The sequence below is a fragment of the Arthrobacter sp. 2RAF22 genome (assembly GCF_052115325.1).
In the GTDB taxonomy this organism is placed as follows: domain Bacteria; phylum Actinomycetota; class Actinomycetes; order Actinomycetales; family Micrococcaceae; genus Arthrobacter.
This window is the reverse complement of sequence record NZ_JBFRGL010000005.1, coordinates 55,839-143,315: the sequence shown is the minus strand read 5'-3', so window position 1 is coordinate 143,315 and position 87,477 is coordinate 55,839. Positions and strand designations below refer to the sequence as shown.

The window sequence follows — 87,477 nt, the reverse complement described above, 5'->3', positions numbered from 1 at the left end:
ATTCCGAACCCGGAAGCTAAGACCCACAGCGCCGATGGTACTGCACCCGGGAGGGTGTGGGAGAGTAGGACACCGCCGGACAACCATTCACCGGCCAGGCCCCGACACACCGTGTCGGGGCCTGACCCACTTAAAACACCCGAACACCTGAGCCCGCGACCAACGAAAACCCCCGCTCACCTATGACCCGGTTTCCCCGGACCCCCGCCCACCTATGACCCGGAAATCCCAAACCCCGGCTCAGATATGCGGTTCCACGGCCCACGCCCGCCCACATGATGTGAGCGGGCGTCCCGCCGGAACCCGGCATACGTGAGCGGGCGTCCCGCCGGGAGCCGGCATACGTGAGCAGGCGTCCCGCCGGGACCCGCCATAAGTGAGCGGGCGTCCCGCCGGGACCCGCCATACGTGAGCGAGCGTCCGCTCAAAACCCCCTATATGTGAGCGGGCGTCGGGGGTTCGGGAGTTCGCCCGCGGCGGAATTGACCCCCAAAAGCGCCCGAAATAGGGTGAATTTGGTCAAAAAAGCGCGGAAACACGCGGAATTTGCTGGCCGAGTCCTCCCAAGCTGGTAAGTTTTCGAACAGTGGCTCGCACGCATGCCGTGTGTGGGCTCCAAAATCGTAAAGTCCAGGAGGACACAAATGGCTAAGAACCGTAGCGAACTGGTTTCCGAGGTAGCTGGCAAGGCTGGCACCAGCCAGGCTGCAGTCAACTCCGTGCTCGATGCCCTGTTCGAAGTTTTCGAGACTTCCGTCGCCGCTGGCGAGAAGATCACCATTCCGGGCTGGCTCGCCATCGAGCGCACCGACCGCGCAGCTCGCACGGGCCGCAACCCGCAGACCGGCGAGACCATCCAGATCGCCGCTGGCCACAGCGTCAAGCTGACCGCCGGCTCCAAGCTGAAGGCAGCTGTCGCCAAGAAGTAAGACACTTCGGCGAACGCCTAGGAAAGGCGGCAACCTGCGGGTTGCCGCCTTTCTGCTTTAACCCGCTCGATTCGCCGCGCCGCCGACGTTAGCGGACAATGGATAGGTGCCATCAGCCAAAACTCCCTCCACTGCCCCCTCGCCCGCTTCCAAGCCGGGAACGAAGGCAGGCGCTGCCGTGGAGGGGATCTCCCTACCGTGGCAGCTTGCGGGCTTCGCTGCGCTCTTCCTGGCTCTAGCGGGCGCATTGATCTTCTCCGGCGCCTCGGCCGCGCGCCAAGTCTCTGACCCGGGCGCCTTGGTGCGTTGGGGGCTGCCCGTCGCCAAAGCCATTCACAACGTCTCCTTGGCGACTGTGATCGGCGGGCTGATCTTCGCCGTCGTCATCCTTCCCAAGCACCTGTCCCGATCCAGGGGCGATGACGCCCCGGAACACCCGGCGTTCGCGCGTGCGTTGGCCGTAGCGGCAGCAGCAGGCGCTGCCTGGACGCTCTCCGCCGTCGCTGTCCTTGTGTTGACGTACTCGGATGTGGCCGGGCAGAGCCTCTCGGGGGACGCGCAGTTCACTGCATCCCTCGTCTACTTCATGACGGACATCCAGACGGGCCAGGCGTGGCTCGCCGTGACGATCATCGCTGCGATTGTCACGACGGCGCTGTTCGGCGTCCGCTCGCTGGCGGGACTAGCGCTGACGCTCGTCCTGGCCCTGGGCGGACTAATCCCGAGTGCGCTGATCGGGCACTCCGCGAGTTCCAACGACCACGAGGGCGCCATCAATTCGCTCGGCCTTCACTTGGTGGGCGTGTCCACCTGGGTGGGCGGCATCATCATGCTTGCGGTCCTCTCGAGCCTCCTGCGAGGTTCCAAGGCAACAGGCACCAAGGACATTACTGAGCAGACCCTGCGCCGGTTCTCCGCGTTGGCCGGCTTCGCCTTCGTGCTGGTCTTCGCTTCGGGCGTCGTGAACGCGAGCATTCGTGTGACCAGTTTTTCGGCCTTGGTTGGCACCCCCTATGGGCAGATCATCCTGGCGAAAGCGCTTGCCACAGTTGTCCTCGGCGGCATCGGTTTCATGCACCGCCAGTGGGTGATCCCGCAGCTGGGCCGCAAGTCGATGACCACGCGCCGCGTGCTGTGGCAGCTGGTGTTGGTTGAACTTCTGGTGATGGGCGCCACGTCGGGACTCGCCGTCGCGTTGGCCAGTTCGGCACCGCCGCTGCCCACCACCTACGCGCCCGACGCCTCGCCGGCCTTCATCCTGTCGGGTTACGAGCTGCCGCCCGAACTGACGCCCGCGCGATGGTTGACCGAGTGGCGCTTCGACTGGCTTTGGGTGGCTGTGGCCCTCTTCGGCGCGGCGAGCTACATCCTTGGCGTGGCCAAGGTCCGTCGCCGCGGTGACTCCTGGTCGTGGTTCCGTGCGGTGAACTGGATGATCGGCCTGCTCGTCCTGACCTACATCACGTCCGGGCCGCCGTCGGTATACGGCCGCATACTGTTCTCCGCCCACATGGTGGACCACATGGCGTTGACGATGGTGGCGCCGCTGTTCCTGGTCCTGGGTTCCCCGGTGACGTTGGCATTGCGGGCCCTGCCGTCGCGCGGCGAGGGATCACGCGGAGATGGCTCCCGTGGCCTTCGTGAATGGCTCCTGGTGTTCGTGCACTCGAAGTTCTCCCAAGTGGTGACCCACCCACTCTTCGCCGCGGCGAACTTTGCCGGTTCGATCGTCCTGTTCTACTTCTCGGACGCGTTCGGCTGGGCGATGCGTGAGCACGTGGGCCACGAACTGATGAACCTGCACTTCCTGCTCACCGGGTACATCTTCGTCCTCACCATGATCGGCACGGACCCGCTGCCGCGTCGTGCGCCCTACCCGATGCGGCTGCTTCTCTTGCTCGCCACGATGGGCTTCCACGCCTTCTTCGGCGTATCCATCATGGGAGGCACTGGACTGCTCGCCGCCGATTACTTCGGCAACCTCGGCCGGACCTGGGGACCATCGGCTTTGCTCGACCAGCAGACAGGCGGCGCCGTGGCCTGGGGAATCGGCGAAGTTCCCACCTTGCTGGTGGCGATCGGCGTCGCGGTCATGTGGTCGCGTTCGGATGAGCGGGAGACCAAACGCACCGACCGGGCGGCGGACAGGAATAACGACGCCGACCTGAATGCTTACAACGATATGTTTGCGCGGCTTGCAGACCGCGATGCGAAACTGATTGATCGGGACTCCAAGCAGCCCGAAGGCAAGACCAACCTGGAAGGACGCTGATGAGCGAAACCGTACGCACCCAATTGCGTGTCCGCGCCTCTGAACTGGTGGGCCGTGGCTGGCTCAACACCGGTGGGAAGGCCCTGGACCTGGAAGCGCTGCGCGGCAAGATCGTGCTGTTGGACTTCTGGACGTTCTGCTGCATCAACTGCCTCCATGTCCTGGATGAGCTGCGCCCCCTCGAGGAGAAGTACTCCGACGTCCTGGTGACGGTCGGCGTGCACTCTCCCAAGTTCGAGCACGAGGCCGATCCCGTGGCCCTCGCTTCCGCCGTCGAGCGTTACGAAATCCACCACCCCGTCCTGGACGACCCCGAGCTCGCTACGTGGAAGGCCTATACGGCCCGCGCCTGGCCGACGCTGGTGGTTGTGGACCCCGAGGGCTACATCGTGGCGCACCTTTCCGGTGAGGGCCACGCAGACGGCCTTGCGGTGCTCCTCGAGGAACTCGTGGCCGAGCACGAAGCCAAGGGGACCCTCCACCGCGGCGACGGCCCCTACGTGGCGCCCGTCCCGACGTCGGGCACCTTGCGCTTCCCCGGCAAGGCGACCCAGCTGGACAACGGCAACTACCTGGTGGTCGATTCCGGCCACCACCGTTTGGTGGAACTTCGTCCTGACCTTGAGACGGTTGAGCGTGTCATCGGCTCCGGAACCAAGGGTTACCTGGATGGTGCGGCGGAAATCGCGCAGTTCAACGAGCCGCAGGGCGTGGCGGTGCTCCCGTCGTCGCTGGCTTGGCAGCTTGGCTACGAAGCAGTGGTCGCGGACACCGTGAACCACCGCCTCCGCGGCGTCACGCTCAGCTCGGGCTACGTGCAGACTGTTGCCGGCAACGGCGTGCAGCGCCTGCTCGACGCCGGCCCTGCCCGTGTGACGGAAAGCGGTGCCGGCGTTTGGGCTGAACACCCCGACGGCGGTCCGGCTGACTTCGCGGCCGACGCACTCGACGTCGGGGTACTTGGTGTGGGGACCGGGGTGTCCCTGTCCTCGCCGTGGGACGTGGTGTGGAGCGAGAAGCTGCAGCGCGTTGTCATCGCGATGGCCGGCACGCACCAGATCTTCGCCTTTGAGCCTCTCAGCGGCGAGGTATCCATCCTGGCCGGCTCGGGCCTTGAAGGTTTGCTTGACGGCCCCGCCGAGGAAGCCTGGTTCGCCCAGCCTTCCGGCCTGGCCGTCGATGCGGATGACAACATCTGGGTGGCCGACTCCGAAACCTCGGCGCTCCGCCGGCTGGTCGTTGGCGAATCAGGTGTGACTGTTGAGTCGGCCGTGGGCAAGGGCCTCTTCGATTTCGGTTTCCGGGACGGCGAGGCCCCCGAAGCCCGCCTGCAGCACCCCCTCGGCGTCACAGTGCTCCCCGATGGCTCCGTGGCCATCGCAGACACCTACAACGGTGCCGTGCGGCGCTACGATCCGGCGGCTAAGGCCGTGTCCACCCTGGCGAGGGGTCTCGCCGAGCCGAGCGACGTCGTCGTGGTCTACCCGGAAGGCGGCGAACCGCTGCTGGCGGTGGTGGAATCAAACAAGCACCAGCTGGTTCTCGTTCCCATCCCCAAGGAAGCCCAGCAGGTGGACGAGGGAGCATCCCAGACGCAGCGGCCCAAGAGCCCCGTGGCGCCGGGAAACGTGGAGCTGACCGTGCGCTTCACGGCCCCGACCGGACAGAAGCTCGACGACCGCTGGGGCGACCCTACGCAGTTGAAGATCTCCTCGACCCCGCCTGAGCTGCTGCTTTCCGGCGGTGGCACGTCGGTAGGCCTGCTGCGGACCCTTGAGCTGTCCGCGGACGTGCCTGAGGGGATCCTCCACATTACGGCCCGCGCGGCTGCGTGTGATGGCCCGGAAACTGAGGACGGCGAAATCCCGGATCACGCCGCGTGCCACCTCTACCAGCAGGACTGGGGCATCCCCGTGGTCATGCAGGCCGACGGCGACTCCGAGTTGGTGCTTGACCTGCGCGGGATGGACTAGGCAGGGGCTGGCTGGACCGGGCGGGCCGCAGCCGAACCTAGAAGCTCACCAGCGGCGTGACCGTGATGGTGTCCGCGCCTATGTCCAACCGTGTGGTGAAGCTGAAGTCGTGAACGGCACTGAGGTCGCCGACCAGTCCGCTGAAGAGGTCAATTTCGCGGGCGGTTACCTTGGCCTTGCCGTTGAGGGGCGCCACGACCCACTGCCCGTTAAAGGGGTCGATGCTGACCTTGGGGTACTCCGTGATCTGCCACCTGATGGTCCCGTCCACCACCCGGCTGTTGGTCACGTGGTAGAACGGGCAATCGGGCTGGAGCTTTTGCTGCTTGGTGGCATCCGCGGCGCAGGTGTCCAGGAATTCCTTGACCTTGTCGCTCACCACCTTGATCATGGCGTCGGTGGGCTTGGTCAAAAGGTTGAGGGGCGCCTGCGGCAGGGCGCCTGTAGTCACCGACGTGCTGGTAGTCGGCGCCGAGAAGTATTTGCCGGCGAGGCTGGCTTCGTATTGGCCGGGGTAAAACACGGCAAAGCTGTTGCGGCCGTTGGGCAGGTTTACCGGGACCCCGTTCAGGGTGGCCTCGTTGGCGTTCACCACGGTGACCTCAATGGTCGGCAAGGATGACGGCACGAAGGACCACTTACCGAAGAACAGCCACTCGGTTCCCGTCCGTTCCAGGAGGAAGTCCGAATGCAGCGCCTTGCCGTCGATCTGGTAGTCCATGGGGACCGTCACCCGGTTTCCGCCACGGGATTCGGCGTTGCCGAGTTTGATATCAGTGATCTTCGACGCCGCCGTCTGCAGGGCGGTACCGTCCAGCATGGCCGCATTGGCGTTGGGCACGGAGGCGTGCAGGAGTCCGAGGGCTTCCCCGCCGTGCCCCTGCTGGAGGGCCGACAGGTAATCGCGCACTTGCTGCTGGGGGCTGGCTATGGAGTTGCTCACCAGGTTGATGGAAACGATCGCAGCGGCCACAGCAAGCATCAGACCGAGCAGCCACCCGGCCGCGGTCTTGACCAACGCTTGACTCAACTGCACGCCCTTTACGTTACCCGCCGGTTCCGCAATACCCCGGCATCCTTCCCCTCCCGTGACATCTGGACACGCATTTGCGAAGAGTCCGACGGCGGGTGGCAGCTCCGTTTCAGCGGCGCCGGCGCGATGAGGTTCCGAACACTCCGCGGAGCAATTCCCGGCCGAGTTGCGTGCCGAAGGACCGTGCCATGCTTTTGATTCCGCCGCCGAGCGCACCACCCAGGACGCCCGCGAGATCGCCCATCATGCCGTCGCCGCCTTGCTGCGGAGCCGGTGCTTGGACCGGCGCGGGTGCGGGCGGCCACGCTTCGGAGCCTGGTAGCGGGCGGCTGCTGGGACGGCCAAGGATTTCTTCCTCGATCCTGCGGGCTTCGGCGTCCACGGATTGAGGATCAACGGAGGCTGGTACCGGTGGCCGACCCGGTGCGGCTTCTCCGGTGGAGGGCGCGGTCCCTTTGTCAGTGAGTTTCTCGTAGGCCGAAATGTTGTCCACGGCAGTGCCGTACTTCGGCAGCAGCGGGGAAGCGGCGATGGTGCTGCGGATCAGTTCGTCCGTGCTGGGTCCCATCACGGATTCCGGGGCACGCAGCTTGGTCAGCGCCACGGGCGTGGGCGCGCCCTTTTCGTTCATGACGGTGATGACCGCTTCGCCGATACCGGCGGAAGTGAGGGTTTCCTCAAGGTCGTAGTCGCTCACCGGGAACGTGGACACGGTGGCCTTGAGGGCTTTGGCGTCCTCCGGGGTGAATGCGCGCAGGGCATGCTGGACCCGGTTGGCAAGCTGACCGAGGACGGCGGCAGGGACATCCTTGGGTGTCTGGGTGACGAAGAAGATCCCGACCCCCTTGGACCGGATGAGCCGCACAGTGGTGGTGATGGCTTCGAGGAAGGCCTTGGATGCGTCGGAGAAGAGCAGATGGGCTTCGTCGAGGAAGAACACCAACTTGGGCTTGTCCAGGTCTCCTGCTTCGGGCAAGTCTTCGAAAAGGTCCGCAAGCAACCACATCAGGAACGTCGAGAACAGCATGGGTTTGGTCTGGAGCGTGGGAAGTTCAAGGCAACTGATCACGCCGCGGCCGTCCGGGGCTGTGCGGAGGAGTTCTGCGGTGTCGAACTCCGGCTCGCCAAAGAACTTCTCCATGCCTTGGGCCTCGAGGTTGACGAGTTCGCGCAGGATGACGCCGGCCGTGGCCTTGGAGAGTCCGCCGAGGTCTTCGAGTTCAGCCTTGCCCTCATCCGAGGTCAGGAACTGGATGACGGCCCGCAGGTCTTTAAGGTCGATCAGTTCCAGTTTTTTCTGGTCGGCGAAATGGAAGATCAGCTGCAGGCTGGATTCCTGCGTGTCGTTGAGTTCCATGATGCGCGAGAGCAGGATGGGGCCAAACGAGGTGATGGTTGCCCGGACGGGAACGCCGTTGCCATCCCCGCCCAATGAGAGGAACTCGACCGGAAAGGCCTTGCCTACCCACTCTTGGCCGAGGCTTGCGGTGCGGGCCGTGAGTTTCTCGCTGGCCGTCGCCGCGGTGGCGAGTCCTGAAAGGTCTCCCTTGATGTCCGCCAGGAAGACGGGGACGCCGGCCGTGGACAGCTGTTCGGCCACCATGTGCAGGGTGACGGTCTTGCCGGTGCCTGTGGCCCCGGCCACCAAGCCGTGCCGGTTCATCATGGACAGCGGCAACCGGACTTGGGCCTCTTTGTGGACTTCGCCGTCGACGATGGCGGCACCTAGCTCGATCGTGGGGCCATCGAGGGTGTATCCCCGCTGGATCGTGGCAAGTTTTTCAGCTGTTGTTTTCTTGGCCATGCGCATAGCCTAGTGGTCCAGGGCCGCGGTGTGGCGGGAAAGTTTTGCCGTGCTCGGCAACGGTATAGTGCCCGGATGGATGACAAAGCGGTTCTGCTCAAATATCTGCGCGCCCGTCGCGGCGAGCTCCTCGCCAAGCTCGACGGACTCGACGAGTACGACGTCCGCCGGCCTATGACCCCCACCGGCACCAACCTCCTGGGACTGGTCAAGCACGTGGCGAGCGTGGAGCTTGGGTACTTCGGGGAGGTCTTTGGCCGGCCCAGCGGCCGGGAATTACCGTGGTTTGCCGACGACGCCGAAGCCGATGCGGACCTGTGGGTTCCTCCGGGGGAGAGCAGGGAAGAGATCATCGAACTGCACCGCTACTCGGCCGAGCACAGCGATGCAACCATCGAGTCGCTCCCACTCGACGCTCCCGGGGAAGTGCCGTGGTGGCCTGAAGAACGCCGACACGTGACGCTTCACCACATCCTGGTGCACATGTGCGTCGAGACAGCCCAGCACTTGGGGCATGCCGACATACTTCGCGAGCTCATCGACGGTTCGGCCGGAAAAGGTCCCGGGGACCCGAACTTGTCACAGCGAAGCACCGAAGAATGGGCCGCCCACTGGGCACGGATCGAAGCCGCGGCGCGCCAGGCTGTGGGCTAGGGTCACGCCTGAGCGGACGCCAGGTCCTTCGTGAACGCCAAGTGCTTGATCTCTTCCGGATCCGCGTCGACGTCGAACAGCGGGGCGTAGCCGGTGGCCAGGTACAGGTTCTTGGCTTCGGGCTGCCGCGGACCGGTGGTGAGGTAGATCCGGCGGTAGCCGCGCCGCGCCGCCTCGGCTTCCAGTTCCGCGAGGACAACCCGGGCCAGTCCTCGACGCCGGTGCGCCGAATGCGTCCAGATCCGCTTGAGTTCCGCCGTGCGGGAGTCGTAGCGGCGGAATGCCCCGCCCGCCACGGTTTCGCCGTTGTCCTGCACGATGAGCAGGGCACCGTGGGGTGCGGCAAACTCGCCGGCCGGGTACCGGTTGAGTTCCTCGGCCGCGCCGCCGCTGCCAAAGAGGTCGCCGTAGCGCGTGGTGTATTCGACGGCGAGTTCGTCCAGGAGTGGCTTGACGCGTGGATCGCGCATGGGCAGTGTCAGGACGGAAAGGCCCGACGACGGCAGGGTTGGCGTTGTTGTCATGGCTTACCTTTCGTGAATTTGCCCAACTAGCTCGCAGTTGTTGTCGTTATGAGGCGTCAAAACGACAACAACTGCGAGCTAGTTGGGTGGATCGTGCTTGGGCGAGGGGCCGCGAGTTCGGCCAGGAGGCGGCGGGCCAGGGCGTCGTTCTCGCGGAACGGTGCTGCGTTGGTTCCGGGCCGTGCGAACGCCCCAGCGCCCCAACCCGAGGTCCATGGTCCGACGGCGAAAAGCCCCGCCTGCCGCACGCCGTCGGGAGCCAGGACCTCGTGCGAACTCGAGACCAACAGCTTACCGGTGGAATGTGGACCGTCCGAGGTGAGGAGCGACTGTTCGGTGCCCCAACCGGCGTCGTGCAGGTCCGCCAGCGCGGGGTTGGCCGATCGCGCCACCGACGGCGACGGCAAGCGGGCCTCGATGTACGCCGCCGCGTCCACCACCACGGGCGATTGGAATGAACCGGCCACGAAACGGCCGCTGGCCTCGTCCGGACGCACCCACATGCCCGGTCCCAGGAACTGCAGGAATCCAGCCCGGTGCAGGGCGAGGATTTCCCGCAACCGATGGGGCGGCGGGCCGGAATCCACGAAGCTGAAGAAGCCGTGCCACCATCCGTGCACCGCTTGTTGGGAGCGCGAATTGAGCCGCTCCTGCGGGACCAACCGGCCGAGCTCCATGTACACGCGGAGCAGGGCCGTGAACAAGGCGAGGGTTTCCGAATGGTCGGGACTCGTGCGGAGCTTGAGGTCGCGTTCGATGTAGTTCGCCACCGATCTCTGAACCGCGGCATGGTCCGCGAAGGCGCAACCGCTGAACGGTTGGTCCAGGGCCTCGAGGTCGAGCCGGAGAGTCGGGTCCGGGACGGCCGAGGCCACGAGGTTTTCGCGTTCGCGGCTGTACCAATCCAGGGCATCGAAGCGCGTCGAAAATTCGTCCCAGCCGCCGTGGACGCGTTCCGGATAGCCGGTGAAGAGCTCGCGGTAGTAGGCGTAGCCGGCATCTTTGGCGATGAGCGGCCAAAGCTGCGCGCGGAAATCCAGCTCCTCGTGCGCGGCGAGCAGAGATTCCACGGCGCGTGCGGTGAAGTACCGCGGGGCGCCGACGGGTTCCCCGCGCAGGGCGGAGGAGATCTTGGAGTGGTACGGCACTCCGCGCCGGGAGCCTGCCCAGAGCCGCGGTTCGGCGCCGGACGGCACATAGTCCAGGCCGCCGTCGGGCCTGTCTTCGAAGCGGCCGCCACGGCCCTCGAACAAGAGCACCAACAGATCCACGAAAGCCAGCCCCATGCCCGATACCAGGACGTCCTGGCCAGGTGCGATCGCCGAATAGTCGACGTCGGTGGTGTACGACGGCGCCGCGTGGAACCCGCCGTTCCGGGCGGCGAACTCGGCGAGCCGCGCTGATTCCGGTTCGGCACGGGAGTCGGTGTGACCCAGCGAGTACAACACCAGATCCGCCTCCAGCACCCCGCCTGAAGCGAGCCGCACGCGGTACTTCGCACCGCCGTCGGGCCCTCCCGGACCCTCCGGAGAGTGGCGTTCGACAGCGGTTGCCGTGTCCCGGTGGACCGTCACCGTAACGTCCGGGCCGAGTGCCGCGACGGCCCGGCGGAAGAACCACTCGAGGTACTTGCTCTGGAGCTGCCGGCTAGGAAACGAGGCCGGTGTCAGCACCCGGAGCTGCTCGAGGAGGTGGGCTTCCAACTCCGGGACGTCGCGGATGGAACCGTCGAGCACGCCCGTTGCCCATGTGGCGAGGCCCGGACCGTCAACGGAGGGACCGTCGCAGGCCACGGAGTTGTCGGTGAACATCGTGACGTCCGCTGCCGTGGAGTTGAGCAGTAGTCCCGGGCTCTGGTCATAGCGCCAGATCCTCCCGGAACCGGGTTCGTACGGCTCGACGACGTGGATGGAGAGGGGCCCGTCGAAGAGGCCGGGCCTGTTGGCCGCGAGCCGTTCGAGGATGCCGGCTGAGCGCGGGCCACCGCCAATGAACACGATCGTGGGGGCGAAGGGCGGCATGGCAACTCCTGTTGGCGGTGGCTGGTGGTACCCGAGCCTAGGGACCCGGCGGGCCCTCGGTCGAGGCCCGGGTAACGGCCGTTCACCACGCGTCACGGTGCGTCAACAAGCGCAAAGAACGGACTCATATGGCTCCGTATGAAGCCGCGCGAAGCGCGATGAATCCCCATGAAGAAGTGCAAAAACCTGCCTTGCAGCCGCTTCGGGAGCGCCCCTAGATTGGCAGCCATCCGATAGCCAACAACCCATACGAAGCGAGGTGGCGCATGAGTTCAGCAGCAACCACAGTGGCGCAGTCCGCACAGCAATCTGCACCGGAACCGGCGCCCGCCAGCGCCGTCACGGAAAGCCCGACGCCGGCCGCCGGGCCGGGTGCCGCCGCCCGGAGTGCAGCCGAGGGTGCTGCCGCCCCGGGTGCCCCAAGCGACTACTCCGGCTACAAGCTGGTCCCGGCCCGGCATCCATGGCGCTGGGTAGGCACGGTTGTGGTGGCGCTTGGCGTCGTGGCGGTGGCCTGGTCCCTCGCGACGAATCCGCGCTGGGAGTGGGGCGTGGTGGCGCAATGGTTCACCGCGCAGTCCGTGGTGAACGGCCTCGTGGAGACACTCAAGCTGACGGCCATCTCCGGCGCGCTCGGCTTTGTCCTCGGTTTCATCCTGGCCCTCATGAGGCTGTCGGCCTCGCCACTGCTGCTGTCGGTGTCCTGGACGTTTTCCTGGATCTTCCGTTCCACTCCCTTGTTGGTGCAGATGCTGCTTTGGTACAACCTTGGCTACCTCTACGAGAAAATCAGCTTGGGCATCCCCTTCACGGATATCCGCTTCTTCGAGGTCCAGACCACCACGCTCATCAGCCAATTCGCTGCGGCAGTCCTGGGCCTGACCCTCAACCAGGCGGCGTACTCGGCGGAGATCATCCGTGGCGGCATCCTCTCGGTGGATCAGGGCCAGCTCGAGGCAGCCGCGGCCCTAGGCATTCCGGCGTGGCGACGCTCCACCAGGATCGTCTTGCCGCAGGCCATGCGGGCCATCCTGCCCACCGCTTTCAACGAGATCATCGGCCTGGTCAAGGGCACCTCAATCGTCTACGTCCTGGCCTATTCCGAGCTCTTCTACACCGTGCAGGTCATCTACAACCGCACCCAGCAAGTCCTTCCGCTGCTCCTCGTGGCGACCCTCTGGTACGTCGCCATTACCTCGGTCCTGAGCGTCTTCCAGTACTACATCGAGCGGCATTATTCGAAGGGCGCCGTCCGCAACTTGCCGCTCACTCCGCTGCAGAAGGCAAGGAAGTTCTTTGCCACCCACGCACCCGTGAACCTTGACCGAGCGAAGGACGCCCGATGAGCACCGCTGCTTTTCCCGCTGAGAGCCCGACGACGGCGGCGCCAGCCGCCGCTGCAACCCGCGGCCACGTGGAAATCACCAACGTCCGCAAGTCCTTTGGGGGAACGGAAGTCCTCAAGGGTGTGTCCCTGACGGTGCCGCCAGGCGGCGTCGCCGTGATCGTGGGACCCTCCGGCTCGGGGAAGTCCACGCTTCTGCGGACTATTAACCACTTGGAAAAGGTGGACGGCGGGTACATCACCATCGACGGCCAATTGGTGGGTTACCAGGTCCGCGGAAACAAGCTGCACGAACTGCGCGAAAAGGACATCCTCAAGCAACGCACGGACATCGGCATGGTGTTCCAGAACTTCAACCTGTTCCCGCACCTCACCGCGCTGGAAAACGTGACGGAAGCACCCGTCGTCGCGCTCCACCGGAACAAGGCCGAAGCGCGCAAGCGCGGGCTGGAACTCCTGGACCGCGTGGGCCTCAAGGACCGGGCCGACGCCTATCCGCGGCAGTTGTCCGGCGGCCAGCAACAGCGCGTTGCCATCGCCCGGGCGCTTGCCCTTGACCCTAAGATCCTGCTCTTCGACGAACCGACGTCGGCCCTCGATCCGGAGCTGGTCAACGAGGTCCTGGACGTCATCCGCGAACTTGCCACCTCCGGCACCACGTTGATCATCGTCACGCACGAAATGGGCTTCGCCCGCGACGTCGCAGACACCGTGGTCTTCATGGATCAGGGCCAGATCGTTGAGCAAGGCAGTCCCCAGGAGATCTTCGCGAATCCCCGTGAACCCCGGACGCGGAGCTTCTTCTCCAAAGTCATCGAACCAGCTTTCAACATCTGAGGAACCAACCTAATGCCACGCATCAAAACCAGGCTTCTCGCGCTCGCGGTGCTGCCCGCCGTCGTACTCCCGGGGCTCGCCGGGTGCTCCGACCCCGGTGCCTCCGCGGCCGGGGCCAGCCCGTCCGCGAGTGCCGCCCGCAACGGCGTCGTCTACAACACCTCGCCCGAGCAGAACCGTATCCGGGCGCAGAAGGATCCCGCCGCGGCAGCCGCCCTGCCGGCCGCGATCGGCAAGGACGGCAAACTGACCGTTGCCACCACGGCCGGGTCCATCCCGCTGTCCTTCCATGCGACGGATGACAAGACCCCGATCGGAGTCGAGGTGGACATCGCCCAGCTCGTGGCCGACAAGCTGGGCCTCGCACTGGACGTGCAGGTCACCTCCTGGGAGAACTGGCCGCTCAAGACGCAGTCGGGCGATTTCGAAGCGGTCTTCTCGAACGTGGGCATCAATAAGGACCGGGTGAAACTGTTCGACTTCTCCACCTACCGCGCCGCGTACATGGGATTCGAAGCCAAGAAATCCTCCACGTACAACATCAAGGGCGCGGACGATATCTCCGGGCTGAAGGTCTCGGTGGGCTCGGGCACCAACCAGGAGAAGATCCTCCTGGCCTGGAACAAGGACCTGGAATCCCGTGGCAAGGCTCCGGCAACACTGCAGTACTACTCCTCCGACGCCGACACCATCCTGGCGCTCTCCTCGGGCCGGACGGACCTGAACATCGCGCCCTATCCGTCCGTCTCCTACCGCGAGAACACGCGGGACGACCTGAAAGTGGTGGGCAAAGTCAACGCTGGCTGGCCTTCAGAGACCCTCGTCGCGGCCACCACCCTCAAAGGCAACGGCCTGGCTCCGGCCATCACGGATGCCCTGAATTCGGCGATCAAGGATGGCTCCTACGGGAAGGTCCTGGACCGCTGGGGCCTTTCGCAGGAAGCCTTGCCGGAATCGAAGACCGTGACAGAGGCAAACTTCGGGAGTGCCCAGACAGGGAAAACACAGTGAAGTTCCAGGTACTCGACATCATTCCGCACCTGAAGAACCCGCTGACGGGAGAAATCGTCTCGACGGCCGAGCGGCTCAACCAAGTGGTGCAGACTGCGCGCCGGGCCGAGGAATTGGGTTTCGATAGTTTCGCTGTGGGGGAGAGGCATGCCGGTGAGTTCATCTCATCGTCCCCGACGACGGTCCTCGCCGCCATCGCGGCGGTCACCAACCGTATTCGATTGCAGACCGGCGTCACCGTCTTGTCGGTGCTCGATCCCGTGCGGGTGGCCGAAGACTACGCCACGATCGATCAGCTGAGCCGGGGCCGCCTGGAACTCGTGATCGGCAAGGGCAACGAGGTGCTGCAATATCCGTTGTTCGGGCTCTCCCTCGATGATCAGTGGGAGCTGCTCGCCGAAAAGTATGGCTTGTTGCGGAGGCTGTGGCGTGAAGAAAACGTCACCTGGTCCGGCCGTTTCCGGCCCGCATTGAGCGAAGCAACGACGACGACGCCGCGACCGTTTGCGGGTTCGCCGCGGATTTGGCACGGCTCGGCTACAACCCTGACCTCGGCTGCCCTCGCCGCCCAGTGGGGCGATCCACTTTTCACGGCCAACGCCATCCAGCCTCGCGAGAACTACAAGATCCTGATCGACCACTACCGCGAGGAATACGAACGCCACGGCCACGATCCTCGGCACCAGTACCTCGGTTCGGGTTCCGGCGCAGGCGGCGTGTTCGTCGCGGACACCACGCAGGAAGCCAAGCGCCAGTTCGGGGCTGTTTATGAGGCCTTGACCGCTGGACGCAACGTCCCGGGCAACAATTCGCCGTTCCGGGACATCGAGCATGCCGTGGCTGAAGGGCCAGCACTGGTGGGCAGTCCGGAACAGGTCATCGACAAAATCCTGAGCTACCACTCGCTCTACGGCCACGATCTCCAATCCATTTCCTTGCCCACCACGTTGCCCTTCGAGCAGCAGCTGGAGATCCTGGAGCGGTTCGCGCTCGAGGTCATCCCGGCCGTCCGCGCCGCCGCGTCCACCACCCTGTGGGAGCCAGCGGATCCCTACGGCGGTCGTCCGGAATTCGCCGGCGCCACGTCACTCGACGCAGCCGGAACCGTCACCACAGACCACGCAAACCACAGGAGGAATCATGCCTACGCCCACTGAAACGGCTACGTCCACCACTGCGGCCTTCACCGCCGCCTGGCAGGAATGGCACGCCGAGCACGAGCGTCACCGGGCCGATCCGCACGGATTCCTCGCTGTCACCCATCTGCACTGGCTTGGTTCCGAAGCTGCTCCGCTCGACGGGGTGCCCGGCACCTGGAGTGTGGAGAACGACGTCGTCACTGTGGTTTTAGGACCAGGCGAAAGCCTGCTTCGGGACGGCCGGGAACTCAACACCGACGCCGCCGGGGCCACCGTCGTTTTCGGCCCCATCGCGGAACGAGACGGCCTCAACCTCAACGCGGGGGACACGGTCGTCGAGCTCGCCAAGCGCGGCGGCGAGTACATCGTCCGGCCGCGGCACCCCGGGAATCCGCTGCTCAACGAATACCGCGGAACGCCCGCATACGCACCGGATGCATCGTTCGCGGTGAACGGTACGTTCGTGCCGTTTGAGGTTCCCCGACCGACCACAGTGGGGGCCGCCGTCGAGTGTATCCAGCACGTCTACGAGGCGCCCGGCGAGCTCCACTTCAACCTCGCGGGCCAGGACTTGGTGCTCACGGCCTTCAACGGACATGCGCCGGGCACACTCTCGGTGCTGTTCACGGATGCGACGTCGGGCAAGACCACCTACGCGGCCAATCGCTCGCTCACGGTGACCCCGGAATCGGACGGCTCCGTGGTGCTCGACTTCAACCGTGCCGTCAACTTGCCGTGCGCCTACACGGACCTTGCCACGTGCCCGCTCCCACCCTCGGAAAACCGGCTGAGCGTGGCCATCGAAGCCGGCGAACAGATCCCTTACGAAAGGCAGGAGCAGCAATGAGCGGCATCTCCCGTCCGGGCCAGCCCGGATTCTTGGCCTTGGAGCTCGACGGCGACGGCGCCCACCCCGCGGCCTGGCGCAAAGCCTGGCATGCCCCGGATGAGTTGCTGAACGGTTCGCGGATCCGGAACACGGTGCTGGCGGCGGAATCGGCCGGGATTCATGTGGCGACGTTCGCTGATGGGTCTGGGACTGACGGCTCCGGCGCTGGCGGGCGAGATGTTGCAGGCCGCCTGAACGCCCTTCAGCGCGCCGCGTTCGCGGGTCCCGTCACGAGTTCCATCGTGCTGGTACCGGAAGTGGACACGGTCTACACCGAGCCGTTCCACATCTCCACTCAGCTGGCGAGCTTGGACTATGTCTCGGGCGGACGGGCGGGTTGGCTCGTCGCGGCGAGCGGCTCCGCGGAGGAGGCTGCCGCCGTCGGGCGTTCATTTGTTGAAGGTGCCGCCTTGGCGCAGGAGGCCGCGGCGTCGGTGGAAGTGAGCCGGCGGCTTTGGGATTCCTGGGAGGACGACGCCGTGATCCGCGACGTCCCCACCGGGCGGTACTTTGACGTGGACAAACTGCACTACATCGACTTCGAGACGCCGGCGGATTTCGCAGGGGCCGGGTATTCCGTGAAGGGTCCCTCCATCATTCCGCGCCCGCTGCAGGGGCAATTGCCCGTAGTTGCGCAGGCCGACTTGCTTCGTTCGGACGCCGACGTGGTGCTGGTGTCCGCTCCGACGCCTTCACTTCTCGCCGAGGAGGTTGCGGACGTGCGTGCCCGGACCGCTGTTGGGGGCGGCCCGGCGGTAGTGGCGGAGCTCGACGTCGTCCTTGACTCGCGTGGGCAAAGCGCCTCCGCGCGGCTCGCCGAACTGGACGCGTTTACTCCGTGGACCAGTTCCCGGGCGCACTTCGTCGGCACGGCGGCGGAATTGGTCGACTTCCTTGCCGGGTTGCTGGCCGTGGCCGACGGCGTAAGGCTGCATCCGGCTGTGCTGGACGTGGAGCTCGAGGAACTGGCGCAGCTGGTCCTGCCCGAGCTTCGTCGCCGCGGGGTGCTGAAGCCTGTTGCGCAGGGCGGCACGTTCCGGGAACTGCTGGGTCTTGAACGGCCGCTGAGCCGGTACGCGAGCGTGGGCGCGGCGGGCGCCGCCGTCGTTGGCTTGGAAAACTGAGGAGAGACTATGACACAGCACAACCGTGCTAAATTCCAGCCGAGCGGGAAGATCCAGTTCGGGATCTTCTTCCAGGGCGTCAACTCCGGCACCATCTGGAAAGCGCCTGAATCCGGTTCGCAGACCGACTTTGAGTCGTTCCGACGGATCGCCCAGACCGCCGAGCGCGGGCTGTTCGCAGCCTTCTTCCTGGGCGAGGGCCTGCGCTTGCGGGAACATCTCGGACGACCGCACGCCCTGGACGTCGCGGGCAGGCCGGACGCGCAGACCATGCTGGCGGCGCTCGCGTCGGTGACGTCCAATATCGGGCTCGTGGCCACGCAGAATACGACGTACAACGATCCCGCCGACCTCGCTCACAGGCTCGCCTCCCTCGACTTGCTCTCCGGCGGGCGCGCCGCCTGGAACGTCGTCACCACGGACAACGCGTGGACCGGGGCCAACTTCCGCCGGGGCGGCTACCTGGACCACGCCGATCGCTATATCCACGCCGAAGCATTCGTGGAGACCGCCAAGAAGATCTGGGATTCGTGGGAGGACGGAGCGGTCTCCTCGTCCGTCTCCGCGGATTCCTGGGCGGTTCCCGGCCATGCGCGGCGCGTGCACCACTCCGGGCAGCACTATTCCGTGGACGTCACCCCCCGGCTGCCGCGCAGCGCCCAGTACAGGCCGGTGCTGTTCCAAGCCGGGGATTCCCCGGAAGGACGCGACTTCGCCGCCCGCCAAGCGGATGTGATCTTCTCGGCGCACCCGAAGTTCGACGACGCCGTGGAGTTCCGCGCCGATATCGTCTCGCGCTCCCTGGCTGCCGGACGGGGTGCCAACGACGTCCAGATCATGCCGGCGAGCGAATTCATCCTCGCTGCGACTGACGAGGAAGCCCGCGAGAAGAAGGAATGGGTCCGCGGCCTGCAGATCGGGCCGCAGCAGGCAGTTGCGTATCTCGAACAGTTCTGGGGCCGCGAGCTGTCCGCCTACGATCCCGATGGTCCGCTTCCGGAGATCGATCCGGTGGTGGAGGAGACCTCCGAGACCCGGGGGAGCGGGTTCCACGGGGCCAAAGCCCGGCAGCTCGCCGAGCAATGGCGCGCCGAGGCCAAGGAGAAGGGCTTATCCATCCGGCAGTTCGTGAGCTCCAGGACGTCCAGGGTTGACGCGACGTTCACCGGATCCTACACAGCCGTGGCCGATACCTTGGCCGAGTACGCCCGGGTGGGTGCCGTCGACGGCTTCAACATCTCGCCATGGCTTATCCCCACCGGCCTGGACGACATCGTGAACCACTTGGTGCCCGAGCTGCAGGAACGTGGCGTGTACCCCACGGAATACGTCGGCAGGACCCTCCGCGAGAACCTGGGCCTCGCGACGCCGGCGCGCTCGGAGTCGTTGGAGTCGGTACCCGCCGGGGGCGCACGGTGAGCTTCCGTGCGCGAGTCGCGGCCGCCGTCGTCGGCTTGCAGACCGACGACGGCGGTTCGCGCGACCCGGACGCGGAGCTGGTGCGGCTCCAACTGACCGTGTGGGAACAACAGCTCTGATTTGCTGCGGGCCCTAGGTGAGTGGCTCCGTGCGCTCGCGCAGGCCCCCTTCGCCGTCGAGCTCGGCTACCGTGTCGATGTTGAGGCGCCGGAGAAACTCGAGGTCGTGGCTCACGATGAGCAGTGCGCCACGGTAGGCGTCCAGGGCTTCGGCGAGCTGCTCGACGCTGGCAATGTCGAGGTTGTTCGTCGGCTCGTCGAGGATCAGCAGCTGGGCGGGCGGCTCCGCCAGGAGCAGCTTCGCGAGGCTGACCCGGAACCGTTCTCCTCCCGACAGGCTGGAGACCGGGCGATCAACGGTGGATCCCCGGAGGAGGAGACGTGCGAGTTGATTGCGGATGTCTCCGGGCGCCGACGCCGGTGCCGCCTCCCGCACGTTGTCTAGCGCCGAGCGGGAATCGTCCAGTCCGTCGAGCCGTTGCGGGAGGTATCCCACCCGGCCGGTCAGCAGCCTTCCGGTGATCCGGCCCGAGGATTCTGCAGGGCGCCTCTCGACGAGGTGTTTGAGGAGCGTCGATTTGCCTGAGCCGTTGGGTCCCACCAGGGCCACGCGCTCGGGGCCTTGGATGACGATCGTGCCGGAACCGTCGCTCAGCTCGGCGATCCGGCGGCTCCGTGGCACGTCGGGATCTGGAAGGGGGAGGTGGATGTGCTCAACTTCCCTGACCCTCGCGTCGGCGGCGTCGACGGCGGCCTGGGCTGACAGCACCTTGTCGTCGAGGGTCGAGCGCATCGAGCCGGCAGATGCCTGCGCCTTGCTAGCCCGGTTGCCGGCCAGGATCTTCGGGATGCCGCCGCTGGCTTGGGTTTTCTTCGCTGTGCGCTCGCGGCGGGCAAGCTTCGTCTCGGCTTCGACGCGTTGCTTCTTCTCGACCTTCAGCGCTTGCTGGGCGCTGCGGGCTGCCTGGATGGCGGCGGCCTGTTCCTGCTCGCGATATTCGGTGAAAAGACTGTACGGGCCACCAAACACGTCAAGCTTTCCGGCATGAAGCTCAGCAGTGGAGTCCATGTGCTCAAGCAACTCGAGGTCGTGGCTGACCACCACGAGGGTGCCCGGCCAACTGTCCACGAAGTCGGCAAGTTTGGCCCGGGTGCGCCGATCAAGGTTGTTGGTCGGCTCGTCGAGAAGCGTGACCGGGGTGCGGCGGATGCGCAGCCCGGTCAGCGCGATGAGCATTGCCTCGCCACCTGAGAGCTCCCCGACCTGGCGCTTGAGATCACCCGCGGAGAAGCCGATTTCGTGCAGAGCCTCGTCTGCCCGGGACTCAATGTCCCAGTCGTCGCCGACCGTGTCGAAATGGCGCTCATCGACGTCGCCGTCCTCAATGGCATGGAGCGACGTGAGTATGTCGTCGATGCCGAGCAACGCGGCGACCGTCGTGTGCTGCCCGAGGGTGAGGGTCTGAGGAAGATAGCCCACGTCACCGACGGTTTCGACCCGGCCCAGGGTCGGCGTCAGTGTGCCGGCGATCAAACGGAGCAGGGTCGATTTTCCTGCACCATTGCGGCCGACGAGTCCAGTCCGGCCGGTGGTCATGGTGCCATTGAGCCGCTGAAGAGCGGGAGTGCCGTCGGGCCACTCGAATGAAAGATCGTGCAAGGAGATGGCTGATTGTGCTGACATGAGACACAGTCCTTTGGTTCTTGCCCATCAAGGGCGCAGTCATGGGTCGACGTGCTCACTCCGGGGCGCGAAAACGCGCGCTACTTCGGAGGGCACTGCACCTGACGTACGGAATCTTTCAGCGAAGCTGGACCGCAGGGAATAGCGCCTGCAGACAACTGACAGCGAGATTTCTCACCGGGTGTGCATGAGCGCAAACAACCGGGCGGCCACCGAACGTCAGGTGGCTAGGCTCTGTCGACCTCGATCTCCATAGCCAAAACCATATCCGCAAACTTCTTGAGCGGCCAATTGGGGATGAACGCCGGCATTCATCACTTTGGTTCATATGGAGGCCGTAAACGGTGAGCACCGCGGGCGGTGTTCACCGGGACGCCTTCGCGGGCCGAGAAGCCTTAGTGCGTCCTCGAATTTTCAGGGCTGCCGGGAGCCCTGAAGTGTAGCGTTTAGGGCGCCTTCACCGGGCACTTTTGCGGGCGGGTCATACGGGAATCAGAGAGTACCCACATTAAGGCTTTCCTGAAGGGCAGGCATGAAGGTGTCGAGCTGGCCGGTGGGGGACCGACTTACGGGCGCCTAGCCGGTGACCTCATCGACAACCTGCAGACAGCATTATTAGGGTTCCGGTATGACGAGAACCTTCGAAGGGGCCTTCCAATCGTGGCGCGATGCGCCGCTTCCGCGGGGCAGTTCAATTGACCCTTTGGACGAGGTGCACGCGAACCTTGCGCTTTATGACACCTGGGTCGCCGAATCTGTCGTGCCGTTCATGGACCGAGGAATCTGGCAGCCTGCTGTTCACGACGTGCTAGGTGCGCTCGAGAACCTCGTAGGACAGGTCGAGGAACTGCGCTGCGCCGGAACAGAGGATCTAGAAGCAGTCTCCGCCTACCGGGCTTATGCGAACCTCCTCAAAACCGTCCATCGAGCATTTCTCCGGGAAGGTGGGAGAGAAGATGATCTCTGGGATCAACCAGCCAGCGCCGACAATCGTTCGAAGGCCAACGTTGCCCGGCGGCGAAGTTCCAGCTCATCGATTCCGCCAACCTTTATTAGCAGGTCAGGATCCGAACAGAAGTCGTCGACATCGGCAAACAAGCCGTCGAGCACATCGAAGATCTCCGGGGACCACTGAGTAGAGTCCTTCTTGTAAAGGGGAAGGAACACAACCTCGAACTCCTCGCCGCTGATGCGCCCATCGATAAGTAGCCGCAGCAAAACACCGTAAGGGGTCACAGCAAGCACCCAAGACGACCACCATTGTTTACCCATCAATGAGACCCTTCTCAACCGGCCGCGACATGAGATTGGCCGAAGCTTTCGACATGCTCGAACTCTACGTCGTCGCTCGATCATCGAGCATCGGTTTCGGATCCGTCCGGTGAAGGATCCACCAGCGTGCACTTTCTCCTGCGGGAAAACTCTTCGTTCGGAGGCTGTCGCCCGTAACCGTGCGCAGCTACGATGGCGGCATGGAACCAGCCGACGTGCGTAAGAGACTGTTGTGGTCGATCGTGGCGCTGTTCTGCTCAGTGCCATGGGCACTTCTGATCGTTGTTCACAGCGGCCAGCCTCCATGGATGAGCATCCTTTTTGCCGGGATTCTTGCCGGTCCTCACATCATCATTTGGCACCGATACCTATTCAGCCCTGGTCGGCCCTCAGCAGAACACAACAAACAACAGGACTGATCGGTAGCAGTGCACGGCGAGGGTAACCATTCCCGTCGACTGGCGCTTCGTGCCATGGCGAGCTTAAGGTCTTTCCCGGTGAGGCTGCCTTAAGACTTTCGACGGTGGGCGAAGTGCGGTCCGGGCTCCTCAATTGAAGGAGGAACCATGAGAACGATCCGTCTCATCAAGCGTCAGTTCCTCGAGATGCCCCAGCCTGCCAAAACCCTCTTCCGATGCTTCCTCGCGTTCTTCGCGCTCAGCTTTCTAGTTGGAGCGCTGAAGGGTCCGGAATGGTTGATGCTGCTGTTTGCCTTCATCACTGGACTCGCAATCTTCCTTTTTGGCCTCTGCATATTCAGGGACGTCAACGGCGTGGCAACGGGCTCGTCCCGCATGTACAAAGAGAGCAAAGGAATACCGCCCGAAGGCTTCACGCTAGCCGATGTCCCGACGATAAAATTCATGGGCTTCATCTACATGTGCATGGGAGCCCTGGCCTTTGTAGGCTTGGCAATCGAGGCATTCAGGTAGGCATACGGCACTCGGGGTGCGACACAAATGGACGCTTGCCTGTAGGAGCATCTCAGTAAAGGATCCCTTAGCGGGTCGAAGAGATCGGCTGGGTTACAGCTGCCTTCCCCTGCGGTCCCAATCTGCCCGGCGCGCCTCTTCCTCGTCCCAGAACGGCGCATCATTTCTGCGAACACGGAGCAGGTATACGAGGTAGACCGCGGTGATAACGAAAAGCCCCAAAGCCAGGAAGAAGGATGGAGGGTCCCACGGGCTCCGCCATACCAGGCCATTCAGAGCGAGCAGGACGCTAATGACAGTTTGGCCTGCCCACGCGCACAACATGAACCGAAAGGAGCCGCGAGTCATCCGAGGCTCCAATCGTTTGCGGCCGTCGCCGGTCTCGCTCATGTTGAGAGCCTAATACCGGTAGCGCCGTTTTGCTCCGGGCGTGCCAATTCACCTACTGGGCGACGCAAGGTTTGAACTTCGTTTTCCTTGTCGCGAGCTTGTGGTGGTTGCGCCGAGCCGCGAAGAGGCCGCCAACTCAAAGCTAGGTCATCGCGGGAAAGCGTCCGGTAAAGGATCCATCACTGGGACACTGAGCAGGGTCGATCCCGCCAGGCTACATTTACATCGTGGAGAGTCAGACCATCGTGAGGGCACGAGCAATCTTCCTTTGCGAGCAGACAGGGCTAATCCCGCCACACGAGCTGCCTGACTTTGCCACCGAACTCCTCGTCTTGGGGTACGACACCCCATCACTTCGCGAACTGGCAGGCCTTCCGAAAGGAGACCGGGCCGACGCAGCAGACATGTGGAACGCAGTCCGCGATGAACTCAGCGTCCGGCACGAAGACGATGAGGACGCGGCGAAGTTTCTCCTCAAATATTGGGCCCAGGAAATCGTCGAAGGACGGATTGACGTCCTCCCCGGGTCGAGGCTCATGTGCCGAGTCGGCTGGTTCCCTCTGGGACAGCCAACGGAGCTGAACGAGCTCGTGAACCTCCTGGATGTCTGGGACGAAATGCCGCAGCGCCGCGAGCGAACTGCCTCCGAGCTCCTCGGCTTCGCCCGGACGTTCTTGGGCCGCTGAAGCTAATCGAAGCCGCCCGTTGGACCATCCTTCACCGGACACCCGTTCCGTCGGCTGCCTACCTCAACTGTTGTGTTCGGCCAGTCTCATAATGAAGGACGCCATCGCATTCCAATGCGAACAATCTGTCGGCGACTTCCCGCGCCTGGGGCTCGCAGCAAGACATGGCGAAGAACCCCGGAGAGATGAAATCGAGGAGGCAACCTTGCTCGGCAAGTTCAGAGGCCAGGGGCTGCCAGGCGTTGGGGTCATCCGATTTCAGCAGGACTCTGAATGTGAAGTTGAGAGCGTCGCGCTTCACTCCGGTGGCAACGAGCGCATTCTCCGCCGATCGCATCACGTTCACGCGGTCGCCAAAGTTGACGTCATAGAGATACGCGGGGACTGCCAGGACAGTCGCCGTTCCGTCCTTTTCCAAGCGACCGCGAAGACCCTCCCACATCTGCTCCGTGTCAGGTTCAGGGGGTACCGCAAACCATAGGGTCTCTTGCGCTTCCTGAGCTTCTGGAAGGGGCTGGAGTGAGTCATCGCGCCAGTGTGCCACGACGCTGGGATGTTGCCGGTAGTCAGTCACCAGCTGAGACTACCCAACGAACGCATCCATGAGAGCGCTCCGGCGGACATGCCCTGTAATGCCTGATGAGGGAGCCCGAGCGAACCGTGCCGAAGAGGGATCCTTTACCGGGCACCAGGGTGTCAGGTGAACCACCGTCTTACGGACGGGTTCTGGAAGCCGGATGAGTATGACCTCCGCACCGCAAAATAACCACCATCCGGCAACCGGACGGCGTGAGCCTCGGGTACTGGGCCACGTTTGTCTGACTCTGGCGTTTGCCGGTCACGTCAGTTTCATGCGCCTTGCCCAAGTAGAATCCTCCATGGAAAGAGCGGGGGCGGCCTCGGTCGCCAGAAAGGGCACGGACTACATGAGCCAAGAACCGCAGCGGCTGACCGAGGAGACATCCAAGCGGCCCGACCTGACACCACGAGCAACTCGAACCTTTGCCTTTTCTTGGGATAAAGCAATGAGATCACGGCATTGGCGCTTTTGGATGGGACTTTTCGAGGCGGTATCTGGATTGTTCATGGGAGGGGTTATACTGCTCGCTTCCATCCCGGTCATCGGGCAAATACAGAACCTAAGGGTTTCAGAAGTGCAACGGCAGGCAGGATGGGTTGCGTCCATCATCGCCATAATCGTGGCCTTCAGCGTGGTGGCCATTGCTGGCGTGATCATCGGAGTCTGGAATCTCGTAACCATAAGGAGTACGGCAAGATCACCGTTGGTCGCGGCGATTTTAGTTTCCGCAGCGTCAATCGTGCTGCTGATGTTCTTCTGGGGCGAACCGTTCGATCCAATAAAAATCTCATTCGTCCTCTTGCACGTGCTGTTAAGCGTTTGGACCGTCGGAATCCTTCGGCTAACGAAGGACCTCGTTCCGTAACGCTGACAGGCCCGACCAGACCCGGCTCTCGTCCAGTCGATGTGATATGCCCGGCAAGGGATCGGCCTACGGACGCCGGTCCCAGTGTGTGGCCGGCGGCGTAAGGGCAACGTCGATGGCGGACTCGACTGCATCGCGGCGCGCGTCGGTCGATTGAACAAGAAGCGACTGGATAGCTTGGATTAGCGCCACAAGCCTGGGCGTTCGGATTGTTGAAAGGCGTTCCATCGAAGTGGCAAGCGATTCGGTGACGAGGACTTCTACGTGGTCTCCGACGGCGCCCGCGTAAGACCCGTCTGGAGCTACATAACTCCCTCCTATCGCGATGTCGCCCAGGAGCGCTAGCAGAGGTACGCGGATCCCCTCCGGAACATTGCCGGCCGCCACAGCTGCGATGAACGGCACTGCATAGGCCGTTGCCCGATAAACGGTGCCCTGATGGCAGATGTTCGAGTAAAGCCCGTCACTGATTGCCAAGGAAGAATCAGTTCGAAGTGCAGCCAACGATCGCGACACGTCGCCTGCGATGGCGAGTGACACGCCTCCGGCGACGCCCAGCGACACGACGCCTTTTCCGTAGCAGTGCTCCAGCCGACTCCAGTCGACCTGGTCGAGTTCGTCCAAAGCATCGAAGCCAGTCTTGTTCGGTTGATACAGAGCATCCATACAAGTGAGAGTAACCAGACACGAACGGTGAGTGACACGTGTCGCTACTCGGCGAGTCGGCGGCCCAAGCCATCACCTCGCTTGAATGAAATTCAAAATCCTCAACCCACGCCTACCGTTCGTCGAAGGATATCCGGAATACGAGCTTTCCGAAGTCCGGGTTTGATCCAAAGTCTGTGCACCTGTACCGGCGCCCGTTGTCGGCAAGGTGCTCCAGGATCATTCCTGAGGTGTGGCTTTGCGATCGGCGTCCCCGGCCAGAATCCCAGATGTTATAGAGAACCAGGGAACCGTCCGTCTCAAGAACGTCGATGAGGACTTCGGGCGGGGCCGAGTCTGTCCAGAGATTCAGCTGAGGCGAGGTGGCGCCGACAACGGACAACAAGCCGGCCGTTCCCAGGAACAGGCCTTGCCGCCACGCAGGATCGGCGCTCTCGAACGTCAGGCAAATCTTCTGGCCCGGGCGGACCTCCAAGGACTCAATAAGGATGGCAGGGTCCCCGCCGGGTCCTTGAACTGTTGAGCTGTAGCTCCTTGAGGGAAGCGTCCTTCGTGGTCGGGTCATATCTGCATGCTCCCATGCCCAAACACACTCCAGGCCATCTGGTGTGTGGCCGCCGGGCCGGGGCTAGGGGACCACGAGGTTGGGTTCTGCCCAGTCCGCCTCATTCTCCAAATCTAGCCCCGAGAGGTATCCGCTGTTACCCGTGCGAACCGTCCGGTGGGGGATCCCCTCACGCGCTGAGTGGATCGATCACCGTATCCTTGGTGCCTGTTAGCCGAACGTTGAGCTGGCTTTTTGCAGGCGGCCCGGTGGGCCATTCTCGTTGCGGAATGCTGCACGGCCTCGCGGTTTATGAGAGGCCACCTCTTTTGAAGAGGTCCGTCCACCGTTTCCTCCGAGGGCCCGTGTGGGCACGCGTCAGTTCACGCATCGCCTCGTAACGGGGTTGGTCCATGAATACGCCGAACCATCTCCATTGAACCCCGGACACGATGACGTCGCCACTCATTACGGACCCGTCGCGGTACTCGCCCGCCGGAGGCCGGGGAATACCCTTGGCGATCACCTCACCGATGTTCGCGCTGAACGCTGAGGCTTTCTGCGCTGTGAGGACACTAAACAGTTCCGGCCGTATCCTGGCCGGTCCCTGCCTGAAACGATTGGGAACTTCACTGTCGGTAAACAGGGGCGGTGCGGTGGCCATGAACTCTCGCGTCGGCAGCTCTCTTGCGTCATCCCATAGCAGCAGTTCCACCACCGGGTTTTCGGTGCCTTTTGGCCAGCCGGGTTTATGCCCTACCACCACCACGATCGCGCGCTTACCGCCCGGAGACCGCAGCAACACAGCATCACCGACGTCAAACGCCACACCGTGCGGCACCGGACGCTTCAAACGCTTCGGTGCCGGCTGCGGTCCGGCCAGCTTCCTCCGTAGCCTCTCCAGCACCTGCTGCCGCTGTTTAGCCAGGCCAGGGTCCTCCTCTTCCCAGCGGGCAACGTCGCCCCCGCGGTCAAGGATGTCCAGTGCCGTGTCCCGCACGTCGGGACGGAGTCGACCGGTCTCATGCTGGGCCGCGGCCAAGGCAAGCCAAAACACCACACCGTCGTCCGGCTCGTCTGCCTGCGCCGCATAAGAATTGATGAGCTTTGCCGTCAGTTCCTCGGGAGGGACTCGGTCGAGGATCCCGTCCCGCCAGTCCGCACGCACATCAGCAGCCACGTCATCGGAAAAAATCGCAGTACCCCAGCTACCCATGAAGACAGCATAAACACCACCACGCAACCATCACCGACCTCAGCGGATACAGACCCAGAGCTCAGAGCCCGACGACTTTCACAGACCGCCCGTCCAGCGCACAGCGCCGGCCAGTCTCATTTGAGCATCCTTTACCGGACGCTCTTGAGGTTCTGAACAAAATCTGTGTGCAGGGATTGGGGGCGCACCCTCGAAAATGCGACGTCAACAAGGCCCTCCCGGCTAGCTGTCGGGCGAAGCTGGGGGAAGGCCCGAGGAGCATATTGCCCATTGCTGGTTCCATAATCAATGCATGGACAGAAAGCAGCTCGAACTTACCCTCGCGGCAGAAGGTTTCTCACCGGATTCTTACGTCATGCACGGCAGCGACCGGAACGACACGTTGAACATCGAACAGCAAGGGTCCAAGTTCTTTGTCTATTACACAGAGCGTGGGTCTCGAAGCGATGAACACGAATTTCTTTCTGAAGCTGATGCTTGTGACTACTTCTTAGAATCAATGAGACGCGCCTACCCGAGGGCAAAACGCTCCGATTAACCAGCCGAGTCCGTAGACGAGTGGGGGAAGAATTCTGCCACCTGCCTGGCACGTGAGCACGAGAGGAGCCATCGCCCTTTGGGGTATCCTCCACCGGGACGGGGAGTGGTCGTTTCGGTGACGGCGCCGCGATGCGCCCCTTGAAGAGCCGTCCCTCTGCACATGGCATGGGCCTGGCCGAAGGATCCCCGCACCAATCCCGGGGTCAGGGATTTCCTGACCCGTGGATGACCACAGTCACGGCACCTTCGTCGTATCCCGGAATAGCCCACGGGCGGCGAGCAAACTCATCCATGCGGTCGTTCGCGTCCTGCAACGACGACCTGAGGCGGTCGCCTTTCCCATCGATGGCGACAATGAAAGGGATTTCCTGGGTACGCCAGCGATCGGTGATGTTCGGAAGGATTGAAACGAATAGGTCCCCCACATCAGATGGAGTGGCCAGTCCCCGTGCAATCACGAGGTGGCCGTTGGTGTTTCCGAACCATTCAAGATCAGAGATGAGTGAAACTGCTGCGTCAAGTCCGGCTGTCCTGAAGGGGTACATGAACTCCTGAGCGAGGTAGTCCGCAAGAGCTGTCCTATCTGGCAGGCCTGTCAGGTCAAGTCGAAAGATCATCATTCCACGCATGAGGGCGTCATCTTCGAAGCGTTCGAACTGTGGCTCGTCCACGTCGAGGTGAATGGTGAACGGCTGCGAGAGGTCTATCGCGCTCATTGGTCCGATCCGAAAAGGTAGGTTGACGTGGTCCCAGCAGTCTATGGCGTTCTGATTCACCGGATTCCTCCTCGTTAATTGCCCTGGAACGGCCCGTTTGGCGTCCGGTCGGGCGGTCGCGCGCACCAAGCGAAGCAAGCACGTTAAAGGATCCGCCAGCGGACATCTTTCAGCCGTATGGACTGGCGAGCATTCCGGTCGGTAAGCCCGGCTTTCGGTGGTCAATTATGTCGGGGGCTCAGCCACTTCGGATGCCGATAGATCGACCTGCGCCGAGGGCGTGAGAGTTTGACGATTTCGAGCACGGGACCGGCAAGAAGGGGCCACGGATGAACGTCTGCACGACCCGAGCGCTCGTAAGCGATCATCAGTTCGGCACCTTCGAGGTAGATGTACCCCGCAAGAACTGTGCCGTGAATCGAGGTGCTGGGATCGCCCACGGTGATCTCGACTCGGTCCTCGCTGTCGATGAATTCGAGCAGGGCGGCACGGGCCTCCGGCTGCCACGCTTTTGGCCACGAGATTGACTCCATGGCACGATCGTCCCTCATGCCGAGCAACTGGCGGCGCCGCGACACGTACGGCAGGATCCGGGCCCTGCCCGAGCGGTCATCCCTTAGCGGGCCTCTAAGTAATAGTTACGGAAGCTCTTAGGAGCACGCAATCCCCTTGCGGACCGGGAGCGGTTGTGCAGACGACTTCGGAAACCGACACCAATGCGCGGGGAGTTTCCCAGTGAGGGGTGTCCTGTTCTAAGGAAGTGGGGACGAGGCTGTGACGAAAGCTTCGCCCCCTCACTCGATCGGCATGCCTGCCCAGTTGTGCGGGGTCCAGTCAACGGGATAACCGCACTCTTCCATCGAGAGGAGGACCGGGCCGGAATGGTGAGGTGACCAGAACGTCCACCACACGCTGGGGTCGGTGGTGACGATCTCGACCTCCCACACGATGGGCGGAAGCAGGTGCCGCCGCCGCTTGGAGAAGACCTCCTTGACCTCGCTCCGTGGCACTATCCAGGGGCCGATGTGGAAAAGGTTCAGGCCGCGGCCGTGGAACTCCAGTTGTTCCGGGGTGACGACGAAGCGTATCCAGGGAGGGCCGGCTTGAAACCGGTAGTTGCTGTAGCCACCGCCGATGAACTCGTATCGAAGTGCCGGAGCAAAGATGCCGTTATCGGTGTCCTCCACGGATGTCAGCCTAGGCTCTATTCCTGCCTGCCGTAAGGGGCTGCGCCGGGCAGCGGGCGGCCCGTGGGAGCGGACTCGGTGTCGCCGCACACATACGGACCATGACGAACCCGACGAGCGTTTAGGGCACCTGACGCGGGGCTTTCAATGGAAACGGCACCAGCGAATACGAAGCTTCAGCAGCCTTTGAACTCATATGCCATTTCAACACTCCAGTTGCGGCCCGGCTTCATCAGGGTTCGGTTGCCCGTAAGACCATCGGCTTACGGGCGCCAGGGGTGACATTTAGCGCTGCGAGAATGCCGCCACTTATCGCTGCGATTCACAAGCATTTAAGCGAGATAGACGCCGGTCCGGCATGATGGTGCCATGCTCGTGGAGAAGATTCAGCGCTGGGGTGATGTCACCTTTGGCGCCCCAGCTTCAGCCGACGCTATCCAAGCGTGCGAAGCCCAACTCGGGCACAGACTCCCTGATCACCTTCGGCAGCTCCTTGCTGAGACGAATGGCATCGAGGGTGAGTACGGACTTGGCCTGCTTTGGAGCTCGCCGCGATCCTCGGCTCACTCGCAGGCACATCCAGATTGGGAGGCGGGCTCGCCACCGACGCCGGGGTGATCAACGTGGGGTCCCCGTTCGCCGCACTGGGCTCATTCCTCTCCGCCAGCAGCTTCGTGGCCACGTGCCTCGGCGCAGTGCTCTGCCTTAGCGTTGCACTCACGGCCGTTCCATGGACCGCCCGGGCCCGGCAACTCACCATCAAGACCGCGCCATGATCATCACCCTTTCCACGACCGGCGGAACGCCGGCAGAACAGATACACGACCAGATCCGCGGCCTCATCACCACCGGGGCACTCGCTGCAAACGAACGCCTCCCATCGGTCCGGCAACTCGCCGCCGATCTCCGGGTCGCCCCCGGCACCGTCGCCAAGGTCTACAAGCAACTCGAAGAAGAACAACTCGTTGAAACTCGAATCGGAGCCGGCACGCGGGTCAGCCCACACGCCACAGCAATTTCCAAAGACGTCTCCCGAGCCGCCCGGAAGCTCATCGACACCTGCAAGCGTGACAACCTCGAACTCAGCGAAGTCCTCCAGGTCATCCGCGCCACCTGGTAACCGCCGATCCTCTGCACGCAAAAGGATGGCTAAACGGACACACCAAGGAGTCACCACTGGCTTACATGGCGTCCGTGGCGAAGCGTCGTATTTTCAAAATTCAAGCGATCTCGGGGGAACTTGGTCTAGTTCCTGGGAGCATCCGGGCCGTTTGCGCCTCGGATTTCCCCAATTCGAAGCCTCAAAAAGGTAATGGCAAGCATCAGCACTCAGATGGCAAGCACGGAGAACTGGCGCCGGCCCCGATCACGTATTCYGCGTCATCTCGAACAGTTGATCGGCCAGTTCATCCAGCCGCGTCCGGGCTGACTCCGTAGCCTCCTTTGAGGCCGCCGTGAGTGGGAGATCAAAAAGGCCGCCCATACCCAAGACAATCGAGTGAAGCTCCGCGATCGTTAGCTTCACCGTTTCCGGGGACTCGGCGGCTTCGAGCGCCTGCTCGCGGTCAGCAAGCCAAGCTGCCTTCGACGCTTGACCATGAGCGTCAAGGAGTTCTCGGATAGCGGCGAGGACGCGCGCCAATTCAATGGTGATCATCCGAGCGTCCTCGCGGCCATTTGTCGGAGAACTGCACGGGGGTCGACCCCTTGAGGTATGAGCGCCTGGTAACCCCTCACCACCGGAAATTCGACCGTTGTACATCGTGGCATCCCTTCGAGCGAATCAGCCGGCCATTGCCTTGAGCCCTTCTTCCCGTGCTCATTATCGGGGTACGCCATAATGCCACCGTACAACGCGGCAAGTCGCTCAGGAGCCTGTTTCCGATAGTTCACTTTTCAGTCGTTGCATGCCCGTAAGCCGATCGGCTACCGGGCGGACTTGGCCATTTTATGACTCGGTCGGTGCCGATCCCGTGTCTCTCGACTCGCCGGGGTCGTCTCCAATTCCTCGAGGCTGGCCATCAGGCGAAGGACCGTAAGATCTCTGCATGAATGCTTTCGACTCCGAGGCAGATCTTGAGCACGATCTAGACTTCCGCCTATTGATTAATACGGCGGTCTCGTTGTTCTATCGGCGGCATGTGTTCGATGAGACAACCACATGGCTGGCCGAACAAGGCTACCAGGTCACTATTTTGGACGCATCATCGTGGTCAAGCGAGGCGGAAATGCACGGGGCGATCTCCGAGACGCTTGATTTCCCGAGCTACTACGGCCATAACTTAGACGCCCTGAATGACTGCCTTCGGGATGTCATCTCGCATGACTTCGTGCTGGCGTTCCTCGGATACGACGCCTTCGCATTGGCTTGTCCCCGGACGGCGCAGACCCTTCTGGATATCATCGCCCAGCGCTCCCGCGAAGCGGCTCTATTCGGGCACAGGATGGTCTGCCTTGCGCAGAGCAGTGATCCCAGGATTAGTTTTGATCCAGTCGGCGCCACACCTGTCCTCTGGAATGACGAGGAGTGGCTTGATTCGAAGCGGCTCGCGCCACGAGTGGACACTGGCGACTGTCGAGCACGCGCGGCGCCGTCACCGAAACGATCAGTCCCCCGTCCCGGTAAAGGATCGGCTAACGGGCACCCAGGGTGACATCTATCCGACGCATCACACCCCTCGTCGTGGCATTGAGTTGTTCGTTGCCCTGTGCGGCAAAATAGCAGGATGCCTCTTGCCAATCTGCTTGCCAGCCTCAGGACACTTCCTGAATCGGGATTACGGGACGCGTATCTGCAGTTCCTGAACTTGGCGGTGGACGCCGCGTTGCGTCGAAATGGTGGGCCGGAGCATGTCACCGGGTCCTGCTTCGTGTTTTCGCCTGAATTCGATCGTGTTCTGTTGTGTTTCCATCGCAAGGGGCAGTTCTGGGTGCAGTTCGGCGGTCACGTCGAGTCGAACGACGCGTCGGTGGCGGAAGCTGCCCAGAGGGAGGCCCGCGAGGAGTCCGGAATTGATGACCTGGTTCTGCTTTCTCCAGCAATCGTGGATCTTGACCGACACGATCTGCATGGGGGATTCTCATGTACCGCCCATTGGGATGTGGGGTTCGCCGCGACAGCAAACCCGGATGTGGAAATCGCCGTGAGTGAAGAAAGCGATGACGTCCGCTGGTTCCCGATCAATGAATTACCAGTTCAAGTGCCGGCAGACTTCTGCGCGCGCTTGGAACGCGCGCGGCGTACGGCGATGTCACTGAGTGGGACGCGGATCGGTTAACAGTGCACGACAAGCTCGGTGTTGAGGCGGCCATCCGTGATGTTTCGGCTGCGACGGGACTAATGTTGACCGATGATTGAACCGCGCCAACTCAGTGAGAGCGTCAGCATGCGTGTACTGCGCGTCAGTGATGCGGCGGCGCTTGCGGCCGCATATGTGCGCAACCGTGCCTACCTTTCACCGTGGGAGCCGCTACGGCCCGAGGAGTACTACACCGAGACCTGGCAGTCCGCCGACATTGCGAACCGCCTCGTTGCGCACGAAACCGGGGAAGCGCATCCGCTCGGCCTGTTCGACGGCGATCGACTCATCGGTCGATTCAACGTGGCAGGAATCGTCCGTGGGCCCTTCCAGAGCGCGGGGCTCGGTTACTGGGTGGACAGCGAGTACGCAGGCCGCGGGCTGGCGTCCGCTACGGTCCAGGCGATAGTCGAAATGGCGCGCGACGAACTCGGACTGCACCGCATCGAGGCGAGCACTCTTCTCCACAACTCTGCCTCGCAGCGGGTGCTGCTAAAGGCCGGATTCCAGAAGATTGGTATGGCACCGCGATACCTGCAGATCGCCGGAAAATGGCAAGACCACAACCTCTACCAAGTGGTCCTTCACGACTGAAGGTCAGCCTGCGACCATGAACACGTCCACCGGATCCTCGGTCTCCAAGACAAAGCCGTGGCGTTCGTAGAGGCGTCGGGCCGGGCTGCCCTGGAGCACGTTGAGACGGAATGGCCGGTGGTCCTTGGACTCGCCCATGATCCGCCGGAGCACGCCGGCACCAAGCCCTTGCCCTGGAACTCCTGAGCGACGTAGAAGTGTTCGATCCACAGAGCGTCGGATTCCGGGCGGACGGCGATAACACCGGCAGCTTGGCCTTCCACGGCAATGACAAACGTGTGTTCCGGCTGGAACGCCTTCAAGAAACGCTCCCTGACGCGGACCGGATCCCAACGCCCTAGCCGCTCCAAATCGGGTCGCATGACGACGGCGCGCAGTTCCGCGATCCACGCGGCATCGGCGGGCAGGGCGGGGCGGAGCGAGAATTCGGCAGGCACCTGACAATCTAAGCCCAACTGATGCACTAACCCGTAAGCACCCGCAACGGATCGCCCCGCAACCACGCCCGGACGTCCTCGAAGGCCTCCCCGTAGAAGCGGGCGTAGCTTTGCGACGTGACGTAACCCAGGTGCGGCGTCAGGACTGTTCGCGGGGCCGTGAGCAGGGGGTGGTCCGCCGGCAGGGGCTCGACGTCGTACACGTCCAGGGCCGCTCCGCCGAGCCACCCCTCGTTCAGTCCGCGGAGGAGGGCGGACTCATCCACTATCGGTCCACGCGAAGTGTTGACCAGGACACCGTTGGGCCCGAGGAGCCGCAGTTCGTCCTCCCCGACGAGCCCCCGGGACCGCTCCGACAGCCGCACGTGGACGCTAACGACGTCGGACTCCCGGAAGAGTGCTTCCTTGCCCACCTTGCGCGCACCCGCCGCAGCCGCGGTTTCCTCCGTGAGATTGGGACTCCAAGCAATGACCTCCATGCCAAACGCCTTGCCGTAGCCGGCGATTTTGCTCCCGATCTTACCGAGTCCAAGTACTCCTAAGGTCTTCCGGGACAGTTCGAAACCCACGGTGCTCTGCCAATTTCCGGCGCGCAGCCGGCGGTCCTCGAACGGCACTTTCCGTGCGAAAGCCAGGAGCAGGGCCCACGTGAGCTCGGGCGCCGCGGCCGGCGAGCCGCCCGTCCCGCAGACCGTGACGCCCTGCTCCTCGGCCGCGAGTAGATCGATGGCCGCGTTGGCCATCCCGGTGGTGACCAGGAGCTTCAGCTTCGGCAGTTGCCGGAAGAGCCCGGCGTCGAAAGTGGTCCGTTCACGCATTGCCATGATGATGTCGAAGTCGCGGAGCGAGTCCGCGACGTCCGCCAATGGCTCCGTGAAAACCGTGACATCGACGCCGTCGTCGGCGAGCTCGGCCCACGGCGCGTAGTCGAAGGCCACAGCTTGGTAGTCGTCGAGGATGGCAAGGCGCTGGCCCATGGAACTCCCTTTCGCTTGTCCGGTCCGCAGCGGTTCCGGATACGTGGAAAGTTACACCCCGGAGCCGGCGCTAGCTCTTCGGAAGGCCCGGCGGGTTCAGTTCCGACTTCGCGATACCCTCTGAAGACAACCCCCAGCGGTCCAAGATCTTTCCATACGTGCCGTTTTGGATCAGTTTGTTGAGGGCTGCCTGGGCTGCAACGGCAAGACCGTTGCCCTTCTTGGTGGTGAAGGCAATGTCCGCCTTAAGAGGCCAGCCGCCGTTGACTGTTCCCACCTGCTTGGTCTTGCCGTCCTTTGCGGCCTTGTACGCCGCTCCAGCGTTCGGGCCGAACGTCAGGTCCGCGCGGCCGGATTGCACGGCGAGCGAGGAAGCCGAGTCGTCGTCGTAGTACTGGAATTCAACCGGCTTCAAGCCGTTCTTCTTGTTCTCGGCGTCCCAGCGCAACAGGATTGCTTCCTGGTTGGTGCCCGAGCCCACAATGATCCGCTTGCCCGCCACGTCCTTGGCTTCCTTGATCTCACCGATCGGGGAGTCGCTCTTGGCGTAAAAGCCCAGGAGGTCCGTGCGATAGGTGGCGAAGTCGAACTTCTCCTTACGCGCCTCCGTGACCGTGACGTTGGAGAGGACGGCCTCGTACTTGCCCGATTCAATACCCAAGGGCCAATCGGCCCAAGCCACGGGAAGGACCTCAACCTTTAGGCCCAAGGTTTCTCCGACTGCGTAGGCGAGGTCGACTTCGTTGCCGATGAGGGTCTTGTTGTCCGTCGCGAAGAGGCTCAACGGAGCGGTGCCGCCTGTGGTCACCACGGTGAGTTTGCCGTCAGCCTTGATGGCCTCCGGGACGAGCGCCGCAGCGGCGTCGTCCTTGGTGATAGGGAAGCGGTTCTGCTCCGGCGACAGGTTGAAAGTCTTGCCCGCGGAAGCGGACGACGACGGCGCTGACGCCGCTGAGGCGCCCGGGTCAGAGCAAGCGGCGAGGCCGAGAGTCGTGGTCACGGCGAGTGCCAGTACGGCGCCTGTTTTGAGTCGTGAAATAGCCATGGAATCCCCTTCGAAAGTGATGGATGGTGTGCGTTGCTGCAACTATCCGGCAGCGACAAGAGCCGGTCAAAGCGCTCTGAAACGCGGGGATACAAGGGTTAACTGGGGTTCATTCGAGGTCCCGAAGGGTCACAAAACAACCGCGGTGTAGGCTTCCCACACAACTGCCGACACATGAGGAGATTTTTCGTGAGCAACGAGCAAACCCTGGTCAATCAGGCGCTGGAAGCTTACGCAGCCGCTGTCCACGCGAAGGACGTTGACGCATTCGCGGCGCTCTACAACGACAACGTCCACATCTACGATTCCTGGGGGCAATGGCAATACACGGGAATCGAGTCTTGGCGGTCGATGGCGGCCGAATGGTTCTCTTCGCTCGGCGACGAGCGCGTCCAGGTCGAGTTCAACGATGTGCAGTATCTTCGCGAGCTGAGACGGAAGCCACGCAAGCTGGAGAAATAACCCGGGCACCGCCGTCGTTGTCGCAAGAGTGGTTGGGAAACCGGCCCCTTGAACGAAACCACCTTCGAAAGGCCGGCACCAACGTGACAGTTCCCCTCTCCATCCTCGACCTGGCAATCATTGGCAAAGGCCAGACGGCGGCGGAGAGTTTCGCCGGGAGCGTCGCCATGGCGCAACTGGCCGAACGGCTCGGCTACCGACGGATTTGGTACGCGGAGCACCACAACATGGGCTCGATCGCTTCCTCGGCTACGAGCGTGCTGATTGCCCATATCGCGGCCAACACCAGCACTATCCGGCTCGGTGCAGGCGGCGTCATGCTGCCCAACCACTCGCCGCTCACCATCGCAGAGCAGTTCGGCACCCTTGAGACGCTGCACCCGGGCCGCATCGACCTCGGCCTCGGACGGGCACCCGGCAGCGACCAGAACACCATGCGTGCACTCCGCCGCGATCCCATGGCCGCGGACACCTTCCCTCAGGATGTGCTGGAGCTGCAGGGCTACCTCACGGGACCCACCCGGATCCAAGGGGTCGAAGCGACACCGGGCAAGGGCACCAACGTGCCGCTCTACATCCTCGGGTCCTCGCTGTTCGGCGCGCATTTGGCGGCGCAGCTCGGCCTGCCCTACGCCTTCGCCTCGCACTTCGCACCCAATGCGCTGCAGGACGCCGTCGTCGTCTACCGCCGCGAGTTCAAGCCGTCCGAGCAGCTGCAGGAGCCATACGTGATCGCGGGCGTCAACGTCGTGGCCGCGGATTCGGCGGCTGAAGCCCAACGGCTCTTCCTTGAGGTCAAGCGGGACCGCGTCTCCCGTTTCCTGGGCGGTGGACGCGAGTTCACCGACGCCGAAGCGGACCTCATCCTCGATTCGCCCCAAGGCCAGCACATCGCGCAAATGGTGAAGTACTCGGCAGTGGGTACGCCGGAAGTCGTGCGGGATTACCTTGACGAGTTTGCCCGCCACGCCGACGCCGACGAACTGATCGTCGCCCACCAAAGCACGGGCACGGAGCAGCGCCTGCGTTCGGTGGAGCTGGTGGCGGAGGCCGTGGGGCTGACGCGGGTGTAAGGACTGAGCGATCGGCGCGGCAGTTATCCGGAAGCGTGCGTCTAAGCGAGGAACGAGCGAGCACGCGGAGGATGGCTGTTGTGCCGATCAAACTCGTTACACCCCGGCAATACGCGGGTCATGGAGGCGAAACCCGCCGGGCGGAAACTGGACGAATCCACCCCGGAAGGATCGTCCCCATGGCTACTCCGCTCAATTTGTCCGTGGCCGATTCGGCACTGCTGACAAAATCGCTTCCGCTGGRTCTCCTGCGGACGGCAGTCCAATCCGAGGCCGCGCACGATGGAATCACTCCGGAGCTGCTCGCGGAACTGAGGATGCTGGCCCGCACTCCGGGACTCCTGGTGGCCTGCAACTACGGTGGAACACTCTGCGCCGCGGAAGGCGTATCCACTGAGACACTCCCGTTGGGGAGTGCCGCCGTCGCTCTCCGGGCACTGGCAGCGCTGCCGAACACGCACACTGCCGTCATCTCCGGCAGGTCGCTGCGGGACCTTGCCGCAGTGTCGCGGCTGCCGGCGGAAGTCCACTTGGTGGGCTCGCACGGCGCCGAGTTCGACATGACCTACGCGTACAGCATCTCGATGGCCACGGAAGCCGTCCTTCAACAGGCAGCCACGGCCCTCAACGAATCCATTGGCTTCGAAAAGGGCATCAGCATCGAGCGCAAGCCCGTGGCGGTAGCCATCCACACCCGGCCGGCCACGCCTGCCGTGGTCGCCAGGGTGACCCGGGAGGCGCACCAGATCGCCCGTGAAGTGGGACTGTTTTTCATTGTGGACGGATCCGTTCTGGACCTGTCCATCGTGGAACCCTCCAAAGACGCCGCGCTGGAGCATCTGCGCACACAGTTGGGGGCCAGCGCGGCCCTGTTTGCCGGCGACGCGGACAGCGATGAGCTCGCGATCGCCACCTTGCGGGGCCCGGACCTTGGCCTGCACGTCGGAGACGGAGAAACCAAGGCGCGCCATCGTTTGCCGGACCCGGAATCCTTCGCCAAAGTGCTCGCCATCCTGTTCGAACTGCGCCGAGCGTGGCTGTTCGGCGAGGACGCAGTGGGGCTGGAGCGGCATTCGATGATCGGCAACGGGACCTCGACGGCGCTGCTCACCCCGGAGGCCAAGATCTGCTGGATGAGCCATCCCCTCCCGGATTCAGGGTCCTTGTTCGCGCACATCCTGGGTGGAGACCCGGCCGGCCACTTCAGTGTGGAACCGGTCAAGGCGTCGAAGGTGCTGGGCCAGCGCTACGTGGACAACACCATGATCGTGGAGACGCGCTGGGCGGACGTCACGGTCACCGACTACCTTGAGCCGGCACCGGACGGCATCACCAGCCTGGTCCGTGTCCTCTCCGGAACCGGCAGCGCGCGGATTGTTTTCGCCCCGCGGCCGGACTACGCCAACGCTCCGTTCAACATGGAGATCCGCGGCGAAGAACTGCACGTCGTGGGCACCTCGGATCCCATTATCCTGTTCGCCCCCGGAGTGTCCTTCACGGTCACGAGCGACGGCAAGCACGGAACCGCCACCGCTGAAGTCAGCCTCGCGTACGGTCCTATCGTCATGAACCTGAGGTGCGGAGACACTGAGCCGACGACGCCGGACCCCGCCGGAGAGCTTGCCCGGCGGGCCGCCGTCGCGCACCAATCCCGGCAGTGGGTCCGTGGGCTGGAACTGCCCGACATGAAACCTTCGTTGGTGCGGCGCTCGGCACTGGTCCTCAAGGCGCTGGTGCACGAGCCGACCGGGGCCGTCCTCGCGGCTCCAACCACGTCGCTGCCGGAAGGGATCGGCGGCACCCGCAACTGGGACTACCGCTACTGCTGGCTCCGCGACGGCTCCATGACGGTCAATGCGCTCGTGGACCTGGGTTCCACCGAGGAGGCAGACGGGTTCCTCCGCTGGCTCGGCCGCATCCTCGAGAACGCGCCCGGGCCGGAATGGCTGCACCCCCTGTACTCCGTGACCGGCTCCCCGCTGTCCACCGAGGCAATTATCGAGAGCCTGCCCGGTTACGCCGGCTCACGGCCCGTGCGGATCGGGAACGCAGCCGACCACCAAGTGCAGCTGGACGTCTTCGGCCCGATCGCCGAACTCATCCAGACCCTCAGCAGACGCCGCGGCACGCTGCCGGACGAGCACTGGAAACTCATGGAGCAGATGGCGTCGGCCGTGCTGGCCCGCTGGCACGAACCGGACCATGGCATCTGGGAAGCCCGGCGCGCGCCTCGGCACCATATCTACACCAAGGTGATGTGCTGGGTGACGCTGGACCGGGCGATGCACACGGCGGTCCGGTTCCGCCGTCCCATCGGGGCCGAATGGGAGGAAACGGCCAACACCATCCGCTCGGAGGTCCTCCGGGAGGGTTGGGATGATTCCGCGAGCTCCTACACCGTGGCCTACGACAGCCCCGACCTGGACGCGGCTGTCCTGCACATCGGACTTTCAGGCCTGCTGGACGTCCGCGACCAGCGCTTCCTGGACACCGTCACCGCCGTCGAGCGGGAACTGCGGGTGGGTCCCACCGTGTTCCGGTACAGGTACGACGACGGCCTGCCGGGTTTGGAGGGCGGGTTCCACATCTGCACCACCTGGCTGATTGAGGCGTATCTGGCGGTGGGCCGGCTGGACGATGCGCTGGAGTTGTTCAACCAGCTGGTGGCGCTCTTCGGTCCTACCGGGCTGCTTCCCGAGGAGTTCGATCCCGGCACGGAAACCCACTTGGGAAACCACCCGCAGGCGTATTCGCATTTGGGCTTCATCCGCTGCGCGCAGCTCCTGGACAGGTATCTGGATTCGGTGGACGAAGAGTAGGCGCAAGGACACCAGCCAGCCGCCCCACCCAACTGACTCGCACTTAATGTCGTTTTCGGCGCCCAAAACGACAACAAATGCGAGTCAGTTGGGCTTAGGTAAGCAGGAGGGCCACGGCGATCATTGCCGGGACGGCCACCACCGTGGTGATCAGGACCGTATCCTTGGCCACGGTGATTCCCGTGTTGTAGCGGCTCGCCGCCACGAACACGTTCTGCGCGGTGGGCAGGGCCGCCGTGACCACCACGGCGAACAACGCATGCGCTTCCAGGCCCAGCGCGAAGCGGGCGAACAGGTACGCCATCGTGGGGTGGACAAAGAGCTTGAAACCGCTGGCCAGGAGGGCATCCGTCCGGCGGCCCGTGTCCTTCTGCAGGGGCCGCGAACCATTCAAGCTCATCCCGAAAGCCATCAGCATCGCGGGAATTGCGGCACCGCCGATCAAATGGATCGGCTCCATGATGAGCGAAGGCACCTGCCAGCCCGTCCCGGCGACCACCAAACCGAGGGCGGATCCTACGATCATCGGGTTCCGGACGATCATCAGGACGAAGCGCAGGGGAGTGGTGCGGTGGCTGCTGGTGCTGGCATCGAGCGCCATCAGGTACATGGGCGTGAAGAACGCGAGCTGGAAGATCAGCAGGGGCGCCACATAGCTGGCGTCGCCGAGGACGAACACCGCGATAGGGATGCCGAGGTTCGCCGAGTTGGCTAGCGAAGCGCTCATGGAGGACATAAGCGATTCGGGCAGGGAACGTTTGAGCCAGAACTTCACGACGATGAAGAAAAGGCTGCCTGTGGCGACGGCGCCCACCGCCGTGACCAGGAGTGGAGCGGCGAAGACATCGTGAAGACGGGCCTTGCCCAGGGTTTCAAAGAGAAGCGCAGGGCTCGCGACGAAGAAAGTCAGGCCGCTGAGGACCGAACGCGCATTGTCCCCCAGGATCCCGCGCTTGCCGACGAACATGCCCACCAGGATGATGGCCCACACCACGAAGAACCCGGAAAGGACGCCCAGCACTACGACATCCGGCGGGGGACGGGCGCGGGGCGGCGTGGGTTCACAGTCCCAGCCTAAATCAGCTTTATTCGCCCGTAAGGCACGACGGCGGCATGTTCCGCCATGTGGACCACGTAAGGAGGTGCCCCGCGACTACGGGAAGCCTAGTTCAGCTGGGCGTTGTTGAGGGCGTGCGGCGGGCGCATGATGCCCGGAGTGATGCCTTCGGCGGGATCGCTGCCGAGTTGGACGATCTTGTTGGCCCTGTCCACATGGACAACCTTGGGCTGGTAGGCCTTGGCTTCTTCGGTGGTCATCTCCGCGTAGGTGATGAGGATGACGACGTCGCCCACGTGCACCAAGTGCGCCGCGGCCCCGTTGATGCCGATGACGCCGGAGCCGCGTTCACCGGCAATGGTGTAAGTCTCCAGGCGCGCGCCATTCGTCACGTCAACAATGGAGACGAGCTCGCCGGGGAGAATATCCGCAGCATCCAGCAGATCCAGGTCGACCGTCACTGAACCTACATAGTGCAGATCGGCATGGGTCACCGTGGCACGGTGGATCTTGGACTTAAACATTGTGCGGTTCATAACGTGACAAGTTTAGCGTGTGGCCGCCCGATCGCCGGGTGATGCCTGACACACGCTAGGCCTTGGCGGCGGCCTTCCGTGCCTGCCGCCTCTTCAGCGAGCCGTAGCCAGCGATCAGTTTGGGGACAACGAGGTAGACGGCGGTAGGCACCACAACAAGGGTCAGGACGAGGGCGCGCAGCGCGGGGTGCCATGACTCCGTGAGCGGAGCGAGGATCGTCATGCCGATCGCCACGAGGGGGAAAATGGCCAGCCAGGTGATCACGGCACGCATATGCACCGACGGTGTGTGCATGGAAGGCAGATGCGCAGAGTGCGCGTGTGCGGCCGGCTCGGCAAACGCCGCAACCGCGGCGCTGTCCGCGGATGCGGCAACGGGGATTTGGGTGTTCATGACATTCTCCAACTAATTGGTTGCTTTCGGCGTGAGTTCAGACTAGACCCCACCCTCGAAAACTGCAACTACTTGGTTGGAATCTGTTAAGGTGGACACATGGCATGGGATACCGAGCGGACCAAGCGACTCCTCCTTGAGGCGGCGACTGCCGAGTTTTGCCAATTCGGACTCGCCGGCGCCAGGGTGGACCGCATCGCTGCTGCGGCCGGAGTCAACAAGGAACGCATCTATCAGTACTTCGGTAAGAAGGATCTTCTCTTCGACGCCGTGATCGCGTCCCAGCTCAGCAAAGTGGTGGACGAAGTCCGCATCGAGGGCGCCGGTCCCGAAGCCTTGGCCGATTACGCCGGACGCCTGTTCGACCATCACCACCAGGACGCCACCCTTCCGAGGCTGCTGTTTTGGGAGGGTCTGGAGCGGGGCGAATATGTGGTGAACCGTCCGGACCGGGCCGCGAACTGCAGGAACAAGGTTGACGGTGTCATCCGGGCCATGCCGGGGACGTCCAAGGAAGACGCGGCCGATCTGATGCTCACCATCATTGCGTTGTGTGACGCGTGGCCGGTACTGCCCGAGCTGGATGGCCTCATGGCCGGCAGCAAGGGGCCAATGAGGGCGGAGCGGCGCCGGAAGGCGATCGTCCGGACCGTCCTTCTCGCCGCGCAGGCGCTCGCCCCGGAGCGCAGCGCGGTTTAGCCACGCGCGGTTTGGTGGCGCTTGCTACGCCTGCTTATTGAGTGTTCTGCCGATGATCGCCTGCGTCAGCGCATCCACCACCTCGGCGTTCGCCAAAGGGTTGCGGATCAAGGTGAAGTCGACGTCGCCCACGGGCGGGAGGTCGAAGCGCTTGGTGATCACCGTGAGGTCCTCGGGAACCAACGACGACGGCATCACGGCGACGCCGATGCCCGCGCGCACCGCTGCCAGGACACCGGCGATCTGCTTGGTCGAGCAGGTGACCCGCCACGTCCGGCCCATGGCCTCCAGCGCGTCGATGGCCAGTTTCCGGCTGACGCTCGGAGCCGGATAGCAGATCAGCGGCACGGGGCTGGCCGGGTCCAGCACCGTTTGTTCGACCCCGACCCAGGCAAATTTGTCGTGCCGCACCACCGTGCCGTCCTTCGCCTCGCCCACCCACTTCACGAAGACGAGATCCAACTGGCCCGCATTGACCCGTTTGTAGAGCTGGTCGCTCTGGCTGACCGTGAGTTCAAGGTTGATCTGGGGGTACAGCTGCCGGAACTCGCGCAGGATCCGAGGCAGCCCCGTGATCGCGAGGTCGTCGGCGGTTCCGAACCTCAAACGGCCGCGCATGGCTGAACCGGAAAAGTACCTCGCCGCGGAATCGTGCGCTGAGAGGATGTTGCGGGCAAAGCCTGCCATGGCGTCGCCATTGTCGGTGAGCCGGACATCCCGGGTGTCGCGGGCTACGAGCGCCCGTTTGGCCGCCATCTCCAGCTTTCGCACATGCTGGCTGACCGTGGGTTGGGCCAGGCCGAGGCGCTCGGCTGCCTTCGTGAAACTCAAAGTCTCGGCCACGGCCAGGAAGGACCGCAGCTGCACGGGTTCGAACACGGGACTCCTTGGATAGCTACCTTCACCGCCGCTCACGCCGGTGTATTGCACTTCGCAATGCTAGTTATACGGCCAATTCACTTCCATAATCACCGCGGCCAACCCTAGCGTTAAAGGCATCCCAGCGAAACGCCTATCCAAGGACTACTTTTGGCACCCCCACCGCCCTCAGCGGCAAACGTCAGCCAACCTGCCATCGATTCACTCGCCGCAAGCAGCCGAATTCCGCACGCTGCCGACCCTGACACGGTCACCCAGCCGATCGCCGTCGTCAACGAACGGCTGCCTTGGCGGCACACCTTCATTTCCCTCAAAGTACCCAACTTCCGGATCTTCGCCGTAGGCCACTTCGTGGCCGTCATCGCACTCTGGATGCAGAGAATCGCCCAGGACTGGTTGGTACTACAGCTCTCCGGATCCGTCACCGCCGTCGGAATAACGGTGGCATTGCAGTTCACGCCGTCGCTTTTCCTGGGCCCCTGGGGCGGCATGATGGCGGACCGCTTCGCCAAGCGACGCATCCTCATCCTGTGCCAAAGCGTCGCGGCCTCCCTGGCTGCCATCCTTGCCGTGTTGGCGTTGAGCCACCACATCGAGGTGTGGCACGTTTACGTGATCGCTTTTGTCCTGGGCCTCGTGACGGTCCTCGACCAGCCTGCACGGCAGGTCTTCGTCAACGAACTCGTGGGGCCGAAATACCTGCGCAATGCGATTAGCGTCAACTCCACCACATTCCAGTTGGGCGGCCTCATTGGTCCCGCCCTGGCCGGCGTGCTGCTGACCGCGGTCGGAGCGGGCTGGGCCTTCGCGGCGAACGCGGTTGCTTGCTGCTCCACGGTCACCATGCTCTTGATGCTGCGCAAGAATGAACTTTATGTCAGCACGCCCGTGCCAAAACGCAAGGGGATGCTGCAGGAGGGACTGCGATACGCACTCAGCAAGCCCACGATCTACTGGCCGTGGCTCATGGCCGGCTTTGTAGCGGTCTTCGCGATGAGCCTGCCCGTGCTCCTCGCTGCCTTCGCGGACCACATCTACCATGCCGGTGCCGGCGGCTACGGTTTGCTCAACGCCATGGTGGCCCTTGGCGCGCTCGCCGGAGCAATCACGTCGGCCCGCCGCCGCCAGTTGCGCCTGCGCTCGGTGGTGCTGTGCGCCGGGATGTATGGCTTGATGCTGTGCCTGGCCGCGTTGGCGCCATCGATGGTGTGGCTCTCCGCTGCCATGGTCCTCTCCGGATTCTGGTGCCTCATGTTCCTGACCGCCGCCAACCAGCTGGTCCAGGTCAGCGCCAACATGAGCATCCGCGGCCGCGTCATGAGCCTTTACATCATGGTGCTCATTGGTGGCCAAGCCATCGGTGGACCCATGATGGGCTGGCTTGCCGAGCACCTGAACCCGCACGCTGCACTCTTGGTGTCAGGCGGGGTGCCGGCGCTCGCAGCGGCGACGGTCGCCGTCGTGCTGGCCCGGAAGTCTGAGTTGCGGCTCAAAGTGAATGTCCGGGACCGACGCCGGATGGTGCGGATCGTCCCGCAGTCGGCGTAGCGGAGTGTCGCCAAAATGCGGCTGAGCCGGGCACCCACAAGGCGCCCGGCTCAGCCGCATTATGAGGTTACGAGGCGACTACGCCGCGAGGTGCGGGTAGTCGGCTGAGCGCTCTTGGAACTGGAGCACGTCCGGGTTCCGGATGATGCCGTCGCGGATCTCGATGGCACGCGAGATTGTTTCGCTGGCGTCCCAGGCCTCGGGGCCCGAAATGACAGTCTCGAGGAACGGCAGGAGCGCCTCGCTGATTTCCCAGCTGGACGAGTTCCACAGGTAGGACGGGCTGTGGTCCACGGCGTAGTAGTTGATGTGGTCGCCCACCGTGAACATGGGCTCGGCGAACGTCGTGGTCCGCGCCCAACTGAAGCCCATGCCTTCGTCGCAGGAGACGTCAACAATCAAGCTGCCCGGCTGGAACGCATCCAGGTCCTCGGTCCGCAGGTACGTCAGCGGCGAGTTCGGATCCTGCAGCGTGCAGTTGACCACTATGTCGGCGGCGGCAAGGAACGGAGCCAGCGGCTTGCGTCCGCGATCGGTAATGACCTCGCTCAGGAAAGGGGCGTTCTGGTCGTGGTCGAACTGCACTATGCGCACCGAGTGGATGGGCGAACCGACCGCCGCAACTCCGCGGTTGGTCAGCACCTGGACATCGTGGATGCCGTGCGCGTTCAGGGCGGTGACCGCGCCACGCGCCGTAGCTCCGAAACCAATCACGACGGCGCTCAGCCGCCTCCCGTAGTCACCCGTCGAGCCCGTCAGGGCAAGGGCATGGATGACGGAGCAGTAGCCTGCAAGTTCGTTGTTCTTATGGAACACGTGAAGCCCGAAGCCGCCGTCGCTGGCCCAGTGGTTCATCGCCTCGAAGGCGATCAAGGTCAGCTTCTTGTCGATGGCGAGTTGGGTGATGGCCCTGTCCTGGACGCAGTGCGGCCAACCCCAGAGGACTTGCCCGTCGCGGAGGTCGGCCAGGTCTTCCGGCTGCGGTTTGGGCAGGAGGATGACATCCGAATTCGAGATCAGTTCTTCACGGCTTGCCATGCCACCGACCAGCGGCTCAAGTTGGCTGTCCGAAAAGCCGAAGCGCTCGCCGTAGCCGCGCTCCAGCCGGATGTGTTGCCGGAGTTCCGGAGCAATGCGCTCCAGATGCAGGGGATGGACGGGCAGCCGGCGCTCGTCCGGCTTCCGCGATGTCGACAGGATGCCGAGGGTCATGGCGCCTATATGGCCGCTCACTTTTTGTTGCCGGTTGCCGGCTTGGCCACCGTGGTCGCGGAGGACTCTGAAGCCCTCTTATCCGCGCGCTTTTCTTTGATGGATTTGCCGGATTTTTTCGATGCAGCTTGGCGAGGTGATTTGTCAGCCATGATCGCTCCCTAGAGCAGAGCCGAAATGGCTCCTAGCTCCTGACGATACACCCAAGGGCTTGGGCACCTTGTATCAGGGCAGAAATGGAGCGGGCGACGGGAATCGAACCCGCGTATCGAGCTTGGGAAGCTAGCGCTCTACCATTGAGCTACGCCCGCATTGCTCCGCAAACCAGCCGGAGCAGATCCCAGCTTAGCGCAGATGGCGCGCTGATCCGGACACAGACTCACCGGTATCACGGTCTCATCAAATTCCCTGCCGGGCTCGTAAAGATTCGGTTAAGGCTCGACGTGGGTGTGTTGCGCTGCGCCACGCCTGACTATTCTGTAGCAGTTAGCTGCTGTGTCATGGGGAACCCGGCTATGTCCAAGAGCCGTACGCCGAAAGAGGATTCCGTGGCATTTGCAGAGCATGAAGTACTCATTGGTCGCGACGCCATGACCGTTTACCAATTCCTGGTGGACGGGCTCAACAATCCCCTGTGGCGCAGTGGAATCCGCAGCATTTCCCTCCGTTCCGGACATGCCGGCGAAAAAGGCGCCGTTTATCAGCAGACTTTGGCGGGGCCGGGCGGGCGGCCGATCGCGGCTGACTTCCAAATCACTGAAGCCAGGCCGGGCGCCGAAGTGCGCTTCGCCGTCGTTGCCGGTCCTGCGCGGCCCACCGGCGGCTACTACCTCAGCACCGAGGGGCCCAATACCCGCCTGCGGTTCGCCCTGGAGTACCACCCCAAAGGCTTGCAGAAACTCATGAACAGCATGATCCAGAAGACCATGGAAGAGGAAGTAGTCCAGCTGGAGCAGCTCAAGTCGGTCATCGAGGAGCAAACCTCCGAGGCTTAGGGCCCAGTTACTGCGCCAGCTTGAGTCCGCCCAAGCCGGTGACCGGAGTGCTCGGCGTCGTGAGGCGTCCGCCGGTCAGGTCCCAATATTCGATCGTTCCGTTGCTCAGGAGGCCCGCGATTCCAGTCGTGTTGAGGCCCGTGACACCGTTGAGCGAGCGCAATCCGGAGTAGTCCGTCCATCCGGTTCCCACTAGCAGCCTTGCCTCCGACTTCGGCGTGGTGAGCCCGGAGCCGCGGTAGAGGCGCAGGTTCCCGTTTGCTTCCACGGCCAGCAGGTCCTGGAAGCCGTCGGCGTCGTAGTCCACCATGCTGAGCCGGATGGCACTGACGCCCGTGCCCACTTGAGTCCGCCCCACCATGGCGGTGAGCCCCACGTTCCGGTACAGGTAAAGCGCGCCGCTGGAATCAATGGCGAGGATCTGCGGGAGCCGGTTGTTGCCGCACCAGATGCCCACGGCCATGGTCATCGACTGCCAACCCGATAGGCCCAACACCACTGGGGCCTTGAACCCGCCGCTCACCACTCCGGGGTAGAGGAGGAGCCTGCCATCCAGCATCTGGACGAGGACATCGATCACGCCGTCGCGGTCCCAATCAGTGGTCATCACTTCTTTCGCCCCGGCGAAACCGGTCCCGACTGTCCGGGCAGGACCGAACGTGCCGTTGCCAAGTGCAGGGTAGTCCCTCAGGTTTCCCGAAGGGTCGACGGCGACGAGGTCACCTGCGCTGCGGATGGCTGCCGTACTGAGGTCCAGCGTGGGCGGCTCGTGCTTCACGATGGGGTCGCAGACCGTCGGTGGCGGAAGTTGGGGAGGGGCTGTGCCCGCGCCCGGGCTGTTGACTGTGCCGGCGGGCAGCGTCGTGTAGCCGAAGAGATTGACCACGCCCCACATCGTGAAGCTATTGGGGGTGGTTTGGTAGTTGCCGTCCGTGAAAGTGATGCCGACGCCAATCACGTTGAAACGTGGATCACGCAGCAGTGCGTCGTGGGCGGGCGAGCTTTTCCACCATTCGACAAGCTGGGCGGCATCCCGATCCCAGCGGACAGCGATGACTTCACCTGCGCCGTTGTTGGGGTTCAAGGCCCTGGGATCGGTCCAGAAGTTGGGGCGGTGTTCAATCACTTGGCGGCTGGCGATGTTGTTGGACCAGTCCTGCGAAAGAGTGGACACCGTGGGGTTGTACTTCACCGGGTTCAAGCCAAGCGACGTCCTGTAGGCATTGATGGCGTTGAACACGGCCAGAACCTGGGCGGAATTGTCGTCATTGACCAATGCTTGCGCTGAGACGAGCGGGACGGCCGCGGGGGAGGATTTGGTCGGGGCTGGAGCCGGATCCGGCGGCGGGACGTCCCCTGCGGCGCCGGGGAGCGGGTCCGGGCCCGAAGCCGGCGGGATGGAGGGCACCGGGGGCGGGCCGGCCGCCGCCTGGGGTGACGTGCCGTTGCCTGGGGCGACGGGGGGGCTTGCCTGCGCGGGCGAGGCCGCGGCTTGTACCGTTGACGCGGTGCCCGCAGCAGCGGGTGCCGCTTGAGCGGGGGCGGCCGCTGCTGGTGCTGCGGGGGTGGCAGTTGGTGACCCCGGCGCAGGTGCGGCCCATGGAAGGCCGGATCCCGACGGCGGTGCGGACGCCGTCGTCGTACTTTCAGCGCTTGCGGTGGTGCTTGAGGTGGAAGGGGCGGCAGTTCCGGAGGGCAGGGCCGCGACGGTTAGCGGTCCGGAGGCAGGGGCCATCACCGTGAGAAGGCAGGCCACCACTACGGCAACGGGCACCGCAATTCGTCTCAATGTTTCCCCAGATTCGCATCGTGCCACCGTTCCCAAATGCAACAGCGGTAACGGCAGTCTATGTGGTGCACTATAGTCCCATGCGCCACTCCGGCACCACGGGGTACGGGGTGGATACGGTACTTTTGATCCTGTGCTGATCTCTGACCGCGACATACGTGCCGAAATCGACTCCCGACGTATCGTCCTGGAGCCCTACGACCCCGCGATGGTTCAGCCGTCCTCGGTGGATGTGAGGATTGACCGCTTCTTCCGGCTGTTCGACAACCACAAATACGCGCACATCGACCCCTCCGAGGAGCAGCCTGAGCTGACCCGCCTTGTTGAGGTGGAGGGCGACGAACCCTTCATCCTGCACCCGGGCGAGTTCGTGCTCGGTTCAACGTACGAGACCGTGAGCCTGCCGGACGACGTCGCCGCACGCCTTGAAGGAAAGTCTTCGCTGGGGCGCCTCGGCCTCCTGACGCACTCCACGGCCGGCTTCATCGACCCCGGGTTCTCAGGCCATGTGACCTTGGAGCTGTCCAACGTTGCCACGTTGCCCATCAAGCTGTGGCCCGGCATGAAGATCGGCCAGTTGTGCTTCTTCCGGCTCTCCTCGGCGGCTGAGCATCCCTATGGTTCCGGCGGATACGGCAACCGTTACCAAGGCCAGCGCGGCCCCACCGCGAGCCGCAGCCACTTGAACTTCCACCGGACGACGGTCTAGCCCCTGCCTGCTTGGGTTTTCCAAGACGCTCGCTCAGATATGTGGGCAATAGCCGCGACGCTCGCTCATCATGTGAGCGAGCGTCCAAAGGAAACGCCCCAAAAGTGAGCGAGCGTCGGGGAACGGCCGATGCTCACGCCTCGAAGGACGCAATAGGCTCGGATGCCTTCGGTTTGCGTGAGGACTTGCGGAAGGCCTTGACCGTGGGCTCCACGAAGCGGGCTGCGAGCGGTCCGATGATGGCCATGAGCAGCACATACGCGGTAGCGAGGGCGGCAAGCTCGCGCGGCACGACTCCCGAGGCCACGGCCAGGCCTGCGATGACAATGGAGAATTCACCGCGGGCAATCAGGGCGGCTCCTGCGCGGAAACGGCCGGGAACGGCGATCCCTGCCCGCTTTGCCGCCCAGAATCCGGTCAGTACCTTGGTCACGGCTGTCGCGAGTGCCAGGAGCAGCGCCCAGCCCAGGACCGGCGGGATGCTGGACGGGTCCGTGTTGAGGCCGAAGGCTACGAAGAAGATGGCCGCGAAGAGATCCCGGAGCGGTTCAAGGATCCGCGTCGCGTTGTGGGCCGTTGCCCCCGAAATGGCAATGCCCAGCATGAACGCCCCCACGGCCGCGGAGACCTGGAGGGCGGACGCGATGCCGGCCACCAAGAGCGCGGCTCCGAGGAGATTGAGCAGGAAGACTTCGGAGTTTTCGCTGTGCACGGCCTGGGATACCCGGTGGCCGTGTTTGAGGGCCACCACCAGCACCAAGGTGACCACGGCCAGCGCAATACCCACCGTCTGGAGCCCGCCCAGGAAGCCCACGCCTGCGAGGATCGCAGTCAGGATCGGAAGGTAGATGGCCATGGTGAGGTCTTCGAAAACCAAGATGGCCAGCACCACCGGCGTCTCACGGTTACCGATCCGGCCGAGGTCCGTGATCACTTTCGCGGCGATGCCGGAGGAAGAAATATAGGTGACACCGCCCATGACGATCGCCCCGACAAGCCCCCAACCGAGCCACACGGCGATGCCGGCACCCGGAAGAAAGTTCAACACCAGGTCCAGCACACCGGCTTGCCACGAGCGCCTCAGCCCCGTGACGAGTTCCGCCGCCGTATATTCCAAGCCGAGCATCAACAGGAGCAGGATGACACCGATTTCGCCGGAAAGATGGGCGAACTCGTGCATGCCATCCAGTTTGATCAGTCCACCCGCCCCGAACGCCAGTCCCCCCACCAGATAGAGCGGAATGGGGGACATGCCGATCCTGCCGGCCAAGCGAGCCAAGAGGCCGAGACAGAAAACGACTGCGCCCAGCTCAATGAGGGTCAGGGCCAGGGGGTCCATGAACGTCAGCCGTTGCGCAGAATGGCAGCCGCAGAGTCAAGACCTTCCTGCGTACCGACAGCCACCAGCAGATCACCCGTGTGAAGGACGACGTCGGGAGCCGGTGAGGGAACCACTTCGCCTTCGCGCATGATCGCCACGATCGAGACACCACTGCGGGTGCGGATCTGGGCTTTGCCCATGGGCTGGTTGTTGAAAGGGGAGTCAGCGGTGATGGAGAACTGCCGCGTGACAATGCCGGGGATTTCCTTGTGGGCTTCGGCCAAACGCATGGCGATGTGCTGACCGCCCAGGAGGTTGCCCAGGGCGGCGGCTTCGTCTGCGGTCAACGGGATGGATGCCTGGCAGGTATCGGGATCGTCCCACGTGGAGACGAAAAGCTCGGTCTCACCCTCCCGCATCTCGACAACACCGATCCGGCGTCCCGAGGCCGTGATGAAATCCTTGCGGACCCCGAGGCCTGGAAGTTCTGTCTCATCCACGTTCATACGTCCACCCTAGCCCTCTTGAAGGGGCGGCGGAATGATGCCACTCGGGGCCGTCGCGCAAAGCGGCCCGCGCCTTTCTAGGGGGCCAAAGCCAGGCCGCGCGCGGCGTCGTCGTAGTACTCGCGGTTAGCCAATCCGGACGCTGCCGCCTCGTCCAGAACCACCACGGCGTCGGCATGCCATTGCAGGATCGAACCTGGGCACGACGCCGTCAGCGGGCCCTCGACGGCGGCAGCGACCGCGGCGGCCTTCGCGGCGCCGGTGGCGATGAGCACCAGCCGGCGCGCCTCCAGCACGGTCCCCAATCCTTGGGTGATGCAGTGGGTCGGGACGTCGCCGTCGTGCTCGAAGAAACGGGCGTTGTCCAGCCTCGTGCGGGCCGTGAGCCGCTTCAAACGGGTCCGCGAGGACAGCGAGGATCCGGGCTCATTGAAGCCCACATGGCCGTTGGCGCCGATGCCGAGGATCTGCACGTCGACCCCGCCGGCGGCAGCTATGGCGGCGTCGTAGTCAGCCGCTCCCGCTTCGAGCTCGGCCTGGGTGGCGCCGCTACCGTCGGGGACATTCAGCCCGGCCATGGGAAGCCCGATGACTTCGCAGACCTCGCGGATCAGGACCTCGCGGTAGGACTGGACATGTCCAGCCGGAAGGCCCACATATTCGTCCAAGGCGAATCCCTTGGCGGTCGAGAAATCCACGCGTCCCGCAGCGGCCGCGGCTGCGAGCTCCGCATACAGTCCCAGCGGAGACGAACCGGTGGCCAGCCCCAGTACTGGTCCCGCGCCCGCAGGGAGTCCTGAGAGGACGGCTTGGGCGGCGGCCGAAGCAGCCGATTCCGGAGTGGGCGTGACAATGACTTCCATGGCAACTTTCTGTCGATGGATTGGGCGTGGTGCGGTCAGGCTTTGGCAGTGCCGTTCAGCAGCGCCGTCAGGGCCTGGGACACCGTGAGCGACGCACCATAGGTGACGATGTCCGCCCCGCCGCGCGGCCAGCCGCACTCGACGGCGATCACCGCGTGCCCCTCGGCCCTCAAGCGGGCGAAGACGGTCCACAGCGGGTGTTCGGCATCCAGGCCGCGCCCGACGACGGCGACCCGCGCGCCGTCGGGCACCTCGCCTTCGCGGACCACTGCCGAAGTCGCGGCAGCGGGGCCCCACGGCACGCGGCCGACCGCGAAATTGGACCCGGTTTCGACCTGCACGATCGCCACGGGTTCCTCCCGCGCCAGCCACCTTTCGGCGGCTTCGGACACCTCGAAGGCCTCGGCGATGCGCTCCCCGTCGAGCGCCTTCGGCTCGGCAGGCACCCCGGCATGCTGCGGCTGGCCGGGCAGGCCGAGCTGGCCCCTGATGGCGGCTTCCTGGATTTCCGCGGCACCCGCGGCGGGGAACCGCGAGGACAGTGCTTGCGTGCGGGCAACAGCGTCTGCCAGGCGTTCCATGGGCAGCCGCCCGTCGCCAACGGCATCGGCGATCGCGGTGATCGTCTGTTCGAAGAGGGCCGGTCCGGTTTCCGAACCAAGGCACAGCAGGTCCGCCCCCGCGATCAGCGCGCGGACGGCTGCTTCCGGAATGCCGGTCTGGGCGGACGCGCCGGCCATGTCCAGGGCGTCCGTGATGATGACGCCCTCGAACCCCATGTCACGGCGCAGCAGGTCCTGCAGGATGCGCGGGGAGAACGTGGCGGGGTGGTCCGGGTCCAGGGCTTCGACCAGGATATGGCTCGTCATGACGGTGGCCCCGCGAGCCGCGACGAGCGCGCGGAACGGGATCAGTTCGCGTGCGTCCAGGGTGGCGGCGTCGGCCGTGACCCGGGGGAGCGCCAGATGGGAGTCTGTGGTGGTGTCGCCGTGGCCCGGGAAGTGCTTGGCACAGGACGCAACACCGGCGTCTTCGAGTCCACGGATCCAGGCGGCGGTATGCCGTGCCACCAGGCCCGGTTCGGCCCCGAAGCTACGCACGCCGATCACGGGATTGTCCGGAGCGGAATTGACGTCGGCATCCGGGGCCAGGTTCAAGTTGATGCCCAGGCCTGCGAGCTCGTGGCCGATGGCGCTGGCGCTGGCGGCGGTCAGTTCGACGTCGTCCAGACGCCCGAGCACCGCGTTCCCGGGCTGCGTCGATCCCGTGAGGTAGTGCAGCCTCGTGACATCGCCGCCCTCTTCATCGACGGCGATGAGCGTGTTCGGGGAATGTGCGCGGAGCCCGGCGCAGAGCTCGCGCAACTGGACGGGGGACGCCACGTTGGTGCCGTAGAGGCACACAGCCGCCAACCCGGCGTCGTACGCTTCAAGGATCCAGACGGGGACCGCGATGCCGGTAAATCCGGGCATGAGTGTGCCTGCCGCGAGACGGCGGAGGTGGGCGCGGGCGGCCCCTGTGGCAAGAGAGTGGGTAGCGGGGGACTGAATCGTGTCCATGTCCGGCTCCTTCGAAGGGATGCTTGGTCTGTAGTAAGGGTTGGAAACGGCGGGGCGGCACTCAGGCCACACCAAGCTGGTTCCACAGGACCATCACGGCGGCTCCGCGCAGGACAATGTCCTGTGCGTCTGCCGCGAGACGGACGGACACCGGTGAAAGGTCCTGGTGCAAGAGCCGCTCAAGCAGGGTCTGCTGGACGGCGTTGAGAAGGGGGCCTTCCAAAAGCTCCCGGGGTCCGCTGAGGACCACTTCGCCCAAATCGAGGGCGCCAACCACGGGCGCGAGCGCGATGGCGAGCCGCTCGCCCGCTTCCCGGAGTACGACGGCGGCCGCGGCCTCCGGTTCGGAGCTCGCCGCCGCTTCGGCCAGGGCACGTTCGAGGCTGGGGACTGACATCCAGGTTTCGAGGCAGCCTGTTTTACCGCACTTGCACACGGTCCCGCCGTCGGTGCCGACTGTGACGTGGCCGATTTCGCCAGCCGCGGAGTGGGCGCCCCGGGCACGCCTGCCGCCCACGATGAGTCCTGAACCGACACCGCGGCCGATCTTCACGAGGATTTCGTCGTCGCTGCCGCCGCCGAAAGTGTGGTCCGCATGGACTGCGGCGTCGGCGTCGTTGGAAACGAGGGTCGGAAGGCCGGTCCGCTCCTGGAGGAGATCGCGCAGGGCGACGTCCTTCCATCCGAAGTTGGGGGCCGTGGTGACCTCGCCGCCCGCATTGACGATGCCGGGGGTCCCGACGCCGATCCCGAGCAGCGTGGCGGTGGCCCGGCCGACGGCTTCCGAAGCGAGTTCGAGGACCTCGTTGACGACGTCCGGGCCGGTCTCCTCGGAGATGGACCGCTCGACCCTTTCGAGGATGTTGCCGTCAAGGTCCAGGACGGCGGCGCGCAGCACGGAATTTTCCGCCAAGTCCATGCCGATCACTTGGAGGCCCCGGCGGTTGATGTCTACCAGGATGGCCGGCTTGCCGGGGCGGACTTCATCGGACTGTCCCAGTTCCACGACGTGGCCGCGTTCGAGGAGGTCCGAGATGAGGTCCGATACCGTGACACGGGTCAGGCCCAGGACCCGGGAAAGTTCCGCACGGCTCATCGCCCCTGCAGAGTGGAGCGTTTGGCGCACCAAGGAGAGATTGTGGGCGCGCCCGTCCGAAGGCAGGGTCGCTGCGCTTGCTCGATCGGTGCGCTGGCGGTCACGAAGGGCTTCCATGTGAGTTAGTAAACTCTACTAACAATCGAAGATCAAGGGTTTGTGGCAGATTGTGTGAGCCCCATCTGTCAGCTCAGCGGCACTGTGGCGATTTCCGTCTTGTCGGGTGCCTTGACGGGCAGGATCACCAGCAAGCCGGCCAGGAGCACCACCATGATGCCCAGGATCCCCCAGCGTTGGGCCGCGCCAGGGGCAACCAGGGGCGTGGCCAAGGTGATGCACAGGGTGAAAAGGGCCGGCGCCAGGAAGCTGACGGCCCGGCCTGTGGTGGCGTAGAGCCCGAACAGCTCGCCGGATTCGCCGTCGGGCGCCAGCCTCGCGAGGTAGGCGCGGGAGGAAGCTTGCGCCGGTCCCACGAAAAGGCACAGGAACAGTCCGAAAACCCAGAAAGTGGTGCTGCCTGCCCAATGGGTCCCGAAGAATACGTAGTCGCCGTTGCCAAGCACCAGGATGACGGTGCCGGCGACCAGGAGTCCCATGAGGGAAATGACAATGACGGACTTGGGCCCGATCCTGTCGTCCAGGAATCCGCCGATCATGGCGCCAATTGCGGCCACCACATTGCCGAAAATCGCGAAGAAGATGACCTGTTTGAGCTCGAATCCAAAAGTCCCGGCAGCAATGACCCCTCCGAAGGTGAAGACCGCCGCCAGGCCGTCGCGGAAGATGGCGCTCGCGAGCAGGAAGTAGATGGTGTGCGGGCTGGTTCGATAGATGGCCTTGATCCGGCGGACGAGCAAACCATAAGAGGCCAGGAACCCGAGCCGGGATTCCGCTTTCTTGACGGAGAGCTCCGGCACGGCGAAGAGGACCGGTAGCGCGAAGATGAAGAACCAGAGCGCGGAAAAGACAGCCACGAGCCTGATATTCAGGCTGTCCTGGGTGGAGGCCCCGAACCACTCAAAAGACGGCTGGACGAAAAGCTGCAGCACCGCGAGCAGCGCGATAATCCCGCCCAGATAACCCATCCCCCAACCGAAGCCGCTCACTTTGCCGATATTGGCAGGGGTGGAGATCTGGGCCAGCATGGCGTTGTAATTGACACCGGCGAACTCGAAAAACACATTTCCGAGCGCAACCAACGTGACGCCCAGCAGCAGGAACTCGGGCTTGGGGAAAACGAAGAAGCACGAGCCCGTGAGGACAGCCACGAGGGCGGTGTTGACCCCCAGCCACAGTTTCCTGCGGCCACCGGAATCGGAGCGCTGACCGGTGACCGGTGCCAGGAGCGCAATCGCGACGCCGGCAATCGCCAGCGCGGCACCCAACGTCGCCGACGCCGAGTCTTCCCCGCCAAATGCCTTGGACGTCAGGTAGACGGTGAACACGAAGGTGGTCATGACGGCATTGAATGCCGCGGAACCCCAATCCCAGGATGCCCACGCAAGGATTTGGCCCTTGTTCGACAGGGCTGGCCCCGAAGCAAGCTCGGATGACGGGTGCGGGGCCTCAGGCGCAGTTGCCATGTTCATGGTTGATAAACTACCTGCACCGAACCCAACGCTTGACCGCCTGCTCCAACTTTTGACAACTTATTCCTGACTTTGCGGAGATTCCAGTGATCACAGTTCTTGCCGTGACCTTTGCAGCGGCAACTGTGGCGCCCTGGATCTTCCGGAAACTTCAACGGAATGCCTTCTACGTCCTTGCAGCCGTTCCCGCCCTCGCCTTTATCTGGCTGCTCCTGCAGTACGACCGGATCTATCCCGGAAAAGGCGGAGCCGCCACGGGCGGCTTCATCGAAGAGACCCTCCCATGGATTCCGAACCTCAAGCTTGAATTCGCCTTCCGCATGGACGTCCTGGCGTGGGTGATGTCCTTGCTGGTCCTGGGGGTCGGCGCGTTGGTCCTGGTCTATTGCGCCCGGTACTTCAAGAACAAGGATGCCGACCTCGGCGGATTCGGGGCCCAGTTGCTTGCCTTCGCCGGCGCGATGTTCGGCCTGGTGACGGCGGACGACCTCCTGATGATGTTCATCTTCTGGGAACTCACCACCGTCCTGTCCTACCTGCTGATCGGCTATGCGCGGACCCGCCTGTCCGCGCGGCGCTCGGCTTTGCAGGCGCTCATGGTCACCACCGCCGGCGGCCTGGCCATGCTCGTCGGCCTCATCATTCTGGGCCAGGCCTCCGGAACATACCGGATTTCGGCCATCATGACCCAAGCGGCCACCCTCGTCACGGGACCTGCGCAAGGTGCGGTTGCCGCCGCCGTCGTACTCATCCTGGTAGGTGCGATTACCAAATCGGCGCTGGTCCCCTTCCACTTCTGGCTCCCCGGGGCCATGGCCGCGCCCACCCCGGTGAGCGCCTACCTGCACGCAGCGGCCATGGTGAAGGCCGGCATCTACATCGTCGCCCGACTGGCTCCGGGATTCAGCCAAAGCCCCTACTGGTTGCCGCTGGTGCTCGGGCTCGGCCTGGCGACGATGCTGGTAGGCGGCTACCGGGCGCTCCGGCAGACCGACGTCAAACTCATCCTTGCCTATGGAACCGTCAGCCAGCTCGGCTTCCTCACCATGGTGGTGGGTCTCGGCCGGCCCGACGCCGCACTGGCCGGCCTCGCGCTGTTGCTGGCGCACGGACTCTTCAAGGCTTCCTTGTTCCTGGTGGTGGGCATCATCGACCACCAATCCGGCACGCGCGATATCCGCAAGCTCTCGGGCGTGTACAAGTCCTCGAGGGCGCTCGCCATCGTGGCGGGCATCGCCGCGGCGTCCATGGCCGGCATACCTCCGCTGGCGGGTTTTGTGGCCAAGGAATCCGTGTTCGAAGCGTTCGTGCACTACGGCACAGATCACTCCGGTACTGGCCCTGCTTCCCAACCGTGGGGGCTGGTCCTGCTAGTCGGCTTGGTGCTGGGGTCCATCCTCACATTCGCTTACAGTGCCCGCTTCATGTGGGGTGCGTTCGCCACCAAGCCGGGCGTGGAACGGACGCCCTTCAAGGCCATCCAGCCATCGTTCCTGGCGGCCCCGGCCATCTTGAGCTTCCTCACCATCGTGTACGGCCTGTGGCCGGATCCCGTTGACGGCTGGATCCAGCCGTATGCGGCGCTTTTTGTGGAACCCGCTGCCGGAACCAACGCAGTCGGAACAAACGCTGCCGGAACAAACGCAGCCAGCGCCAGCCACCTCGCGCTGTGGCACGGTCTGACGCCCGCCTTGGGACTGACCGCCGTGACGTTCGCGGCCGGCGTCGCGATGTTCTACGGCCGGAACGTCGTGTCGCGGGCGCAGGGCCGTATCCCGGACTGGGTGGACGGCGACCGCGCGTACCAGCGCACCATCGGCGCCTTGGACGACGTCGCCGTGTGGGTCACGGGGCGCACGCAGCGCGGTTCCCTGTACTTCTACCTTGCGGTCATCCTCACGGTGGCTTTCGCTGTCCCCTTGACGGCACTCATCGTGGCCAACAAGCCCCTCCCGGGCGGGCTCTATGTGATCGACCCGAATTCCCCGCTCCAGCTCATCGCCGCGGCAGGAATCGTTGTTGGCGCTCTCGCGGCGGTCCGAGCCAACAAGCGCTTCCTCGCCGTGCTGATGGTGTCGGTCACCGGCTACGGCATCGCACTCATGTTCGCGTTGCAGGGAGCCCCGGACCTCGCATTGACGCAAATGCTGGTGGAGACCATCATCCTGGTGGCCTTCGTGCTGGCGATGCGCAGCCTCCCTCCGGAGCTCCGTGACCGCACCGGCGGCAAGTACCGGGTGGTTCGCGTCATCATTGGCGTGGCGTTCGCGGTCACCATGATCTTCGTGGCGATCTACGCGATGGGCGCCCGCATCGCCGAGCCTGTGTCGCTTTCGTTCCCCCGGCTGGCCTATGAAGGCGGCGGCGGACTCAACGTGGTCAACGTGACGCTGGTGGACATCCGGGCGTGGGACACCTTCGGCGAGATCTCGGTGCTGGCGGTCGCTGCCACCGGCGTCGCGAGCTTGATTTTTGTCCGCAGCAGGGGCGAGCGCCTCAACAAGGCCGCCACCATTCCCGAGGGCACGGTGGGAAGGCGCGCCGCCGCCGGGGGCAGTTCGCGCGACGACGCCTCACTGGCACTCGTCCGCAAGTTCGCGGGCTCCCTGACGGACCCCTGGCTCGTGGCCGGCCGAACCCTTGCACCGGAACGGCGTTCCATCATCTTCGAAGTGGTCACGCGGCTGATTTTCCACTCGATGATCGTTTTCTCCGTGTACCTGTTGTTGGCGGGACACAATCTTCCGGGTGGCGGCTTCGCCGGCGGACTCACGGCCGGGCTTGCCCTGACCATCCGTTACTTGGCCGGCGGACGGTTCGAGTTGCGGGAAGCCGCACCGATCAGCGCCGGCATGCTGCTGGGAACCGGCCTTGCGACGGCGGCCGCAGCGGGCTTCGTACCGTTGCTTCTGGGCGGCCAGGTGTTCCAAAGCGCCATCATCGAGTTCTGGCTACCGTTGTTCGGGGACATCAAGTTCGTGACCTCCACGATCTTCGACATCGGCGTGTACCTCGTGGTCGTAGGCCTGGCCCTGGACGTGCTGCGGAGCCTGGGAGCCGAGATCGACGAACACTTCGAAGAGACCGCCAGCGGAGACGTCCGGGATTCAGGGGATGCCCGATTGGAAGTTCCCACCTCCGCACCAACGGCCGCAACCACGGCGCAGTCGGCAACAACCTCGCTCGGGAAGGGGACCCCATGAGCGTCAACTTGACCTTGTTGATCGTCATGGGAGTGCTCTACGCCTGTGGGATCTATTTGATCCTGGAACGCAGCTTGACCCGCGTTCTCCTGGGGCTCATGCTCCTGGCAAACGCCACCAACCTGCTGATCCTCGCGACGGGTGGCTATGCCGGACTTGCCCCGCTGTTCAACAAATCGACGGATCCGCGCGACTACAACGATCCTTTGCCGCAAGCGTTGATCCTGACGTCGATCGTGATTTCCTTCGCGGTGACGGCATTCATGCTCGGCATCATCTACCGGACCTGGGCATTGGCACGGCAGGACGACATCCAGGACGACGCCGAAGATAGGCGCGTCGCGAAGACACCCAGCTTTGACGCCGAAGACGACTCGGTGGTTCCCGAGGAAACTTCCGAATTCCCGGTTACGGCAGTCACCGAAGCAGCCAAGGAAGGAGGCCCCCTGTGAACATCGCCAGCCTGGCGCCGCTCGCCGTCGTGCTTCCCATCCTCGGTGCCGCACTGACGTTCGCCCTGAACAGGAACCCGCTGGCCCAACGCGCGGTCAGCATCGCTTTGTTGTCCCTCACGTTGCTCCTGGAATGCTGGCTCCTTGCCTCGGTATGGACCACAGGCACCGCATCCGTCACCTTGGGCGGCTGGCAGCCGCCGTTTGGCGTGGTGATGGTGGTGGACCAGTTCTCCTCGCTCATGTTGGTGGTCTCCTCCGTCATCAGCCTCGCGGTGCTGATCTACGCCACCGGCCAGGGCATGGCCGACGGCGACCGTGAGGCACCGGTGTCGATATTCCACCCGACCTACCTGATCCTGGTGGCCGGTGTCTCGAACGCCTTCCTCACCGGTGATCTCTTCAACCTGTACGTCGGCTTCGAGATCCTGCTGACGGCGAGCTACGTGCTCATGACACTGGGCGGTACCGGTCCGCGCATCCGCGCCGGGGTCACCTACGTGGTGGTTTCCGTCGTGTCATCGGTGTTGTTCCTGATCGCCATTGCGATGATCTACGGGGCCACCGGAACCATCACCATGGCGGATCTCGCCATCAAGCTGGCCGAATTGGATCCGGGCACCAGGAACCTGCTCCACGTCATGCTGCTCGTGGCCTTCGGCATCAAGGCCGCCGTGTTCCCGCTGTCCTTCTGGCTGCCTGACTCGTACCCGACCGCACCGGCACCGGTCACTGCCGTGTTCGCCGGTTTGCTCACCAAGGTGGGCGTCTACGCCATGGTCCGCACGGAGACCCTGCTGTTCCCGGGCGATACCTTGAACACCCCGTTGATGGTGGTTGCGCTCCTCACCATGCTCGTGGGCATTCTCGGTGCCATAGCCCAGAGCGACATCAAACGATTACTCTCCTTCACCTTGGTCAGCCACATCGGCTACATGGTGTTCGGGCTTGCCATGTCTTCCGTAGCCGGGCTTGCTGCCGCCGTCTTCTATGTGGCCCACCACATCACTGTCCAAACGAGCCTGTTCCTGGTGACCGGCTTGATCGAGCGCCGCGGTGGGAGCTCGTCGGTGGATAGGCTGGGTGGGCTCGCAAAGCTGTCTCCACTCCTCGCGCTCTTGTTCTTCATTCCGGCCATGAACCTCGCGGGAATCCCGCCCTTCTCCGGGTTCCTGGGGAAGCTCGGACTCCTGCAGGCAGGCATCGCCCTCGGGACACCACTGGCCATTACCTTGGTGGTGGGCGGGGTGGTCACGAGCCTCTTGACCTTGCTGGCCATTGCCCGCGTCTGGAACCGCGCATTCTGGCGGAAGCCCGAGGACGCTGACTACCCGGCCGCCGTCCTCAAGGACACTGCCGCCGTCGGCCTGCTTCCGAGGACCATGGTGGGGCCAACCGCCGCGCTGGTGGTCTTTGGCGTGGCGCTGACAGTCTTCGCAGGTCCGCTGTTCCAATTGGCCGGAAACTCCGCGGAACAGATGCTGGACCGTACGGCGTATATCCATTCCGTGCTCGGCGAGAATGCCAAAGTCCCGGGCATCGCTGCGCCGGGTGCGTCGACCCCACTGCAGGGGGTTGGCAAGTGAGCCGCAAGCGGATTTCGTTCCGCACCGAGTTGCCCCTGCTGGTCTGGCTGGTGGTCGTGTGGGGTGCGCTCTGGCGGGACTTCAGCCCCGGCAACCTGGTATTCGGTGCGCTGATCGCCGTGGTGGTAGCCAGGGTCTTCTACTTGCCTCCAGTGGAGCTCAGCGGACGATTCAACGTGCTGCGCGCCATTCCTTTCGCCGTCGTGTTCCTTGGCAAAGTGGTGGCCGCGAGCTTCCAGGTCATGTACCTCGCGGTCTTCCGCGGGCCCTTGGTAACCAACGCCGTCGTCGCTGTTCCCCTCCGCAGCCATTCCGACCTCATGGTGACCGCAACAGGGCACGTGATTTCGCTGATTCCGGGTTCCTTGGTGGTGGAGGTGGACCGCTCGACGTCCACGCTCTATATCCATGGGCTCAATGTCCGCAACGATGTGGACACCGCCAAGCTGCGCAAGGAAGTCCAGGACACGGAGGCCTCGCTGATCCGGATCATGGGTACCCAGGCGGAAATGGACGCACTCCAGGCCGAAGGCTGGCCTGCAACGAGGGGAGCTCGCTCGTGAAAGACATCGTGCTGATCGTCACGGCGGTGGTCCTTAGCCTCGCCGCCGCCGGCGCGATCTACAGGATCGCCGTCGGGCCGTCCCTGCTGGACCGGGTGCTCGCCTCGGACGTGCTGCTCGCCATACTGGGTGCTGCATTGGCCATCGACATGGCCGTCAACAGGCACCCCAACAACCTCGTGCTGCTCGTCGCGCTGACGCTGATCGGTTTCATCGGATCGGTGACGGTGGCGCGCTTCGTGGCCGACCGGAGAGGACAGGTCAATGACTCCTGACGCCACCGGAGCGGACGCCGTCATCGATGCCGTCACCGCGGTGCTGCTGATTGTCGGTGCGGTGATGTCATTGGGCGCGGCGATCGGCCTGCTGCGCTTCCCGGACCTGATGAGCCGCATGCACGCAGCTACCAAGCCGCAAGTGCTCGGGCTGTTCCTCGTCTTGGCAGCCATCGGGCTGCAGATGCGCGAATGGTGGGTGTGGCCGATCCTGGCCGTCGCTTGGATCTTCCAACTGCTGACGGTGCCGGTGTCCGCACACATGGTGGGCCGCGCAGGCTACCGGACCAAGCACCTGCACCCCGAGTTGCTGAGCATCGACGAACTCGAGGCCGTGGTGCTGCGGGCCGCCGGTCAACGGGCAGCGGAGAAAGCCCAAGCCGACCCGACAACTCCCCACACCGGGAACGGCGGGAGCCCAGGCCCTCAAGGCGCCAACGGCGGGCCGTCAGCCTAGACGATGTCCTGTGTCTTCGAGAAACGCGAGATGGCGCGCTGGGTACTGCGGCTTGCGAAAACCTGGATGACGGCGCTGACAGTCGCCGAAATCAGGGCGAAGGTCAGTGCAGAGCGCAGGCTTGCCTCCATATCATCGTGACCCTTGGGAGGTTTCTTGCCGGTGGACTTTTCCCACAGCGCATTGACGAGCTTGGTGCCGACAAAGCCAGCGCCGATGCTCACGCCGGTGCCGAGCAGTTTGATGAGGAGGTTCATTCCGGGACTCCTTGCGGGTGGAAACAGGACCGTCCCCAGCCTAACCCCACTTCAGGGCAGTTCCGGAGCAACGGATGGAGCTTGGCGCCTCTGCCGGAAGAACTCCTCCAAGGCCCCGGGCTTTGGACGGACAGGCACGATGTCACGGTCCTCGGCCAGTATCGCTTCCACTGTGCCGAGGGCGACGAGCTCATCCAGCAGCGCAAGCGTGGGCGGCATGAGCTTGAGTGTTCCGGCGACTTCGGCGTCCAGGATTCCGCGGACGGGTGTCCACAAGGACGACGACGCTTCCGTGGTCTGGTGCCTTGGCTCGGCACCGGAAACCGGGCAGGCAAGGTAGAAGTACGTGTCGAAGCGCTTGGGCTGGTCCTGCGGAGTGACCCAGTTGGCCCACGGGCGGAGGGTGGTGGCGTCAAGCTTCAGCCCGGCCTCTTCGAACACCTCACGCTGCGCGGCCGCCAGCACCCGGCCGGCGTTGAACCTGGCGGAGGCAGGTTCGACGGCGATGCTGCTCCGGTGCCATGCGGCGGCGTGCTGCTCGACGACGTCGTCCGCGAAGTCCCAGCCGGAGCTGTCCATCTGGTCCACCCGGCCCCCGGGGAAGACCACCATGCCCGCGGCGAAATCCATCGTGGAAACCCGGTGCTGGACGAACACCTCCAAAGCCTGCGCCGCACCTTGAGAGCCCCCGGGAACCGCGGCATCCCGGACCAGGATCACGCTTGCGGCGAGCCTCGGTTCCGCCACCGTGGTGCTGTTCGCTTCGCCATTGCCTGCCAAGACCGCTCCTTTGCCCGCTCTGCCGCGTCACATTCTGCTGGATCATTGTCCCAGTTTCTGCGGCCGCCCGCGCCATTCCGGGCCGGCCTGCGCTCACCCGGCGAGTGATCCAGCAGAATCCGTCGTCTCCGCGTGTTTGTGACCGTTCCGCGGACGCCAACACAGCGCCCGCAACCCCGCCAAGGTGTAAACTGAACCACGCCCAAAAGGGTGGATTGATAACGACAGGGGAGCGCCGCCGTCGGGCACGCAGCAATGCGGCACGGAGGACGGGCGCTGAGAGTGCGGACAGCCGCAGACCCTCGAACCTGATCCGGCTAGTACCGGCGCAAGGGAGTCGAGTTCTCATAGTGTCCGGACCGGCGCGGCGGAAGCCGCTCGCAGGCAACCGGGAACACTTTCCCCTCCTGTTCCTCAGGAGGACAAAATGACTGGTATTTCTGCAAGGCCGGGCCTCACCAAGCCTGGTTACAACTGGCGCGTCGTGGACATCGTCGTGGCGGCACTCATCTCGATCGCCGGTGGCGTGATCTTCTGGGCATGGGACCAGATGGCTTTGGTTGCAACACCTATGTCCGCCGGCTACCCGCCCCTGAGCGGCCTGATCGCCGGCGGCTGGATGATTCCGGCAGTCTTGGGCATGCTCATCGTCCGCAAACCCGGTGCGGCAATTTTCTGCGAAACAGTGGCCGCCACGAGCGAGCTCATCATGGGTTCCCAGTACGGCACCACGGTGCTGATCTCGGGCCTGCTCCAGGGCCTCGGTGCGGAACTCATTTTCCTGGCCTTCATGTACAAGAAGTTCAACCTGCCGGTGTCCCTGCTGGCCGGTGCCGGTGCGGGCCTGTTCTGCGGCCTGAACGACTCCTTCCTGCCGTGGGGCTGGAACATCGCCTACGAACCGGTCGACAAGCTCGCGTACATCGTGTTCTGCACGATCTCCGGCGCCGTCATTGCCGGTGCCCTGTCCTGGATCGCTACCCGCGGCCTGGCCAGGACCGGTGTCCTGAGCGCGTTCGCGTCACGCAAGGCCGCCTCGGAGCCCGTCTTTTCCTGATGCCCAGTCCTGATTCCGGCACCTCTGCCGTGGTGCGACCCGCCGCCATTTCCGCGCAGGGCTGGGGCTGGCGGCACGCCGGCCGCACCACGCAGGCCATCCACGCCCTGGACCTGGACATCCGTCCGGGCGAGCGCGTCCTGCTGCTTGGCCCCTCGGGCGCAGGCAAGTCGACGTTCCTCCATGCCCTGGCGGGCGTGCTGGGCGAGGAAGGCGACGACGCCGACGAGACCGGCTCGTTGCTGGTGGACGGCGTTTCCCCGAAGGCCCAGCGGGGCCGTGCCGGACTCATGCAACAGGACCCCGAAACCCAGGTGGTGCTTTCCCGCCTGGGCGACGACGTCGCGTTCGGCGCCGAAAACCTTTGCGTGCCGCGGGACGAGATTTGGAAGCGGGTCCATGAAGCGCTCGACGACGTCGGGCTGCTGCGGAGTGCCGGTGGCAGTGCCAGCGGCAACTTTTCGCTCGACCACCCGACGTCGGCCCTCTCGGGCGGGCAGAAACAGCGCCTTGCGCTCGCCGGCATACTGGCAATGCGGCCCGGCTTGATCCTCCTGGACGAGCCGACCGCCAACCTTGACCCGGCCGGCGTCTTGGAAGTGCGCGATGCCGTGGGCCGCTGCCTGGACAAGACCGGCGCCACCTTGGTGGTGGTGGAACACCGGGTATCGGTCTGGAAAGACCTCGTGGACCGGATTGTGGTGCTTCAGCCGGGCAGTTCCTCCTCCGCGGGAGGTTCGACGCCGGCGGTGCTTCTGGACGGCGACCCGGACACGGTTCTGGCGCAAGCAAGGGACATGCTCACTGCTGCGGGCGTCTGGGTGCCTGGTTACGTGCCGGCCACCCGGCCACGTTCGGGAACAGGCACCGGACCGGCGGCCGACTCCGGGGCGGGGAGCTCCCGGAATGGGGGCGAGTTGCTGCTCGCCACCCAGGAGCTTGCGGTGTCCCGCGAACGGACACGGCGCCGGGGGTTCAAAACGATCGCCCCGCGTCCTGTGCAGTCCGGACTCGACGCCGAAGTGTTTGCCGGGCGGGCACTGACCATCACCGGTCCCAATGGCGCCGGAAAATCGACCTTCGCTTTGACCCTCGCGGGGCTGTTGGCGCCGATATCCGGGGCGGTGACTGCCGCCGTCGGGCTCAGCGACGGCGCGGGCCCCGACCCGTTCAAGTGGAAGGCCCAGCAGCTGATCTCCCGCATCGGGACTGTGTTCCAAGAGCCCGAGCACCAGTTCGTCACCGGCCGCGTCCTCGATGAGCTCATGTTCGGCCCCAAGCATCTTGGCCATGGCGAGGAACGGGTGGACGAGTTGCTGGAACGGCTGCGCTTGGGGCATCTCGTGGACGCCAATCCGTACACGCTCTCCGGGGGCGAAAAACGGCGGCTATCCGTGGCGACGGTGCTCGCCGCGCACCCCCGCGTCCTGGTGCTGGACGAACCCACTTTCGGCCAGGACGCGAACACGTGGGCTGAGCTTGCGTCGTTCCTGTCCGAGCTGCTCGACGCCGGCACCTCCGTGGTTTCCGTGACCCACGACCAGGAATTCAGCTCCGTCCTGGGCGGCGCCGAGATGCGGCTCGAGCCTGCATTCCAAGGCGGCACCCGGCAGGAAGCAGGTGCGGCATGAGGGACGCCCTAACCCTGCGCGGCAACAACGCCCTCCTGACACGCGCCAATCCGCTGGCCAAGTTCGTGTCGGTCTTCCTGATCACCCTGGTGTTGGCGTTGTCCATCGACTTGGTGTCAGCCTCGACCGCGCTCCTCGGCGAATTGGCGTTGTTCCCCCTCGCGGGGCTCACCGTGCGCTTGCTCTGGCAGCGCGGCTGGCCCTTGATTATCGCGGCCGCGCTCGGAGGTTGGAGCACCGCGATCCTGTCGGCCGACAGCGGAAGGATACTGCTCGACGTCGGGATCTGGTCCATTAGCGAAGGCTCGCTTCAGCTTGGACTCGGCTTCATGCTGCGGGGTCTTGCCATAGCGCTGCCTGCCATTCTCCTGATGAGTTGCACCGATCCCACCGATCTCGCCGATGCCCTGGCGCAAAAGGCGAAACTGCCGCACCGTTTTGTCTTGGGTACCCTGGCGGCCCTGCGGCTCGTGGGACTCATGGCGGAGGAGTGGCAGACCATCGGCATGGCACGGCGCGCGCGGGGTGTCGGCTCGCACGGAAGTCCGCCACAACGGTTCAAGGCCATGCTTGGCCAAAGCTTCGGCTTGTTGGTCCAGGCGATCCGACGGGCGTCCCGCTTGGCGGTGACCATGGAGGCGCGCGGCTTCGGCGGCGGACGGCGGACCTGGGCGCGCGAATCCACCTACAGCCGCCTGGACGTCTGGGTTCTGGGCGGCGGGCTGGTCATCGCTGCCGCGGCCGTGCTCGCGGCCCAATGGGCAGGGACCTGGCACTTCGTCTGGCTGAAGCAGCCCAACTAGCTCGCAGTTGTTGTCGTTTTGACGCTTCAAAACGACAACAACTGCGAGCTACTTGGGTATTTGCGGGCGGACCGCCATCCGGCAGCCCCGGGCACGCGACGGCGGCCGTTGCGACTTACTTATCGCACGAGACGACTATTCTCGGGCTGAATCGGCGTGTTGCGTCGCAGAATCTCCAATTCTTAGACCATCTGTGATATTTATTGATCATGACGCAACCGACTGCCGAACATGTAGGTCTCCTCCTTCGCGACGCCCGCGGCGAAAAGGGCTGGACACAGGGACAGCTCGCCTCGGAACTGGGCACCAGCCAAAGCGCCATTGCCCGCATGGAACAAGGCAAGCAGAACCTTAGCCTCCGCATGATCGAGCGCCTCGAGTCGATCTTCGGGCGAACCATCGTCAAGGTCGGCAAAAGGCAGATGACCCACCTGCGCGTGGAGGGCGGACGTACGCTCTCCGGCTCGGTGGACGTCAACAGCAGTAAGAATGCCGGCGTCGCACTGCTTTGCGCGAGCCTCATCAACCGCGGCACCACCACCTTGCGACGGCTCGCCCGGATCGAAGAAGTCAACCGGATTGTCGAGGTATTGACCTCCATCGGCGTCGAATGCACCTGGCTGAACGGCAACGATCTGCGCATCCGCCGCCCGGAAACGCTGGACCTCGCCTCCATGGACGTGGAAGCCGCACGCCGCACCCGCAGCGTCATCATGCTGCTCGGCCCGCTCCTCGATGAGGCTGCCTCGTACCAGCTGCCCTACGCCGGCGGTTGCGATCTCGGGACCCGGACCGTGGAACCGCACATGCAGGCGTTGCGGCAGTTCGGACTCTCGGTGGAGGCCAAGTCGGGCTTCTATTCCGTGCAGGCGCCGCCGGCCGACGGCGAGCACCGCACCTTCGTGCTCACGGAGCGCGGTGACACCGTAACGGAGAACGCCATCATGGCCGCCGCACACCGCAGCGGTACCACGGTGATCCGCAATGCCAGCCCCAATTACATGGTGCAGGACCTTTGCTTCTACCTGCAGGGGCTCGGCGTGGTCATCGACGGCATCGGGACAACCACCCTGAAGATCACTGGGCGCCCGGCGATCGACGTCGACATTGAGTACTTCCCGTCCGAAGACCCGATTGAAGCCATGAGCTTGATCACCGCGGGCATCGTGACCAACTCGGAAGTCACCATCTGCAGGGTCCCCATCGAGTTCATGGAGATTGAACTTGCCACGCTCGAGCAGATGGGCCAACAGCTCGACATCTCCGGCGAGTACTTTGCGCGCAACGGACGGACGCGCTTGGTGGATGTCACCACCAAGCCATCACGGTTGCGCGCTCCGGAGGACAAGATCCATCCGATGCCGTTCCCGGGTCTAAACATCGACAACTTGCCGTTCTTCGCGGTCATCGCCGGCAACGCCGAAGGCCAGACCATGATCCACGACTGGGTCTACGAAAACCGGGCCATCTACCTGACCGAACTCAACAAACTCGGCGCCCAGGTTCAACTGCTCGATCCGCACCGCATCTACGTCAATGGCCCCACCAAGTGGCGTGGCGCGGAAGTCGGATGCCCCCCGGCACTCCGACCCGCAGCTTGCCTGTTGTTGGCCATGCTGGCGGCCCGCGGCACGTCCGAGTTGCGCAACATCTACGTGATTGAGCGCGGATACGAGGACCTGGCCGAGCGACTCAACACCATCGGCGCCAAGATCGAGTACTTCCAGGACTGACGTGGACGGAGAACGTCGGAATCTGCACGATTCGGACTGACCAGCAGGACATTCTGCTGCATCATCCGGAGTCAGCGTTCGCTCACCCCCGAAAACAATGGGTTTGCCTTCTGCGCCCTGGCGATGATCCGGCAAAATCCGTCGTTGCGATCACCTCTGTTCGTCGTGCAGGGCGAGGACGGCACGGATTTCGTCCATCACCTGCTCCGGGTTGTTCCAAATCTGCTCGGGGGCGAAGCTCAGGAGGTCAAAGCCACGTGCCTGTGCAGCGTTCAGGCGTGCCATATCTTTCCTCCAAGCCTCCCGCGAGCTGTGGAAGGCGTAGCCGTTGACTCCAACGATGAGCCACCGTCCAATGAGAAAGTCCACACGTCCCACGCCGCGGATTTTGACTTGGCGACGGAATGTCAGGCCTTCTGATTCGAACAGCAGACGGGCGCTGATCTCCGGTACGGATTCGGACAGGCCGTCTGCCTTGGCGAGAAGCCTCCTGGCGTTTCCGTAGTAGTTGGCGGAGATCTCGCTTTCGAGCAGGGCCCGCGGGATGCCGAACTGCTGCATGGCAGACTGCGCAATCGAAATGGCATCGACCTCTGGCAAGCAGACCAATGCGTGAATCACAGTGTCCTCGACGGATGCCAAGGGGACGGCATTCTCCCGAGATAGGCGTAGGCCGCCATGCCGGACGAAGCCCCGGCCCCGGCAGTGCCGCGTAGCCAGGTGCACGCGCATGGGCTTGTCCTTGATCCACAGGCCGTAGCGTAAAGCTGCGCTCGCGCAGGTGACATGCCCGTTATTGAGGATCGCCGTGAGGTATTCCTGATCCGCTAACGGGAGGGCCCACACGCCTTTTCGCGGTTGGTGTGCCCCGGCGGAAGCCAACTTGCGGATGGCTGAGGGCGTATAGCCGCTGGCGCGCAGTAGGCCCACGCGCGCGACCCCACCCACCGTGGCAAGGAATTCCAAAGCATCCATGGATCCAGCTATCCATGGAATTGCGGCTGACGCCCCAGGGAATGTGCCGTATGTGGATGAGTTGGCGGACATTCTGCTGGATCACCCGGGGGTGGCTTATCGCTAATGCCCGGAAAATAGAGGCTGTCCCCCGGTCCTGTCGGAGTGATCCAGCAGAATCCCTCGGGCGGCCCGCAAAATCCCGGTCTGTCTCCGCAAGGCTGCCATGGCGCACAATTGATCCGTGCGCACTTTTGGTGTGGAAGAGGAGTTGCTGATCGTCGATCCCGTGACCGGCGAGCCGCTCGCGCTTGCCGACGCGCTCCTCTCGGCCCCCGCCCACGACGGCGCCGCCCACGATGACGCTGCCCACGCCGCCCAGGATGGCACCGAACCCGGACCCACCCTCGAGGAGATCGACGGTCCCGATACCGGCCTAAGCCACGAGCTCAAACTTGAGCAGATCGAAACCCAGACCCGCCCATGCCGCAGCTACGCCGAGCTCCTGCACCAGATCCGCAGGGGGCGCGGCCTCGCCAGTCATGCCGCTCGGCGCCACGGCGCTCGGATCGCCGCGTTGGCCACATCGCCCGTGGATGCCGCGTTGCACACCACTCCGGATCCCCGGTACGCCATCATGCTCGAACGGTTCGGTATCACGGCGCACGAACAGCTCACGTGCGGATTCCACGTGCACACATCGATCGAGTCCCCCGAGGAAGGCGTGATGGTCTTGGACCGCATCCGGGACAAGCTCGCGGTCTTCACGGCGATGAGCGCCAATTCTCCCTACTGGCGTGGCCTGGCCACGGGTTTTGAGAGCTATCGGACGCAGGCGTGGAACCGCTGGCCTTCGTCGGGGCCGTCAGCCATCTTCGGGTCCCTGGCTGCTTACCGGCGGGTTGTCCGGAGGCTCATCGAAACGGGAGTGCTGCTGGACGAGGGGATGGTCTACTTCGACGCCAGGCTGTCCCGGCACGTTCCCACGGTGGAGGTCCGGGTGGCCGATGTCTGCCTCCGGGCCGAGGATGCGGCGCTCATCGCGGTGCTCGTCAGGGCACTGGTTGAGACTTCTGTTCGTGAATACCATGCCGGAATAGAGCCCGCTGCCGTGCCCACTGCGCTTTTGCGGATGGCGTCCTGGCAAGCAAGCAACTTCGGACTGCGTACCGAACTGCTGGACTTCGGAACCTTTCGCCCGGAACCCGCCGCCGACGTCGTCTGGTCGTTGGTGGAATACTTGGAACCCGTGCTCGCCGAACAGGGTGAATTCGACTTGGTCCAAACCGGCGTGGCAGCCATCTTGAGCCGTGGCAACGGCGCTATCGAACAGCGTGGTGTTGCCGGGCGCTGGAGCGAGAGCAACGGGAGCGCGCCCGACGCCGCCGGGCTGGCCGCCGTCGTCGAGCACGCCGTCCAGATCACGATGCGCTCAGAGAGGGACGAGAGCGACACCAAGCCGCAACCCGTCCTCACCTGGGTGCGCCAGGACTGGCGCGAAGCGCCCGGCTAGACCTGCTTGAGGGCCGGCTCGAGGTCCCCGATGAGATCGTCCACATCCTCCAGCCCCACCGAAAGCCGCACGACGCCGTCGCTCAGGCCAATTGCCGCGCGGCCTTCCGGACCCATGGCACGGTGCGTGGTGGTGGCGGGATGGGTGATGAGGGACTTGGAGTCGCCGAGGTTGTTCGAGATGTCGATGACGGCGAGCCCGTCCAGCAGCGCGAAAGCGGCCTCCTTCGCCGATCGCCCCGCGGAGGGGAGCAGCTCGAAGGTGAGCACAGTTCCGCCGGCCTTCATTTGCTTTGCGGCGAGCTCGAACTGCGGGTGCGACTTCAGCAGCGGGTACTTGACCCAGCTGATGGCCGGCTGTTCCTCGAGCCACTCGGCGATCCGCATCGCAGACGCCGAGGAGTGGTTGACACGCAGCGCCATCGTCTCCAGGCCCTTGGTCAGGACCCAGGCGTTGAACGCGGAAAGCGACGGACCGGTGTGCCGCATGAGCTGCTTGACGGGACCGTCGATGAACTCCTTGGTGCCCAGGATCGCTCCGCCGAGGACCCGGCCCTGGCCGTCGATGTGCTTGGTGCCCGAGTAGACAATCACGTCTGCTCCGAGATCGCCGCAGCGCTGCAGGAGGGGAGTGGCGAAGACGTTGTCGACGACCACCGTGGCGCCGGCCGCGTGGGCCAGCTCGCTCACCGCGGCGATGTCCACGATTTCCTGCATGGGGTTCGACGGCGACTCGAAGAACACTGCCGTTGTCGGCTCGGACAGAGCGGCACGCCACTGGTCCAAGTCAGGCCCGTCGACGAAGACGGTCTCGACGCCCCAGCGCGGCAGGATCTCATTGAGGATGACGAAACAGGAGCCGAAGAGCGAGCGGGCGGCAACTACTCGGTCACCGGCAGCAAGCAACGCACCGAGGGCGGTGAAGACAGCGGACATGCCCGACGCCGTCGCGAAGCACGCTTCGGTGCCTTCGAGCAGGCGGAGGCGCTCCTGGAAGGTAGCTACGGAGGGGTTGCCGTAACGGGAGTAGACGAAGCGTTCGTCCTCGCCCGTAAATGCTCGCTCGGCGGCTGCGGCGGACTCGTAGACGAAGCCGGAGTTCAGGAAGACGGCCTCGGACGTTTCCTGGAAGTTGGTACGGTCAAGACCGCCGCGGACGGCCTGGGTGTCAGGGCTCCAGCTGGCGGCGTCAGGGTTGAAGGTCACTTAGATGTTCCCCAGGTTCGTCGGAAGTCCACGGTTTTTCCAGCCGTTCACGGTTCGCTCGCCGTAGCGGTCCGGCTCGCCCTCAAAGCCCTCGAGGACGTTGTAGGAGGTGTAGCCGGCCTGGGTGGCGGCAATCGCGGCGGCGATGGAGCGCTGTCCGGAGCGGCAGAGGAAAACCAGTTCGGTGCCGTCCGCCTCCGGGGCCTGCTGCGTCAACTCTTCGATGAAACGGGTGTTGGGGATGCCTCCGGCCAGGTTCCACTGGATAAACAGGGGATCGTTCTCGGTGGCTTTGGTGTCCGGGATGCCGATGTGTGCCCACTCGCCTTCGGTGCGGACGTCCACCAGGATGGCGCCCTGCTCAAGCTTGGCCCAGGCGTCGTGCGGGCTGAGGTCGCCTGCGTAGCTCATGCGTGGCCCTCGCCGTCGAACTCTTCATCAAGCTGATCCACCGCATTGGCAACGGCGGCATCCGCGCTCGCGATTGCCGCGGGCAGGACGATGGCCTGTGCCACGATTACGTCCGTGCCGTTGAAGGTCGCGGCCGGGCTGCCGTGCAACACGTATCCCTCCGCGAGAGCGGTGGAGATCCGCTCGCAGAATTCCTTGGTGTCAGGGCCCGTGATGAGACGGTACGAGAGTTTTTCTTCGGTGGGTTCAGGCATTGGTGCTCCTCAGTCACGCTTGCAGTTCGAAAGTGTCGATACGCCGAGTAGTCACCTGAGGCACCCCGCCGGAGAGAGGGTTGCCGACCAGCAAGTCAGGGCTTCACGCTGGTGCTCATTACTCAAGAAGAAAAATAACATCCACGACGGCGGCCTGCATCACCGGCCGTCGTCATGTTCCGTAACCGGACGGCAGCCAGGCTGGCGAGGGCTGGGGTGCCAGCGTCCTAGGACTCGGTTTCATTGGGCAGCGGTTCCAGGCTCGCCTGGATCCGGGGTGGAATGGCGTCGAACCGCGACGCTACTGCCGTAGGGGAGTGATGAAAAGTGGAACCTTGATGCTTCCGGATTTCCAGCAGTTCGTGGACGGATATCCCGGTGGCCGTGGCGAGTGCATGCAGCGAGAGGCTGTTGTGATGAGCCAAGGCAAAAACCACACCCGACAGGGCTTCGAAACCTTCTGTCTCGTAGATTTCTTTCACCAAGTTGGACATGCCATTTGCATCATCGATTGATCCCGCTGACGCACCAGTCGCCATGGCCGTCAGGGACCATGCAGCAGAGTCGGGGCTGATGTAGATGCTCATGTCGATACCCTACGGACTCAGGCCCGCTTGGGGAATGGGCGATACGTTTATCTTTATGGCAGCACTCACCGACCTTGACCGCCAGCTCCTCTCCGCTCTCCGGGAGGACGGCAGGGCCTCCGTGGCGAGCCTTGCGCGCAAGCTGGGCGTTGCTCGGGCCACCGTGAATAGCCGGCTTGAGCGTCTTGTCTCCTCGGGGACCAGCGTTGGCTTCACCGCGAGGGTGCGCGACGAGGTGGATCCACTTGCGATCCGGGCCATTGCGCTCATTGCCGTGGAGGGAAGGTCGGCGGACAAGGTCATTCGCCAACTCCGCGGACTTCCCGAGATTTGGGCGCTACACACCACGAACGGCGGTTGGGATCTCGTGGCCGAGTTGCGCACGGAAAGCCTCAGCGACTTTGACCAGGTGTTGGGCAGGATCCGCGGGATCGAGGGGATCGTCAATAGCGAGACGAGCCTGCTGCTCAGTTCCGTCCTGCGATAGTCGCTTTTATGACGGGCGCCTGCCGTTGATCATTGTGTGCATAAGCAGTCATCATTTTGTGCATGTTTTCAATGAAAAGTACATACTTTGGCAATTGTGGATGCATATCGCCGCTCCCTAGCCTCGTAGCAACAGTGCTTATGAGGGAAAGGAGCGCATATGACGCGCTTTGTCGATGTCCGCAATATGGTTCGTTGGACGGCCGGACGGGGCCCGGAGACCATCATCTCGGAGATGATGCAGTACCTGGAAGACGACTTCCAGCGGTGGGAATCTTTTGACAAGACTCCGCGAGTGGCAAGCCACACGCCATTTGGCGTCATCGAGCTGATGCCCACCAGCGACCAGGAAACCTACGGCTTCAAGTATGTAAACGGACACCCCTCGAATCCCGCGCGCGGCTTCCAGACCGTGACAGCTTTCGGTGTCCTGTCCGACGTCCACAACGGCTACCCGACGTTCCTTGCGGAGATGACAGTGCTGACAGCGTTGCGGACGGCGGCCACGTCCGGCATGGTAGCTAAGAAGCTCGCGCGCCCCGATGCCCGGATCATGGCGATGATCGGAACCGGAACCCAATCGGAGTTTCAGGCGCTGGCCTTCCGGGCGGCCCTGGGTATAAACAGTGTGAGGATCTGGGACACGGACCCGGCAGCGATGGAGAAGTTCGTCCGGAACATGGCTCCCCTCGGCTTCGAGATCACCATCGCAGGCTCAGCGGCCCATGCAGTGGAGGGAGCCGACGTCGTCACCACGTGCACGGCGGACAAGGCCAACGCCACCATCCTGACGGCAGACCAGGTTTCGCCCGGAGTCCACATCAACGCGATCGGAGGCGACTGCCCAGGGAAGACTGAACTCGACGCTGCCATCCTCGGCCTCGGTGACGTCTTTGTGGAGTACGATCCCCAGACGCGGATTGAAGGCGAGATCCAGCAAATGTCCGCCGATTTTCCCGTCACCGAATTCTGGCAGGTCCTGGCCGGGCACGCTCCGGGCCGGACCTCCAGGGACCAAATCACGATATTCGATTCCGTGGGCTTCGCGATCGAGGACTTTTCCGCCTTGCGTTATCTCCGCGATGCCGTCGAGGGTTCGGAGTTCTTCGAGGAGATTGACCTCGTCGCTAATCCCGATGACCCCAAGGACCTCTTCGGCCTGGTGCGGGAACTGTCGCCGATCGGCTCCTGAGATGCCCAACTGGTCCCCACCGCCACCCTCGCCTCGCAAGTCCCCGTCGGCTCCCAGCCTTCGCGAGCTCAGGCAGGGACCCTCGCCGGCGGGGCCCCACGGCCAGGGAACCCGGGCGGCGTGGGCCCACGCATTTGTTGTCGTTTTGGAGCCTCTAAACGACAACTACTGCTAGTCAGTTGGGTGGGAGAAGCCTGGTGCGCCGGCCCCAGAACCGGCGCACCAGACGTTTTATCCGGGCATCCCGCCTGCCCAGCCCATCCCGCCGGCCCCGGCTACACCACCGCCAGGCGCAGGATCAGCTCGGCATGCCCGGGGAACCTCATGACGAGCGACTCGATGTCCCGTGCCGTTGGTTTCGCGGAGTCCGATCTCTCGTATCCCGGTGCGAGGCTGCAGCTCACCAAGGCGAACCCCGGCCCGGCCAACTCGGCACCGAACCAGGTGGAATTCGGGGCAACTCCTTGCAACATCTCGCCTGCTTCCGGATCCGGCCCCAACAAGGCTTCGGTATAGCCAAAGTCCTGAAGTCCGAGCTCCCGGGAGAAGACGTGCAGCCTGATCGGTGTCCCCACGTGGAAGAACCACAATTCGTCCTGCTTGAGGGCGTGCAACTGGAGGACCTCACCCGCCTCCAGCAGGTACCAGTTGGAACTGTAGAGCGGATGGTCGACGCCGAAACGCGGAGGCAGCGCCGATCCGGCGATGTCCTCGTTGCTCACGAGCGCGGGCGCGAACCAGCCGCCCACGCTAGCAGGGGACATGTCCAACCGTTTGATCCAGTCCTCTGCGAATCCACTCATGTGACCGGGTCCTTCAGCGAGAAGCAGACGGTGATGCCGATGATGTCCTTGCTGCCCGGGGCCCGCAGCAACCCCTTTTGGGTCACGATGTCCACATTCACCATGCCGCCGTCCTTGCTGGGGACGGCGATGGTCTCGTGGAAGTTGAGCAACGGCTTTCCGCTCGCCATTACTTCCTTGTCGTGCGCGACGTGTTCCGCGCGCGAGTCCTGGTGCCCGATCAGCTCCGACTTATCCATGCCCACCAGGTCCGCGAAGTTCTGGTTGACCCACAGGAAGACCGAATTCGCGTCCTTCACCACCCAGTACACGCCGTCCTGCCGGTCCAGCACATCGGCGACACTCATAGGCGGAACCGTGGGAAGGAGCGCCGGGTCCAGCGCCGGGGCGACAGTCATGGCGCTGCCGCCGCTCCGCCGTCGGCCTCGAGTCTTTCGGCGAGGTCTTGCGCCAAGGCGACCATTGTCATGGTCGGGTTCCACGAACCGCCGGTGGGCCAGAGGCTGCCGCCCGTTACAAAGACGTTCTGCACGCCGTTGAGTCGGTAGTCGATTCCGACGACGGCGTCCTCCTCTTCGCCGATCGGCAGGCTCGAGCTTTCGTGGACCAATCCCGGAACGCGGCGCTCCGGGATGGCGGGACGCTCGGCACCCCAGGTTCCGTCGTCGGGATCTCCGCGCCAGTATTCGACCCGCTCCGCGCCGGCCGGGGAGAGGACCCGCTCCAGCATCTGGAAGGTTCCCTCGTCCATGGTGTCCCAGGTGTCGTCGTCGGTGGCGTTGGCCAACACCTGCAAGGTGACGTTGCAGGTGGGGTCCGCTCCGCCGGAAAGCCGCAAGTGGTTCTCCGGGTTGCTTTCGTCCAGTTCGCCGAGGACGGCGCAGACGAACACCAGGTAGTCCTCCGAGGACCGCAGCTGCGCGAGCGAAGCCGTGGCGACGACGTCGGGGGCGTAGCGTTCGGACTTCTGGGCGTTCTTGTCCGGGCAACGGTCCGAGAGGACCGAAAGCTGGACGTGGTACTGCATGCCGGCCGGGCTCTTGCCCGCCAAATAGATGGCCGCCAGTTCCAGCTCGCCGAGTTGTCCGCTGAAATCAAAATCCTCGCGGGGAACCCTGGCCACCACCGAGGTGATGAAGTGGGCGCTGAAATGCCCGCCGGCCCCCTGCACCTGCGGGAAGGAATTGAGGACCAGCGTTGCCGGTGGAAGCGTGCCCATGGCCAGGACCAGGTTGGCGTTGCCGACGTTCACTACGCCGCGGTTGGTGTTCAACGCGGTGGCCCGTCCGTCCTGCTGGAGCACGCTCAACACGGTGCAGTCCGTGACCATGCGAAGAGCCGCGCCCTTGCCTTGGGCCTCGAGGGCTGCTTGCTTGTCCGTCAGTTCAAGGAGGACTGCCGGCGTCGAGAACTTCGCGAAGTCCACGCCCGACGTCGCGCCAGTCGCCGCAGCGAGCGGTGCGGGCATGCTGCGGGTGGCGGAATCGATCTTGTGCAGGCCTGCCTCAAGCCGTTCCTGCAGGGCTTTCTGCATGATTCCGTAGACCGGCCGGGTGTCGTTGATGAGATCGACGACGTCGGCCGACCGGCCGGCGTCGATCTGGTCCGCCGAAACCACGTTCAGGAGGTCTTCCGCGGACGTGAAGTGCGACTTGGCGGCGTCCATCACTGCCCGCGGCCAGCCCCGCATTTCATCTTCCTCGGGGCGGGGGCACCACGCGCTCCACATGATGCTTCGTCCGCCGTAGAAAGGAACCATGCCGTGCTGCCACGAAATCTTGCCCGGCGGCTGGGTGGCGGTGGCAGCTGCCAAGGTCCACGGGAAGGTCTCCGAGAGGCCTCCCAGGGTCTCCTTGTAGGGCAGCGGCAGGTTCTGGAAGTGCTGCGGCAAGAAAAACGGACCCCGTTCAATGATCAGGATCCGTGCGTGCGGATTGACTGTCAGTGTCCGCTCGGCGAAAGCGTAGGCGCAGAACCCACTGCCGATGACGATGTGGTCGAATTGTTCCTCTTCGCGGACTTTTTTCCATTCCCCCTCGGAGAGGAAGAAAACGTGATCCATGACTTTCTGGGGCGAGGGATCCTGGGGTCCGGGCGTGGGAAACCCGTGATTGAAATTCTGGGACGAAGAAACTGCACTCATAACGATGCCCTCCATCAACTTTGCTGATTCCACGGCACCGTGAAACCAGGTGCCCACTGGGCCTAGAGGCAGATCACCCTTCCCCAGCAGAGTTCACGGGACTAGTTAACTACTGCCGCCATGGCGGCACAATAGAGTTCGCGAAGCTAAATTGCCCGGCCCGCTACACTCGGATCCATGGTGGGGCATGGGGGAATCTCGGGGCAGCCTCCGGCGCGGTGATCCTGGAGGATTCCGGCACCGTAGGCGGCGCCGTTAGCGGGGTTGGAAAGAGCGCACGGGTGGCGGAGTCGGGCTCGTACACCGTCACCGCAGCCTGCGTTGGCGCCTCAGATGTCCACCTTGTCATCGCCCAGGATCCACGGTCGGCGGCTGAAATCCGCCGGCAAGCCGCGGCTATTGAAGGTCTTCCGGTTCCGGTGGGGGCCCAAGTGGCCCGGGTGTCCGATGCGGCGGGGGCGGGCCGGGATGCGGAGGCCGGGGTACATGTTTGTGCAGGTGCGGCGGATGCGGGGCTGGGTGTGGCGGACCGCCGTGCGGCGGATGCGGGCCACCGTGCGGGGCTGGGTGAGGCGGACCGCCGTCGGGCTCGGTCTCCCCAGCCGAGGCTTCGGGCACCGTCCCGGCTCTCTCGGGATCGGTTCCCGTGGCGGCATCGTTGGATTCCTCCGCCGCGAGCCGGTAATAGCTGTAGAGTTCCTGTTCCTGCGTCTCCGTGATCACGCCGCGGTCGCTCTCGATGCGCGGGCCGTTCTTCACTTTGTCCTTGGCAAAGGCCACCCTGATCACTGAATTCTCAATGCTGGCTCCGGAAAGCGGGGCGAAGGACTCGGACATGCCGAACAAGCCGGTCCGCACGGTGACAAACACAGGATCCCCGGAATCACCGCTTGTGAAGACCTGTTCCACTGAACCGATTTTCTCCCCGGCGGCGTCTACCACAATCCCTCCGTTGAGGACGATGTTGTCGATGTCCTGCAGGCTGAGCATGATGCAGATCCTTCTCGTATCGGGGTTCCGGCGGTACCGGCCAAGCTGTTCTACATTCTGTCCTGAATCTTCGCGCCCGGCGACAGGGTCCGTCTCTGCCGAACGCACTCACTGGCCAGCGATTGCCAGCACTGCCACCGCTGCGAACACCGTCAGAGGCGCAACAATCAGGCCGAAGATCGCATAGCCCTTCCACGTAATCAGCACATTCATGCGCATGAGCCGATCGTGCCACAAAAGGGTGGCCAAGGAGGCCCACGGTGTGATGATCGGGCCCGCATTGACTCCGATCAGCAAGGCCGCCATCCGCACAGGCGACCCGGCCAGCGGTTCTGCCAGCAGGTACGCAGGCAAATTGTTGAGGACATTGGAACCGGCGGCGCCCGTCGCGGCAAGCCGAACCAGATCCATAAAGCCCTGGCCTTGTCCGGCCAGCTGACTCAGCAACACGGGAGCCCCCAGATGCCTGGCTGCTTCCATCACCAGAAAGAGGCCGGAAGCGAACAGCAACAAGGACCATGGAATCAGCGACACCTTGAGAACCCGCGGGCGCCGTAACGCGAACACCACACCAAGAACCACTGCACCGGCCAGGGCCGGGATCCAGACCGGGACCCCGGACACCAGCGCGGGTAGCAGCAGCGCCAGCACCACGGCGCTGCACGCGAGCAGGACCCGGTCCGCTGCAGGCCTGGAATCAGCCCCGGCCGGCTGATCCGGCCTGATCCGTCCGACCGGGATCCGTGAATAGCGGTTGCGCAGATCCCGCTGGAAGACGACGGCGATGAACAGCAGGGGTACGACGACGGCGGCAAGCGAAGGGGCCCACATCAGGCCGGCAAACCCGCCCGGAGTAATACCGCCAAGGCTGTGCTGGGCCAGAAGGTTGGTCAGGTTGGAAATGGGCAGCAGCAGGCTTGCCGTGTTGGCCAGCCACACCGTCGTCAGCGCGAAGGGCAGGGCCGGCAGTCCGGCTTGCCGCGTCACGCTGACCACCACGGGGGTCAGCAGCACCGCCGTCGTGTCCAAAGAGAGGAAGACGGTACTCAGCGTCGCGAATGCCGCCAGTAACAGCCACAAAAGAATGCTGTATCCGCGGCCCCAATAGCGGAGCCGGCGGGCAGTCCAAAGGAACACTCCAGCCTCACTGCACAGCTCAGTAACAACCGTCATCGCGACGACGAACAGCAGAATCGGCGCCACCCGATCCACGAGTGCCACTAGATCGGTGAAAGGCAGGGCGCCGGTGGCGATCGCCACGGCTCCGGCCGCAAGGAGGACCGCTCCAATGATCGCCAGACGCATGAACGGAGTCTATTCCCCGGCTAAGCTCGGATCACATCGATACTGAGTGAATCCCTGCTTGACGGAAAACAGAGGTGCAACCGTGACGCTTGCCGAAGACAACCTCAACCAGCCAATTCGCATCCAATTCGAGGCATTCATCGATGAGCACCGGCGCGCGCTCAATGACTGCTTGAACGGGTTGACGGAGGAACAGGTCCGGCGGTCATTGGTGCCGTCCCGGACCACCCTGCTGGGCCTCGTAAAACATGCGACCTTCGTGGAGAAGGTCTGGTTCGACGAAGCCATCACGTGCCGTTCGCGCGCGGAGATCGGCATCCCTGCGACGCCGGATGAATCTTTTATCCTCGACGACGGCGACACCATCGCTTCAATCCAGCAGGCACACCGCGAGGCATGCGAAGCATCGCGCCGGGCGTCATCGTCCTTGGGGCTCGACGACATGCTCAACGGCAACCGACGCGGCCCGCTCCCGCTGCGCTGGGTGTACCTCCACATGCTGCGCGAGCTTGCGCAACACTGCGGTCACGCGGACATCCTGCGGGAACAAATCACCGCACCCAAGTGACTCGCAACAGATGTCGTTTAGGGCGCTCTAAACGACATCTACTGCTAGTTAGTTGGGCAGGGGAGGCAGTTGGCGCGAAAACCCTACTCGATCCCCGCGAACAGCTCGTTCAGCTCGGCCGTCAGCTGTTTGCGCATTGCCGGCGTGCCAATCTCCCTGCCATCCACGTGGTTGACGGGCGCGATGAGCCGGATGCTCGAGATCAGCCACACCGCGTCCGCGTCGAACAGGTCTTCCGGGACCAGCGGGCCGTAGCCGAGCTCCCAGCCCGCTGCCTTCGCTTTGGAGAACAGCGCGTCCTGGGACGTGCCGGGCAGGATGCCGCTGTCCAGCTGCGGAGTGATGAGGCGCTTGACCGTGCGCACCGAGCCGGCGCCGTCGTCGACCGTTTCGACGTGGGCCAACAACACGGTCGACGTCGGGCCCTCCAGGACGCGGCCGTCCGTTGACGTGAAGATTGCGTCGTCCGCACCTTGCTTGTGCGCGTAGCGCAGCGCGGCCATGTTCACGGCGTAGGAGAGCGTCTTGGCGCCGAGCAGCAGCCAGGGGGCGCGGTCGCCCGCCTCCGTGTCAAAGCCACGGTCAAGAAGTACGACGTCGATGCCCGTCTCGCGCTGCCGGCGACTGCCCGCGGGGGACGGCGAAGCCTGGATCCAGCACGTGGGAGTCGAGGCCCCTTCCACCCCGCGCGTCACCAGCAGCTTGACCACTACCTCGTCTTCGGCCGGGCTCGGCGCGGGGAAGGCGTCCCGGAATTCGGTGATCGCGGTGTCGATCGCCCGGCGCCAGACGTCCTGTTCGGGAATGTTGAGGTCCAGTGCGCGGGCTGAGCTCTCTAGCCTGTTCAGGTGCGCTTGCACCTTGCGCGCACGGCCCTCGACGGCGAGCAGCGACTCGAAGACGCCGTCGCCCCGGGTGGCGCCCAGGTCGGTTGCCATGAGCTGTGGCTGGCTGGAATCGGCGACGCGGCCGTTTTCGAACGCTGGATCCAGGAAAACGAGGACCGTCGAGGCAGGTAAAGTCATGCTTCCAGCTTAGTGCTGGCCCACAGGACGAACAGTCGCGAGCGGTGCGCCAGATAGGCTGGGCTGACTGTTGGTTCTTTGACTAACTATTCGATCGTGGGGGTGTGGGGTGCTGTTTCCTTTTCAGTTCGGGGTTGAGTGGACCTGGCTCCTCAGCGCGTGGGCCGTCGTCGAGATTATCCTGAGGGTGGTGCTGCTGGGCGTCATCCCCGGTAACCGCCGCCCCACCACGGCCATGGCGTGGCTCCTGGCCGTCTTCCTCGTTCCCTCCGTCGGCTTCGTCCTGTTCCTGTTGTTCGGCAATTTCCGCTTGTCCCGCCGTCGTCGTGAACAGCAGGAGGAAGTCAACGATCGGGTGCGTGCAGGCACGTCGGCGCTCGCCGACGTCGTCAGCACGTACTCGGGACCCGAATGGGTGACGTCGGCCGGTGAACTGAACCGGCGGCTGGGATCCTTGCCGATGGTGGACGGCAACTCCGTGGAGCTCTTCCCCGGCTACGAAGAGTCCATCAAAGCCATGGCGGAAGCGGTCAAGGGGGCCAAGAAGTTCGTCAACGCGGAGTTCTACATCATGAGCAGCGACTCAGTCACAGACGAACTGCTCACCGAGTTGGAAAAGGCAGCCGCGCGCGGCGTCAACGTCCGCCTTCTGTTCGACCACATCGGCACGCTGCGGATTCCCGGCTACCGAAAGCTGGTCCGCAGGCTCAAGCGCGGCCAGATCCAGTGGCGCCGCATGTTGCCGCTGTTGCCAATCCATGGCCAGTGGCGCCGTCCGGATTTGCGGAACCACCGGAAAATCCTGGTGATCGACGGCGAAATTGCCTTCACGGGTTCCCAGAACCTGATTGAGCCCTCCTACAACAACCCCAAGCACCGACGCGCCGGGCGCAAATGGGTGGAGCTTATGGCGCGGATGGAGGGGCCGATCGTTGCAACCCTCAACGTCGTCTTCGCCACCGACTGGCTGAGCGAAACCGACGAATCCCTCGAACATCAACTGCAAGTCGCGGTCCAGGCAACACCCGGCAGGATGACCGCACAGGTGGTTCCGAGCGGCCCGGGGTTCGTCACGGAAAACAACCTCCGCCTGTTCAATACGCTGATCTACTCGGCCCAGCACCGCATCTCGATCTGCAGCCCGTACTTCGTGCCCGACGATTCCCTGCTGTACGCCATCACGACGGCGGCCCAGCGTGGCGTCGACGTGGAACTTTTCGTCTCCGAGAAGGGCGACCAGTTCCTGGTCCACCATGCGCAGCGGTCCTACTACGAGGCGCTGCTGGAAGCCGGGGTACGGATCTACCTGTACCGCGCGCCGTACGTCCTGCACGCCAAGCACTTCACCATTGACGAAGAAGTGGCCGTCCTCGGTTCCAGCAACATGGACATGCGTTCCTTCTCGCTCAACATGGAGGTGTCCGTGATGCTCCTGGGCGCCGAAGCCGTGGACAGCATGCGCTCCGTGGAGTCGAGCTACAGGGAAATGTGCCGCGAGCTGACCCTGGAGGGCTGGTTGCACCGGCCGATGCTTGCCAAATACGTGGACAATGTAGCGCGGCTGACGGCGACCCTACAGTAGGGACTCAGTCCTCGCAGGCCTCGTCCGCAGGTTCGCCGTGGATCCTCGACAGCAATCCATGGAGTTGCTGGAGCTCATCAGCGGAGAATCCCGCAAAGGCCTCCTGCTCGACGTCGGCCACCGCAACTTCAATGGATGCCACCGCGCGTTTGCCTTCCGCGGTGATTTCTACGATATGACGACGGCGGTCCGCGGGGTCCCGGCGTCGTTCCGCCAGCCCTTGGCGCTCAAGGTCGTTCAGGACCGCTACTAGTCCGCTCGCGTCGATGGAGAGAGCATCGATCAGGCCCTGCTGACTGAGCGGGCCGGACTCGTCAAGCCGGCACAGCAGCACGGCATGCCTCGGGCTGAGCCCGGAGGAGTCCAGCGCTTGGCGGAGGCGCGTATTCATGATGCGCCCGTGACGCGCAAGGAGGAACCCCAGTTGCTTTCCCGCTGCCGAAGAACTCATCAGGAAAATCTTATCACTGAGGAAATTATTGATAACCAACAATCGTTGTCATTCATAAACGATCTGGGCGGCACAAGCCGCGCAGCGTGAGCTTTCTACCGAGGGAGTTGCCATGAATGACCAGGCTCAGCACCCCACTGTGGTGGTTATCGGCGGAGGCTACGGCGGGATTTCCGTAGCCAAGGCGTTGGACGAACACGCGACGGTTACCTTGGTGGAACCCAAGGACGCTTTCGTACACAACATTGCGGCCCTCCGATCTGTGGTCCAAACCGATTTCCTGCCGCGGATGTTCCTTCCCTATGACCGCCTGTTGGCGCATGGAGAGGTACTCCGGGACCGCGCTGTCCGGGTGGACGGGCACACGGTCGAGCTGGCTTCGGGTGCCAGCCTGGCGCCGGACTACCTTGTCCTCGCCAGCGGTTCCAGCTACCCCTTCCCGGCCAAAAGCGATCGAATGGTCACCAGCGACGCCATCGCCCGCTACCAAGCCGCACATGACGACCTCAAACGTGCAGACAGGGTGATGCTGCTGGGCGCCGGGGCGGTAGGCCTTGAGTTCGCAGGCGAGATCGCGGCGGCATGGCCGGAGAAGGACATCGTGATGGTAGATGTGGCGGCGGACATCCTTCCCGGGCCCTACGATCCACGGCTGCGGATTGAGGTCAACCGGCAGTTGGATGAACTCGGCGTACGCCGGATTCTGGGAAGCCCGTTGGTGCAGTTGCCTCCTGTTCCTGCGGGTGAATTTGCCACCTTTACCGTCAACACCGCGGACGGTACCGCCATCCAGGCGGACATTTGGTTCCGCTGCTATGGAATAGCCCCGCAGACGGACTATGTGGCGGGAGGCCTCCTTGCCGCGCGGAACGCCGAGGGATACCTTGACGTCACCCCCGAACTCCGCGTTGCGGGCTTCGAGAACGTCTACGCTTTGGGCGACATTTCGGCGATCGACGTGAACAAAGCGGGCGTCGCGGGTCGCGAGGCCGCAGTGGTTGCCAAGAACATCCAAGCCCAGATCGAAGGCTCCACGGATCTGGCCGCTTACACGCCGTCGAAGCCCGTCATCATCCTTCCGTTGGGACCGTCCGGCGGCTCGGGACAACTGCCCGACGGCGAGATCGCCAGCCCGGAGCTGATTTCCCAGATCAAGGGCCAACACATGATGATCGACCGCTATGTCGAAATGTTGAACCTCGGCGCTTGAGCTGTCCGCTTCCGCTGACTGCTAGCCGAGGACGGCGTTGACGAGTTTGACCAGTTCCGCCGCGGAGTCCGCGGTGACAGTGGCGCCCGTCTTGATCGCTGTGGCTCCGAGATTGCCTTTCACACCGGTCACGGTCAGTGTGGTCACCTTCTGGCCCGACGGCAGGACCTGGGTGCTCAATGCTCCCGTTGACTGGTCCCCGCTGGTCTTCTGCGGCAACGGCTGGGTCTGG

Annotated in this window: 90 protein-coding genes, 1 tRNA gene, 1 rRNA gene, 1 pseudogene and 2 riboswitches (1 of these 95 cut by a window edge); of the genes and pseudogenes, 46 read left to right on the top strand and 47 right to left on the bottom strand. The window is 64.0% G+C overall.

Going from position 1 to position 87,477, the window contains the following annotated elements:
* The 4 genes from rrf to AB4068_RS06870 all read left to right on the top strand — a co-directional run.
* A 5S ribosomal RNA gene (rrf, locus tag AB4068_RS06885) occupies positions 1-81 on the top strand; the annotation flags it as partial.
* Positions 82-644: 563 nt separating this feature from the next.
* On the top strand, positions 645-929 hold the full coding sequence (locus tag AB4068_RS06880; protein WP_184739845.1) for an HU family DNA-binding protein: 285 nt from the start codon (positions 645-647) through the stop codon (positions 927-929).
* Between the two features lie 106 nt (positions 930-1,035).
* The gene (locus AB4068_RS06875; protein WP_332603332.1) at positions 1,036-3,201 is read left to right on the top strand and encodes a cytochrome c oxidase assembly protein; all 2,166 of its coding nucleotides are present in this window, start codon (positions 1,036-1,038) and stop codon (positions 3,199-3,201) included.
* Complete coding sequence (locus AB4068_RS06870) at positions 3,201-5,174, top strand: NHL domain-containing thioredoxin family protein (RefSeq protein WP_441432992.1); 1,974 nt, start codon at positions 3,201-3,203, stop codon at positions 5,172-5,174. The genes AB4068_RS06875 and AB4068_RS06870 overlap by 1 nt, the downstream gene beginning before the upstream one ends.
* Positions 5,175-5,211: 37 nt before the next feature.
* Here AB4068_RS06870 and AB4068_RS06865 read toward each other — a convergent pair whose 3' ends face one another.
* Both AB4068_RS06865 and AB4068_RS06860 read right to left on the bottom strand, forming a co-directional pair.
* A complete protein-coding gene (locus AB4068_RS06865; RefSeq protein ID WP_306963243.1) occupies positions 5,212-6,204 on the bottom strand; it encodes a hypothetical protein in 993 nt (330 codons plus the stop codon).
* Positions 6,205-6,316: 112 nt separating this feature from the next.
* Complete coding sequence (locus AB4068_RS06860) at positions 6,317-8,011, bottom strand: helicase HerA-like domain-containing protein (RefSeq protein ID WP_441432991.1); 1,695 nt, start codon at positions 8,009-8,011, stop codon at positions 6,317-6,319.
* 75 nt (positions 8,012-8,086) lie between these two features.
* On the opposite strand from AB4068_RS06860, the gene AB4068_RS06855 reads away from it, so the two are divergent.
* Positions 8,087-8,665, top strand: coding sequence for a DinB family protein (locus AB4068_RS06855; protein WP_441432990.1), 579 nt, complete (start codon positions 8,087-8,089; stop codon positions 8,663-8,665).
* A gap of 2 nt (positions 8,666-8,667) precedes the next feature.
* On the opposite strand, the gene AB4068_RS06850 is transcribed toward AB4068_RS06855, so the two are convergent.
* Positions 8,668-9,189 carry a GNAT family N-acetyltransferase gene (locus AB4068_RS06850; protein ID WP_441432989.1) on the bottom strand — a complete coding sequence of 174 codons (522 nt, stop codon included), beginning with the start codon at positions 9,187-9,189 and terminating at the stop codon, positions 8,668-8,670.
* A 56-nt stretch (positions 9,190-9,245) separates the two neighbouring features.
* Positions 9,246-11,210, bottom strand: a complete 1,965-nt coding sequence (locus AB4068_RS06845) for an FAD/NAD(P)-binding protein (RefSeq protein WP_441432988.1) — start codon at positions 11,208-11,210, stop codon at positions 9,246-9,248.
* Between the two features lie 266 nt (positions 11,211-11,476).
* Here AB4068_RS06845 and AB4068_RS06840 point away from each other — a divergent pair, with 266 nt between their 5' ends.
* Genes AB4068_RS06840 through AB4068_RS06805 form a run of 8 tightly spaced genes read left to right on the top strand, consistent with a single transcriptional unit; the run spans position 11,477 to position 19,093 of the window.
* Entirely contained in the window at positions 11,477-12,556 is a 1,080-nt protein-coding gene (locus AB4068_RS06840) for an amino acid ABC transporter permease (protein ID WP_284991117.1), read from the top strand.
* A complete protein-coding gene (locus AB4068_RS06835; protein ID WP_441432987.1) occupies positions 12,553-13,392 on the top strand; it encodes an amino acid ABC transporter ATP-binding protein in 840 nt (279 codons plus the stop codon). Before AB4068_RS06840 ends, AB4068_RS06835 begins: the two co-directional genes overlap by 4 nt.
* 12 nt (positions 13,393-13,404) lie before the next feature.
* Positions 13,405-14,403 (top strand): ABC transporter substrate-binding protein, encoded by a 999-nt coding sequence (locus tag AB4068_RS06830; RefSeq protein WP_441432986.1) that lies wholly within the window; start codon positions 13,405-13,407, stop codon positions 14,401-14,403.
* On the top strand, positions 14,400-15,560 hold the full coding sequence (locus AB4068_RS06825) for an LLM class flavin-dependent oxidoreductase (protein WP_441432985.1): 1,161 nt from the start codon (positions 14,400-14,402) through the stop codon (positions 15,558-15,560). Before AB4068_RS06830 ends, AB4068_RS06825 begins: the two co-directional genes overlap by 4 nt.
* Entirely contained in the window at positions 15,544-16,389 is an 846-nt protein-coding gene (locus tag AB4068_RS06820; protein WP_441432984.1) for a DUF1684 domain-containing protein, read from the top strand. Before AB4068_RS06825 ends, AB4068_RS06820 begins: the two co-directional genes overlap by 17 nt.
* Positions 16,386-17,555: an LLM class flavin-dependent oxidoreductase gene (locus AB4068_RS06815; RefSeq protein WP_441432983.1), complete on the top strand. Its 1,170-nt coding sequence runs from the start codon at positions 16,386-16,388 to the stop codon at positions 17,553-17,555. Before AB4068_RS06820 ends, AB4068_RS06815 begins: the two co-directional genes overlap by 4 nt.
* Before the next feature lie 9 nt (positions 17,556-17,564).
* Entirely contained in the window at positions 17,565-18,974 is a 1,410-nt protein-coding gene (locus AB4068_RS06810; RefSeq protein WP_441432982.1) for an NtaA/DmoA family FMN-dependent monooxygenase, read from the top strand.
* Positions 18,971-19,093: a hypothetical protein gene (locus AB4068_RS06805; protein ID WP_284991125.1), complete on the top strand. Its 123-nt coding sequence runs from the start codon at positions 18,971-18,973 to the stop codon at positions 19,091-19,093. The genes AB4068_RS06810 and AB4068_RS06805 overlap by 4 nt, the downstream gene beginning before the upstream one ends.
* Before the next feature lie 13 nt (positions 19,094-19,106).
* Here AB4068_RS06805 and AB4068_RS06800 read toward each other — a convergent pair whose 3' ends face one another.
* Complete coding sequence (locus tag AB4068_RS06800) at positions 19,107-20,717, bottom strand: ABC-F family ATP-binding cassette domain-containing protein (RefSeq protein ID WP_306963219.1); 1,611 nt, start codon at positions 20,715-20,717, stop codon at positions 19,107-19,109.
* Positions 20,718-21,686: 969 nt separating this feature from the next.
* Entirely contained in the window at positions 21,687-21,989 is a 303-nt protein-coding gene (locus AB4068_RS06795; RefSeq protein WP_306963217.1) for a colicin immunity domain-containing protein, read from the bottom strand.
* Positions 21,990-22,555: 566 nt separating this feature from the next.
* Here AB4068_RS06795 and AB4068_RS06790 point away from each other — a divergent pair.
* Positions 22,556-22,921, top strand: a complete 366-nt coding sequence (locus AB4068_RS06790) for a hypothetical protein (RefSeq protein WP_306963215.1) — start codon at positions 22,556-22,558, stop codon at positions 22,919-22,921.
* Positions 22,922-23,014: 93 nt separating this feature from the next.
* On the opposite strand, the gene AB4068_RS06785 is transcribed toward AB4068_RS06790, so the two are convergent.
* A complete protein-coding gene (locus tag AB4068_RS06785) occupies positions 23,015-23,311 on the bottom strand; it encodes a hypothetical protein (protein WP_306963213.1) in 297 nt (98 codons plus the stop codon).
* Between the two features lie 227 nt (positions 23,312-23,538).
* On the opposite strand from AB4068_RS06785, the gene AB4068_RS06780 reads away from it, so the two are divergent.
* Positions 23,539-23,997 (top strand): hypothetical protein, encoded by a 459-nt coding sequence (locus AB4068_RS06780; protein ID WP_306963212.1) that lies wholly within the window; start codon positions 23,539-23,541, stop codon positions 23,995-23,997.
* A 58-nt stretch (positions 23,998-24,055) separates the two neighbouring features.
* Here the strand turns inward: AB4068_RS06780 and AB4068_RS06775 are convergent, their stop codons facing one another.
* Positions 24,056-24,571 carry a DUF4265 domain-containing protein gene (locus AB4068_RS06775; RefSeq protein ID WP_306963210.1) on the bottom strand — a complete coding sequence of 172 codons (516 nt, stop codon included), beginning with the start codon at positions 24,569-24,571 and terminating at the stop codon, positions 24,056-24,058.
* Positions 24,572-24,734: 163 nt separating this feature from the next.
* On the opposite strand from AB4068_RS06775, the gene AB4068_RS06770 reads away from it, so the two are divergent.
* A complete protein-coding gene (locus AB4068_RS06770; RefSeq protein ID WP_441432981.1) occupies positions 24,735-25,442 on the top strand; it encodes a hypothetical protein in 708 nt (235 codons plus the stop codon).
* A gap of 66 nt (positions 25,443-25,508) precedes the next feature.
* Here the strand turns inward: AB4068_RS06770 and AB4068_RS06765 are convergent, their stop codons facing one another.
* The 3 genes from AB4068_RS06765 to AB4068_RS06755 all read right to left on the bottom strand — a co-directional run bounded on the left by AB4068_RS06765 (position 25,509) and on the right by AB4068_RS06755 (position 27,868).
* The gene (locus tag AB4068_RS06765; protein WP_306963207.1) at positions 25,509-26,108 is read right to left on the bottom strand and encodes a hypothetical protein; all 600 of its coding nucleotides are present in this window, start codon (positions 26,106-26,108) and stop codon (positions 25,509-25,511) included.
* Between the two features lie 112 nt (positions 26,109-26,220).
* Complete coding sequence (locus AB4068_RS06760; RefSeq protein ID WP_306963206.1) at positions 26,221-26,673, bottom strand: hypothetical protein; 453 nt, start codon at positions 26,671-26,673, stop codon at positions 26,221-26,223.
* A gap of 289 nt (positions 26,674-26,962) precedes the next feature.
* Positions 26,963-27,868, bottom strand: a complete 906-nt coding sequence (locus AB4068_RS06755) for a hypothetical protein (protein WP_441432980.1) — start codon at positions 27,866-27,868, stop codon at positions 26,963-26,965.
* A 292-nt stretch (positions 27,869-28,160) separates the two neighbouring features.
* On the opposite strand from AB4068_RS06755, the gene AB4068_RS06750 reads away from it, so the two are divergent.
* Positions 28,161-28,406 carry a hypothetical protein gene (locus tag AB4068_RS06750; protein ID WP_306963201.1) on the top strand — a complete coding sequence of 82 codons (246 nt, stop codon included), beginning with the start codon at positions 28,161-28,163 and terminating at the stop codon, positions 28,404-28,406.
* 205 nt (positions 28,407-28,611) lie between these two features.
* Here the strand turns inward: AB4068_RS06750 and AB4068_RS06745 are convergent, their stop codons facing one another.
* From AB4068_RS06745 to AB4068_RS06735, 3 genes are all read right to left on the bottom strand, one after another.
* Positions 28,612-29,184: a hypothetical protein gene (locus AB4068_RS06745; RefSeq protein WP_441432979.1), complete on the bottom strand. Its 573-nt coding sequence runs from the start codon at positions 29,182-29,184 to the stop codon at positions 28,612-28,614.
* A gap of 161 nt (positions 29,185-29,345) precedes the next feature.
* Positions 29,346-29,657: a hypothetical protein gene (locus AB4068_RS06740; RefSeq protein ID WP_306963198.1), complete on the bottom strand. Its 312-nt coding sequence runs from the start codon at positions 29,655-29,657 to the stop codon at positions 29,346-29,348.
* 261 nt (positions 29,658-29,918) lie between these two features.
* On the bottom strand, positions 29,919-30,311 hold the full coding sequence (locus tag AB4068_RS06735; RefSeq protein ID WP_306963196.1) for a hypothetical protein: 393 nt from the start codon (positions 30,309-30,311) through the stop codon (positions 29,919-29,921).
* 369 nt (positions 30,312-30,680) lie between these two features.
* Here AB4068_RS06735 and AB4068_RS06730 point away from each other — a divergent pair, with 369 nt between their 5' ends.
* Genes AB4068_RS06730 through AB4068_RS06720 form a run of 3 tightly spaced genes read left to right on the top strand, consistent with a single transcriptional unit; the run spans position 30,681 to position 31,431 of the window.
* Entirely contained in the window at positions 30,681-30,929 is a 249-nt protein-coding gene (locus AB4068_RS06730; RefSeq protein ID WP_306963194.1) for an SMI1/KNR4 family protein, read from the top strand.
* The gene (locus AB4068_RS06725) at positions 30,851-31,087 is read left to right on the top strand and encodes a hypothetical protein (RefSeq protein ID WP_306963244.1); all 237 of its coding nucleotides are present in this window, start codon (positions 30,851-30,853) and stop codon (positions 31,085-31,087) included. Before AB4068_RS06730 ends, AB4068_RS06725 begins: the two co-directional genes overlap by 79 nt.
* Entirely contained in the window at positions 31,084-31,431 is a 348-nt protein-coding gene (locus AB4068_RS06720) for a GntR family transcriptional regulator (protein ID WP_306963192.1), read from the top strand. Before AB4068_RS06725 ends, AB4068_RS06720 begins: the two co-directional genes overlap by 4 nt.
* A gap of 246 nt (positions 31,432-31,677) precedes the next feature.
* Here AB4068_RS06720 and AB4068_RS06715 read toward each other — a convergent pair whose 3' ends face one another.
* Positions 31,678-31,968: a hypothetical protein gene (locus tag AB4068_RS06715; RefSeq protein ID WP_441432978.1), complete on the bottom strand. Its 291-nt coding sequence runs from the start codon at positions 31,966-31,968 to the stop codon at positions 31,678-31,680.
* Positions 31,969-32,359: 391 nt separating this feature from the next.
* On the opposite strand from AB4068_RS06715, the gene AB4068_RS06710 reads away from it, so the two are divergent.
* The 3 genes from AB4068_RS06710 to AB4068_RS06700 all read left to right on the top strand — a co-directional run bounded on the left by AB4068_RS06710 (position 32,360) and on the right by AB4068_RS06700 (position 34,204).
* Complete coding sequence (locus AB4068_RS06710; RefSeq protein ID WP_441432977.1) at positions 32,360-32,965, top strand: barstar family protein; 606 nt, start codon at positions 32,360-32,362, stop codon at positions 32,963-32,965.
* A 72-nt stretch (positions 32,966-33,037) separates the two neighbouring features.
* Positions 33,038-33,589: an NUDIX hydrolase gene (locus AB4068_RS06705; protein WP_084784651.1), complete on the top strand. Its 552-nt coding sequence runs from the start codon at positions 33,038-33,040 to the stop codon at positions 33,587-33,589.
* A 72-nt stretch (positions 33,590-33,661) separates the two neighbouring features.
* Entirely contained in the window at positions 33,662-34,204 is a 543-nt protein-coding gene (locus tag AB4068_RS06700; RefSeq protein ID WP_059389822.1) for a GNAT family N-acetyltransferase, read from the top strand.
* A 3-nt stretch (positions 34,205-34,207) separates the two neighbouring features.
* On the opposite strand, the pseudogene AB4068_RS06695 reads toward AB4068_RS06700, so the two are convergent.
* From AB4068_RS06695 to AB4068_RS06685, 3 genes and pseudogenes are all read right to left on the bottom strand, one after another.
* Positions 34,208-34,641: pseudogene (locus tag AB4068_RS06695) on the bottom strand (GNAT family N-acetyltransferase).
* A 26-nt stretch (positions 34,642-34,667) separates the two neighbouring features.
* Positions 34,668-35,618, bottom strand: a complete 951-nt coding sequence (locus AB4068_RS06690) for a D-2-hydroxyacid dehydrogenase family protein (RefSeq protein ID WP_306963184.1) — start codon at positions 35,616-35,618, stop codon at positions 34,668-34,670.
* 70 nt (positions 35,619-35,688) lie between these two features.
* Entirely contained in the window at positions 35,689-36,663 is a 975-nt protein-coding gene (locus AB4068_RS06685; protein ID WP_059389824.1) for an ABC transporter substrate-binding protein, read from the bottom strand.
* Positions 36,664-36,852: 189 nt separating this feature from the next.
* Between AB4068_RS06685 and AB4068_RS06680 the strand changes: the two genes are divergently transcribed.
* The 3 genes from AB4068_RS06680 to AB4068_RS06670 all read left to right on the top strand — a co-directional run bounded on the left by AB4068_RS06680 (position 36,853) and on the right by AB4068_RS06670 (position 41,017).
* Entirely contained in the window at positions 36,853-37,125 is a 273-nt protein-coding gene (locus AB4068_RS06680) for a nuclear transport factor 2 family protein (RefSeq protein WP_306963181.1), read from the top strand.
* Positions 37,126-37,208: 83 nt separating this feature from the next.
* Positions 37,209-38,198, top strand: coding sequence for an LLM class flavin-dependent oxidoreductase (locus AB4068_RS06675; protein ID WP_059389826.1), 990 nt, complete (start codon positions 37,209-37,211; stop codon positions 38,196-38,198).
* Between the two features lie 179 nt (positions 38,199-38,377).
* A complete protein-coding gene (locus tag AB4068_RS06670) occupies positions 38,378-41,017 on the top strand; it encodes a trehalase-like domain-containing protein (RefSeq protein WP_441432976.1) in 2,640 nt (879 codons plus the stop codon).
* A 94-nt stretch (positions 41,018-41,111) separates the two neighbouring features.
* Here the strand turns inward: AB4068_RS06670 and AB4068_RS06665 are convergent, their stop codons facing one another.
* The 3 genes from AB4068_RS06665 to AB4068_RS06655 all read right to left on the bottom strand — a co-directional run bounded on the left by AB4068_RS06665 (position 41,112) and on the right by AB4068_RS06655 (position 43,004).
* Positions 41,112-42,038: an AEC family transporter gene (locus AB4068_RS06665; RefSeq protein ID WP_059389827.1), complete on the bottom strand. Its 927-nt coding sequence runs from the start codon at positions 42,036-42,038 to the stop codon at positions 41,112-41,114.
* A gap of 143 nt (positions 42,039-42,181) precedes the next feature.
* On the bottom strand, positions 42,182-42,610 hold the full coding sequence (gene panD / locus AB4068_RS06660) for an aspartate 1-decarboxylase (protein WP_172465683.1): 429 nt from the start codon (positions 42,608-42,610) through the stop codon (positions 42,182-42,184).
* A gap of 55 nt (positions 42,611-42,665) precedes the next feature.
* Complete coding sequence (locus AB4068_RS06655; protein ID WP_284991136.1) at positions 42,666-43,004, bottom strand: hypothetical protein; 339 nt, start codon at positions 43,002-43,004, stop codon at positions 42,666-42,668.
* Between the two features lie 99 nt (positions 43,005-43,103).
* On the opposite strand from AB4068_RS06655, the gene AB4068_RS06650 reads away from it, so the two are divergent.
* A complete protein-coding gene (locus AB4068_RS06650) occupies positions 43,104-43,703 on the top strand; it encodes a TetR/AcrR family transcriptional regulator (protein WP_441432975.1) in 600 nt (199 codons plus the stop codon).
* Positions 43,704-43,727: 24 nt separating this feature from the next.
* On the opposite strand, the gene AB4068_RS06645 is transcribed toward AB4068_RS06650, so the two are convergent.
* The gene (locus AB4068_RS06645; protein ID WP_059389831.1) at positions 43,728-44,582 is read right to left on the bottom strand and encodes a LysR substrate-binding domain-containing protein; all 855 of its coding nucleotides are present in this window, start codon (positions 44,580-44,582) and stop codon (positions 43,728-43,730) included.
* Between the two features lie 150 nt (positions 44,583-44,732).
* Between AB4068_RS06645 and AB4068_RS06640 the strand changes: the two genes are divergently transcribed.
* A complete protein-coding gene (locus AB4068_RS06640; RefSeq protein ID WP_059389832.1) occupies positions 44,733-46,130 on the top strand; it encodes an MFS transporter in 1,398 nt (465 codons plus the stop codon).
* Positions 46,131-46,208: 78 nt separating this feature from the next.
* On the opposite strand, the gene AB4068_RS06635 is transcribed toward AB4068_RS06640, so the two are convergent.
* The 3 genes from AB4068_RS06635 to AB4068_RS06625 form a co-directional block, all read right to left on the bottom strand.
* Positions 46,209-47,342 (bottom strand): N(5)-(carboxyethyl)ornithine synthase, encoded by a 1,134-nt coding sequence (locus AB4068_RS06635; RefSeq protein WP_370872243.1) that lies wholly within the window; start codon positions 47,340-47,342, stop codon positions 46,209-46,211.
* A 17-nt stretch (positions 47,343-47,359) separates the two neighbouring features.
* A complete protein-coding gene (locus AB4068_RS06630) occupies positions 47,360-47,494 on the bottom strand; it encodes a hypothetical protein (protein WP_264637052.1) in 135 nt (44 codons plus the stop codon).
* An 85-nt stretch (positions 47,495-47,579) separates the two neighbouring features.
* A tRNA-Gly gene (locus AB4068_RS06625) sits at positions 47,580-47,653 on the bottom strand.
* A 237-nt stretch (positions 47,654-47,890) separates the two neighbouring features.
* Here AB4068_RS06625 and AB4068_RS06620 point away from each other — a divergent pair.
* Entirely contained in the window at positions 47,891-48,337 is a 447-nt protein-coding gene (locus AB4068_RS06620; protein WP_284991138.1) for an SRPBCC family protein, read from the top strand.
* 7 nt (positions 48,338-48,344) lie between these two features.
* Here AB4068_RS06620 and AB4068_RS06615 read toward each other — a convergent pair whose 3' ends face one another.
* Positions 48,345-50,111, bottom strand: a complete 1,767-nt coding sequence (locus AB4068_RS06615; protein ID WP_441432974.1) for a CAP domain-containing protein — start codon at positions 50,109-50,111, stop codon at positions 48,345-48,347.
* A 148-nt stretch (positions 50,112-50,259) separates the two neighbouring features.
* Between AB4068_RS06615 and dcd the strand changes: the two genes are divergently transcribed.
* Complete coding sequence (gene dcd / locus AB4068_RS06610) at positions 50,260-50,835, top strand: dCTP deaminase (protein ID WP_059389836.1); 576 nt, start codon at positions 50,260-50,262, stop codon at positions 50,833-50,835.
* 133 nt (positions 50,836-50,968) lie between these two features.
* Here dcd and AB4068_RS06605 read toward each other — a convergent pair whose 3' ends face one another.
* The 6 genes from AB4068_RS06605 to AB4068_RS06580 form a co-directional block, all read right to left on the bottom strand.
* A complete protein-coding gene (locus AB4068_RS06605) occupies positions 50,969-52,174 on the bottom strand; it encodes a cation:proton antiporter (protein WP_059389837.1) in 1,206 nt (401 codons plus the stop codon).
* Positions 52,175-52,179: 5 nt separating this feature from the next.
* Positions 52,180-52,662, bottom strand: coding sequence for a cation:proton antiporter regulatory subunit (locus AB4068_RS06600; RefSeq protein WP_059389838.1), 483 nt, complete (start codon positions 52,660-52,662; stop codon positions 52,180-52,182).
* A 77-nt stretch (positions 52,663-52,739) separates the two neighbouring features.
* Entirely contained in the window at positions 52,740-53,525 is a 786-nt protein-coding gene (locus AB4068_RS06595) for a glucosamine-6-phosphate deaminase (RefSeq protein WP_441432973.1), read from the bottom strand.
* 35 nt (positions 53,526-53,560) lie between these two features.
* Complete coding sequence (locus AB4068_RS06590; protein WP_441432972.1) at positions 53,561-55,084, bottom strand: glycoside hydrolase family 3 protein; 1,524 nt, start codon at positions 55,082-55,084, stop codon at positions 53,561-53,563.
* Positions 55,085-55,145: 61 nt separating this feature from the next.
* Entirely contained in the window at positions 55,146-56,297 is a 1,152-nt protein-coding gene (locus AB4068_RS06585) for an ROK family transcriptional regulator (RefSeq protein ID WP_441432971.1), read from the bottom strand.
* A gap of 68 nt (positions 56,298-56,365) precedes the next feature.
* The gene (locus AB4068_RS06580) at positions 56,366-57,769 is read right to left on the bottom strand and encodes an MFS transporter (RefSeq protein WP_441432970.1); all 1,404 of its coding nucleotides are present in this window, start codon (positions 57,767-57,769) and stop codon (positions 56,366-56,368) included.
* Between the two features lie 86 nt (positions 57,770-57,855).
* Here AB4068_RS06580 and AB4068_RS06575 point away from each other — a divergent pair, with 86 nt between their 5' ends.
* From AB4068_RS06575 to mnhG, 6 genes are read left to right on the top strand one after another with little or no spacing between them, the layout of a single operon-like run.
* Positions 57,856-60,972: a Na+/H+ antiporter subunit A gene (locus tag AB4068_RS06575; protein ID WP_441432969.1), complete on the top strand. Its 3,117-nt coding sequence runs from the start codon at positions 57,856-57,858 to the stop codon at positions 60,970-60,972.
* Complete coding sequence (locus AB4068_RS06570) at positions 60,969-61,424, top strand: Na(+)/H(+) antiporter subunit C (RefSeq protein ID WP_059389840.1); 456 nt, start codon at positions 60,969-60,971, stop codon at positions 61,422-61,424. Before AB4068_RS06575 ends, AB4068_RS06570 begins: the two co-directional genes overlap by 4 nt.
* A complete protein-coding gene (locus tag AB4068_RS06565; RefSeq protein WP_307054880.1) occupies positions 61,421-63,010 on the top strand; it encodes a Na+/H+ antiporter subunit D in 1,590 nt (529 codons plus the stop codon). The genes AB4068_RS06570 and AB4068_RS06565 overlap by 4 nt, the downstream gene beginning before the upstream one ends.
* Complete coding sequence (locus AB4068_RS06560; protein WP_059389842.1) at positions 63,007-63,573, top strand: Na+/H+ antiporter subunit E; 567 nt, start codon at positions 63,007-63,009, stop codon at positions 63,571-63,573. The genes AB4068_RS06565 and AB4068_RS06560 overlap by 4 nt, the downstream gene beginning before the upstream one ends.
* On the top strand, positions 63,570-63,848 hold the full coding sequence (locus tag AB4068_RS06555) for a monovalent cation/H+ antiporter complex subunit F (protein WP_441432968.1): 279 nt from the start codon (positions 63,570-63,572) through the stop codon (positions 63,846-63,848). Before AB4068_RS06560 ends, AB4068_RS06555 begins: the two co-directional genes overlap by 4 nt.
* The gene (gene mnhG, locus AB4068_RS06550; RefSeq protein ID WP_441432967.1) at positions 63,838-64,305 is read left to right on the top strand and encodes a monovalent cation/H(+) antiporter subunit G; all 468 of its coding nucleotides are present in this window, start codon (positions 63,838-63,840) and stop codon (positions 64,303-64,305) included. Before AB4068_RS06555 ends, mnhG begins: the two co-directional genes overlap by 11 nt.
* Here mnhG and AB4068_RS06545 read toward each other — a convergent pair.
* Together AB4068_RS06545 and AB4068_RS06540 are read right to left on the bottom strand one after the other, a co-directional pair.
* Positions 64,302-64,562 (bottom strand): DUF4235 domain-containing protein, encoded by a 261-nt coding sequence (locus tag AB4068_RS06545; protein WP_059389844.1) that lies wholly within the window; start codon positions 64,560-64,562, stop codon positions 64,302-64,304. The genes mnhG and AB4068_RS06545 overlap by 4 nt on opposite strands.
* Before the next feature lie 51 nt (positions 64,563-64,613).
* Positions 64,614-65,342 carry an NUDIX hydrolase gene (locus AB4068_RS06540; protein WP_441432966.1) on the bottom strand — a complete coding sequence of 243 codons (729 nt, stop codon included), beginning with the start codon at positions 65,340-65,342 and terminating at the stop codon, positions 64,614-64,616.
* Between the two features lie 216 nt (positions 65,343-65,558).
* Positions 65,559-65,695: riboswitch (TPP riboswitch) on the top strand.
* Positions 65,696-65,769: 74 nt separating this feature from the next.
* Here AB4068_RS06540 and AB4068_RS06535 point away from each other — a divergent pair.
* From AB4068_RS06535 to AB4068_RS06520, 4 genes are all read left to right on the top strand, one after another.
* Positions 65,770-66,399, top strand: a complete 630-nt coding sequence (locus AB4068_RS06535; RefSeq protein ID WP_236813309.1) for an ECF transporter S component — start codon at positions 65,770-65,772, stop codon at positions 66,397-66,399.
* Entirely contained in the window at positions 66,399-68,030 is a 1,632-nt protein-coding gene (locus AB4068_RS06530; protein ID WP_441432965.1) for an ABC transporter ATP-binding protein, read from the top strand. Before AB4068_RS06535 ends, AB4068_RS06530 begins: the two co-directional genes overlap by 1 nt.
* Entirely contained in the window at positions 68,027-68,833 is an 807-nt protein-coding gene (locus tag AB4068_RS06525) for an energy-coupling factor transporter transmembrane component T family protein (protein ID WP_284991150.1), read from the top strand. Before AB4068_RS06530 ends, AB4068_RS06525 begins: the two co-directional genes overlap by 4 nt.
* 209 nt (positions 68,834-69,042) lie before the next feature.
* A complete protein-coding gene (locus tag AB4068_RS06520; protein WP_059389848.1) occupies positions 69,043-70,566 on the top strand; it encodes a UDP-N-acetylglucosamine 1-carboxyvinyltransferase in 1,524 nt (507 codons plus the stop codon).
* 150 nt (positions 70,567-70,716) lie between these two features.
* Here the strand turns inward: AB4068_RS06520 and AB4068_RS06515 are convergent, their stop codons facing one another.
* Complete coding sequence (locus AB4068_RS06515) at positions 70,717-71,541, bottom strand: endonuclease domain-containing protein (RefSeq protein WP_441432964.1); 825 nt, start codon at positions 71,539-71,541, stop codon at positions 70,717-70,719.
* Between the two features lie 223 nt (positions 71,542-71,764).
* Here AB4068_RS06515 and AB4068_RS06510 point away from each other — a divergent pair, with 223 nt between their 5' ends.
* A complete protein-coding gene (locus AB4068_RS06510) occupies positions 71,765-73,033 on the top strand; it encodes a glutamate--cysteine ligase 2 (RefSeq protein ID WP_284991153.1) in 1,269 nt (422 codons plus the stop codon).
* Here the strand turns inward: AB4068_RS06510 and AB4068_RS06505 are convergent.
* The 4 genes from AB4068_RS06505 to AB4068_RS06490 all read right to left on the bottom strand — a co-directional run bounded on the left by AB4068_RS06505 (position 73,030) and on the right by AB4068_RS06490 (position 75,490).
* Positions 73,030-74,238 carry an O-succinylhomoserine sulfhydrylase gene (locus AB4068_RS06505; protein ID WP_441432963.1) on the bottom strand — a complete coding sequence of 403 codons (1,209 nt, stop codon included), beginning with the start codon at positions 74,236-74,238 and terminating at the stop codon, positions 73,030-73,032. The genes AB4068_RS06510 and AB4068_RS06505 overlap by 4 nt on opposite strands.
* Entirely contained in the window at positions 74,239-74,649 is a 411-nt protein-coding gene (locus tag AB4068_RS06500) for a rhodanese-like domain-containing protein (RefSeq protein WP_059389851.1), read from the bottom strand.
* Positions 74,646-74,903 carry a DUF1737 domain-containing protein gene (locus AB4068_RS06495; protein ID WP_028267606.1) on the bottom strand — a complete coding sequence of 86 codons (258 nt, stop codon included), beginning with the start codon at positions 74,901-74,903 and terminating at the stop codon, positions 74,646-74,648. The genes AB4068_RS06500 and AB4068_RS06495 overlap by 4 nt, the downstream gene beginning before the upstream one ends.
* Before the next feature lie 10 nt (positions 74,904-74,913).
* Positions 74,914-75,026: riboswitch (SAM riboswitch) on the bottom strand.
* A 104-nt stretch (positions 75,027-75,130) separates the two neighbouring features.
* Positions 75,131-75,490, bottom strand: coding sequence for a hypothetical protein (locus AB4068_RS06490; protein WP_284991154.1), 360 nt, complete (start codon positions 75,488-75,490; stop codon positions 75,131-75,133).
* A gap of 55 nt (positions 75,491-75,545) precedes the next feature.
* On the opposite strand from AB4068_RS06490, the gene AB4068_RS06485 reads away from it, so the two are divergent.
* A complete protein-coding gene (locus AB4068_RS06485; protein WP_441432962.1) occupies positions 75,546-75,977 on the top strand; it encodes an Lrp/AsnC family transcriptional regulator in 432 nt (143 codons plus the stop codon).
* Positions 75,978-76,136: 159 nt separating this feature from the next.
* Positions 76,137-77,168, top strand: coding sequence for an ornithine cyclodeaminase (locus AB4068_RS06480; protein WP_441432961.1), 1,032 nt, complete (start codon positions 76,137-76,139; stop codon positions 77,166-77,168).
* Between the two features lie 275 nt (positions 77,169-77,443).
* On the opposite strand, the gene AB4068_RS06475 is transcribed toward AB4068_RS06480, so the two are convergent.
* The 5 genes from AB4068_RS06475 to AB4068_RS06455 all read right to left on the bottom strand — a co-directional run bounded on the left by AB4068_RS06475 (position 77,444) and on the right by AB4068_RS06455 (position 82,409).
* Positions 77,444-77,971 carry a cupin domain-containing protein gene (locus tag AB4068_RS06475; RefSeq protein ID WP_059389855.1) on the bottom strand — a complete coding sequence of 176 codons (528 nt, stop codon included), beginning with the start codon at positions 77,969-77,971 and terminating at the stop codon, positions 77,444-77,446.
* Entirely contained in the window at positions 77,968-78,369 is a 402-nt protein-coding gene (locus tag AB4068_RS06470; RefSeq protein WP_059389856.1) for a PAS domain-containing protein, read from the bottom strand. Before AB4068_RS06470 ends, AB4068_RS06475 begins: the two co-directional genes overlap by 4 nt.
* Positions 78,366-80,114, bottom strand: coding sequence for a GMC oxidoreductase (locus AB4068_RS06465; RefSeq protein WP_441432960.1), 1,749 nt, complete (start codon positions 80,112-80,114; stop codon positions 78,366-78,368). The genes AB4068_RS06470 and AB4068_RS06465 overlap by 4 nt, the downstream gene beginning before the upstream one ends.
* A 396-nt stretch (positions 80,115-80,510) precedes the next feature.
* Entirely contained in the window at positions 80,511-81,104 is a 594-nt protein-coding gene (locus tag AB4068_RS06460; protein WP_441432959.1) for a PRC-barrel domain-containing protein, read from the bottom strand.
* 108 nt (positions 81,105-81,212) lie between these two features.
* Positions 81,213-82,409 carry an SLC13 family permease gene (locus AB4068_RS06455; RefSeq protein ID WP_441432958.1) on the bottom strand — a complete coding sequence of 399 codons (1,197 nt, stop codon included), beginning with the start codon at positions 82,407-82,409 and terminating at the stop codon, positions 81,213-81,215.
* An 82-nt stretch (positions 82,410-82,491) separates the two neighbouring features.
* Between AB4068_RS06455 and AB4068_RS06450 the strand changes: the two genes are divergently transcribed.
* Positions 82,492-82,977, top strand: coding sequence for a DinB family protein (locus AB4068_RS06450; RefSeq protein ID WP_059389858.1), 486 nt, complete (start codon positions 82,492-82,494; stop codon positions 82,975-82,977).
* 83 nt (positions 82,978-83,060) lie between these two features.
* Here AB4068_RS06450 and AB4068_RS06445 read toward each other — a convergent pair whose 3' ends face one another.
* Positions 83,061-84,002 (bottom strand): aminodeoxychorismate lyase, encoded by a 942-nt coding sequence (locus AB4068_RS06445; protein WP_307054897.1) that lies wholly within the window; start codon positions 84,000-84,002, stop codon positions 83,061-83,063.
* A gap of 109 nt (positions 84,003-84,111) precedes the next feature.
* Here AB4068_RS06445 and cls point away from each other — a divergent pair, with 109 nt between their 5' ends.
* Positions 84,112-85,584: a cardiolipin synthase gene (gene cls / locus AB4068_RS06440; RefSeq protein WP_113990729.1), complete on the top strand. Its 1,473-nt coding sequence runs from the start codon at positions 84,112-84,114 to the stop codon at positions 85,582-85,584.
* A 4-nt stretch (positions 85,585-85,588) separates the two neighbouring features.
* On the opposite strand, the gene AB4068_RS06435 is transcribed toward cls, so the two are convergent.
* A complete protein-coding gene (locus AB4068_RS06435) occupies positions 85,589-86,035 on the bottom strand; it encodes a MarR family winged helix-turn-helix transcriptional regulator (protein WP_284991254.1) in 447 nt (148 codons plus the stop codon).
* Positions 86,036-86,147: 112 nt separating this feature from the next.
* On the opposite strand from AB4068_RS06435, the gene AB4068_RS06430 reads away from it, so the two are divergent.
* Positions 86,148-87,245: an FAD-dependent oxidoreductase gene (locus AB4068_RS06430; RefSeq protein ID WP_307054900.1), complete on the top strand. Its 1,098-nt coding sequence runs from the start codon at positions 86,148-86,150 to the stop codon at positions 87,243-87,245.
* Between the two features lie 21 nt (positions 87,246-87,266).
* Here the strand turns inward: AB4068_RS06430 and AB4068_RS06425 are convergent, their stop codons facing one another.
* Positions 87,267-87,477 carry the 3' end of a hypothetical protein gene (locus tag AB4068_RS06425; RefSeq protein ID WP_441432957.1) on the bottom strand. Its footprint extends 497 nt past the window's final position, so the window shows 211 of its 708 coding nt (coding positions 498-708); its start codon lies off the right edge, out of view; its stop codon occupies positions 87,267-87,269.

Excerpts from the sequence above, each read along its gene's own strand:
- AB4068_RS06845 (WP_441432988.1), bottom strand. The coding sequence starts at position 11,210 with ATGCCGCCCTTCGCCCCCACGATCGTGTTCATTGGCGGTGGCCCGCGC.
- AB4068_RS06520 (WP_059389848.1), top strand. The coding sequence starts at position 69,043 with ATGACGCAACCGACTGCCGAACATGTAGGTCTCCTCCTTCGCGACGCC.
- AB4068_RS06480 (WP_441432961.1), top strand. The coding sequence starts at position 76,137 with ATGACGCGCTTTGTCGATGTCCGCAATATGGTTCGTTGGACGGCCGGA.
- AB4068_RS06600 (WP_059389838.1), bottom strand. The coding sequence starts at position 52,662 with ATGAACGTGGATGAGACAGAACTTCCAGGCCTCGGGGTCCGCAAGGAT.
- mnhG (WP_441432967.1), top strand. The coding sequence starts at position 63,838 with ATGACTCCTGACGCCACCGGAGCGGACGCCGTCATCGATGCCGTCACC.
- AB4068_RS06475 (WP_059389855.1), bottom strand. The coding sequence starts at position 77,971 with ATGAGTGGATTCGCAGAGGACTGGATCAAACGGTTGGACATGTCCCCT.
- AB4068_RS06790 (WP_306963215.1), top strand. The coding sequence starts at position 22,556 with ATGAGAACGATCCGTCTCATCAAGCGTCAGTTCCTCGAGATGCCCCAG.
- AB4068_RS06580 (WP_441432970.1), bottom strand. The coding sequence starts at position 57,769 with ATGAACATGGCAACTGCGCCTGAGGCCCCGCACCCGTCATCCGAGCTT.
- AB4068_RS06755 (WP_441432980.1), bottom strand. The coding sequence starts at position 27,868 with ATGGGTAGCTGGGGTACTGCGATTTTTTCCGATGACGTGGCTGCTGAT.
- AB4068_RS06570 (WP_059389840.1), top strand. The coding sequence starts at position 60,969 with ATGAGCGTCAACTTGACCTTGTTGATCGTCATGGGAGTGCTCTACGCC.
- AB4068_RS06770 (WP_441432981.1), top strand. The coding sequence starts at position 24,735 with ATGAGTATGACCTCCGCACCGCAAAATAACCACCATCCGGCAACCGGA.
- AB4068_RS06830 (WP_441432986.1), top strand. The coding sequence starts at position 13,405 with ATGCCACGCATCAAAACCAGGCTTCTCGCGCTCGCGGTGCTGCCCGCC.
- AB4068_RS06795 (WP_306963217.1), bottom strand. The coding sequence starts at position 21,989 with ATGGGTAAACAATGGTGGTCGTCTTGGGTGCTTGCTGTGACCCCTTAC.
- AB4068_RS06730 (WP_306963194.1), top strand. The coding sequence starts at position 30,681 with ATGCTCGTGGAGAAGATTCAGCGCTGGGGTGATGTCACCTTTGGCGCC.
- AB4068_RS06530 (WP_441432965.1), top strand. The coding sequence starts at position 66,399 with ATGCCCAGTCCTGATTCCGGCACCTCTGCCGTGGTGCGACCCGCCGCC.
- AB4068_RS06650 (WP_441432975.1), top strand. The coding sequence starts at position 43,104 with ATGGCATGGGATACCGAGCGGACCAAGCGACTCCTCCTTGAGGCGGCG.
- AB4068_RS06705 (WP_084784651.1), top strand. The coding sequence starts at position 33,038 with ATGCCTCTTGCCAATCTGCTTGCCAGCCTCAGGACACTTCCTGAATCG.
- AB4068_RS06850 (WP_441432989.1), bottom strand. The coding sequence starts at position 9,189 with ATGACAACAACGCCAACCCTGCCGTCGTCGGGCCTTTCCGTCCTGACA.
- panD (WP_172465683.1), bottom strand. The coding sequence starts at position 42,610 with ATGAACCGCACAATGTTTAAGTCCAAGATCCACCGTGCCACGGTGACC.
- AB4068_RS06470 (WP_059389856.1), bottom strand. The coding sequence starts at position 78,369 with ATGACTGTCGCCCCGGCGCTGGACCCGGCGCTCCTTCCCACGGTTCCG.
- AB4068_RS06880 (WP_184739845.1), top strand. The coding sequence starts at position 645 with ATGGCTAAGAACCGTAGCGAACTGGTTTCCGAGGTAGCTGGCAAGGCT.
- AB4068_RS06820 (WP_441432984.1), top strand. The coding sequence starts at position 15,544 with ATGCCTACGCCCACTGAAACGGCTACGTCCACCACTGCGGCCTTCACC.
- AB4068_RS06765 (WP_306963207.1), bottom strand. The coding sequence starts at position 26,108 with ATGGATGCTCTGTATCAACCGAACAAGACTGGCTTCGATGCTTTGGAC.
- AB4068_RS06700 (WP_059389822.1), top strand. The coding sequence starts at position 33,662 with ATGATTGAACCGCGCCAACTCAGTGAGAGCGTCAGCATGCGTGTACTG.
- AB4068_RS06545 (WP_059389844.1), bottom strand. The coding sequence starts at position 64,562 with ATGAACCTCCTCATCAAACTGCTCGGCACCGGCGTGAGCATCGGCGCT.
- AB4068_RS06465 (WP_441432960.1), bottom strand. The coding sequence starts at position 80,114 with ATGAGTGCAGTTTCTTCGTCCCAGAATTTCAATCACGGGTTTCCCACG.
- AB4068_RS06595 (WP_441432973.1), bottom strand. The coding sequence starts at position 53,525 with ATGGAAGTCATTGTCACGCCCACTCCGGAATCGGCTGCTTCGGCCGCC.
- AB4068_RS06485 (WP_441432962.1), top strand. The coding sequence starts at position 75,546 with ATGGCAGCACTCACCGACCTTGACCGCCAGCTCCTCTCCGCTCTCCGG.
- AB4068_RS06430 (WP_307054900.1), top strand. The coding sequence starts at position 86,148 with ATGAATGACCAGGCTCAGCACCCCACTGTGGTGGTTATCGGCGGAGGC.
- AB4068_RS06750 (WP_306963201.1), top strand. The coding sequence starts at position 28,161 with ATGGACAGAAAGCAGCTCGAACTTACCCTCGCGGCAGAAGGTTTCTCA.
- AB4068_RS06690 (WP_306963184.1), bottom strand. The coding sequence starts at position 35,618 with ATGGGCCAGCGCCTTGCCATCCTCGACGACTACCAAGCTGTGGCCTTC.
- AB4068_RS06460 (WP_441432959.1), bottom strand. The coding sequence starts at position 81,104 with ATGCTCAGCCTGCAGGACATCGACAACATCGTCCTCAACGGAGGGATT.
- AB4068_RS06810 (WP_441432982.1), top strand. The coding sequence starts at position 17,565 with ATGACACAGCACAACCGTGCTAAATTCCAGCCGAGCGGGAAGATCCAG.
- AB4068_RS06870 (WP_441432992.1), top strand. The coding sequence starts at position 3,201 with ATGAGCGAAACCGTACGCACCCAATTGCGTGTCCGCGCCTCTGAACTG.
- AB4068_RS06855 (WP_441432990.1), top strand. The coding sequence starts at position 8,087 with ATGGATGACAAAGCGGTTCTGCTCAAATATCTGCGCGCCCGTCGCGGC.
- AB4068_RS06455 (WP_441432958.1), bottom strand. The coding sequence starts at position 82,409 with ATGCGTCTGGCGATCATTGGAGCGGTCCTCCTTGCGGCCGGAGCCGTG.
- AB4068_RS06490 (WP_284991154.1), bottom strand. The coding sequence starts at position 75,490 with ATGAGCATCTACATCAGCCCCGACTCTGCTGCATGGTCCCTGACGGCC.
- AB4068_RS06525 (WP_284991150.1), top strand. The coding sequence starts at position 68,027 with ATGAGGGACGCCCTAACCCTGCGCGGCAACAACGCCCTCCTGACACGC.
- AB4068_RS06495 (WP_028267606.1), bottom strand. The coding sequence starts at position 74,903 with ATGCCTGAACCCACCGAAGAAAAACTCTCGTACCGTCTCATCACGGGC.
- AB4068_RS06605 (WP_059389837.1), bottom strand. The coding sequence starts at position 52,174 with ATGGACCCCCTGGCCCTGACCCTCATTGAGCTGGGCGCAGTCGTTTTC.
- AB4068_RS06585 (WP_441432971.1), bottom strand. The coding sequence starts at position 56,297 with ATGGAAGCCCTTCGTGACCGCCAGCGCACCGATCGAGCAAGCGCAGCG.
- AB4068_RS06515 (WP_441432964.1), bottom strand. The coding sequence starts at position 71,541 with ATGGATGCTTTGGAATTCCTTGCCACGGTGGGTGGGGTCGCGCGCGTG.
- AB4068_RS06740 (WP_306963198.1), bottom strand. The coding sequence starts at position 29,657 with ATGGAGTCAATCTCGTGGCCAAAAGCGTGGCAGCCGGAGGCCCGTGCC.
- AB4068_RS06435 (WP_284991254.1), bottom strand. The coding sequence starts at position 86,035 with ATGAGTTCTTCGGCAGCGGGAAAGCAACTGGGGTTCCTCCTTGCGCGT.
- AB4068_RS06710 (WP_441432977.1), top strand. The coding sequence starts at position 32,360 with ATGAATGCTTTCGACTCCGAGGCAGATCTTGAGCACGATCTAGACTTC.
- AB4068_RS06630 (WP_264637052.1), bottom strand. The coding sequence starts at position 47,494 with ATGGCTGACAAATCACCTCGCCAAGCTGCATCGAAAAAATCCGGCAAA.
- AB4068_RS06835 (WP_441432987.1), top strand. The coding sequence starts at position 12,553 with ATGAGCACCGCTGCTTTTCCCGCTGAGAGCCCGACGACGGCGGCGCCA.
- AB4068_RS06445 (WP_307054897.1), bottom strand. The coding sequence starts at position 84,002 with ATGACTTTACCTGCCTCGACGGTCCTCGTTTTCCTGGATCCAGCGTTC.
- AB4068_RS06720 (WP_306963192.1), top strand. The coding sequence starts at position 31,084 with ATGATCATCACCCTTTCCACGACCGGCGGAACGCCGGCAGAACAGATA.
- AB4068_RS06535 (WP_236813309.1), top strand. The coding sequence starts at position 65,770 with ATGACTGGTATTTCTGCAAGGCCGGGCCTCACCAAGCCTGGTTACAAC.
- AB4068_RS06815 (WP_441432983.1), top strand. The coding sequence starts at position 16,386 with ATGAGCGGCATCTCCCGTCCGGGCCAGCCCGGATTCTTGGCCTTGGAG.
- AB4068_RS06635 (WP_370872243.1), bottom strand. The coding sequence starts at position 47,342 with ATGACCCTCGGCATCCTGTCGACATCGCGGAAGCCGGACGAGCGCCGG.
- AB4068_RS06685 (WP_059389824.1), bottom strand. The coding sequence starts at position 36,663 with ATGGCTATTTCACGACTCAAAACAGGCGCCGTACTGGCACTCGCCGTG.
- AB4068_RS06800 (WP_306963219.1), bottom strand. The coding sequence starts at position 20,717 with ATGTCAGCACAATCAGCCATCTCCTTGCACGATCTTTCATTCGAGTGG.
- AB4068_RS06500 (WP_059389851.1), bottom strand. The coding sequence starts at position 74,649 with ATGAGCTACGCAGGCGACCTCAGCCCGCACGACGCCTGGGCCAAGCTT.
- AB4068_RS06760 (WP_306963206.1), bottom strand. The coding sequence starts at position 26,673 with ATGACCCGACCACGAAGGACGCTTCCCTCAAGGAGCTACAGCTCAACA.
- AB4068_RS06785 (WP_306963213.1), bottom strand. The coding sequence starts at position 23,311 with ATGAGCGAGACCGGCGACGGCCGCAAACGATTGGAGCCTCGGATGACT.
- AB4068_RS06860 (WP_441432991.1), bottom strand. The coding sequence starts at position 8,011 with ATGGCCAAGAAAACAACAGCTGAAAAACTTGCCACGATCCAGCGGGGA.
- AB4068_RS06840 (WP_284991117.1), top strand. The coding sequence starts at position 11,477 with ATGAGTTCAGCAGCAACCACAGTGGCGCAGTCCGCACAGCAATCTGCA.
- AB4068_RS06590 (WP_441432972.1), bottom strand. The coding sequence starts at position 55,084 with ATGGACACGATTCAGTCCCCCGCTACCCACTCTCTTGCCACAGGGGCC.
- AB4068_RS06655 (WP_284991136.1), bottom strand. The coding sequence starts at position 43,004 with ATGAACACCCAAATCCCCGTTGCCGCATCCGCGGACAGCGCCGCGGTT.